Raw genomic sequence first — 115,343 nt, forward strand, 5'->3', positions numbered from 1 at the left:
CCCAGAACGCGGGGAGATCTGCAACGCGCAAGCTGCCATCCATCAACCCCATCTCGATTTCAACCCGCAACATAACGTGGAAGTCATAAGTCAGCTCGTCCGCTTCCACACGGATCAGGCTAGGCTCAGAGCGGTTAATGGCTCGGTGGAACTGCTCTAGTGAAATATCGTCCAGTACCCCCGGGAAGGTGTGCTGCAAAGTGGCATAATGGTTTTGCCAGAACGGCAGTGAGCGGCCCACGCGGTTTTCCCACAGGCGTGATTGCGACTCATGCACCCCATAGCTGGCACCCGCCACCGCATACAGGCCAAACAGATCCAGAGTTAATGCCGTGCCCGTCAACGCCGGGGAAACATTCTGCTCATAAATGGCATGACCCGCTTCATGCAAGGTGCCAAATAACCCGGCGTTGATAAATTGCGGATTAAAGCGGGTGGTAATCCGCACATCTTCACGGGTGATGGAGATTTCGAATGGATGGGTGGTGGTATCCAGGCGGCCCCGTTGGAAGTCATAGCCAATCATTGCCGCCAATTGGGTGGAAAGTTCACGCTGCTGAGCCACCGGGAAGTGGCGGTGTAAAAAGGCATTATCTGGCTTTGGGGCGGCATGAACCCGTTTTACCAGTGGTAATAGACGTTGCTGCAACTGGGCAAACAGCGTTTTCAGTGCCGGTACGGTCAAGCCGGGCTCGTACTCGTGGGTCAACGCCTCATAAGGGTGGTTTTCATAGCCAACCGCATCAGCAAAGCGACGTTTTAAATCAACAATCTTTTCCAGATAGGGCTGAAACAGGTGGAATTTATTCTGCGCCCGGGCTTCACGCCAAGCCACTTCAGCCACCGCCACCAGTTGTGCTTGTTCGATCACCAGACTGGCAGGCACCTTTTTATAATGGGCTATTGCCTGAGTTAATGCCTGATGTGAGCGCTGCTGGTGCAGGGTTAAATCAGCACTTTTTTGCTCTTCAGCCAGTGCAGCGGCGAACTCGCTGGAGAGGATGATATTTTGAGCCAAGCTACTGAGAGTGGCAATTTGTTGCCCACGATGCAGGCTTGCACCATTTGGCATTCCGGTGCTGGCATCCCAATTTAATAAATTAATTACATTCAGCAAATCACTCAGGCGCGAGACCTGTTCGGTTAATGCAGTATGGCTCATGTTGTTTCCTAACAATGATGATCCAATCCCCCTTGATTAAGGGGGATGGATTAATAAGGCGTTAACGTTTAGAAACTACGGTAGGATATAAATATTATTTAGTAATATCTGCATCCGCATAGCTATTCAACGTTAATGGGCTCGCCACCACACCCGTGACTTTCTTGCTGGTTGCTAACGCATTCAGCGGGTGGAAAAGTGGGATCCACGGTAAATTCTCCTGGAAGATCACCTGCGCTTGTTTATACATTGCAGTCCGCTTTTCAATATTGGACTCTGCACGTGCATCTTTCAGTAATTGATCAAAGGGTTTATCACACCAACGTGAGAAGTTGCTGCCATCTTCCAATCCTGCACAGGAGAGGTTATTTGACAGGAAGTTATCTGGGTCACCATTATCTGACGCCCAACCCAATACCACTGACATATGCTCACCATCACGCGCTCGGCGTAATAATTCGCCCCACTCAATGGTTTTAATATCGACGTTGACACCAATTTTCTTGAAGTCTGCCTGCAACATTTCAGCGGTTAATTTAGGATTCGGGTTAGAACCACTGGTACCAGGACGCACCCAGATCTCCATATCAAAACCGTTCGGATGACCCGCTTCCGCCAGGAGTTGCTTGGCTTTCTCAATATTCAGCTCAAGGGGCTTAATATCGGAGTCATAGCTCCATTGTGAAGGCGGATAGGGGTTGGTCATTGGCGATGCCGCATTGGCGGTCACCACTTTAATCAGATTAGGGCGATCCACCGCCAGGGCTAATGCCTGACGCACCAATTTATTATCCAACGGTGCCTTTTGGGTATTAACCTGCAAATAAGAACTGGTCAGTGCCTGGCCTCTAAGCAAATTAAACTTGCTATCCGCTTCAATGGCTGACCAATCTTGTGGGCTCGGGTAGAGCATCACATCACATTCACCGGCTTTCAGGCGCTGTAAGCGCACAGAAGCATCAGGGGCAATACTGAAAATCAATTGGTCGATTTTTGGCTTACCGCGGAAATAGGTCGGGTTGGCTTCATAACGGACCATCTGATCTTTGTTATAACGCTTAAAGACAAACGGCCCGGTACCTACCGGTTTCACATCCATATCGCGCACTTTGTTCGCTTTTTCTAATTGCGTGGCATATTCATGTGAAAGTATCGAGGTAAAGCCCATGGCCAAATCGGCCAAGAATGGGGCTTCAGGGCGGTTTAATTCGATGCGCACTGTGTAGTCATCAACACGATCAATGGATTTGATCATCTCCTTAAAACCCATGGCCTGTGCGTAAAACCAACCTTGTACCGCGGTTTTATACCATAGGTTGTTCGGATCAATCTGGCGTTGCAGGCTATAAACCACATCGTCCGCATTCATATTGCGTGTGGGTTTAAACCAAGGCGTGGTATGGAATTGCACATCTTTGCGCAAGTGAAAGGTATAGGTTTTACCGTCTGGGCTAATTTCCCAGCTTTCTGCCAAGGCAGGTCTCAGTTCCGTGGTGCCTGGTTTAAAGTCAATCAGGCGATTATACAGCGCCTCAGATGAGGCATCAGCCGTAGAGTTGGCATGATACAAGGAGTAGTCAAAGCCATCGGGACTCGCTTCGGTACAGACTTTCAGTGTTTTCGTGGGTTCGGCAGCATTCGCCATACTTGCCATCAACAACAAACTAGCCCCGACACTCAACGTGAATTTCTTGATCATGATCGCTCCTGAAATGTTAATTAAAAAGACCCACTATCCCTTGGCGACTTAAAACTGTCGCTTTGATTGACCGCAGACGAACACTCGCTTTATCCCTGAGCCTCGCCGTTGACCGCCTGCAAAACGGTTACCTACCAATTTGACTCGCCAATCGCTGGCTGGCGTCTTGCTCACCAAGACTCATCGCCCGATAGCAACACCAGCCGGGTTGAGTACGAGTTGAACATTGGCGCGTTTGGCGGCATTTTGCAGATGCTGTTCCATAGCCTCTCGGGCCAAATGAGGCTCACCCATTTTTATGGCTAAAAAGATCTGCTTATGCTCCGCTAACGCCGGTTCCATATCCGCAAAACTGCCGTGCGGTGGTGTTTTACTCTGCTCATACGGTTGACGAATGAGCTTGATAATCTCTTGCAACAAACGATTACCGGCAATACGAATGATCTGGGCGTGAAAATCCAGGTCACACAGCTTAACCACTAACAGATCACCCTGTTTTGCCGCCTGATAGGCATCAGCAATCGACGTCTCCAGACCGGCAATATCGCTTTCTATGGCGTTGACCGCAGCATGAGCGGCAGCAAAACCTTCAAGCTGATGGCGCATTGCCAGCACTTCAGCCAGTGAGTAGTTTTCAAACCCCCACTGCGGCTGTTCCGTAGAAGTGCGTGCGGCGACATACACCCCCTTCCCCGGCTTAATACTGACCAGCCCGCGTGACTCAAGATAACTGAGTGTTTCACGCAATGAAGCGCGGCTAAGTTGAAGTATTTTCGCCAGTTCGTGCTGTGAGGGGAGACGCTGCCCAACGGCCCATTCTCCTGCGCCAATCCGTGCTTCTATCTGCTGAATGGCTTGTTGCACTACAGACATTTTGGTCGTCACTACTGAGTCCTTACTCTAAGGCATGACAGGTCAGACAGGTTAGACGTGTCACGCAGTTAGAAAATGATGGATATGCTTTTTTTTGTCAATTCCGATGAAAAATTCAGTTACCGTTAGGTTAAAATTGGTTTTTTACCAATAAATTCATATAGTAACAATCAATCAACTCATCACTGACTGGTTGAAAATACATTAATCTTAGCGCGTGATACTTTTAGATGAGGATAAAACATGATGAATGACTATAGAGAGGGAATATTTCAGGATGGGCACTAAAGAGTCGCACTGAATCATACTACTGGTCGATAGCGTGCAGATTAACCAGGTATCTGCATATCAGTAAGGTGTTAGTCGGGAAGAAGAAATCGAAGAACGTGGTTGCTGCCCGTTGTTTACCGACAGTGCGTAAGGAGATGGGCAAGTGCCGGCTGCGATTCACTGATTGAAACGGCGCAGCTCATAACCAGGGTGAGCCTGTCCGGCGTTTTGAGGCGAAAACTAAACTGGCAAGGATGAATAGGCTATTCTATAAACTAGTGGTTTTTATTAAAGCTATTTTTACAGCAATAAATAATTTTGTTTTTTAAATAAATAATGACTGGGGTGATAATAATTGTTAACAGGCTTAATAAAAACCAATAGTCAGGGTAAATCACCCACCAAAAAGCAAAGGTTATAAATAACCCTATATGTATAAATATATCTGCGAGCACATCATTTATAAAGTATTTTAACAATCTATTCATATTCACATTAATTTAATTTTATTTAGTTACTGAGCATAAAATCGCGGCAAGCGCTCTAACGGTGAAAATACAAACACCCTTATTCCAAAACTGCATGATTTTCAAACTCGAACAGTATAATAGATTGCATCTCATAACCTGTTAGCATATCTATCAATGAATTTTTTCATGATAAAAATCATTACGTATGACAAACTGCCAGATAACGCGATCAGTGTCACCCTCAATGGATTGCCGGCAAACCATTGGAAAAACAAAACAGGTAGCGCGTGAGATGATTCTTATCACAGTGTTACCTCTTAAAAAATAGTGTTCAAGACAGCCCAGGGGATTAATGAACCTCTTCCATGAGGTTCACCCTTCGGGACAACGCAAGCGCTGTGCATAACGCTTTGCGTTTTGTCCTGCAACTCGAATTATTTAGTCTATAGCCTGTTTTTGGACGCCAGGCTGAGCTCTATTTAAATGGAATTGCAAAGAGACTGTTATTATCAAATAAAGGAAATCCAGCAGCCCCTTCACTTTTAAAGGTAACTTTCCAGCAGCCTTGATTATAAATATTAGCTTGTATATCTATAGGGTCACGACCACATTTTTCCACATCAAAGATGGCATTTGTTTGATCAGCCGGTCCACTTTGAGGGATAAAAATTAGGTTTTTACCGGTTAAATCAGATGGAATATCACTGCCTGATTGACCACCTAATGTTATAGCCGCAAGAAACTTCCCTGGTTCTTTAATTTCACCAGAAAATCCATCTGCCAAGCCTTCAACAACAGTGCTTTGCATAGCATAAATAGTTTCTTCCTTACTAAGACCAGAGGGTGAACCTATCACCTGGCCTACATCGGCTATTGGGCTTAAAGCTGTATCAGTTTGAATAGTAACAATGTCTCCCGCTTTTAAATTACGATCTGCGGTCCACATGAACACGCCTTCATTTAATGCAGGCTTGGCTTTTTTCCTATCCCAAAATGTATTTTTAACACTATAATAATCACGATCCGTAAAAATAATTCCCGTACCTCCGTTGATATCTTTCATCAACATAAATGCTATCGCATCTGGTGCTTCAGCATTAGCTGCTACAAACTGAATATCCCCAACCTCAAGTTTTGTTGGTTCACCCGCCGTAACGAAAGTACCAAGCTCCTTACCGTTAAAATCATTACCTGCACTATCTTTAACTAATGTATCTTCAATACGTAATGAGTACGATTTAGCGTTTTCAAGCTTTGTTGTTGGCCGAATGACTAAACGATTAAATACCACTGAAACTTCAGAGCTTTCATTATTGTAAGAAGAAAATAACTGATTGCCTTGATAGATTGCTAATTTACCATTGCCTAGAGTGACCCCTTCGTCAAAAATGAGCTCAATACGAGTATCCGTGTTAACGCCAACAACCCCATCGGCTGGGAATTGCTTGACTAAGTTAGGTGCTTGTTGGTCCTCTAACTGTTGGCCTACCTGCATATATGCCCCTTGAAACTGTTGTTCATTGGCAGGTAAATCTTTAGAAATAGCTGTTCGGCCTGGCCAAATAGTATCACCATTATCTAATAGAAACTGTAAATTATCTTCTTTGCTAACCGTCTGTACGATAGACTCAATACTGCCTTTATTTATCGCCCTTAACTGTTCCAAGTCATTATCAAGCATAATGGGTTGATCACTACCACCATACCATTTGAATAAGACAAAGTTTTGCTTCACTTCAGCAGTGGATAGACCTGAAGGACCACTAACAATAAGATAGTAGTCATCCCTACGTATAATATCCCGTACCCCTCGACCACCCAGGTTTAATTCAAAAGGCTCGCCAAATTGCGCTGTCGATGCTGTACCATTTATTAAATCTATGTAGTTAGTTACCGGTAATATCAGGGCCTTATTACGTGCTCGCTGATCCATCTGTGGAGCTCGAAATCCTAACAACAATGTATCTCCATTGATAGTAGCACCTTCAATCGAAAAACCACTGACACTTTCAGGTACACTACCCGCAGCAGCTGAGCGATTAAAGCCAAAATAGCCTACACCTTTACCATGTATATTATTGTTATCCCAACTTATAAGATCTTGTTCTAATCCTGAGTATTTATTAATGTATTCAAATGTTGTTTCTGAGCCCGTACCTTTTACATTAACGGCAAACAGATGCCCACGATCCGCTACTGCCTCTCCACCATCTTGCTTGTTACTATGTGAACCAATAACCAATAATTTCCCAGGCTGATACCAAGCTAATGCTTCGACATCTAACTCTTTAGTCAACCCAGTCAATACGCTGTAATCCCACTCGTTAACAGCATTAATTGCTTGAGTAGATTCCGTGGTAGAACGCGGATAAACTCTCAAGAAATTAGCTTCATCGTCTGCCACTATCATATAGTTACTGTCTAATGCTACTGCGCCAGATGCATCAGAACTACCAAATTCAGATGCGGCAGTATAAGTTGATATAACGACAGGTTCTTTTTTTTCTTTCTCTTCCGGATCAGTCTTTTCTTTCTCTTCCGGGTCAGTCTTTTCTTTCTCTTCCGGATCGGTCTTTTCTTTCTCTTCGGGGTTTGTTTTTTCTTCAGACGTCTTTTCTTCTTCTGCCACAGGAATTGTTCTTGAACCACCGTCTGAATCACAAGCTGACAAAATTGAAATAATAAAGGCGAAAACAGTCATTTTTTTCAGTATGTTCATGTCTCACTCGCTTAATAAACTATACCCGTCATACTTCAAATTGCTTGGTTGTTGGCTGCATCCTTGCGCACCAGTCCCATAGTTGACTATGCTCTTGGCGCCCCTCGGACTTGCCGCCTATAGGCAAATCGAATTATTAAGGGGTCTTGGAATTTAAATTAGTTTTGCTATCAGGGTGATGAATTACCCCTGGCTGCTGATAATATCATAACTTGATAAGGGCTTTGCAATAACAAAAATAGAATAATTTCACTTAAAAAAAGAAATCATAATCTTTTTTTGTTTCAATTCTATTTCATTTTAATTCTCCTCCCAAAATACTTCGCTTTGCTTACGCAAACTTGTTATCAGTGAAGATGTCGATTATGCCCTTCATACTTCGCAAGTACATACGAAAAAAACGCGATTCGGTTGACCTTGCACCAATAAAAATCCCACTCAGCATGTCACCGAGTGGGATCTATCACTCACTGTTATTAACGCAGGTCTGGTGTTGTGCCGCGCGCTGCGCGCAATTGCCTTTCCTGCTGTAGTGCTTGCAAATCTGCCGGGCGGACCAAGGTTAATGCCTTGGTTGGGCACACTTCTACGCACGCCGGGCCACCACTGTGGTCTTTGCACAGATCACATTTATTCGCCTGTACCTGTTGCTGACCATTGGCGGTAGCGCAGACCACCACCTCCATCGCACCATAAGGGCAGACCGATACACAGCTTTTGCAGCCAATACAGCGTAATTGCTGCACCTGAACACTGTCATCCTGATGGGAAATCGCACTATTAGGGCAAGCATTCAAGCAAGGCGCCGCCTCACACTGGCGGCACAATATCGGCACACTGACATTATGCGTTTTGATTACCTTCAAGCGAGGATTAAAATTCTCTGCTGTCATTGGCAGTGAATCCTCATCGCTATGAGCCATAACGCAAGCGATCTCACAAGTGCGACAACCAATACAGAGCTTCATATCGGCGATAACAAATTGATTCATCCCGTCACTCCTTGGGCTGCATTACAGCACATTAAGATAATAACCAATGCTTTCCGCAGCTTTGCGCCCTTCAGCAATGGCGGTCACAATCAAGTCTGCCCCGCGCACAATGTCGCCACCTGCAAATATTTTGTGATTACTGGTTTGGTATGGATAGCCTGCCACCGTTGGCGCAACCACCCGCCCTTGCCGGTCCAGTTGCACATTATGCTCCGCCAGCCAGCCCATGCGGTGTGGACTAAAGCCAAAGGCCATGATCACTGCATCCGCAGGGACGATATGCTCAGACCCCGCCACAGGTACCGCCTGCCGACGGCCTTGACTGTCTGGGGCCCCCATTTCGGTACGGCGCATCTGAATACCGCTCACGTTGCCTTCTTTATCAACTACAATACTCAGCGGTTGCAGGTTAAACATAAATTCCGCACCCTCTTCGCGGGCATTTTTCACCTCCTTCTTCGAACCGGGCATACTCTTTTCATCACGGCGATAAGCACAAATCACCTGCTCCGCACCATGGCGCAACGAGGTACGCACGCAGTCCATCGCGGTGTCACCACCACCCAGCACTACCACCCGTTTACCCGCCATATTGATGTAGGGGCTCTTCGGGTTGTCGTCATAGCCCATTAAGTGTTGGGTATTGGCAATCAGGAAAGGTAATGCCTCATAAACCCCCGGCGCGTCTTCGTTTTCCAGGCCGGAACGCATTGACTTATAAGTGCCTACGCCAAGGAACAGGGCATCGTAATCATTGAGTAATGTTTCCATCGAGATGTCTTTACCGATTTCGGTATTCAGCCGGAATTCCACCCCCATTGAGCTGAAAATTTCACGCCGTCTGACCATCACATCTTTGCTCAGCTTAAACGCCGGAATACCAAAGGTCAGCAGGCCACCAATTTCCGGGTAGCGATCAAACACCACAGGCTTGATGCCATTGCGTACCAGAATATCGGCACACCCTAAACCCGCAGGGCCGGCGCCAATAATCGCCACCCGCTTGCCGCTCTGTTTTACTGCAGACATATCTGGCCGCCAGCCCAATTCAAAGGCGGTTTCGGTAATATAGCGTTCGATATTACCAATGGTGACGGCACCCCCATGGTCATTGAGGGTACAGGATTGTTCACACAACCTATCTTGTGGACAAACACGGCCACAGACCTCTGGCAAGCTACTGGTCTGGTGCGACAACTCTGCCGCTTCCCAAATGCGCCCTTGTTCCGCCAGTTTGATCCATTGCGGGATCTGGTTATGTAAAGGACAAGTCCAGGAGCAAATGCTCTGTTTGCCACAACTCAAACAACGCTCCGCCTGCTGCTCAACCTGCTGTTCATTAAATGGCTTATAGATCTCGGCAAAGGTGGTTTTACGCGCTTCAAGGGGAATTTTGCTGGCTTCCAGGCGTGGAGCACGCGGTTGTTGCAATAAATCGAGGATCGGTTTTGGCTGGGCACTGCCCCCCTGCTGTTTGGCACTGCTGCCAAACGGTTGGCCTGGTGTATTACAACCCGCAGCACGCAAGCGCTTTTCCTGCTGCTGATCCGCCAGCATTTGCTGATCAACCAAGCGTAATGCGTGGGTCGGGCAGGCTTGCACACAGGACGGGCCATGATTGAGTTCATTACAGAGGTCGCATTTCTGCGCCTCGATTTTTTGATAGCTGTCCGCAAGCCGATGATTAGGCGGTTGCACGGTTTCAGTGACCACCGTCATCATGCCAAACGGGCAAGCCACCGCACAGGATTTACAGCCAATGCATTTTTCTTGGCTGACCAGTATGCTGCTGTTGCTTTGTACAATCGCCCCGGTCGGGCACACATTGGCACAAGGTGCATCTTCGCAGTTATGACAAAACACCGCGGTATTGGCACTTGCCCCGCGAATGACTTTCACCCGTGGGGTAAAATACTCCCGTTTACTGGGGTATTCCCCCTGGTTGTGCGCTGTGACACAAGCGACTTCACAGCTTCGGCAACCAATGCAAGCTTCAGATTCTGCAACGATAAATTGATTCATAGACATCCCTTCCAAACAAGCTGATTGGGAACAAACATCATTTGTTCAGGCTGGTGACCAATAACGTTGATTAACCAGAGGGTGCTAACGGGGCACCTGGCACAGAGGACCCGGGCTAAAAAGTGATTGAGTCACAATCTTAGTGATTGACGTTATACTCTTATATGGCTGGCGTAGGCAGGTATCAGTAAGATTATAACCTTGTTAATTTAATAGTCATATTTGGTGAGATTCCATGACATTTCGCATGAAAATGACATATCACCTCAATGGAAGTGACATATTGCACGAATACCCTGTTATTCAATTGCCCATTCACAGAACTCCCCCTGTCTGGTCTATGATTAAACAATATACACGTTGACACCCAAGGCGAGCACCATGGCAGAACAGAAGCGCGGATTCAGCAAACGCTACCCTTTGCATATCCAAATTGCTGCTCTTTTTACTTTGCTAATTGTCTCAATCGGCAGTGCAATCGTTTTCTTCAGCCATCAGCAACTGACTAAACTCACTGAAGCCAGCACCAACAGACAGAACCAGAAAGCCAGTGAGATCATTGCGACGGAATTAAATTCCATTACTGGCAGCATGAGGATGTCAGTCAATATTCTTGCTGGTACTCGCATCATGCAAGCGGCGACACTTGAGCAACGAATCAATACCATTCCTTTGATGCTCTCGGTGCTGCAACAGAATGATTATGCCTATGCCATCTATAGCGCTTACCCCAATGGGGACTTTTTTATTCTGCGCCGTCTTAATGACGGTAACCGCACGTTATTCCAGGCACCAGATAATGCTAAATGGCTGGCGCAGAGTAACCGTTTTTTAGACAGTGAGCCGGAAACCAAGGCAATATTTTTAGATAGCAAGCAGCAGGTTATCATGACGAAAAACCTGCCGTTTAACCATTTTGACCCCCGGGAACGGCCTTGGTATCAACTTGCTGCCCAAACACAAAATCTGGTGACCTCCCCTCTGTACACCTTTAAAGCTAGCGGTGAAACCGGCTTTACTTACAGCATACAGGATAAACATAGCGGTACTGTTATCGGCCTGGACGTTTCACTGGCGTCACTTTCCCTGTTTCTTGAACGCAATCTGCCACCCAATAGCCAAGCGGCGGTGATCAATTTTGCCAATGAAATTCTCGCCAGCCAGCCACCATTGAAACAGTTGGCCGCGAGCAGTAGTGAACAATTACGCGATATTGCCAAGATCCCGGTGTTACAAACGTTGCTCAGCACGCGGCAGGATGAACATAGCGGTAACAGCATCCTGTTTACTGCCCAAGGTCAAAGCTGGTATGGCTCGGTGATCAAACTTGATGAGCACGATAAACACTACATGCTGGTCACCTCTACCCCATCGGCCTATCTGACCGCAGATGCTAACGCTATCCGTAACCGCTCAACGTTAATCGCCCTGACTTTGCTGCTGCTCAGCCTGCTACTGGTCTGGTATTTTTCATTACATATCTCCAGGCCACTGATCCGTTTGCGCCAAGATGCCGACGCGATCAGTAATCTGCATTTCGACGATCAGCCAGAAAAGCCGTCAGTAATTGAAGAAGTTGACGATTTACATAACGCCATGTCAAAAATGAAGCTGACACTAAAACAGTTTATCTCGATGGGTAGCCTGTTGTCGGTTAAAGATGACTTTCCGCAGCAGATGCAAGGGCTGCTTAATGAAACCAGTAAAATCGCCGCAATGAATGGAGGAATTGTTTTTTTATCTGACAAGGAGCTGGGCTATTTTTCCCCTATTGCGTTCAACTGGGCAGGTGAAAACCCGCATATATCAACCATCGCAGCGCTACAACTTGATCAGCAGCATTCAGGCCCGCTTGGGCAAGTATTGTCTGGCCAAACCGTGGCTGGGGTATTTGATAATGATAACCTCCCCAGTCAATTGCTCAATTTTATGCAACCCCATTTACCCCTGCGCTATATCGCGGTGCCGATGCAAACGCATGAACAACAGTTGATGGGTTTCTTACTGCTATTTTGCCCCTATAAATTAAGCAACGAAGAAGAAAGCAGCAAAATACAGCTGGTCAACGCCCTGGTAGGGAGTTTGTCGGTGGCGATAGAAACCCAATATCTGTTGCAAGAGCAAAAAAATCTGTTGGCCGCCTTTATTGAGCTGATCGCCGGGGCGATTGACGCCAAAAGTGCCTATACCGGCGGCCATTGCCAACGGGTACCGGTAATTACCAATATGTTGGCTAAAGCCGCCGTTGAAACTAAAGCAGGGCCTTTTGCCGACTTTACGCTTTCGCCCAATGAATGGGAGGAGTTACACATCGCCAGTTGGCTACATGACTGCGGGAAAATCACCACACCAGAAGCGGTGGTGGATAAAGCGACCAAGCTGGAGATGATTTATGACCGCATTCATGAAGTGCGTATGCGCTTTGAAGTTCTGAAGCGCGAAAAAGAGATTAACTACCTGCGCCAGCACGCGGTAATTGCGGCAACACCCCAAGATGAGCAGCAGTTACGTGATGAACTGCAGCAATTGGATGAGGATTTCTACTTTATTGCCCAATCTAATGTGGGTGGTGAATTTCTCTCTGACAGCGCAGTCGCCCGTATTCAACAAATTGCGCAATACTCCTGGACTCGCACCCTTGATGACAGTGCCGGTGTGGCGTTAGAAGAGCAGGCACGGAAAAAACGCCGCCCAGCAATCACCCTGCCGGTGCAGGAAAAACTACTGGCGGATAAAGAAGAACATGTTGTTTATCGGGATGACAAAAATCGCTTACCCGAGAGTTACAACTTCAAAGTAAAAGAGCCGACTTTATTGTATAACCACGGGGAGATTTATAACCTGAGTATCAGGAAAGGCACCCTGAATGAAGAAGAGCGTTACAAAATTAATGAGCACATTATCCAGACCATTGTGATGCTGAAAAAATTGCCGTTCCCGCACACCATGGCGAATGTTGCCACCATTGCGGGAGGGCACCATGAACGTATGGATGGCAAAGGTTACCCTTATCAATTGACCCGCCAGCAAATGAGTATTCCAGCGCGCATAATGGCTATCGCCGACGTGTTTGAAGCCCTCACCGCCGCTGACCGACCTTACAAACCCGGCAAGCTATTGTCAGAATCACTCAACATCATGACTAATATGGCGAACGAAAACCATCTGGACCGCGAGTTGTTTATGCTCTTTTTACAATCGGGTGTTTGGCATGAGTATGCAAAATCCTATCTGCAGCCGGATAATATCGACCCTGTTGATATTACTGCGTTACTCAGCAAGCTAGGCCAAACGCAACAATAAAGGTCTAAGCCAGGTTCCTCAGGATAGGTGAGTTAAAAAGCCACCTGAAAGCATCAGCGCTTGCAGGTGGCTTTTCTCATTGCAATCCATAATATGCGGGTCCGCTGGTCAATTATCACTCCGTTTTAAACATGGGGATAACCTTACCCCTAAACGACGCATAGCGGCCCCGTAGGGCCGCAATATCGCGACTATTCGGGTCTAAAAACCTTAATCAATTTTGTACCGCACCTTCTGCATCTTCCGCATTATTGACATCATCTTCTTCTGGTTTTTTCTCTGGGTGATAACCATTGAAGTACAGATTCAGCACCACTGCCGCGACTGATGAAAGCAAAATGCCGCTATGTAACAGCGGTTGCAAAGACTGCGGCATCTGGTTAAAGAAATCACCTGCTACTACCGGGATCATACCCAGCCCCAGACTGATAGCAACAATGTAGGCGTTATAACGGTTAGCGTTAAAGTTGACCCTGGCGAGGATTTTGATTCCGGTGGCTAAGACCATACCAAACATCACGATACCGGCCCCCCCTAATACAAACTGGGGAATGGAAGCCACAACAATAGACATTTTCGGGATCAGACCGAACAGTATCAAAATAACCCCGGCCATAACACATACCCAACGGCTGGAGACCCGCGTGATACTGACCAAGCCGATATTTTGTGAGAACGAGGTATGCGGAAAGGTATTAAAAATGCCACCGATGATAGTTCCTATACCATCAACCCGTAACCCGCGTATTACATCCGGTTTGGTGGTCGGGCGGCCAACAATTTCACCCAACGCCATAAACATGCCCATCGACTCGATAAATACGATCAGCATCACGATCGTCAGGGTGACAATGGAAGCAGCATCAAAGGTTGGCCAACCAAAGGCAAAGGGGCGCACCACCGCAAACCAATCTGCATTGTCCAAACCGGCAAAACTGACCTCGCCCATAAAAAGCGCTACCACAAAACCAAAGGCAATACCCAACAGTACCGAAATATTAGAGATAAAGCCTTTACTGAAACGTGTGATAAGCAGAATAAAGACCAGCACCATTAACGAGACACCGATATAGGCAGGGTGACCATAATTGGGATTCCCCCGACCGCCAGCAGCCCAGTCAATCCCCACCCGCACGATACTTAGCCCAATCGAGGTGATCACTATTCCGGTAACCAATGTGGGGAACAGGCACATTAAGCGCCCCATAAGCGGCACCATTAATGTGGTGATTACACCAGCGGCAATGGTGGCGCCAAAAATACCCGTCAAGCCAATGTTCGGGTTTGCCCCAATGGCCAACATGGGGGTCACGGCAGCGAAGGTCACCGACATAATGACCGGCAAACGGATACCTGCAAAGCGCCCAATACCAATACATTGCAACAGGGTCACAATGCCACAACAGAATAGATCGGAACTGATTAAATAGGCTATTTGCGCTTTATCTAACCCCAGACTGCCACCAATCATCAAGGGGACGGCGACTGCCCCTGCATACATGACGAGCACATGTTGCAGCCCCAAGGTAAATAAGTGTGCAAAGGGTAAAATCTCTTCTACTTTATCAATCGGTTTATCAACGGATTGTTCAATCGCTTGCGTCTTTTGGTTCGGCAAAACGTCATTCATGTTGGTCATTAGACATCACTCCTTTACGGCCCAATTCAGGGTGTTCAACCTATGGGCTACGATTCGAGAGCGGACATACCCATCATCCTTCATGTTGCAATGCTGTTCACTGCGATACACTGCCCCTCCTGGACTTACCCTTTCGGGCCGCTGCCTCAGCGAAAATCTGCAACTTAAATAAACTTGGGTATATCCCTCCCTTACAATTGATGTACTCAACATCTGATCTTTTAACTCTTGCTGAAGGTCATAACCTGGCAGTGATTGAACAAAGCACCCAATTAACACGCTGTTGGATTCGGGCCAGAATCACACTAGGCTGTTCTCAGACTAGAAAAGTGTATGCATATTTTGTGCAAGGGAATGTGGCAACCTGGTGATATCAGGGAGAGATATAATTAAATGAGAAAGCCATCACAGATGGGTATTGATCAGTTTAGATATTATTAACATTATCTTTTGCTAAAAATAACATTTCCGGTTAGTTATGCATAAATAACACCCAACGCAATCGATTAAATTACCAATTTGATTCATTTTACATCAACTACTGTCTCAATTTGAGACAACTTAGTTGACATGGCACTCTTAAGCAGCAAAGGAAATATAAGTTATCAAGATATAATGTTGCCTACGAGACGTTGTTAGACCTACAGAAAACTGTGTTTTTCGCTGACAAATTTGGGGATAGCGCAGACTGCCGGGTGCTTGTCCGCAAGCCAACCAACGAAGACTCTAGCCGCTGACACAGCCAATGGCGACTCGGCAGTTATCATTATGGTATGTGATAGATTTGAATTTTATAGAGGTCGCGGAGTGCCAGCATATTGCCGGTTATCTCTCTACCGGCGTCATTGAACATTGCCACTGGCTTGGCTGCCCTGGCTGCTGCCCACAGTATCAAGCACTGCCACCCCCTCAGTACCCTTATCGTCGGTATTAAAGCGGCGTTTCCACAAAGCGAAATTGTGTGACATCAAATAACCCCATGCTGGTTAATTTCAACGCGGGAATCACCGGCAGTGAAAGAAAGGCCATCTGAATAAAGGGCTCATTAAGTTTAATGCCACATGCCAGGCAAGCCGCCTTAAGCTCAGTGATGGATTGAGCAATCTCTGTTGTTGATAGATCGCTCATCAAGCCAGCAATGGGTAACGCCAGATGGCTCTGGACCTGATGATTATTCACTACACACAACCCCCCGCCATACTCAATCAATTGATTAATGGCCAGTGCCATCTCTTCTGGCCGATGACCAATCACCACCAGATTATGGCTATCATGACTCACACTGGCTGCCAGTGCGCCTTGTTGTAGCTCGAACCCCTGTAATAACCCAAAGGCTGGCGGATGATTTTTGCCATAGCGCTCTAACACCGCGATGCGGCAGATATCAGGCAGACTAAACCTATCACCTAACCACTCCGCCTGCTGCTGATGGGTGATTAATTCATTGGGTACCACCTGAATAACTCGGTAGCGGTGGCCGTTGGTCAATGGCAGCGTCAACGCCGCAGCAGTGACCGGTTGCCGATCAATAGTATTCTGCAATGGCGGTTGAGTGAGCTGTTGACGTTGTTGGCGGGTAGATTGTAACTCTTCATTGTTCAGTCGCTCACCCCTGATAATCACTTGGCGTATAGAAACTTGGTTGAGGTCATCCAGTAATACGATATCCGCCTGCTTGCCGGGTGCCAGCAGCCCCAGGCGTTTAAGGCCAAAATGCCGTGCCGCTGACCAACTGGCAACCCGATAAGCCACATGTGCAGGAATATGATGTTGATTGATCAAGCGATGGATCAGCGAATTAATATGGCCTTCGTGAGTAATCTCCCAAGGGTTGCGATCATCTGTACATAACATACATTGCGGGCTGTTAAATTCATTGATCAACGGTGCCAACGTATCCAGATTGCGGGCCACAGACCCTTCGCGGATCATCAACGCCATCCCCAGAGAGAGCTTTTCCCGGCCTTCTGCCCGCAGTAAGGTTTCATGGCAGTTCTCGATACCTGCGGCAATATAGCCATTGAGATCTTTACCGGTGAGCAGCGGGCAGTGACCATCCAGCGTCAAATCACGAAATGTGTCTAGCTTATCCAGTATCGCGCTATTTCCTGCAATCACGCCGGGGTAATCCATCATTTCTGCCAGCCCAAGCACATGGGGGTGGTCATGGTAGGCCTGCATTTGCTCCACCGGAAACTCTGCGCCGTTAATATCGCACCCCGCCAGTGCCGGCACACAGGAGCTGATTTGAATAAACTGATTTTGCCTGGCCTGTTCTGCGCTGCGTAAAAACCACGCCAAGCCCGTTTGCCCCATCACATTGATGATTTCATGGGGATCACAAACAATGGTGGTAACTCCCAATGGTAACGTGGCACTTTCAAACGTCACTGGGGTCATCATGCTGGATTCAATATGCAGATGCGCATCGATAAACCCCGGCACTGCAATCGCATTATGTGCATCAATACGCTGAAGTGCTGCAGCCCCTTGATAGGCTGGGCCAATACCGGCAATGGTATTACCGCTGATAACAATCGGCCCCGCTATTTCTCCACCGTTGATTAAATCGAGGATGCGGACATTTTCAATCATCATGTCGGCCACGGCTTCGCCACGGGAAACCGCCAACAAGCGACCGGTCTGCTCACGGGTGAGTGATTGTGTCTGTTTCGCCATCGACTTGTCCTTATTGATTGTTATCACCTATGATAAATGCAGTTATCATTTTGATATTTAATACATTTAACTCTTATCTAGTGTAGCCTGCAAAACGGATGCCGTAGTGTGTGAGATGTCACTAATTGTTATTATCGGCAAAGAAAATGCCTGTAGGGTTTGAGTGCCAATTTTGAGGGTCAATATTGAAGGCCAATGTTGAAGGCCAATGTTGAAGGCAAATAGTGTTAAAACTTGATCTAACCGCTTCGCCCAGACAGCCAACGCTGGTTTGAATGTTTCTGTTCGACTCAATGATAGTCAAAAGATATGACTACGCACGATAAGCAACCATGATGAATTGTCATCGATTCGGAGCCTGATGAGAGACGTTCCTGTGACGCTCTTTGGCTAATCAGATACCCATATTCAGTTCGTTTTTCAGATATTCCAACCAGTAAAAATTATTTAATATCAAGAGATAAACAATAATAATACAAACCCATTACAGACCAATAATATTTAGCTAAAATGCATAACATTTTACTGTGCTACACTGTTTGATAGGTTTAACACACCAAAGAAATATTTATGAATAAGAATGATGACACTGACTTGAACAAAGTAAAATGCTTGGAATGTGGCAAGTTTTTTGATTTTTTAGCACCACATGTCAATAGAGCCCACGAGATGACATTAATGCAATATCGCGAGAAATGGAAAATTCCCAGGCACCAGGCATTGGCCAGTATCACGCACCGAAGAAGATGCAGTGAGGTCACAAAAGAGCGTATAAAAAAGGGAGACTTAGTCCCTGATGAGCAAATCAGGCTGATGGCCATTGCCTACAAAAAATCTGACAGGAAAAATATCACCTCTTCACTTTTGAAGGAACGCTCTTCAGAAACCGCTCGTAAGCATCAAATCTGGAAATACTCCCCCGTCATCAAGACGATGAGTGAGGAACTGCGACAGCAAGCCATTCGTCGAATGCTGGCTAGGCCGGTATCAAAAGAGTGGGTAAAAGATATTGCCAAAGACCTCGGCATTTCAATCGGTCACCTCTATGAATTGGTTAAAAAAAACGCCCATAAATAGGCGGTAGTTTAGCGGTGTTGCATGGCACTCGAGCATAATGGCATTTGACCTATTGAAAATAACAATCAATTAAACAAGTACCATATTCACCATCAATAACTTCCTGGCGGATAATATTGAATGGGTGGTCAATGAATTGGCCCGTTACCGCCTTGATGAGCGCCCTACTGACCAGCAGAGACCATTACCCTCACGAAACCCATATACTCACAAAATCAATATGTTCACAAAATCAATCTTTTACAAAATCAATGTACTCACGACATTCATGATGAAACATTTTATCTGTTGGCTGCCTAAATAGCCGCCAGCGCAACTGTTGCTAACTTCACTACGCTAATCCGACAGAACCCTTTTTCATGCTCTCCTCGATTTCTTTATACTTAAAAAGTATTAGCATCATACAAAAAAGGTGTTAGACGGCAAGCCCAGGTCAGATATATGGTCATAAACACCCTAAACTGCCAAGTTTGATACTGTAAAAATATGCTCAAGAGCATTGAAACACTGTTGCTAGATGTCCCGGTAATCCGCCCTCATCAGCTTTCTGTCACCACTGTCAATGTGCAAACCCTGGTCTTGGCGCACGTACTTTGTGACGACGATATCGAAGGCTGAGGAGAAGCCACTACCAACGGTGGCCTGAGTTATGGTGAAGAAAGCCCCGAAAGCGTCAAGGTCAATATTGATACCTATCTGGCTCCGCTACTGATAGGCACCGAGGCCAGCCAGGTAGCCCAAGCCATGGCCCAGTTACGCAAATCAGTACAGGGTAACCGTTTTGCCAAATGTGCGTTGGAAACCGCTTTGCTGGATGCACCAACACGGCGGCTGAAGACCCCGCTCAGTGAACTGCTGGGGGCGTGTGCGTGAGGCACTGCCAGTTGCATGGACTTTGGCCAGTGGCTATCCAGCCAGGCTGTAGCCGAGCATAAGATCTATTTTTAGCGTTTTGTTTCCAGTTAATTGATCAGATCCATGGAAGGGCCAAAGAACATACTCCCTATTTTTAAATATAATTTAATTATGCCAAGGAATATTTTATGCCTCCAGCAGAGATAAACAGCGTTGATATTACACCCATCATCGACCAGGCAAAATTTCAATCTATTCACCGTCTGACTATTTTTTGGTGCGCCTATATTATTATTTTTGATGGCTATGATTTAGCGGTATTGGGTGTGATCTTGCCGAAATTAATGGCCGAGTGGGGGTTAAGCGCAACACAAGCGGGACTATTAGGCAGCTATACCCTGGTAGGTATGATGGTCGGTGCACTTTCGTTGGGTTCTCTTTCTGACAAGATCGGTAAAAAGAAAGTCATTACCTTCTGTGTCATCACTTTCAGTTTATTTACTTTTTTATGTGGTTTTACCCTGAATGCCTCCCAATTTGGTTGGTGTCGCTTTATTGCAGGTATCGGGCTGGGTGGCGTTATGCCCAATGTAACTGCACTCACCAGCGAATATTCACCTAAAAACAAACGCAGTTTAATGGTGGGTTTGATGTTCAGTGGATACTCGATTGGCGGCATGTGGGCGGCGATCTTGGGTATTTACTTAATTCCTTTATTCGGCTGGCAATCGATATTTTATGTGGCTATTTTTCCGCTCCTGTTTTTACCTTGGATGATCAAACACCTACCTGAATCAGCGGCTTTTTTAATCAAGACCAACCAGCATCGCCCTTTAAAAGAGATCCTGGAAAAAATAACCCCAAGCGCTCATTACCCATCAGGCACTCAGTTTTTCAGCCAATCCGTCATCAGCACCGATCAGGTAAAAATGACGCTGGGTGATCTGTTCAAAGATGGCAGAACATTAAGCACCCTGATGTTCTGGCTAGTGTTTTTTATGTCACTCTATGTGATCTATGGCATGACCTCCTGGCTACCCAAACTGATGTTACAAGCGGGCTATCCTCTTGGCTCCAGCCTCTCTTTTCTGTTCACCTTACACTTGGGCACCATTGCCGGTGCCTTGAGCAGTTGTTGGCTGATGGATAAAATCAGTGGCAGAAGCGTCTTGCTCGGTTACTTTCTACTTGGCTCCGCGACCATTGCTCTGTTAGGTACTGAAAGCTCGATGGTTTTACTGTACCTGCTGTTGGTGATTGCCGGAGCCAGCACCATTGGCACTCAAATTGCTGTCACCTCTTATGTGGCACGTTTTTACCCCAGTAGCATGACAGCGACGGGATTAGGGTGGGGGCTGGGTATCGGGCGAATCGGTGCCATACTCGGCCCATTCGCGGGTGGGTTATTAATCGATATGAATTTATCGCTACAGCAGAATTTTATCGCCTTTGCCCTGCCCTCTTTGCTCGCGGCAGGCTGCATGCTATTTGTAAACCCGCGTTTGGCTGCTTCTTAAGAACAACTAGAAGCTAAACTGGCTAATGGCACCATCAGTGATAGTGAAGTATTCAGACTGCTTGACCTTATGGCAGAGATTATTATCAGCGATGCAAATCTGAAGGATGCTTGTACTGATGGAGCCAGCCTGGGCTGTATCAAGGAGATGAACCTGGCGCTTGCCGCCAAAGACAGTTATCAGGGTTATGCCGAGTACCAAACCTATTACGATCTACGCGATCAGTTCCCGGATCAAATGGCGAAGTTCGGTGATCTTATCGGTGACTACACGCATGACCTGGTACAACTGATTGAGCAAGGCTATACAAAAGAGCAAGCCCAAACCAAGCTGGCGCAGGATGCGGCCTACGCGGCCAAATATCAGCAAGCTTTGGAAGATATACCGGGCTGGGCCAAGATAGCGGTGACCATCCAGGATACGATGGGGATGGTTTATGGGGCCAAGGCAGCAGGTTTCAGTCTGGAGAAATTGGCTGCGAATGGGGCTGCGGGCAACAAAGCACCTGTACTAACAAAGAAAGCAGATGGAATTTATGAAGTCACTGTTAATAAAACTCTACTTGAGGCACATGATCGTCTTAATACCCCTGATCTTGGAGGAAGTGGCAAATTAAAACCTGCTGAAGCCGCATCTGCCGCACAGTTAGAGCCTACTCTAGGTACAATGCAGCGTTATAAACCGCCATCAGGATAAAATACAGGGTTATCCCCTGATTTTGTGATCACATCTGGCGTAAATAAAGGTAAAATAGTGGATGCCATGTATACGACAGATAGGCTGTCACAAAGAGAAATAGACGGATTAAATAAGTTTTATGAGAAAAATATGTACTCTGGAAATGGTAAAGTAGTTATTCAGGAACATTTGCAAAAAGCTGATTTTGTTCCTGTTGATTTTAGGGTTTTAACCTCAGCCAATCAAATAATCTTTATGGATTATATAAAAACGTTGCCAAAACCGCAGCAAGACAAATTTATTATTTTGAGGCCATAACATGGGTGCAGCCTTAATTTTTAGCCGGAATGATGCTATAGATAAAATTGAGGATAAGTTTAAATCCACATATGTTAATGGAAGCTATTGGGATGCCTTCGGCGATCTGCTGGATGCTGTTTTTTTGCCAGAACACCCAAAGCTGCATGAGGTGATAAAACCTGAAGAAGGTGAATATCTAAAATTTTATTCATTTGTTGAGTTAGATAAAGTGAACTTTAACAAAGCAGTTAAATTAATCAGGGACTATCTTATGAAGCAACAAAACCCAACCGAATGGCAAAAGATGGCAGAAGTAGTGTGGGAAGAAATTGCAGAGCCTTATATTATCCAAGATGAACGTTATCAGCCGCAAAGTTAAGGATGCAACCCCGGCCAGTTGGCCGGGGTTGCATCATCTAAGCCCTAAAACCCCCTATTCTCTCCGGTGCAGCGGTGAGTGCCAGTTGTTCAGTGTGGGTAATGCCGGACTCGGTCAGCCAGATGTGGCGATGATTAAGCGGGAATGTGACCGCTTGCTGTTGTTGCTGGAACAAAAGCAGGACGAAGCCCGGCTGGCAGCAGTGGCGCTCAGTGGTGACGATGAAGCGGCAGCCCTTGAGTTGTTGAATATACTCAGATAAAAACACAAGGCCAGATAGGATAGTCGTTCAATATTCAATTGATGGCGGTCGAATCATTAACCTTGACTTTAAAAGCTCTGCCGGAGGTAAATAATGCAGGATCAAGATCTTGAGCAAAAAATAGGTCAGATTTTGTATGATTGTGGGCCTGAAAATGCCCTGAAGATCATAGTAAGGGCAGAGCTCTTTACTGAAAATGATGGGGGACAGTATGAATTTGATTATCTCGACGAACATGGGGATTTAGACTGGTTCTCTCCTGATGGAAGAGCTGTTTCTGATTTAACAGATGCTTTAATCGCATATAAGTCTTTCTTTTTGGACAATAACCTCACTAATGGGCTACCTATTTGGTCAAAATGTGAAATCACGGTTGATATCCCAGAAGGAAAGATAAGCATAAATCTTCAATACGAAGATTGATAAAGATCCCGGCTTCAATGGCCGGGATCATTACATCTAAGCCCTAAATCCGCCCTATTTCCGCCGCTGCACCCGAATAATCCCTGGTGCGGCGGTGAGCGTCAGTTGTTCAGCATCGGTGATACCGATCTCGGTCAGCCTGTCACCACCAATCACCAACTCGCTGTTATCCCGCATCCAATCCGCTTTCGGGGGATTTTAAATCCCCCCCATAATGAACAGCATCCTTAACAGCTGCTCCTGCTCTATAGCTAAAATGCGTCGATTTGCTTGCTGTCAGCCACTGAGTGATGCATCGGTCAGTGGCTGATTTGAACAAACAGCGTTTGCGCTGGCCCGCAGGGTGAACGAGTTACCCAGCTAACACTCAAGTCACCTGCAAGATAACGGGAATATGCCGACAAAAGCCCGCAGATCTAGGCCATTCGCGTCTCTTTAACCGCGGGTTGCCAAAACACACTCGCCGCCAAACTAAGCACAATACTCGCCCCGATGTACAACAACACATTGTATGGCGTACTACCAAACATCCGTTCCAACAACTTCAAATAGGTCGGGGTCATCGCACCAAACAATACCACCGTCAGATTGTAAGGAATCGATATCGCCGTAGCACGTACTTGGATCGGGAATGATTCTGCAAGAAGAATCGGCACTGCGCCCCAGTGCAACCCCATACAAAAACCCAAAATAGCAAACCCGAACAACGCAAACCCGTAACTGGCATGCCCAAAGGAAAAGTAGAAAAACAGGCCAAAGAACGCCACTGCATACAACAGCACACTCACCTGCAATGTACGCTTTCGGCCAATGCTGTCAGAGAGAAAACCACCGCTCAACACCCCGAAGGCGGCGCATGCTGGTGCGGTTAAGGCCAGCCAAGTCCGCTGAATATCAGCAAGCCCCAGCAACGTTTGCACATAGCCTGGCAAATAGATGGTGACACCAAAAAATGAGACAGTGCCGACGGTAATAACGCCCATGCAACAGATAATCTGCCGGAGAATTGTCCGCTGCCTGAGAGTTTGCGACATCGAAAGAGGCGGTGAAACCTGCTGGGCTGTCTGCTTGCTGGCTTGTTGGGTATAGCGCTTAAAGTCTGGCGATTCGCTCACATACTTATGCACGTAGTAGCCCAATGGCACCGTCAGGAAGCCAATCAAGAAAGGCAAACGCCACCACACTTCGATCACCGCATCTCTACCAACCAGATACAACAGGCTCAACGCCACAATATTGGCTAACACCGGCGACAGTGCTTGCGCCACCATTTGCATGCTGGCGTAAAAACCACGCCGCTCCGCAGGTGCATACTCCATCAGAAACGCTGTCGTGCTGGAAAACAGCCCCCCTACCGCCACTGCTTGTAGCAAGCGCATGGCGATCAGCAGTAATGGGGCGGCAATACCGATCTGCGCATAGGTCGGCAGTAAACCAATCGCCCCCGTAGTGAACCCCATGATTAACATCAGCAAAACAATAAGCGGTTTTCGCCCAATTTTATCTGCGTAAATCGACAGCAAGATCCCACCTAAAGGCCGGACCAAATAGCTGATGCCAAATACAAAATAGGCATAAATCTGCGACGTTAAAGTATCTTCTGCCGGGAAGAAGTGCCCGGCAAAGTAAATGGCAAAGAAGGCATAAACCGTAGAATCGTAAAACTCTAAAGCATTACTGGTAACCGACGACACCACCGCCCGCCGACGCGCCCCACGCTGTGCATCACATTTATCATCCATAAAAATCAGCCTTATAGGATCTGGTACGTCAAACGATTTTTAGCAATTGAGATCCAGTAGGCGACCCCGAGCGGAATAATCTCATCATCAAAATCATATTTGGGATGATGGCACATTGGGGTATCCCCCTGGCCAAGAAAGGCATATACCCCTTTAACGTGGTCCAAATAGCAGGAAAAGTCTTCTGAAGGCCCTTTTGGCGTATTCACCAAATAACTGGGATGCTCAGGCAGCAGCACATTTAGCCCCTGCACCGTTTCTGCCGCCAACAACGGATCATTGATCAGCGGCGGGCAACCATTGCTAAACTTTATCCCTACCTCGCCACCATAGCCCTGCGCCAACGATTGAGCCAATGTCTGCATACGCTGCTTTACCAGTGCCCTGACATTTGCATCGTAAGTGCGAACCGTGCCGGAAAGAGTCAAAGAATCTGGGATGATATTAGGGGCGCTGCCCCCGTGGATAGTGCCAAAACTGATAGTTGCTGCCTGATGCGGGCTAACGTTACGGCTGACAATGGTTTGAATATCGCTGATCAAACGTGCGGCCATCACGATAGGGTCAATGGTCATTTCCGGCACCGCACCGTGGCCACCTTTTCCTTTGATCGTGATGTTAAAGGTATCACTCGCAGAAAGTGTCGCTTTCTGGTTAACGTGAAACTCCCCCTTGGGTACGCTGGGGTAATTGTGTAGGCCGTAGATCTCTTCAAAGGGGAAGCGCTGGAGCAGACCATCCGCCAGCATGGCTTGTGCCCCGGTTAAATCCTCTTCCGCAGGCTGGAAAATAAAGATCAGGGTCCCAGCAAAATGGCGGTGCCGAGCCAAATATTTGGCGGCGCCCAACAGCATGGTGGTATGCCCATCATGGCCACAACCATGAAAGCGGTTAGTCACCGTTGAAACATGCTGGCAAGCTGCCGGATCGTTCTCTTCGTGCATTATTAGCGCATCCATATCAGCACGAAAGGCAATACTCCTTCCTGAGCTTTCGCCGCGCAGCACACCAACCACCCCGGTTTGACCGATATTTTCATGCACCTCATCCAAGCCGCAGGCACGCAAGTAATCCGCCACCAACGTAGCGGTACGCTGTTCCTCAAATGCTGCTTCGGGGTGGGCATGAATTTTTCTACGAATCTCAATTAACTCGCGTAAATCGATAGACTGAAGATCATACATGGCTATTTCCTTTTTTATGCCCGTTCCATAACGGCATTTGCATACCAAACGCCAAGGTACTTCATCTCGCAAACTGACCGCAACTGCTAAAACCCGCAAGCCGACAAGTTATGGTTAAAGTGAGAAATATCTCGCAAACAAATTCAATGGGATGTGATCATCAGTGTGCCAGCAACACCGCGTTCACCCGTTGCATCCGATGGTTCTCCTACAGAGACACTGTTGACAACCATATTGCTGGAGCCCCCGCCATCTAGGTTGATGGATGAAGAAGCGCCAAGCCATGCCATTACTGCCGCTGTCTCTGGAATGGAAGTTCCTAAACTCACATAGGGCTGTCGCCCTGGGATTTCAACCAACAAAATCGTGCCGTCAGCGCCAACACCGATAGCGGTTCGCCCATTACGGGAGACTACCCAGCCTTCATACCATGTACTGGTATCAATCGCTGCCGAGGCAGTATTTGCGGTACCATTAACTATGGGTGAAAACCCTTCGGCCCATGCGTTTTGTAGCAAATTACTCACCGACAACGTCGGGCCCGCCTCTACAATTGACATACCGGGTGCCAGAGTAATCTCCTTCCCATCAGAATAAACGTGGTCAACTACCGTCAATTTGGTGCCAGGGATTGCATGTTCGCGAAGCCATTTGGCACTATCCCCCAGCCCTTGGAGCACATAGCCCCCTTGAGGCGCTGGCGTCCCTAATGTTTCATCTCCACCAACCACAGTATTTGTCGAATCAACCACCAGCTCATAAATATCCCCTTTGTAGCTAGCGTTGACCAAGGTATTTGACGATAGCCCACCGAGAAAGAGGGAGTCGTACATCTTCAAATCATTGAAATTGTTACAAACATAATCGTGAGCTGATAACGTTGTCGGGGTTTGCGCAGGGGTGCCGCAATTCACTACGGTTCCTAAAATTGGACGATTCTTATCTTTCACTTCAATGGATACACTCTGGTCGTCCGTTAAAATCGTCGATGAAGATAGCTTCTGCAATAGGGTGGCTTTCGGGTGCCCCTCACTGGTGGTGGTAATCATAACGCCTGGGCGCCCACCAGTGGCTGCAGCGATTAATTGCCCGTTCACCACTGTTGTACCTACAGGTGATCTTGGCGGCAACGGAGAACCAAATGGATTAATATTTGAGAAGTATCCTGCGTTCATTCCTGCTAATGCATCGACTCTTAGCGCTGCAGCAGAGACAGTCTCCCCCGCTCCCCCCAGATTGTTGCCGCCGGGTAACTCATAGCTTAGTTTAGTGGTAGTTTTCGCAGGTTCGATAGCTAATATATTGATAATCCAGGGGCCTGTGGTGGTATTACCCGCAAGTGCAGTATTCCTTACTCGCGGCTTGTATTTGTTTGCTGTTGCTACACTGATTTGGGATGCCACTGCGTTAGCTTCATCCTGGGTGTTAAACCGATCAACAGAAAGATAGTAGCCCAGCGTTGCACCAGAAGTATTCGTCCCCGCCGATTGATCGAGCCGTGTAGTAAAACCGGCAGCAGTAATGGCATCGGCGTCCGCTTGTGCTGCAGCTGGCGTGGTATAAAAACCTATATTGACAGTCCAGTATTCGTCCACGCTCAGTTCACCACGCTTGACCTGGTAATAGGTCACTCCGGCAGTGACTGGTTGGCTAGTGATGGTTTGAGACAGTCCGCTATAACCTAATGGCGCATCGTCTACAGGCATTTTCCAGGTAGATTGCGTTAGTTCTGTATTTGTACTTGTATTTGTATTATCACACCCGATTAAGAGCAATGAATTAAATAATGCAACCAGGGCGAAAGCGATAGGTCTTTTATTTAGAATACGCATTGTTTTCATTCCTATTCATATTTATAAACACGTCAAAACTCATGGTTATTTTTCCTTATCGAACAATATCAAGCGAAAACATGTCTTTTATTCAATAAAATCAATAACAAAAACAATCACAAAATAGATCATAACTGTGACACTATTATGACCAATATAGAAGGCTCTGTCGCATTAAGATCTCGTCAGGTAACATGCTTTTTATCAAATGTGATCTGACCCTATCTCTGATAAGAAAACCTTCGGTCGGCGGCATGACATTGTGAATGTCTTTGCCCCCGGTATTACCAGGTATCTCGCTTGCGCCCTCAGTCTATACAATCTGAAAGAAATAATGGCTAAGCGCAGTGTTATCGCCATAGTTACCCCACAGGGTCTGCCCCTTAGCAAACCGCCCTGCTCCCTTTTATTCCCTTATTCAGTAATCCTGCCCCAGCAAGGAACAATCGTTGTGCTACGCTGTCTATTTACCTGAACTTTTCCGTATTAGAGGTCAGCAATGAAAAATAACTGGATGCAGCAAATTCAATCGATTCTGGGCGATAAAGCTAATGCAATGGGGGGTGCCGAAGGTATCACCAAGTTGTTAGCCCCAACAGCACTAGGTGGAATAGTGGGCGCTCTGCTGGCTAATAAATCATCACGCAATATGGTTGGCAAATATGCTAAAAATGCGCTGATTATCGGCGGTAGTGCCGCTGTTGGTGCCGTGCTGTGGAACAAGTATAAACAGCGTGTGAAAGAGTCGCATGAAGAAGAACCGCAGTTTGGCTTGCAAAGCACCCCCAGCGATGTGCGCGCCAAACGTTTGGTGCAGTCATTAGTTTTTGCCGCAAAAAGCGATGGTCATATTGATGCCAATGAGCAGCAAGCCATCCAACAGAGCCTGGAACAATTGCAGCTTGGCAATGAAGCTCAGCAATGGGTGCAGCAGGCCATTGAGCAACCGCTGGATCCGAACCTGATTGCCAGTAGCGTGCAAAATGAAGATGAAGCGTTAGAAGTTTATTATCTCAGTTGCCTGGTGATTGATATCGACCATTTTATGGAACGCAGCTATCTGGATGCATTAGCCCAGTCGCTTAAAATTCCGGTGGATGTCCGCCAAGGGATTGAGGCCGATGTTAGTGCGAAAAGACGCGAATTAGAATAATGACGCTGGGGTGATACCGCTCTCTATGACTTTTATCGCTGATATCACTCATATTTTCTGATCGTTCAACTCGCTGAAAATTACTTTATTTTTCCCGTTACCCAACCGTTCAAGATGTCGATTTAATCATCCTGAACATCAAGATAAAGGAATAACATCATGAAAAAGCTCGCTATTAGCGCTGTTATCTTTGCTTTATGCACCAGCACAGCTTTGGCTGCACAGCAAGGTGGGTTCTCTGGCCCGCAAAGTAATGCACAAACAGGTGGGTTTGTTGATCAGAGCAGTAACGTGACGACCGTTAGTAACGCCAGATCACAGCGTGATGGCACTTGGGTTACATTACGTGGCAATATCGTTGAGCGTCTCTCTGACGATAATTACACCTTCAAAGATGCCAGCGGCACCATTAAGGTCGATATTGACCACAAACTCTGGAATGGTGTCACCGTTACTCCACAAGATTTAATTGAGATCCGAGGTGAAGTCGATAGAGGCTTAAACCGAGTGGAGATTGATGTAGAACAGCTCAGAAAAGTGACCCCATAAGGTTATCCTGACGATTTGGCTGTTACTCCGCCAAGAGTAAGGTCAGAGCATCGATCTCGGCAATCCTATTCCCTGCCTGTGGTTAAACAGGCAGGGAATCTTGTTTTATACCCTCATATTGAGCTGCTGACACTTCATCATCCCTGTACGGTTTAACCTCATCCTTCTCCCTACGCCCTCAAGCCTTTTCGGCCGGGAGGATGCACCCCACCGCGCTGCAATATCTAATGCTAGGGCTTTACATATTGTTACTTCCTATTACGTAATTTATATATCCCCACGCAATCTCAAGAAGCAGCTAGGCGGCAAACGAGAAACTCCCGATGAGCTAACTCAAGTCAGTGATTCGGAGTAACCAGTGCAGCCAATAGCCCGGCGACTTGAAGGACGAGGGGTAGAGGGAACTTAGAATGCGTAAACTTACCTTTAATGCCCTACTCTTCGGTTCGCTGGTATTACTCAGCGGCTGTGATAACAATAACGACTCTAACAGTAACTTCAATGCAGATAAGAAGCAGGAAGAGTTACCCATTAATCAGGAACCCGTCGCCCATTTACCCAACGTCCCAGTCCCCGGTGAAGCTCGGGTGGCTGAGGGCAACCAAGTGGTGATCCATCTGGTGGATATCGCCGCCGTTACCAGCGGAATCACCGGTGATAACAGCACGAAAAACCTGTTCCTGTGGAATAACAGCACCTGCGATGCGCTGCAAGAACCGCTCCCTGGTTGGGATGACACCAGTAACACCCCCACAGGTAGCGATCAATACGGCCCATACTGGGTGTTGGATCTAAACAAAACAACCGGTTGCATCAACTTTATCCTGCGAGATGGTGTCAAAAAGCTGATTGATGCCGATATCCGCCTCACGTTCAGCGATTTCCCCGACCGTACCGTCTCGGTGATTGCGGGTAGCAATACCCTATACGACACCCGCGCCGAAGCTTTCCGCGCCGCGTTTGGTGTGGCACAGGCCAATGCACACTGGGTGGATAAACAGACACTGCTATGGCCTGCCGGTAAAGATCAACCGTTTGTTCGTCTCTACTACAACCACAGCAGCAAAGTCGCCGCTAACAGCAATGGCGAATTCACCGACCGCTATTACTCGCTAACACCTACCACCCTCAGTGAAGAGACGCGGGTGCGCTTTCCCCACCTTGCCGATTATGCCGCCTTTAAGCTGCCGGGGAATGCCAATGTCGATGAATTGCTGACTGCTGAAACCATCGCTCTTGCTACCGATAAACAGGGGGTGATCACTTCAGCGACTCAGGTACAGACAGCCGGTGTGCTGGATGACCGCTTTGCTGCTGCCGCCGAAAAGCTGGAATATGGTGCTATGGTGAATGGTTCTGCGGTTACTTTCCGCCTGTGGGCACCGACTGCCCAGCAGGTAAAATTGGTGTTGTACGGCGCAGATAAAAAGGTGATAGGCAACCAGCCAATGACTCGAGATAGCGAGTCTGGTGCCTGGTCTTATCAGGGTGGCAGCGATCTCAAAGGGAGCTTCTATCGTTTCGCGCTCACCGTTTACCACCCGCAGTCACGCAAGGTGGAACAATATGAAGTCACCGACCCCTATTCCCATAGCCTATCGACCAACTCCGAGTACAGCCAGGTCGTCGACCTGAATGACAGCGATTTGAAACCCGAAGGCTGGGACAGCCTGAAGATGCCTCACCCACAGGCGACTCAAGCTGATATTGCCCGCATGGTGATCCATGAGTCCCATATCCGTGACCTTTCTGCCTGGGACCAAACCGTGCCTGAAGCCATGCGCGGCAAGTATCTGGCGCTCACCGCAGAAGACAGCAATATGGTCAAGCACCTCAAGCAACTGGCGCAGTCGGGCGTGACTCACGTTGAATTGCTACCGATATTCGATCTGGCTACGGTTAACGAGTTCAGCGATAAAATGGCCGATCTGCCACAGCCTTTCAGCCATTTGTGTGAGTTGAACAGCGCCGTGCGGCAAAGCCGTTTTGCTGATTACTGCAGCAGTGCCTCGACCATTGGCGAAGTGCTGAACCAGCTCAAGGCGGATGATAGCCAAGATAATCCGCAAGTACAGGAATTGAACGGCTACGTATCACAGACCGACTCCTACAACTGGGGCTACGATCCTTTCCACTACACGGTGCCGGAAGGCTCCTACGCCACTAACCCGGAAGGGACGCAGCGTATCAAAGAGTTCCGCACCCTGGTGCAGACCCTCAAGCAGCAGTTGGGCATGAACGTGATTATGGACGTGGTGTATAACCACACCAATGCTGCTGGCCCCAGCGACCGCACCTCGGTGCTGGATAAAATCGTACCTTGGTATTATCAGCGCTTGAACGAGTCTAGCGGTAGCGTGGAATCGGCCACCTGCTGTTCCGATTCGTCACCGGAACACCGGATGTTCGCCAAGCTGATTGAAGACTCGCTGGTTGTCTGGAGCAGAGACTACAAGATTGATGCCTTCCGTTTCGATCTGATGGGTTATCATCCTAAAGCGCAGATCCTCGCGGCTCGTGAAAAAGTCAAAGCGGTCAATCCTAGCGTTTACTTCTTTGGCGAAGGCTGGAATTCCGGGCAGGAAGATCGCTTTGAAATCGCCTCACAAATCAACCTGAAAGGCACCGGCATTGGTACCTTCTCTGACCGTCTGCGGGATGCAGTACGCGGCGGTGGCCCTTTTGATGAGAAAGAGGCTCTGCGGCAGAATCAGGGGCTGGGCAATGGCGCGGGCGTTTTGGCTAACGAGCAAACCCAACTGAGCGAAGATAGCGTGCGTCATCTGGCGGATCTGACGCGCCTGGGGATGGCGGGTAATTTGGCCGAATTCCTGCTGATCGACAAAGACGGTAACCTGAAGAAAGGCAGCGATATTGACTATAACGGTGCCATCGGTGGCTACGCCAGCGACCCTACTGAAATCGTCAATTATGTTTCCAAACACGACAACCAGGCGCTGTGGGACATAATCAGCTACAAGGCCGCCACCGAGGCAGATCTGGCCACCCGTGTGCGGATGCAGGCGGTTTCTCTGGCCACCACCTTGCTGGGCCAAGGGCTGGCGTTCGACCAGCAAGGTTCGGAACTGTTACGCTCCAAATCTTTTACCCGCGACTCCTATGACTCGGGTGACTGGTATAACCGCGTTGACTACAGTTATCAGGATAATAACTTCAACGTAGGTATGCCGCGTCAGAGTGTTGACGGCATCAACTACGAAATCATTAGCCTGGTAAAAGGGGCTGTTGCCGCGCCTGGCAACGCAGAAATCACGCAAATGACCGGGTTCTACCAGGAACTCACCCAGTTACGCCACGCCTCCCCGTTGATCACCCTGGGCAGCGGCAGTGAAGTAATGAAGCGCGTTGATTTCCGCAATACTGGCGCCGCACAACAGTTAGGGTTGCTGGTAATGACCCTTGATGACGGCACCCAGGCTGGCCAGGATCTCGATCCACAAGCCGATGCGCTGGTGGTGGTGATCAACGCCGCCCCTGAAGCCAGAACCATCAGTGACTTTGTGGGTAACAACCTTCGCCTGAGCACTATCCAGCAGGACTTGGGCACCCACTCGCTGGCATCCGGTGTAGTTATCGCCGAGGATGGCCGCATTACCATCCCAGCGTGGTCGGTTGCCCTGCTGGTTAAGCCACAGGTATCGACCCAAGGCATCGGGCTGCCTGTTAGTAGTAAGTAATTAGTAGTGAGCTGTCAGTAATAAGCAGTCAATAACCTGATTAACCTCACACCTTTCGCGGGTGTGAGGTTGCTATGCCACGCAATCCGCAGGAAGGCATTATTACTGCGTTGTCATCCTGAACATCAAGATAAAATGAATAACCTTATGCAATAGTTCACTATTAGCGCTGTTATCTTTGCTTTGCACCAGCATAGCTTTTGACACACAGCAAGGCGGATCCTCTGACCCGCAAAGCAAGGCATCAACTTCCAGTCAGTAGATTTTTATCTTGCTTTAAAGCCATCAATAAATTTACCAAGTAAATAGATAAATAAATACATAGCAGAAATTACCAGTAACCTTTTTGCCCAGCTGTCAAAATAGACAATAAAAAACAAAGTAAGCCAGACGGCAGCACCACCAATGATCCCACCTAATATAGTGATAATATTATCTGCCAGTTTTTTCATAACCCACGGCACGTCTGCCCCCTCAATGCTGCTAATCCCCCTGTTGGTATTTCTTGACCACTCCTCTACCACATCGGTGTTCCTTCACGCTGCCCGCTATTTGCCGGCAGTGGAACGGCAAATCATGCTAAGGGGATGTCTTTATAACAGGTATAAATAGTGAGCCCATGCTGGCGTGCAACGTCGATATCCCTATCGGCCCCTTTAGAAACGCCTTCAATGCGGTAAATGGCATCACATTTTGTAATAAGCCGGTGGGCAACCGGATAGATCATCGATTCGCCTATCTCATCGTCGATAGATTTAGAACCTGCCGCTCTCGCCAAAGGCAACGCCAGCCATTCGCCGATAACCGGAATGTGCCCTCGCTGGTATACCGCCAGTGCTGCGTTTTCCAACCGGGCGAGATTAGCATCAATAAGTTCTTGTTGGCCTCCCGTTCCACTACGGTATGGGCCTGCAATTAAAATCAGTTGTTTAGTCATGGGTACCTCAGAATAACCCTTTCAGGGCTACGTTATAAAGTAACATGATGGTTTTGCCATCAACGATCAAACCGCTTTCAACTGCCGCAAGCGCAGCGTCTAGGGGCAACTCAAGCACTTCAATATCCTCCCCTTCGGCCGCTATTCCACCGCCCGCACTTGCCTTGTCTTCCGCATGATATTCAGCAATGTAAAAGTAGAGCTTTTCCGTTACCGACCCCGGGCTCATGTAAGCTTCGAAAACTTTCTGAACGCAGGAAATGCGAAAGCCAGTTTCCTCTTCTGCTTCCGCTTTTATGCGGCTTTCGGGGTCTATGTTGTCAAGAAGACCTGCTGCCGCCTCAATCAGATAGCCATCGTGACCATTGATGAACACGGGAAAACGAAACTGACGGGTGAGGATCACCGTTTTCCTGTTACGGTTGTATAGCAGTATCGTGGCCCCGTTACCCCGATCGTAAACCTCGCGACTCTGGCGCTGCCATTCACCGTTTCGCCGCTGAATATCAAAAGTGTATTTCTTTAGAGAATACCAATCATCGGACAGATCCTTGCTGTCGACGATCCGTATTTCTGCACGTTTTGGTTGCATAGTGGCTCCTCTGTACGTAGAGTTATCATCATAAACTGCAATTTCGTGCATAATCAAGATAAAACATGCAATATCAGGAACAGCCTTATGCTTACAAGTCAACGCAAACAACTCATCCTTGAACAGCTGCAGGTTGACGGGCAGGTTCTTTCGAAAGATCTGAGTATTCGATTTGACGTCTCAGAGGACACTATTCGGCGGGACTTACGCGAGCTTGCATCAGAAGGGCGTTTACAACGCGTGCACGGCGGCGCTTTGCCGTCATCATCAGCCGTAGCGACATTTTCCGAGCGTAAATCCTTAAAAACAGAAGCTAAAAAGAAGGTTGCCCAAAAAGGGGCTGAGCTGATTTCTTCAGGTCAGGTGGTGATTATTGATGGCGGAACCACCACGTCAGAACTCATTACCTATCTCCCAGACGACCTGTGCATCACCGTGGTGACCCACAGCCCGAGCATTGCACTGGGGCTAATAGAGCATCCGTCCATCGAGGTGATTTTGATTGGCGGGCGACTGTACAAGCACTCCATTGTCACTGTCGGCGCGGCCACCATCGAAGGTATCGGTAACATTCATGCCGATATTTTCTTTATGGGTGTCACCGGCATTCATCCCGAGGCGGGATTAACCACCGGTGACTATGAAGAAGCGTGCATCAAACGTGCATTTTCCGGCAGAGCTGCGGAAACGATCGTGTTGGCCTCCTCCGAGAAGATCAATACTGCGTCACCATTTGTTATTGGCGACATTGGGTTAATCAATATGGTGGTGGTTGATAACGACACCGAAGAAAGTTGGGTCCGTAGTATTGAAGAAAAAGGCGTCACAGTGATTAAAGCGTGACTTCAAGTCACCGCTGGCTGGTGTATCGCAAGAATGGCTTGAGGGATTGATCAGCATGGGGAAAACCGGCGTAGCGCCAGGTTCATCTTCGCCAACTTGGAGATATCATGAAAACCGAAACAATAAGTTACTTGAAACAGAATGCGGCCAAACTCGATTTGAGCGAGCCTCTGAACGTGACGCAAAACGGCCGCCCTGGTTACGTTATCGAACCCTATGACGATCGGGTTCGTCGGGATGAAAGCATTGCGTTACTCAAACTGATGACGTTATCTGAAAAAGACATCGAGTTAGGCCGCACGTTTACACGTGAACAACTTCTGGATGCGCTTTAATGGCCGTGTGTGACGTCACTTTTATCCCAAAAACAGCATATCGCCAGCCTGTTGTTCAATCGAATTCTGGAATGGCTGTAGGACGTTCGGTTGTGTCGCATTAACCAAGAGAGGACGAAAAAACAGAGGGAGCCTAAACCGTCAGAAATCATCTATGCCAGGTGGCGAAACGACTGGATGCTGAAGTAGAGGCGTATCCTGACACACTTTTTGGCGCTCCCCGTGACTGGGGTAAACAGCCCAGACCGGGAAAACCTATCGTGGTCGGCATTGATGGGGGTTATATCCGCAACAGGGATGACAGAAAACACAACTTCGAAATCATTGCCGGTAAACCCAGTGGTAGTGCACCCTGCGGCAACCGAAAAGACATCATGATTGGCATACACACCTTGGAACGTAGCAACAGACGCATCACCCACGTCGCTCACACTCATTAGTATAATTTTTTTGTTGATTTTTTGTTAATCCGCTACTACATTTTACCTGCGGGCCCAGCAACAAATTGAAATCATTTTAGCTGCCGGTGGTTGCACCAAGCCCGTCCTTTCTTCCCTTTGTTTTGCCGTTCCCCCACGTATAAGTAGTTATCTTCTTCATCGTTCTAGGATGTTGATGATTTTTAGCCAATTGTATAGACAAAATGCGTCGAGTTGACTGATAAGATAGGTTGCCTTTGAATGCTGCTTGCTGGGCGCTAAAAGCGTCAGGGCTCATACGACAGATGGAAGGAATACGTGCGGGGGCAAATGACAGGATCCCCCCACCTGTTAATCATTTTCGCAACACTACCCCTAACGTCTATCGAACATTGTTTATTGTGACCAGAAACGCTAAACGTGACAGTCATAAGGCTTAGCCTACTCTTACCGCTGCAAACCACTGAACAAAATTCCAGCATTTGATTAGCAAAGGAACTGTTTTATCATGTCTGATAACAACTCGCGAAAGTTTCGCAATCATCTTATCGGCGTAGCAACGGAACCCAGATTAAGCTGTTCTGTGGAGGTTGGAGTGTAGCGTGTATTCTGATGACCAATTGGATTATGATCAATCACATGGTGGTACGTAAATGGAAACGTTTAAGAGCAAACTAAAAATTCATAGTGAACATGTCAAAAATGTAGGAATACATTGCGCAACCGAGGAAACAACAAAGCAAGCTCTCATACTTCCTTTTCTAGATGTTCTTGGATTTAGCCCGTACGACCCGCAAAAAGTAAAAGCAGAATATGGTGCTGACTTCCCTGGCGCAAAAGCAAATGAACGTGTTGACTATGCTCTTTTTTGCCAAGGATTACCGGTCATGTTTATTGAGGCTAAAGGATATAATGAAAAAATAGAGAATCATTGCCCTCAGCTTTCAAGATATTTTAACTCAACGCCTGAAGTGACAATATCAGCCATAACCAATGGGTTAGAATGGAGGTTTTTCACTGATTTAAAAGAAAAAAACATTATGGACCAAACTCCATTCCTAAGGATAAGGATGGATGAAGTTACAGAATCAGACGCAGAGCAATTATTCAGATTTAGGCATGATAAATTTAAACCCGAAGCATTAAGAACCCTAGCCGAAGAAAGCGTATTCCTTTCTGCCTTTACAAAAACAATTAGCTCAAGTTTAAGAGATGTTGATCCAGAATTTGTCAGATATGTTGCTAGCCGGTCAAATGTAGAGAGGCAACTTAACCAGCGGTTCCTTGAAAATATAACACCACTCGTAAAACAAGCCGTTGAGCGTTCAGTTAGTGCTATGGTTGTATCAGGATTGTCTGGAGCCAGGAGTCAATTTGATGATATTATTGATGAAAAGCATATCGATAATAATAGTGATACTGAAATGCATGGGGATATCATAGATCCAGATAATCCAAATGTAATTACTACTGCGAATGAACGAGTCTTATTCGACAAAATAGCATCAATAGTTGGCAATGGTGTTGACATTCACTTTAAAGATACTGAAACGTACTTCAACGTCCTCTATCAAGGCAAAGCCAATAGGTGGATCGTCAGATACTTCGATAAAAAAACGAAACCATCAATACAACTGCCAATTGAATTGAATGAAATAGCTGTAAATGAAGTTTTAAGAGCTCGCCTCGAGTGTGACTCGTCAAGAATTTATATCGATAAGCCTGAAGACATACTACGCATATCGGGATTAATTCTTGATTCATATGAATATGTTAAAAATGATGAAAATTTCAGGAAAAAGAGGCAGTAGAGCCTGAGAGGAGCCGGTGAACAACTCTTGCATTTGCCTGTACATAAAATTGTGTACAGGCTTATTCATCATCACTTAATAGTATTCGGTTTTGTAAATCATATTGAACTTTTTAATCTCTCCGTTAGCCTCAGTAACCACTATGTCACACTTAACCGGATTATAGTGATCATCATAAACACATTTTTTCTCTACCGTATCACTTGTTTTATCCTCAGAAACTGAATGAAGTGTTTGATCAAAGCTTTTCTTTTTATTCTCACTTCTAGAAAACATTCGCGTACTTTTTGGGTTAACAGAATCTATTTTGGCAGGTAGCCCGTCATCATCGTATTGGTAAAAATCAATATATTCATAACCCTGATCGAATGTCGTTACTTTTGAAATAAGCCCATCTTTATTATATTCATACTTTGAGACTTCAGTATCAACAAGCCGACATTCCTTATTTACATTTGCTATTTTCTGTTTACTTTCAACATCAACTAAATAATCACCTTCTATCATAAAATCTTCATGTAATTCAAAGAATAGGATATTGGCCTTCAGTGATTGCACACAGCCATTTTTTGATAAAACACCTGAAACCTCACTAAGTAATTCACCATCATCCTTAACCAATTTTTGATTAAACGATTTTATATTTCCCCGTAGTGAATCAAAGTTATGTTGTGTAGCAAAATTTGTCAATATGGGAGAATATCGCTCTGGTTCTTTCTCTAAATCACACCCAACGAGTAATAGTGAAAACATCGCACCTATAGTAGCTTTAATCTTCATAATCGAGTCCTATCATCATTATAATGATGTTATGCTATCATTTATTATCAATTGCTGTCCAATGGGGTGATTCCTCGGCTCGCTTTATTTTAATACGTTAGTGTAGAGTCCCTGTATAGGTGAGTGTTAGAGGCTACATTCAAGTTTATTACTATAAAAAATTTAATGTGTTGATTTGTAAATGCACTCATCGTATCGTTAAAGCACTTTAATCTGAGCGTAAAAGATCTTACTCATGGATGGAGCAACTAAATGAATATTGATGCATTTGCTTTTGGCACAACCGACTGGAGTAAAATCGAAAGAGTCGAGCACCCAGGGGAAACCGGCAGTGCTTATTGGCGCACCCAATTCTTTGGTGAAAAGCCGAATCAAATACGGGTGCGAATGGTTGAATATACCCCTGGCTACCTTGCCGATCATTGGTGCCAAAAAGGACATATCCTTTTCTGCCTGGAAGGTGAGCTAGAAACAATGCTCGAAGATGGTCGTAAGTTCATTTTAACTGCGGGGATGAGTTATCAGGTTGGTGATAACGCGGAGCCGCATCAGTCCAGAACGACCACAGGCGCAAAACTCTTTATTGTGGATTGACACCTATGTTGGTGTGATTGCTTCTGTCCGTTTCTGGCCCGTCATGACCTCAAATGTCATGACAAACCTATGAATCTCGCCACAAATGAGTCTTGTGGTGCGAGAAGCTAAAAATGATGAGATAAAATGACCGTTGCCCGATGGGTATTATGTGGTTTTTTTAACGTTATCTTGCACGATGTTGATCAAATAGAAATAGGTAAGTAAAATCCGCTCTTTCGGATAAAGAAAATGTCTGTCGCCGACTCACTTCTCGCTTTCTCTTTAGCAGCATTATTTCTTACTCTCACTCCAGGTCTTGATACTGCGCTCATCCTTCGGGCAGCCTGCGCCGAAGGGGGAAAGAAAGCTTTTCAGGCTGCTCTTGGAATTGATACCGGCTGTTTCATCTGGGGTGCGCTTGTCGCTCTCGGGCTTGGGGCCCTGCTTGCGGTTTCAGAGCTTGCTTATACAATTCTGAAGATCTGCGGGGCGGTCTATCTTTGCTGGTTAGGCTTACAACTTCTGATGCGCCCGCGCTCGTCATTCAGTGAGAATGATGGCCATACATCTTCAAACGGAAACTGGTTTGTGAAAGGGATGCTGGGAAATGTACTCAATCCAAAGATGGGCATTTTTTATGTGTCGTTTTTACCTCAGTTCATCCCTGCTGGGCACTCCCCGTTAATCTGGACATTTATACTTGTCAGCATTCATGTCCTGATCGGAACCCTATGGTCAGTCACTCTTATTATCTCCACACAACTTGCATCCGGCATACTGAAAAAAAGCCATGTCATCAAAGCTATGGATCGTGCAACTGGTGGGCTCTTTTTATGCTTTGCAGCTAGGCTTGCTTTCAGCTCGCGATAAGTGGCTCTGTTCAGTACACTACTGAAAATCTGTTAATTGGCGAAAAGTCTCAGTCACTTCACCAATTTCAAGATCGGTTTTATTGATTCCGCTGAGCGTCAGCTTTATAAGTCCGACGCTCAGCTCAGCTTTAACCAATCACCAATGTAGCTATGCTGTGAATAAGGATACGTGATTAGCATTTAATCAAACCGGTAATAGTGCTGTCACAGACTTATATCGACATTCCCATGATCTTAACAGAGATGATTAATCTCGAATCTAGCAGCAATTATTGAATGGCCGTCTGTCGCTCCTAAGCGCTATATCCGTCCATCGATACTCGCAGAAAAACTAGCCATATTCCCTAGCGTATTTAGTTAAAATCTAAGCCGATAATACTGCCAGAAGCAAAAGTATAGCCCCAGAGATAATGAGCACACAAAGCGGTGTTGCACATAACCAAGTAAGCCATTTCTTACGCAATGCAGCGCCAATTAGGGCCCCTAAAGCACAGAGAAGAGTAATAGGCCAATAATACGCCGAACAAGCAAGTATAAAGATTAGCCAGGATACTTGGTCACTAAGTGAGAGTTCAAACATTTATACTACTGGCATTAAATCAGGTTTGCTATATATACGCCTGATATTGTTTGATTTTTTAAGAGTCCAGCAATTAACATACAGCAATATCCGTTACCCCCACTGCTGCAGGTTACAGCCAGACAGCTACAGGTCATTTTGTGATGCTGCCCGGTTGGTACAGTACGTCACAGCTTCATCTGCTTTCTCTGGTCTGGGTAGTATCTGGTAATCCGGCAATGTTGTGATACGGTAAACACTGTAGTCCTCCCAGAAAACAGGCTGTTCTTTCATAATGGCTAGCATTTTTTCCTCAAGGGAGCGTGCATGCGGAAATGAAAGCTCTATTGTCTGGGGATCTATGGCTATTTTCTGGCGCGTTTTTTCCAGCGTTGTCGTCAGGCGGTATCTTTCCGTACTAAAAGGGTCCTGTTCCCCGACTCTCTTCCGAGTGTAAGTTACATCAAACACCATGCGGTCACCTTCGTTCTCCAGTACTATCCCCGTCTGTAGGTCTTCAATGCGAATAGGTTCTGCCTGACCTATATGAATTTCAGTTAAACCTTTGCAGACAACCACTGTTCCAGGCTTCTGGCTGGCGTAGAGTTCCTGCATTTCACCGAGTGTTGCTGCGTATGAGTGCCCTGTGTTCATGCCGACCAGAATAGTTATCAAAATACCCGTTGTTATCCTGGTAACGTTAAATATCCCTGCATAGCCCCAACTCATACCCCAATTCCTTTAGTGATAGACCCCGTTATAAGAATCACTATTCCAGATGTATATACTGCGCGCAATTAATAAACGGAATCATGAGCACCCTCATTCCCCTGTAATTACACCGTTTGCAACTCGATGAGCCTAGTTGTAAAAGACCGAATACAGAAATTCGTGGGGATTTCGTGTATCGATGCTTTTTATCATTGTAAATCAATAGAATAAAAAAAGACCGAATACGAATCCTATATTCGGTCTAGGGAAAGGCTCTTGTGAAAGAGCCGTGCGCTAAAAGTTGGCATTATGCACGACTTGTTCAGCCATGCAGTGTAAGAGTAGCCCAGCCCCTCTGTTTTGCCAGCCAAATGCACGGTCATTGTTAATAACGGATAGAAATTAATGACATACAATGTGAGCAATTTGTAAACATTTATGACATTACTTAGCTAGCCGGTTGGTTAGCCCTCACACAACTGTTGAGCTCTTTGGCGGAAGGGTTCCACATTCATCTTTTGGCCCGGGTGATCACTGTCATCCAGCAAGATCGCCGCCAGGGGTTGGGCCCTTTGTTGGCCGGTTTTTACCTGTTCCTGCGCGACGTCATTAAGGGGATATTGCATTAGCGTGCTGTTATTGAGCACAAATAGCGCCCCACCCTTGCGGCATTGCAGCGTCACTTCTTCTTTGATAAACGCCCACTGTTTGCCGTACTCCAGTTTGCTGATATTCACCAGTTTATCTGCTGCCACTGCGCCCGTCGTGGTGATCAGCAGGGCAATACCCATAACTATAAATTTCATATCATGGCCTTAAATTGCAATTTGATTCGATTTTCCCGCAAGCGCTGCAAAGCTGCAAGTGATGTAGCGGGTTATACCGGAGAATAAGTCCCCAATAGACTCACCAGCCATAGCACCAAGGCCCCTAATATCAATTGCAACCAACAGCCTGTTACCAAGCCACTTTGTGCTAGTTTAGGTCTTGTGCGCATGGCAGGGACGATTACATAACGGTTTGCCAGTGCCACCAAGACCATTAATGCCACCAAGGCGATTTTTAATAACAGCAGGCCCTGATAGGCAGAATTCATCTCCCGCGGCCAATGGCCCAAGATAATCAGGCTATTGCTCACTCCGGTAATGATGACCAAAATCACCGCACCATGGCCCCAACGGGAAAATCGTATCAATGCGGTCACAACATTCTTATGCCACTGCGGTTGGGGAAGATAACGCAAACAGATCAACAAGGGGAGTAGGCAGCCAAACCAATAGCCTACGGCAAGCAAATGCACGGCATGGTTAATACGGTGCAACATGCCCAACGCACCGCTATGCATCACGGCATGCCCAACAAACGCCAGATTGAGCAGCAGCAATAGTGCGCATAGCATCAATGCCGGGCCACGTTTTGCTGCCTGTAGCAACAACGCCAATAGCGCCAAGAATGAAAACAGTAGCTGCCAGCACCAGGCTTTACCAAACGTAGTGCCTAATACAGCCCACCAAATAGTCGGGCGCCAAGTATCCCCCCAGCCGTCTCCCATCAAGCCTGCTTGCACTGCCAGCAACAATACTGCCGTAAAAGCGGAAACCCAGACAGCAATGCGCTGCAGTGGGTAGAAATGGCGGTTAACTAGGGGGGATGTGTGCTGTGGCGACAAAAACAGGGTGAACAGGCTGCAACCGAATATCAACATCACCGCTGCAAAGTGCAGAAAGCGACATAATACCAACAAGGTTGCCAGCGTCATTGATCAGTTTACTGTAAAGCTGTATTGGCCTTTAGTTTTATGACCATCAACAGAAACAATCTGCCAGTCAACGTGGTATTTCCCTGCCGTTAGTTCAGTTTCAAACGGTAGCTGTATCTGCTGGTTGTTATCAGGGGCCAGCACCAACTTGCCCGTTTTGACTAGCTGATTATCGGGGCCGCTTACTTTGACCTTACTAAAGTTAAGCTCGATACCTTCTGAAAAGTTCAGCGTAAGCACTTTCGGTGCCGGGCTTACGGTGCTGCCGGTCGCCGGGACCACCGTTTTCAAATGCGCATGAGCCAACAGAGGTTGAGAAAACAATCCGAGAGATAGCACAGCAATCGTGCCAAGCAGGCGAATTTTAGTGAACATTCCACACCCTTTTATTATTAGTTGCAGCATGCCGCATGCTGCAACATAAGTTCATTTAGCTATTACTCGTCGGTGCAAAAGCAGCCATTTTCTGCAGGTCTTTATCGATAAAGAACAATGAATTGCCACTGTTCCCCACCAAAGCCAACTTATCCAGTATGGATTTAAACAGTTTCTCTTCTTCATGCTGTTCCGCAACATACCATTGCAGGAAATTGAAGGTGGAGTAGTCATGACTGGTTATTGCCGCGTGAGCTAACTCATTAATTTTGCCGGTGATCAGTTGCTCATGTTGATAGGTTTTCTGGAAAACATCAGCCAGTGAATCGAATTCTACCGGTGGGGCGTCAATGCTTCCCAGCAAGGGTAAAGCACCGGTGTCATTCACGTAATCGAACAGACGATGCATATGTTGCATCTCTTCTTTTGCATGCTTTTTCAGGAAACCGGCAGATCCTTCATAGCCATTGTTGCTACACCAGGCACTCATTTGTAGGTAAAGGTTTGCTGAGTAAAACTCCAGGTTGAGTTGCTCATTTAACTTGCTGACCATATCTTGGGTTAACATAATGATTCCTTTTGATATTATTTGGGTGATAAGGATGGCTATCATGTTAAATCGTAGATAACACAACATACCTGATTATGAAAATGATTGCTATTTACAACGGCTACCCTAGGTCAAATCTGTGAAGTCGCTGGTAACAATGCAAACTCAGTTATGGCTGAGGGTAAAACTGCGCTTTGTGACTTGCCAAGTGCACTTGGGTAGATTACCTTCTGCCTGTTTTGATATTGCCAAATGAAGGAATACCATGAGTTACAATCTGGCTGAACTTTCCAAAGATGAGATGGATAAGGTCAACGTTGATCTGGCTGCATCCGGGGTCGCCTTCAAAGAGCGCTACAATATGCCGGTGATCCCAGAGATGATGGAGCGTGAGCAACCAGAACATCTGCGTGATTATTTCCGTCAACGTGTAGCGCACTATCGCGCCGAATCACATAAATTCTCTCGTCTGCCTTACGAACCCAAAGTGAAATAACCGCGCTAACCATAATGATGGCTTGCTGGCGGTTATTTGCCAGCAAAATGGTCGGTCGCCAGGATCACATGGTGCTGGATACCCGGTTCATTGGTGGAATGCCCTGCCCCTTCAACAATTTGCAGTTGCGCTTCCGGCCAAGCCTGCGCCAGATCCCAAGCGTTTTGTAACCGGCAGACCATATCGTAGCGCCCATGAATAATCACCGCAGGAATATGGCGGATCAGTGGGACATTTTTCAGTAACTGGTCATCACTGGTGAGAAATCCCTGATGGGTAAAGTAATGGTTTTCAATGCGGGCAAACGCCAAGGCAAACTCATCTTCACCAAAAGTAGCCGCCGTACTGCTGGGTAACAGTGTCACGGTTTCCCCCTCCCACAGGCTCCACAATTTGGCTGCTTCGAGCTGTATCTGGCGGTCCGATGAGGTCAAGCGCTGTCGGTAAGCCGCAATCACATCTTTACGCTCTTCCTCTGATAAGATAGACAATACCTGCGCCCATTTATCCGGGAAGATATGTGACGCACCATCCTGATAATACCAATTCAGTTCCTGTTGACGCAGGGTGAAAACACCGCGTAATACCATTTCACTGACCTGTTGCGGGTATGTTTGCGCATAAGCCAGGGCCAAGGTGGCACCCCAAGAGCCCCCCAACACCAGCCATTGGTCGATGCCCACCATTTGGCGCAATCTTTCTATATCGTCCACCAGGTGCCAAGTGGTGTTATTTTCCAGGCTGGCATGGGGCTTAGAACGGCCACAACCGCGCTGATCAAATAGCAACACGTTATAGCGTTGTGGATCAAATAGTTGCCGATGGCTGGGTGAAATGCCGCCACCGGGCCCACCATGAAGAAACAGTGCCGGTTTACCCTGTGGATTACCACTCAATTCCCAATAGATTCGGTGCCCATCACCCGTATCTAACCAACCGCTGTCATACGCTGCTAATGGTGGATATAAACCGCGCAATTGTTCCATGCTATTTCCATCTCGTGATATGTCTGCTTTTATCAAAACCGAAGTGGCGCAAAATATAACCACCACTTTGTTTTGAACATTTTGATAAAGTATAACCAGTGGATTAACAACACGTTGTATTTTTTATTTTTTTAATGCTTGCTTCTACTGGTGGTAAGGGGGTTAATGGCATAGCAACCCACCCAATCATAAGGTATTAGAGAGGCCATCATGAGTAAGGGATTGGATAGCAAGAAAAATGCGAAGAAAAAACCGGTGAAAACACCTGCCGAAAAACGTGCTGATAAACGTGCCAAAAAAGGGAGCCCATCGGGTGATCAATTCCTGATTCACCAGTAATCCCCCATCGAGTATTAACGCTTTATTAAGCTGAAGAGAAAATGTAGCCGTCGCCATTAAACAGCAGCCATTATTACTGCGGCATCAATGGCAACGGCTATCAGTATATCTATTCTGCTAACGAAATAATAAAGGCGTACTCCAACGCAATATCCTCGTAGGCTTTAAAGCGCCCAGACTTGCCGCCATGGCCAGCATCCATATCGGTGTACAGTAACAGTTGATGATCGTCGGTTTTTAATTCACGCAGTTTCGCCACCCATTTCACCGGTTCCCAATACTGCACTTGGGAATCATGCAACCCGGTGGTGATCAACATAGCGGGATAATCCTGGGCTTTAACCTGGTCATAAGGGCTATATTGCAACATTGTGTCGTAATAGGCCTTGTCGTTGGGGTTACCCCATTCATCGTATTCGCCGGTGGTTAATGGGATGGTGTCATCCAGCATGGTGGTCACCACATCCACAAACGGCACTTGGGCAACGACCCCGTTAAACAGTTGCGGTTCCTGGTTGACCACCGCCCCCATCAACAATCCCCCTGCACTGCCCCCCATGGCAAACACTTGCTTAGCATCGCCATATCCCCGTTCTACCAGGTTTTTGGTGACATCAATAAAATCGTTGAAGGTGTTTTTCTTGTTAAACAGTTTGCCATCTTCATACCAGCACTGGCCTAACTCCGCACCACCACGGATATGTGCCAACGCAAAGACAAAACCACGATCCAGCAAGCTTAAACGGCTGGCACTGAATGTCGGGTCGATACTGTAACCGTAAGAGCCGTAGCCATACACCAGCAACGGGTTTGCCCCATGGGTAAAACGATCAGCACGGTAAACCAATGATACCGGTACGGCTACCCCATCACGCACCGTCACCCACAGTCGCTCACTGCGGTAATCTTGCGCGGTGAAATTTTTCACTTCCTGCTGTTTTAACTGCTGCCGCTGACCACTATCCAAGTCCAACTGATAAATGGTGGTGGGTGTGGTCATAGAGGAATAACCATAACGTAGCAGCGCTGTTTCAGGATCGGGGTTGTACTCTAACCAAGTCATGTAAGCGGGATCGTCAAAGGTGATGGGTTTATCTTCACCACTGTGCCAATGGATTTGCCGCAACTGCGTTAACCCCGCCGTACGTTCCTCCACCACCAGCCAGTCGCGGAATAGACTGAACCCTTCAAGCATTACTTCAACACGTGGGGCAATCAGCGTCTGCCAGGTATCCTCTGCAGGAACATCGCTCTGATAAAGGCCAAAATTTTTGCCCTGTTTATTGGAGCGAATATAAAAATGGTGGTGGTAATGATCAACGGCATATTCATGATCTTTACGGCGAGCGACAAACATCTGCGGCGGCGCGTCGGCGCAATCGGCATCCAGCAACAAAACTTCTGAGGTGGTGGTGCTGTTGATGTAGATCAGGATATAACGTTCAGAGGTGGTTTTCCCTAGGCTGACGTCGAAGGTATCGTCCAACTCTTCATAGACCAGAACATCTTGCTGCGGATCCGTGCCGATAATATGGCGATAGACCTGATAAGAGCGCAGTGTTTGCCCATGGTTACGCACATAAAACACGCTGGTTGAATCATTGGCCCACTCAAAATTGCCTGCGGTATTCGCTAACACCTCTTCTGCCCAGCTAGCGTTACTCAGCAGTTTAAAGCGGATGTCGTATTGTCGCCGTGATAAAAAATCCTCCGCCACCGCCAGGCGTTGATTGTCCGGGCTGACTTCCAAGCCACCCAGGGTATAAAAATCGTGGCCTACCGCCCGCTGGTTGCCGTCTAACAAGGTCTCCCAGTGCTCGCTAGTGGCCTCTGGCTGACGCAGATAAACCGCATATTCATTGCCAGGCTCATAGCGGGTCTGGTAGCGGAAACCGCGTTTTACGTAGGGTACGGAGTGTTCCTGCTGCGGAATTCGCGCCACCATTTCTTGGTACAGCGTTTCACGCAGGGCTTGCTGCGGTTTTAGCTGTGCGGCGGTATAGGCGTTTTCAGCCTGCAGATAGTCCAAAACCTCAGCATCTTCCCGTTGGTCGTCACGTAACCAGTAATAATTATCCACGCGGGTGTCGCCATGGACCGTAATGGGGTAAGGCCGTTTTTGTGCTTTTGGTGGTGTTATCATTGTTTAATCATCCCGCATACTCTTCGCCAATCAAGCTACAGCGTTGTTGGCTGCTCTCATTCACCCTAGTCACATAGTTATCTATGCTCCTAGGGATTCATTCGATTGCCGCCTACCTGTAACTTGATTGTACTTGTGTATATAGCGCTTATCATGCCAACCCGGCGCCTATTTCAACAACCGCACTTTGCAGCTTTTACCTTTGATTTTCCCCTGCTGCAGTTGTTGTAACGCTTTGCGGGCACTGGCCTTGCGGATGGCCACATAAGCGTGCACCGGGAACAGGTCAATCTTGCCCACTTCTGCGGCAGTTAAACCGGCATCCCCAGTTAACGCGCCAAGAATATCACCCGGGCGGATTTTGGCTTTGCGCCCACCATCAATGCACAAGGTGACCATTTCCGCTTCAAGGGCCGCGTCAGCAGCACCCTTTAACTCTGACACCTGGCCCCAGGTGACCGCCATGGACAAAAACTCCTCAAGGGCATGCACTCGCACCATTTCCTGCGGGGTACACAGGCTAATCGCCTGGCCACTTAAGCCTGCCCGGCCAGTACGGCCAATACGGTGAACATGCACCTCGGGGTCAAATGACAGTTCGTAGTTAACCACCAGTTCCAGTTCTTTTATATCCAGACCACGGGCAGCCACATCCGTCGCTACCAATACCCGGCAACTGCGGTTGGCAAAACGCACCAACACTTGGTCTCTGTCGCGCTGCTCCAAGTCACCATGCAGTGCCAATGCATTGATATTATAGGCATCAAGCGCCTCGTAGACGCTCTGGCAATCCCGTTTGGTATTGCAGAACACCACGCAAGAGGCGGGTTGATAGTGGCGGATTACCGCAACCAAGTGTGCCAGCCGTTGGTCACGGGTGGTTTCGTAAAAACGTTGCTCAATGCTGGTGAGTTCCTCGCTCTCGTCCACCACTACGTCGAATGGCGTGCGTTGCACCCGGGCACTGATTCGCTCAATGCCTAACGGGTAAGTGGCAGAAAACAGCAGTGTTTGCCGTGACGCTGGGGTGTAGCTGATCACTTGATCAATTTCGTCGGCAAACCCCATATCCAGCATGCGGTCCGCTTCATCCAACACCAGCACCTGCATGGCATCCAGTATCAGGGTTTTCTTGCGCAAATGCTCCTGCACCCGCCCCGGTGTCCCCACCACAATATGCGGCGCGTGAACCAACGAATCCAACTGTGGCCCCAGCGGTTGGCCGCCGCACAAGGTCAATATTTTGATGTTCTGTGCAAAACGGGCCAGGCGGCGCAACTCTTTACTGACCTGGTCGGCCAACTCACGCGTCGGGCATAAGATCAGCGCCTGCGTCGCCACCAGCGGAATATTGATTTTATCCAGCACCCCAATACCAAATGCAGCCGTTTTACCGCTGCCCGTTTTGGCTTGGGCGCGTACATCCTGCCCTTGCAGGATGGCGGGCAAGGCTGCGGCCTGTACCGGCGTCATTTCGGCATACCCCAGTTCATTTAGGTTGGCTAACTGTTCGGCGGGTAATGGCAAGGAAGAAAAGGAAGCTGTGCTCACGGCAATAACTCTTATAGTCAGTGAAAAAGCGGCGCTGTGATGGTCAGCAGCGGTTCGAGTATTAATGATAACAGATTTAAGGTCATTTCCAGATTGATACCCTGGGTTATCTCTCCGTGACAGTGCAAAATCGCCAGTTGTGTGCTCAGACCAGGTTTGCAATCGTTTTCGTATATACTGACAGCGCTCCAACTCCCATTAATCCCAACAGAAAACCAGGTACCAAACTATGTTAACAATTGGAACTGCCCTGTGCCCTGCGGCCACCCGTGTGATGTTGCTCGGTTCTGGCGAGTTAGGCAAAGAGGTGGCCATTGAATGCCAACGTTTAGGATTGGAAGTAATCGCGGTTGATCGTTACCCCAACGCACCCGCAATGCATGTGGCACACCGCAGTCATGTTATTAATATGCTGGATGGAGAAGCATTGAAAGCGGTGATCGAGCAAGAGCGTCCCGATTACATCGTGCCCGAAATTGAAGCTATCGCCACCAATATGCTGGTTGAACTGGAACAGCTTGGCCATCGCGTGGTGCCCTGTGCCGAGGCCACTCGCCTCACCATGAACCGTGAAGGTATCCGTCGCTTGGCGGCCGAAACCCTTAACCTGCCAACCTCCAGCTACCGTTTTGCCAGTAATGAAGAAGAATTCCAGCAGGCGGTCTCGGAAATAGGTTACCCCTGCATCGTCAAACCCGTGATGAGCTCATCCGGCAAAGGGCAAACGCTGATTCGTGATCAACAACAATTGAGTGCAGCCTGGGAGTATGCGCAACAAGGCGGCCGCGCTGGTGGTGGGCGGGTGATTGTTGAAGGGCTGGTCACCTTTGATTTCGAAATCACCTTGTTGACCATTAATGCCATTGATGGCATCTACTTCTGCGCCCCCATTGGCCACCGTCAGGAAGAGGGGGACTACCGGGAATCTTGGCAACCTCAGCAAATGTCTCCACTGGCCTTGAGTCGTGCCCAAGCCATCGCCGAGAATATCGTGCGGGCCTTAGGTGGCTTTGGTCTGTTTGGCGTTGAGCTGTTTGTTTGTGGTGATGAGGTGATTTTTAGTGAGGTTTCCCCTCGCCCACATGATACCGGCATGGTCACGCTTATTTCGCAGGATCTTTCAGAGTTTGCACTGCACGTCCGAGCTTTCCTTGGCTTGCCGATTAACACCATCCGGCAGTTCGGGCCTTCAGCTTCGGCCGTAATTCTACCGGAGCTTAATAGCAATAATGTCCGTTTCACGGGTTTGAATCGCGCACTCAGCGGTTACAACCAGGTGCGATTATTCGGTAAGCCGGAAATCAACGGCACACGTCGCCTGGGGGTGGCACTGGCCACGGCACCTGAGATTGAACAAGCAATAGCCCTAGCGAAACAGGCAGCGGCGGAAATCAAAGTATTACCGTAAGTGGTGATCACTATCCCCTGGGCTTTGGTTTGAATAATGCGGGGATATTTGGGGGCGGGATACCGCCCCCAATGCCATTAAATCACGACCATTTAATCGTCGTCATGCTCCTCGCCAGTATCATCATCTTCTTCAAGATAGTCACTGACTGTTGGCTGATCCGGTTCATCATCAAACATATGGGTAACCCGGTCATCTTTATGGGCTTCGCGGATTTCTTGCGCCACGATGGCAATGGCTTCGCCACTGCTCATACCTTGCTCCATCAGGTCATGGATTCGTTCAGCCGCTTCTTGCTGCTGTTGGTGACTTAAAGATGGCATTCCTGCGAACATCTGCTGCTCCCCAGTAAAATATAGGTATGGATTATATACCCAAGTTGAGACAAGATGCAGTCCAACAGCCATTTGCCTGAATTTAGTTCTCAACCTTAACCCATAACACCGTTTCCACTAGCCAGATAAAGTGAATACCATGAGTGTCAGCACCCCTAATCTTAAATCGTTGCCCTATCACCGCGAAACGTTGCTAGCGCTGTTTGCACCATTAGCACAACAGCCATGGGCAATGTTGCTTCACTCCGGGTTTGCCGAACACTCACATAACCGTTTTGATATTTTGGTGGCCGACCCGCAGGTGACATTAACCACGCAGGGTGCAGTGACCCAGATCCAGCAGCCAAACGGCACTATTTGCTCACCAGAAGACCCGTTTAAACTGCTGCAACAGCAGCTCGATGCTCTGGGCATAACTGTCTCGGCGAATAGCGAGCTACCGTTTCAAGGTGGAGCCTTAGGGCTATTCGGTTACGATTTGGGGCGACGTATCGAAACACTGCCACAACGGGCACAGGCGGATATCACCTTGCCAGATATGGCGGTAGGTATTTATGACTGGGCCTTAATCGCCGATCATCATCAGCAAAAATTGACCCTGCTCAGCTATGGTGATGTGGAACAGCGTTGGCAGTGGCTCAGTCAGCAGCCCGGTTACGCTACCGAGCCGTTCTCCTTGACCGGGCATTGGCAAGCCAATATGACGCGTCAGCAATATGGTGAAAAGTTTCGCCGCATCCAGGCTTATCTGCTGAGTGGTGATTGTTATCAGATCAATCTGACGCAACGCTTTTCCGCCCCTTATCAAGGGGATGAGTGGCAAGCTTTCTGCCAGTTAAGTGCTAGCAACCGCGCGCCCTTCTCGGCTTTTCTGCGTTTGCCGCAAAATGCAGTGCTCAGCGTGTCACCGGAACGCTTTCTGTGGTTGGCCAACCAGCAAATCCAGACCCGCCCTATCAAAGGCACCCTGCCACGCCTGGCAGATGCCGCACAGGACGCGGAGCAGAGACAAATGTTGGCTAACTCCGCCAAAGATCGGGCAGAAAACCTGATGATCGTTGATCTGCTGCGTAATGATATCGGCCGCGTAGCTCAACCCGGTACGGTACGGGTCCCTGAACTGTTCGTGGTAGAACCCTTCCCAGCGGTGCACCATCTGGTCAGTACCATCACCGCCACCTTACCGGAGACCACTTCCGCCAGCGAGTTACTGCGCGCCTGCTTCCCAGGGGGGTCTATCACCGGTGCGCCAAAAGTGCGCGCCATGGAGATCATTGAAGAGCTGGAACCACAACGCCGCAATGCCTATTGTGGCAGTATTGGCTATATTAGTTTCTGTGGCACCATGGACAGTAATATTACCATTCGCACACTGTTCACTGAACATGGCCGCCTATTCTGCTCTGCGGGTGGCGGTATTGTTGCTGATAGCCAGGAGCAGGCGGAATATCAGGAAACCTTTGATAAAGTAGGCCGTATCTTGCCACTGCTGGGGGAGTTTACCGTTTCATGAGCTATCAGGATAATCAGCTGCAACTGGCTGATTTTATTCGCCGCTTTCAGTTACAACTGCCGGAGGAACAGGCGTCATCACGGTATCAACAGGTACGCCCCGCCGCCGTACTGATCCCGATTATTCGCCGGCCAGAACCCACGTTGTTACTCACTCGTCGGGCTGATACCTTGCGTAAACATGCAGGCCAGGTCGCCTTCCCTGGGGGCAAAACCGATATTGACGACCACTCGCCGATTATCACCGCATTACGTGAAGCGGAAGAAGAAGTGGCTATTCCCCCGCACAAAGTACAAATACTCGGTCAGTTGGCACCGCTTGATAGTAGTACCGGTTTTCAAGTCACCCCGGTTATCGGCCTGCTACCGCCTGATATCCAATTTCACGCCAATCAAGATGAAGTCGCCACAGTGTTTGAAATGCCACTCCAGCAGGCGCTGATGCTTTCGCGTTATTATCCATTGGATATTCAGCGCGGAGGCCACCCGCATCGGGTTTATCTCTCTTGGTATCACAGCCAATTTATCTGGGGGCTTACTGCCGCCATTATTCGCCGTCTGGCCCAACAGGTCCGCATGTAAAAGCACTGCGATCAACTTATGCGATCAACTTAGCCGATCGTTTTTGACCAAAATAGTTATACCCATGATTTATGTGTTATTTTTATTCCATTTAACTAAAAGTTCAACCTTAGCCTACGTTTAATTAACTTATTGATTTTCATCATGTTATCAATCATTACAAGTTTAGCAACTACCCACAGATGCACCTGGCTAATCTTTATTCATTTGAAATTGCCACTGTCACAAAGCCTAGAGACTATCAGCATCAATTTTATTTTCCTTTGCCACAGATACCGCTGCAGGATCAGGAATCAGGTGTTCTGATCCTGCTTGCAGTCAGAAGTCCGATTTATTCAATAAAGCCAGTAACCCGGTGGCATTTTGATTATTAGTCATGTCTTTTTCTAAAACTAAACAATACTGTTTCCCTATCACCCATATTTCCAAAACGCAACCCAGACTTTATCACATACAAACGAGTAGAAGGGCAGTCATATTCTTTACCTTCAAAATTAAACTTCTGCTTAGTTGGCGCTAATAATATATCCAAGCCATCAGCCGTACTTTCCCAATAATAAGCGGAATAGTGCCAAGTATCGGTAGCCTCTCGCACAACAATAGGGTCACCATATTTCTGTTTTAACACCTGCGGTATTAATTTACTTTCCTCACAGCTACGGGTAAATATATAATACCCTTGCAATATATTATCTTGTTGATTATTTACCAAAAAGCCTATCTCACTCTTCATGTATGGCTTCTCTTTGGGGTAATCTAATGAAAATTTGATACTCCCTAAACGATAGTTTTCGACTTTCTTAGATGTGCTATAGTAAGGAAACCCCGTATCTTGGTCCAAATCAATTTCCTTTAGTGTATTTTGAATGATTGAGTCATCCAACTTAGCACCAATTTTTAACTCTGACAGGTCCACTCTTGCTCTGGTGTCACATGAGACTGACATAAAAAAAATCAATGTAAACAAGGCGAATTTCTTCATCTTTTTAATCAGTTCCATTATGTTTATTCCTTAATTTTTCATTGTTCGCAGTATATAGTCCAGTCAGTCGATTACAATCTATCGGCTGATTCTTCATCGCTATCCGTGATACTTACCCGGCGGATCAGAAGGCGCAGATTATCCTCGACGGCGCAGATTATCACCGGTCGGAGCGAGTGAAAAGTTCGATTTTCGCCGGTGTCAGCTTTGTGTTTGTGACCAGGCTTCAATGACTTTGGTTGATAGTGGTTTTTTCTCTGTGCTTCCCACCTTGCTGGCTCCCTGCAGTGTCACTGTTAATAACATTCATTATCGATAAAAGCTTACAAGCTACATTTTGACCTACAGTAAAATGTAGGATTAGGTGAGACTTTAAAAGATTAAAGAATTTAATAGGAAAAAATCAGTCAAATGAATAACAAAATGCTATTAAAATCAGATCTGGACAGTCACATATGATAGCAATTGACCAAAATAACCATAACAATAGGCCTCTATAAGGAGTTTTAACATGATTAGCATTTTCGACATGTTCAAGATCGGCATCGGTCCATCCAGTTCTCACACCGTCGGGCCAATGAAAGCCGGCAAACAGTTTGTTGACGAGCTGGTTAAGCATGGCTTGATGGCCACGGTGACACGTATCGCCGTTGATGTTTATGGCTCACTTTCGTTAACGGGCAAAGGTCACCATACCGATATTGCCATTCTGCTTGGCCTGGCGGGTAACCAACCGGACACTGTCGATATTGATAGCATCCCCGGTTTTGTTCAGGACGTTAAGCAGCGCCAACGCCTGATGCTGGCCAACGGTTTGCATGAAGTGGACTTCCCGCAGGACAGTGGCATGGTGTTCCGTAGTGACAACCTGCCACTGCATGAAAACGGTCTGCAGTTCCACGCCTTTGCTGGCGACCAACTGATTTATAGCAAAACTTACTACTCCATCGGCGGTGGGTTTATTGTTGATGAAGAACACTTCGGTAAAACCGACACTGATGAAGTTGCGGTGCCTTTCCCGTTCCATTCAGCCAGTGAGATGCTGGCCCACTGCCATGCCAGCGGCCTCTCGCTGTCCGGGATGGTGCTGCAGAACGAGTTGGCGCTACGCAGCAAGCAGGATATCGATACCTATTTCAAAACTATCTGGCAAACCATGCTCGCCTGTATTGATCGCGGGTTGAACACCGAAGGTCTGCTACCCGGCCCTCTGCGCGTTCCACGTCGCGCTTCGGCCTTGCGCCGCCTGCTGGTCTCTTCCGACAAGCTCTCTAATGACCCGATGAATGTGATCGACTGGGTCAATATGTTTGCCCTGGCGGTTAATGAAGAGAACGCCGCCGGTGGGCGGGTAGTCACCGCCCCCACCAATGGGGCCTGCGGCATAGTGCCGGCAGTGCTGGCGTATTACGATCACTTTATCGAGTCCGTCAGCCCAGATATCGCGCTGCGTTACTTTATGGCGTCAGGGGCCATCGGCACCTTGTATAAAATGAATGCCTCTATTTCGGGTGCCGAAGTGGGTTGTCAGGGTGAGGTGGGCGTCGCTTGCTCAATGGCGGCAGCCGGTTTGGCTGAACTGCTGGGGGGCAGCCCAGAGCAAGTTTGCATCGCTGCAGAAATTGGTATGGAACATAATCTGGGTTTGACCTGTGATCCCGTCGCCGGTCAGGTGCAAGTCCCGTGTATTGAGCGCAATGCAATCGCTGCTGTGAAAGCCATTAACTCTGCCCGTATGGCGCTGCGACGCACCAGTGAACCCCGTGTGTCGCTGGATAAAGTGATCGAGACTATGTATGAAACCGGCAAAGATATGAACGCCAAATACCGTGAAACCTCACGTGGGGGTTTGGCAATCAAAGTACAATGTGACTAGCCCCTCTGGATGGTAGGCGGTAGGTATATAATCCTAAAGGCTTAATCCTTCTATCAATAGCTGAGCAATGTCACATAATTTATTTTTTTCATGCCATAAAATAAATCACGTTAACGAGAGCGGGCTCTGATAGGTTTTTGAAACTACACGAAACGAGTTTTTCTACCATAATGTATCTGTAGCACAGTCGTAACGACTAGCATGATAATGTGAAAAGCGTAATTCATGCTTTAAGTTCATCAAGGAGGTAGCGAGTGGCAATAGCTATTATCATCGGCACACACGGGACTGCAGCAGAACAACTGCTAAAAACAGCAGAAATGCTATTGGGTGAGCAGCATAATACCGCCTATATAGATTTCGTTCCCGGTGAGAATGCTGAAACGTTAATTGAGAAATATAATGGGAAAATCAGCGAGCTCGATACCAGTAATGGCGTCCTGTTTCTAGTCGATACCTGGGGCGGGAGTCCGTTTAATGCCGCCAGCCGTATCGCCGTTGATAAAGAGCACTATGAAGTGATCACCGGGGTCAATATTCCGATGCTGGTGGAAACTTTTATGGCTCGCGATGATAACCTCAGCTTTGACGAGCTGGTCGCCCTGGCATTGGAAACCGGGCGTGGCGGCGTTAGAGCACTGAAAAAACCCATCGAAGAACCCAGTACCCCTGCCCCTGTACAGAAAAAAGCCCCACAACCACAGCGCCCTCTCGGCCCTGAAGACCATATGGTCATCGGTTTGGCTCGTATTGACGATCGCCTGATTCACGGGCAGGTCGCCACTCGCTGGACCAAAGAAACCAATGTTAGACGTATCATCGTCGTCAGTGATGAAGTGGCCGCTGACCATGTGCGTAAAACGCTCTTGACTCAGGTTGCCCCTCCAGGAGTGACGGCGCATGTGGTGGATGTGGAAAAAGCGATTCGCGTCTGGAACAACCCTAAATATGCCGGTGAGCGGGTGATGCTTTTATTCACCAACCCTACCGACGTGTGTCGTTTAGTGGAAGGTGGTGTCGATATCAAGTCAGTTAATATCGGTGGCATGGCATTCCGTCAAGGGAAAACTCAAGTGAATAACGCGGTTTCCATTGATGAGAAAGACATCGAGGCGTTTAAGAAATTAAACGATCGCGGTATCGAACTGGAAGTCCGTAAAGTGTCTTCGGACAGCCAGTTGAAAATGATGGACCTGATTAACAAACTCAATTAATGGCGCTTGTCGTTAATTATTTACTCAGAGCTCTTTGGTTATAGGAGAAGTGCAATGGAGATTACTACTCTTCAGATTGTGCTGGTGTTTCTTGTGGCATGTATTGCCGGGATGGAGTCTATCCTGGATGAGTTTCAGTTCCACCGTCCATTGGTGGCCTGTACGCTGATCGGTCTGGTTCTTGGTGATATGAAAACCGGGATCATCATTGGTGGTACGCTGGAGATGATCGCCCTGGGCTGGATGAATATCGGTGCTGCAGTGGCACCCGATGCTGCCTTGGCTTCGATTATTTCGACTATTCTGGTTATTGCCGGTGGTCAAAATATCGGTGCCGGTATCGCTTTGGCCATCCCATTGGCAGCAGCAGGCCAGGTGTTGACCATCATCGTTCGTACCATCACCGTTGCTTTCCAACACGCCGCCGACGGTGCAGCAGAACGTGGTAGCCTGCGGGCCATCACTTGGCTGCATATCTCTGCCCTGTTTATGCAAGCCATGCGTATTGCGATTCCGGCAGTGATTGTTGCACTCACTGTTGGCACTGACGTTGTTCAAGCCCTGCTTGACTCTATCCCTGAAGTGGTTACCGGCGGCCTGAATATTGCCGGTGGTATGATCGTGGTAGTCGGTTACGCGATGGTCATCAACATGATGCGTGCCGGTTATCTGATGCCATTCTTCTACTTGGGCTTCGTTACCGCTGCCTTTACTGACTTTAACCTGGTCGCACTGGGTGTGATTGGCGTGGTGATGGCCGTACTCTATATCCAGCTCAGCCCGAAATACAACAAGTCTCAGGCTGTCCAAGCGGGTCCCACCAATAACGACCTCGATAACGAACTGGACTAGGAATAGGTGAAAGAAATGGTTGATACAACAGCTCAAAAGAAACTGACGCCTGCTGATATTCGTGGCGTATTTATCCGCTCGAACCTATTCCAGGGTTCATGGAACTTCGAGCGTATGCAAGCCTTGGGATTCTGCTTCTCTATGGTGCCGGTGATCCGCCGGCTATACCCTGAAAACAACGATGAGCGTAAGCAAGCCATCAAACGCCATCTGGAGTTTTTTAACACCCAACCGTTCGTAGCCGCGCCAGTTCTCGGTGTGACGATGGCAATGGAAGAAGAGCGTGCTAACGGTGCTCCTATTGATGATGCCGCCATTAACGGTATCAAAGTAGGCTTGATGGGCCCACTGGCCGGTGTCGGTGACCCTATTTTCTGGGGTACGGCACGGCCGGTTTTTGCCGCTCTCGGTGCGGGTATTGCCATGAGTGGCAGCCTGCTCGGCCCGTTACTGTTCTTCGTTTTATTTAACCTGGTTCGCCTGATGGTGCGTTATTACGGTGTGGCTTATGGCTACCGTAAAGGTATCGATATCGTTAGTGATATGGGTGGTGGTTTCCTGCAAAAATTGACGGAAGGGGCGTCCATCCTCGGCCTGTTTGTTATGGGAGCACTGGTTAATAAGTGGACGCATGTGAATATCCCGTTGGTGGTGTCAAAAATCACTGACCAAACCGGGCAGACTAACATCACCACGGTACAAACCATCCTTGATCAACTGATGCCTGGCTTGGTACCGCTACTGTTAACCTTTGGCTGTATGTGGCTACTACGCAAGAAGGTCAATGCGTTGTGGATCATTATGGGCTTCTTCGCAATCGGTATCTTCGGTTACTGGATTGGTTTGTTAGGTCTGTAATCACCATGATTGACAACCGGGGTTAACCCCCGGTTTTTTTATTTATGGAGTCTGAGATGTCACTGACTGATGGCGTACTACTGTTGTTCATTATTCTGATGTTGTTGTATGCCCTGTATGACGAATTCGGTATGAATCTGCTGAAAGGCAAAACATTGCTAAAAATAGCATTAAAACGCCGTAACCGTCTGGACTGTGTGATTTTTGTCGGTTTGCTGGCGATTCTGCTCTACCGCAACATTGTCACCGAGGGGACGCAGGTGACCACCTATCTGTTAATCTCCCTGGCATTGATTGCCATCTATATCTCTTTTATTCGCTGGCCGAAGCTGCTGTTTAAACCGCAGGGGTTCTTCTATGCCAACGCATTTATCGATTATCAGCGTATCAAAGCGATGAACCTGTCGGAGGATGGTGTTTTAGTCATCGATCTCGAACAACGACGGTTACTGATACAGGTCATCCAATTAGATGACTTGGAAAAGATATACCATTTCTTTATTGATAATCAGTTAGAAAGTTAAAACAGCACGGTTATTGATGGTTGATTAACCAAAGTATCGTTATGGTTACTGTTCGAACATTTCGTGGTTAATATCAGCTGATTACCGGCAATTACTGCGGCTGAATCAAGTTGGCGGTGGTAAAAAGAGTATGGTAAAGTAGCGCGCTTATTGGGGAGTAGCCGGTTTCTGGCTGTTTATAGCGAGAAACGCCCGTATCAACATGCTCGTTTCGTTTGAAACGTGGTGCGGGCAGCCGAAAGGTTGGCAAGACCATAAACACGTAACACCATCGGTAGGTTGGGGGATGGCTTACGTGTCTATGGCGCTACCCAACCGAGACTTTTCCGCATGAACCTTTCTGCAACGCTTATTTTGGCTTTTGGCATGTCTATGGACGCATTTGCGGCGTCGATCGGCAAAGGTGCCGCACTACATCAACCTCGTTTCCGTGAAGCCCTCCGTACCGGTCTGATCTTTGGCGTTATTGAAGCCATTACCCCCCTTATTGGTTGGGGTTTCGGTCTATTTGCCAGCCAATATATTATGGAATGGGACCACTGGGTCGCTTTTGGTCTGCTGTTAATCCTGGGTATTCGCATGATCGTGGAAGGGTCGAAAAGCCAGCTAGAACAGGAGCACAAGGTCAAGCGCCACGGCTTCTGGTTGTTGGTTGTCACCGCTATCGCCACCAGTCTGGATGCGATGGCGGTGGGCGTCGGGCTGGCATTCCTGCAAGTCAACATTATCCATACCGCCATGGCAATCGGTTGTGCCACCCTGATTATGGCCACCCTGGGGATGATGATTGGCCGTTATATTGGCCCACTGCTAGGTAAACGGGCAGAAATCCTTGGTGGGATTGTGCTGATTGGTATCGGAACCCATATACTGCTGGATCACATGGGCTTTCTCTCTTAATCCACCGTTTCTGGCTGCGGATTGCTCTCAGTTCGGCGGTGCAGGCAAATAGCAAAATCCGTCTCACAATGGAATGCTGCCGAATCCGCCAGGCTACGCTGTACATCGGGGGCGGCACGCCAGGCAAAGGGGGTCATCTGTAGTAAATTAGCGGCCTGAGCCCCCGGCAATACCATCGGAAAGCGTAATGCTTCAGCCAATTCACAGCTAAAACCCGGCAGTTGCTCCCGATGTTCGGCGTGTAACTTGATATCTTGATAGACCATCCCTTTCAACTGATAGAGATGCCGCGGCCCGGGTGATACCGTAACCACCACGCCACCCGGCTTGACGACACGCGCCAGTTCTGAGGCTTTACACGGGGCATAGATACGTAATACCGCATCAAGAGAGTGATCGGCAAACGGCAAGCGATGGCTGGAGGCTACACAAAACGCGACAGCAGGATAGCGTTTTGCCGCCGAGCGAATAGCCACTTTGGCTACATCCAGCCCATACACCTTCACCCTACCCTGTTGAGTTAGCCGCTCCGCTACTGCGGAAGTGTAATAACCTTCACCACAGCCAATATCCAGCAACGCCTGTGCCTCGTTAGGCAGGGCTGTCGCTAATAGTTCTGCCACACGTTGCTGCAAGGGCTGATAATAGCCAGCATCAAGAAATGCGCGGCGTGCCTGCATCATCTCGGCACTGTCACCAGGTTGTTTAGAACGCTTGTGCTGTACCGGCATTAAATTGACATAGCCCTCTTTGGCACAATCGAATTGATGATTATGTTCACAGCGCCACTGTTGATTGGCATAAGCAAGCGGTTGATGGCAGAGAGGACACTGATAAGACATGGTTTTATCTCAGATTGATACAGCGTGGCTGGCATGACAATGATGCCCTGCGCAATGACGCGCCTAGTCTAAAGAAGGCGATTGCGCGATGCAAGGCAGGATGCCGACAACAGCTAGCCAAAGCGCGTAAAAGATGGCTACACTAGCGGTTATTCTCCGCTCAGATAATAGATTTTATGACCGATTACTCACCGCTTATTATGGCTATTCCTGGCGTCACTCATGGTTTCGGCAGTAAAAGTGCCCAACTGCCAATACCTTTACAACCTTATTGCAGCACTAGGCCCGCAACCAAGCAGGTACATGGTACGCGTATTGTCGATGTTCACCACCCTTTGCAAGCCTGTGGTGAAGCCGATGGCTTTTTTACCCGAGAACCGGGGATCTTGCTCAGCGTATTAACCGCTGATTGCCTGCCGGTGATCTTCTGCCGTAAAGATGGCCAAGCCATTGCAGTGGTACATGCGGGTTGGCGCGGTCTGCTGGAGGGTATTTTGGAACAGATGGCTCAGCGTATTAGCCTGGAGGACAGTACCAGTAACTGGGTAGCGGCTATCGGCCCGGCGGCAGGTGTTTGCTGTTATGAGGTGAACGAAGATCTTATCAATAATTTTCAACAACTCTTGCCCTTCCCCGCTACCATGATCAGCCCGAGCTATCGCCACCTGGATTTGGCCGCTATTGCTGAAGCTAAACTCACCGCGTTGGGATTTGCGGCCGTCGACCGGGTGGGCAGTTGCACTATCTGTACCCCTAATGACGACCCGGCCCTTGCCAGGCGCTTTAAATACACCAGTTATCGGCGCAATAGTCATCGGCGTGAACAAGACCCAACACACCCGGGGATCAAAGGTCGTAATCAGTATTCTGGGATTATTATAAATCAGTAAGATGATGAGAGAGTCTGCTTTGGCTAAGTTCATCATCCAGCAGCCTGGCAATAAACTTAGGCGGCAAATACGAAAAAACCCGCACATTATGCGGGTTTTTTGTACAGCTTGCGCTGATTAGATAGCAGTAACGTTTACTGCAGATGGGCCTTTCTGGCCATCTTGGATTTCGAATTCAACGTTTTGGCCTTCTGCCAGGGTTTTGAAGCCATTACCCTGAATTGCAGAGAAGTGTACGAACACGTCTTTGCTGCCGTCAGCCGGGGTGATGAAACCGAAGCCTTTAGACTCGTTGAACCACTTCACTTGACCTTTGATCTTTGCCATCTTGAGTATTTCCTTTAGATTATTTAAACCGCCCAGGGGCGTTACACAGACAAACTAGAGTCGTTACTGCTGAGGCACTAAGATCAGGATCGGCAGAGAAGCGATATTCAACGCTAACATCTTTACTCTGAACTTCTTTACTGAAAATGCCACACATATACAGAACTGTACCTCTTTTTACCCAAGTGCGTTATTACATACTCTGTAAACGATGGCAAGCCATTTTTAATCACTGATGGACATGTCGCACATATTTAAAACGGTTAAGGTCAATAATAGATTAAATAGGTTAAAAGAGGTTGAAGCCTTTGCTATTTTCTGCTTTGTAAAGAAAACATGCCAGGCTTCACTTCTACTCGCGTTGTTAACCCTCCACACCCCATGTCAATATCGATTCTTTTTAACCATCGAGCAATACTCTGACAGAGAAAATACGTAAAAAAATTTGAATGATTATCACGTGTTAATGACAACATTTGAATTTAGATGATCGGGCAGAACAATGCTGTACTGATCGGAGCTTTTCATATCAACCCTAGCGATAACAAGCTAGTACCTGCGCAATCTGCTGTAGATTGCAGTCAGCTATCACTCTGCTGATCAGCCTACTAACGCATAACCATACAAATGTTCTAAATTCAACGATGACCAAGGTGCAGTTGCGCTAAATATTCCTTTGCATGGCCACGGATACCCACCTGCTTATCCCTCTGATATCATTTGAACCGTGGTTATTGCGCCCACCTGCAGATAAATGATTTTAAATATCGAGTTGATAATAGTCATCGCCACCAGCCGGAAATAACCCTTTTGACTAGCGGAAAATATTGCTATTTCTGAATTTTAATTATGCTGTTGACTATTACACGCTATATATACTCTAAATAATTCGAATTGTTTGACAGAACGCTGACCGTTTCAAACAACACAGACCATTTAGAACAAGTAACACTGTAAACGAGTAGCCAATTTCGCTCGCCTTACGTTTACCATCTTATGAACTCATTGCGCTAGCGACCAAATCAGGCGGCCTCCGGCAATTACTCAGCCCGGCCCTGGTCGGGGCTGCTGCAAGCGGTTCCTGCCTGCGTTGTCCTCACTACGCAACTCAGCATCACGGCCGGCTACTACAGGCATCCTTGTCTGTCTCGCCTAAAAACGCAGTCCCTCGCGTTTTTGCCTATGCTTCGTGACTTCGTTCTGCGCCTTTAATGGCGCCAACCACCGTACTTTCTTCAACACTCATGTCATCTGCTAATTTTTAGTCATAAGTCGTCTTAACGTCGAGCCGCTGACCAATTTTCATTAGATGAAAGTTATGCTGTTCCAGCCCTGCATCACTTAACGCCTGCATTAATTGCTGCGGAGGTTCATCCAACGATTCATCCGCTAATTCAAAAACGCCCCAATGCATTGGAATAACCCGGGGCTGATTTAATTGTTGATATAACCGCACCGAGTGTTGGGGATCCATATGCTTCTCTTGCATAAACCACCTCGGTGCATAGGCTCCAATGGGCAAGGCAGCAATATCGAACGGCCCAAGACGGGTGCCTATTTCTACCAATCGCTCACTGTAGCCAGTATCTCCGGTGAAATAAAAACGTAATTCAGGGTGGTGTATCACCCAACCACACCATAGCGAATGGTTATGATCCCAAGGGGTACGCATACTCCAATGGCGTGCTGGTGTCGCATAAAACGTGGTTGTATCCAGCGTGAAACTATCCCACCAGTCCAATTCAACCACCCGCTTAGCGGGATAATGACTAAACCACTGCTTAAGCCCCAAAGGAACAACAAAGGTAATACCGCGAAAACGTTTGGTCAGTTCACTGATGGTCAATCGATCCAGGTGGTCATAATGGTTATGTGAAATAAGCACCACATCTATCGTTGGTAATTGTTGCACTGTTAACGGCGGGGGTGTTTTACGCTTTGGGCCATAAAAATTCACCGGTGATGCCCGTGATGACAGCACCGGATCAATTAACACATAACGGCCCCCCAAGCGCAGCAGTATAGAGGCATGCCCCAGCCACCAAATGCTATCATGATCACCACTGAGATCGGCGGCTTGCCACCATTGTTGGATAAATTGTTCATACCCCGCTTGTGGCGGTTTGGGCAGCCCCTGCTTTTTACGTTGATCCTGCCAACGTTTGAGATCCCCAGCTTTACGCAGTGACGGTTCAGGATTGGTAAACCCCCAAGGGGTATGATGCGCCTTGCTGGCATCGTAATATTTATTATTCTTCTTCATTCATACCTCTTCCGACCATCGGCTACGTTACTCGGCCTAACCACTTGGTATAGCCATCACATTGAACATCCAGCCATTTATGGCTATTACCAATTAATAATTTTATCTATGGCAATTTTTTAGCATTTAACTCGGTCAGCAGCAAGAATTTGTCGCTAATGTTTACCATTGGCTCTCGCTTGGCTCACGTTGCAGTGGCCTATCCTCACAGTACATGATAGGGCGTTTAAAAAAAGTATTTTGCCAACGCCATGACCCAAGTTATGTTTTATCCCGCTCTGTGCTTAATTATCTCTGTTGACGGGATCCCCATCATGTTAGTCGGCCTTAACCATTTGACACTCGCTGTGCGCGATGTGGAACGTAGCTTCAATTTTTACGTCGATATCTTGGGTTTTACCCCCAAAGCGCGTTGGCAGCAAGGGGCCTATCTTGTGCTGGGGGAACTGTGGCTCTGCTTGTCACTGGATCATACCCGGCAGGCGTGTGTCAATCGCGACTATACGCATTATGCGTTTAGCATCTCGGCGGAAAATTTTGCCACTATGGCTGCCCGCTTGCGCAAAAGTGGCATCAATGAGTGGAAATATAATCGCAGCGAGGGGGAGTCGCTCTATTTTACCGACCCGGACCACCATGCGTTAGAAATTCATTGCGGTGATTTAGCCAGCCGTTTAGCAGCCTGCCGGGAAAAGCCCTACCCGGGGATGGTATTTTATTAAGTGAGGAACGGGATAAGAAGGTAACGCACTTAACATTGAGGTCATCCAAGTTGCTATTTGAGGGTAACCCTGATGGTTCCAGACAACTTGAATGAACTTAGATAAAAGCTAACAATAAGATAAGTCGCTATCTTAACGCTCCGGGATAACGTCTTTATAGCTTAATGCGGGGTTGAGCTCATCATCATGGTGCCTATCTTCGCCCTGATTACCCTGCAACTGCATTTTCAATAGCGCAGTTTGTTGACGCTGTTGTTCAACAATCTGTTGCAACAAAACAATCTGCTCATTGGCACGCACGCTCGCACGGTTAACCAAAAACCAGACCCACAAGCCCAATAATGCGGCGACTCCCCCCATCACGATGGACATCAGACCGGATGGGCTAAAAACTAAATCAAACATAAACAACCTTATCGCTAACCAAATTTATTCAAACTACGCTGTTGCCAACACAGGTGCCGTTCCCAACGTCATTTGCATCACTACCTATCATATTTACCCACGGCAACAGCAACCCGGGTGATTAAATACCCGGGTGTACTTCGCTGATTACTGAGCAATAAAACGTTCAAGACGATTACGTAACTGATTGTTATGTTTGCGTAATCTATCAATTTCACCCAAGAGTTCCAGCGCTACCGCAATGCCTGGCCAATCCAGGTCAAGTTCTCGTTGTAACCGCTGAGCTCGATTGAATGCCACCAAAGCTCGGTCATCAAATAACCAGTTATCACTATTCAGGTCACAGGGCTCAATCACCCCTAACCCAACGACCTCCTGCAGTTCAGGCTCCGTCACGCCCGTATGCAGGCAAAACTCAGTAATGGTAAGTGTTATCTGTATGCTAGCCATTATGCTTTACTCCATACGGTGCGCGGATCAAAAGCCGGATTGGCCTCAGCCAGTTGCTGCCAGAGCGCAGCACTCTTGTCGTCTGGTTTTGCTGGCATAACAATCTTGATTACCGCATATAGATTGCCGGTCTCTTTTTTGCTGACCAGGCCCTTCCCTTTAACGCGCAAACGTTGCCCGGCCTGACTGCCTGCGGGAATTGTCAGCAAGATATTGTCCGACAGGGTGGGCAAGGATACTTTGGTTCCTAAAGCGGCTTCCCAAGGTGCCAACGGCAGGATAATCTCCAGATCATGCCCCATCACCTCAAACAACGGGTGTGGCGCGAGTTTGATAATCAGATACAGATCACCGTTGGCCCCACCATTAACCCCAGGAACGCCCTGACCTTTCACCCGGATACGTTCGCCATCCATGACCCCTGCCGGGATCTTGACATTGAGCGTCTTGGCTTTCTCTTCCTCGACCAAGCCAAAGGCGTTGTATACCGGGACGTTATAACTCAACGTTCTGGTCTGTTCTTTGAGTGTTTCTTCCAGGAACATAGCCACAGCAATTTCAACGTCCTGACCACGAGCGGCACGTTGATGGTGGTGTTGCTGGTTGGTCCGCGAACGCTGACCAAACATGGAGGCAAAAATATCGGAGAAATCTTCAGCGTTACCACTGTCTTCATGATGAGCGTCACGATAAGCCTTGCGGCCAAAGTTGGGATCATTGCGGTGTTTTAGCAACTCATCATATTCTGCTCGACGCTCACTATCTTTCAGTACTTCATAGGCTTCCGCGACCTCTTTAAACCGTGCTTCGGCATCCGCTTCAGTACTGACATCTGGGTGATACTTACGCGCCAACCGTCGGTAAGCCGTTTTGATGGCTTTGATATCATCTGAGGGTTTAACCCCTAAAATGACATAATAATCCTTCATTTCCATAATGTTATTATCTCGTTAGCCAAAGCGAAGAAAAGTAAAGCCAAGGTTGGTATACCCGGTTATCCAACAACCTACAGCATAACGCATCCGATGATCAAAATGCTGAGTCTAGTCAACACCTGCGTAACTTGGAATACAACGAGTATATACCCAAGTGGATGCGCGTTGCGGACTGACATCAAGGACACCGCGATTATATCAGCGGTCTGGTGAAGTGATAATGACGTACCCTACCCGAGCACGTCATTATTCAATTAATTTATCTGGGTAGGTTGTTCTCTGGTTTCACCGCTCTTTACCTCCGATGCCTACCTTATGATTAACCTCCATCACTGGCATTGCCATAAAAGCAACGACTCCGACGATGACAAAAAGAGTAACAATCATAGTTATTAGCATGTGATTACCTCTTCAACATAACGTTGTTACGGGGCACTCTGTGGTGCTGACTGATCTTTCAGGCCAAGACTGTAGGTAGGCCACGATCACTTTCACTCTTTCAGATTAGCTGTTTTTTCACTTTTACCCAAATAGTGTTGCGTGATCTTGTGTGGTTCAAACAACTGGTCAATGTGCCGTTTTGCTGCCCCAAGGTGACAACCCGAGCTCGGTCAGGTAGGCTAAGTAACAACCTATAACAGCAGGTTGCATAACGACTGATTTTAATCACGACATCGGCAACTGGGTAAATCTATTGATACAGGCACATCATCTCTCATTAGTCTGCGCGCTCAGTAAATGGGTTGAAACCCATCTCGGGCGAGTGATCCATCTTGAAGAGTTGGCCGCTTACTCCGGCTACTCGCTCTGGCATATGCAGAAACTGTTCAAAGAGGCGACCGGGATTTCACTGGGCAAATATATCCGCGAACGTCGTCTCGCTGGGGCGGTGTATCAACTACGTAGCAGTGATGCGCCAATTTTCGATATTGCGTTGGACTTTGGCTTCGGCTCACAGTCGCACTTTACCTATATGTTCAGAAAACGCTTCAATATCACGCCCTATGATTTCCGCCAGGATCCAAGCCTTGATCTCCCTATCGCACCACCGCTCCATGTTATTTATCAATAAATGGGCTTAACTACATGATTCAAATAGTAAAAAAGAGTTCATCCTATTGCGTCACTCGGCATCTAGCTACTCACAGCAATGGCCATCATTGAAAGAAGGAAAGAGCCTGTCACGTGGCACTTCCGTCACTATCATGCCCGCCCGTAAGCCCAGCGCGACATTGGGGTTGGGGAATAATATCCGGGCATTGGCATAGGGAACCTGGTAGCTCTCTCCCGGTTGTTCATACAGTAAGCTACCTTGCGCGAGCGGGGTAAAGTTGGCGGTATCATCACTTAAATAGAGGCTAAAGGCTTCACTGCGCTTGATAATGGACTGTTCAACACGAAAAACACTTATCGGTGCCTGGCGGCCTATTGGTAAAGGCTGCCCACTGATCAACGCCTGTAGTGCCCCATTGATAGCACTAAACTGCCGCAGATCGTTATCACCAAATGGCCGGGCTTTGCCTAACTCAAGGGTACAACTGGTTGCCTGCAGATGTTCACAGGTAAAATGGCTAAATGTCCCCCCCGCTGCTTGATGGATCACCAACGCATCCAATTCTGCGGCCTCCAGCCAGGCGAGCATGGTCGCGTTATAAGCGGTTTGCTGGTAAGGCAGCAGAGCAAAACGTGGGTACAGTGACGCGCGGATGGCAGTATGAAGATCGTAATGAACCCGTCTCGCCCCTTCGCCGTTAAAAAAAACGCTGACCACTTGCTCCAACTGTTGCACCCGTGCACTCTCTTCAGTGGGAGAACATTGGCGATAACGGCCACCAAACAGCCGATTAATATCCTGTGTCAGGTAGCGTTTATTGGCACGCATCGCCATTGGGTTGCCCAGTACCACCAGCAGACGCACCGCCAACGGCCTGATGCCCTGGAGTAGCTCCTCCACCAATTGATTGAGCAACTCGATGGGGGCGGTTTCATTACCATGGATGCCGGCTGAAATCACCACCGCTTGCTGATAACCCTGTACTGGGCAGAGCTCCAGCAGCCCTTCCCCGAGCCACTGCCAACGTAATGTGGTGGTTTCCCCCCTGGTATGACCGGGGGGCTTAGCTGCCAATGTCAGGGCTAATAGGTCCATCGGCTTTCCTCCGTTATTGCTGAAAGGCGTAAATCGAACCGAGCCCAAGAATCGATGTCAATGTGTCCAGTGCCTCTCGTCCCTCACGCAATAACAGGGGATCGGCCAGATCGCTCGCGGTCAGACGGTCGCGATAGTAGTGATCGACCCACTCATTCAGCCTGCTAAACAAGCGATCATCCATCAGCACACCGGGGTTCACGGCCTGGAGTTCAGCCTCATTCATCGCCACCCGTAAACGCAGACAAGCCGGCCCGCCACCATTGCGCATACTCTCTCGCAGAGTGAATACCTTGATTTCATCAATTGGGCCGCCGCTGATGATCATCTCATTCAGGTAGTGCCACACCGCAGCGTGCTGACGCGACTCTTCCGGCACGATAATCATCATTTTGCCATTCTGTTTAGTGAGGATCTGGCTGTTGAACAGGTAAGTGCCCACGGCATCGGCCACACTGACACGCGAGGTGGGGACTTCAATCGCCACTAATTCCGCCTCGACCGAGGCCATTTTGCGGCGTAGTTGTTCTAGCCCCTGCTGCGCATGGAGGAATGCTTGTTGATGGTAAAAAAGCACCTGCTGATTGCTCACCGCAATGACGTCGTTATGGAATACCCCTTGGTCGATCACCGCTGGGTTTTGTTGCAAAAACAGCGTTTGTGGTTCATTCAACTGATGCAAGCGAGCAATCGCCTCGCTGGCCTCCCGGGTCTGACGGGCCGGATAGCGTACCGGGCCACTTTCCCCACCAAACTCCTGCTTACCATAAACAAAGAGTTGCACCCCAGGCTTGGCATAGTCCTTCCCCAGGCGGTTATGATTGGCGGCTCCCTCATCGCCAAAGAGCGCTACCGAGGGCAAAGCGTCATGGTGGGCAAAATAGCGGTCATCGTTAAAAATGGCACGTAACACCGCTGAGGTGGTTTCAGCCTCGATGGCCCGGTGAAATTTATTGTTCAAATTCGCTGCGGTAAAATGCACCTTGCCATCCCGACTATCTGCCGAGGGCGAAACGGTAGCGGCGTTAGCTGTCCACATTGAAGAGGCGGAACTGAGGGCAGAAAGCAGACGCGGAGCGGTGTGCATCGCCTGCACCAAGATCTGTTCATCGCTGCCACTAAAGCCCAGTTTACGCAGTGTAGGGAGATGGGGCCGCTCTTGTGGCGGCAAAACGCCTTGTTGAAAGCCCAAGTCTGCCAAGGCTTTCATTTTCAGCAGCCCTTGTTTGGCGGCTAACTTGGGGTTGGAGACACTGTTACTGTGCAGGGTTGATGCCTCGTTACCGAACGACAACCCCGCATAGTGATGGGTCAAACCCACCAGCCCATCAAAATTGACTTCATATCCCAACATTTTTCTCTCCCATCTTGGGGCGATCAATCAAACAGTAGGCCCGGGGACACACTTGCTGGCATCAGCAGTTCAGCACTTTCCAGCGAAGCCATCGGCCATGCACAATAATCTGCCGCATAAAAGGCGCTTGGCCGGTGATTACCGGAAGCGCCGACACCACCGAATGGGGCAGCGCTGGAGGCCCCGGTCAACGGTTTATTCCAGTTCACAATACCCGCCCGTGCCTCCAGTAACAGTTGTTCAAACTGCTGCCGTTGCGGGGAAACCAACCCCATCGCCAAACCATAACGGGTATTATTGGCAATGTGCAGTGCCTCGCTAAAGTCGTCGTAACGGATAATGGTGGTCAGTGGACCGAAGTACTCTTCATCCGGTACCTCCACCACATCGGTAACATCAAGAATCGCCGGAGTTAACAGCGTACTGTTATCCGCCAAGCGTTTCATGGTCAATAAAGGACGCGCCCCCAGAGCCAAGAGCTGCTGCTGGGCCTGTAACATTCTGTCTGCCGCCGCCAAGGAGATCACCCCCCCGATAAATGGCGCCGGCTCAGCATCCCAGCGCCCAATACGCAGCGCCGCCGTTACCTTGACCAGGCGTTCAATAAAGGCATCCCCTTCTGGGCCACGTTTGACCAAAATACGACGCGCGCAGGTACAGCGCTGGCCAGCGGAAATAAATGCAGACTGAATGGCCAGATTCACCGTGGCATCACAATCTACTACCTGTTCGATAATCAGGGCATTGTTGCCCCCCATCTCCAACGCCAGGATTTTTTCTGGTTGCCCTGCCAGTTGGCGATGCAGGTGATAACCAGTATTGGCACTGCCGGTAAACAGCAAGCCGTCAATATCTCGGCTGGCTGCCAGTAATTCGCCGGTTTCACGCCCCCCTTGCAACAAGTTGATCACGCCAGGGGGTAAGCCTGCCTCCAACCACAGTTTAAGCGTCACTTCCGCCGTCAACGGGGTGAGCTCACTGGGCTTGAATACCACCGTGTTCCCAGCTAATAGTGCCGGAACGATATGACCATTGGGTAAATGCCCCGGGAAATTATAGGGCCCAAAGACCGCCAGTACGCCATGGGGGCGGTGGCGGATCACCGAAGTTGCATCCGCCATGGCTGCGGTGGTGACCCCGGTACGTGTTTGGTAAGCCTGCAATGAAATGCTCACTTTACCGATCATCGCCTGCACTTCGGTCAAGGTTTCCCAGCGCGGTTTGCTGGTTTCACGGCTGATGGTTTCAGCCACTAACTGTTTGTGCTGTTCTAGCAGCGCCGCAAAACGTTTTAATAATTGTTCACGCTGTTCAAATGGCGTGCGCGCCCAAGCAGGAAAGGCGCTACGTGCTGCGGCACAAGCCGCTGCCACATCCGCACTATCCGCCCCATTGGCGTGCCACAAGGGTTGGTTATCCATAGGATCACTTTTATAGAGCAGTGCTCCCTGGCCTGTCTGCCAGCAACCATTAATCAGTAGTGCAGGATGTGACATTATACTTTCTCCTGAATAAGCTTGATGGCCCACACAGCGCCCCCCTGTTCAACCCCCAGCAACGCTGCTGTCTCGGCGTTGATGCGCAGGTGTTCATTGTCCAGTTCGCCATGCACCAACAGTGCGCGATAATGGTCATAGCTATCATTCGCCACCAGGTACGTTGATCCGGAGGGAGAATAACCGCCATCATCCACCACCACTTTCACCAATTTACTTAATTTCACGCTGCGGATTTCGTCAATCTCCGCTTCGAGCGTCGGGCCACCATCAAAAATATCAACATACCCCTGATAGCGCAGCCCCTCAGCTTCCAGCAGTTTACGTGCTGGCGCGGTATGAGGATGCACCTCGCCAATCACTTTTTGCGCATCCTCAGCCAAAAATTCCACATAGATCGGATGTTTTGGCATCAATTCCGCAATAAATGCTTTCTGACCAGTACCACTCAAATAGTCTGCCTTGGCGAACTCAATAGAAAAAAAGTGACGACCTACGCTTTCCCAGAAGGGTGAACGGCCCTGCTCATCAGAAAAACCACGCATCTCGGCGATCACTTTATGTGAAAAATGGTGACGAAAAGCCGCCATAAACAGGAAGCGTACCTTTGACAACAATTTGCCATTCTCGCCATTACGGTAATCGGGGTCGAGAAACAGGGTACATAACTCCGAATGGCCGGTATGGTCATTGCTCAAAAACAGCGTGGGTATCGATTTATAGACATTAAGCTGTTTTGACGCATGTACCTGTGTCCCGACACGAAAACTGTACCAGGGCTCACTGAGTCCCACCGCCACTTCGATGGCGCTGACCCCAACCACCTGCTGGCGCTCAGTATCTTCCATCACAAACAGATAGCACTGTTCGCCTTTCGGCAGTTCGCCCTGCCAGGTTTTTAATGCCCGTTCAATACGAGCCGATAAGGTATCTTCGTTCTGTGGCAACGAGGTGAGACCAACCCCCGATTTACCCGCCAGGGTCAGTAAATCAGCTAGGTCACGGCGCTCTATAGGGCGAATAATCATCATAATACTCACCTCAATGGTTATCGGCGTTGCCTACTCGGCACCGCCCCATGATTAGCAGCAAATTCGCGCCACCGCGCGCTCAAACCGCACTAGCCCTTCCTGCACATCTTGCTCCGGGATAATCAGTGACGGGGTAAAGCGCACCACATCTGGACCGGCGATTAACGCTATCACCCCCTCTTCATTAGCCAATTGCGTAAGTTGTTTGGCTTTGCCCGCATAATTCTGATTCAACACACAACCAATTAATAATCCTGCCCCGCGAATTTCGGCAAACAGAGGATATTGCTGGTTGATGTTATTCAACCCTTCGACAAACCACTGGTGGCGCAGTTTCACCCCATCAAGTAGTTGCGGGGTATTGATCAGTTTGAATACCGCCCCTGCCACCGCCGTTGCCAATGGATTGCCACCATAGGTGGTACCATGACTCCCCACATTCAGGGTTTTCGCCAATCTGTCGGTAGTTAGCATCGCCCCAATCGGAAAACCGCCCCCCAACGCCTTCGCTGTGGTCAACACATCAGGCACCACACCATACTTCATATAAGCGTACAGGTATCCGGTGCGCCCCATGCCGGTTTGCACCTCGTCAAAAATCAATAACGCCCCGTGGCGATCACACAATTCGCGTAACCCTTGCAGGAACTGCAGGTCAGCCGGTAAGACCCCCCCTTCTCCCTGGATGGGCTCAACAATAACCGCACAGGTATGTTGATTAATCACTTCAGCGGCGGCCGCCAAATCGTTAAATGGCGTATGAATAATGCCCGCTGGCAGCGGAGCAAAATCTTGTGAATACTTTGGCTGACCACCAGCAGAAACCGTGAATAATGTGCGGCCATGGAAGGCATTGTTGAATGCCACTATCTGGTTTTTCCCACTAGCGCCATTATCCAAGGCATATTTGCGCGCCAGTTTCAGCGCTGCTTCATTGGCCTCTGCACCAGAGTTACAAAAAAACACCTTGTCAGCAAAGGTCGCGTCAATCAACTGCTTTGCCAGGCGCAACACCGGTTCGTTGGTGTAGCCATTACCCAGATGCCACAACTTGTCAGCCTGTTCCAACAAGGCGGCTTTCACTTGTGGGTGTGCATGCCCCAAGGCATTCACTGCAATACCTCCGGCAAAGTCGATATAACTTCGCCCTTGTTGATCCCAAACTTGAGAGCCTTCGCCCCGCACCAGAATAAAATCAGCTGGGGCATAAACCGGGACCATCCAGTCATCGAAAGCTTGGCGAGTTACTGCAATGGGTTGTTCCATAATAGGTGCCTCATCTTCACCCCCTCGTTCTGAAGTCGCGTTGGCTTCAATTTACCTCGGCCTCAGGCTATCGATAACTCAGTTCCATGGCCGGTAGAGCAACGCTGGCATACATTCAGAACGGAAAGGAAATGTTAATTAATGGTTAAATTCACCATGCTATAGAGGTAAGTGTAGAGTAGCGCAAGAAGCCAGCTTTAGTTTTTAGCCAATTTTTTAATTTTTGCTGTAAAAACAAAGAGTTATAGTGCATAATTATGCAATAGTTATGCATTGGTAATTAATAATGGCAAAAACAAGGGCTGAAATCGTCATTAATGGCGATATTCTATGCAAGTGAAAATTATTTTTTTATTGATACTCACAAGCCGCTGATCCTGAGCTTTCAGCGGCTTGGTTACCGGAGGGGAGTTAATTGCTTACTTACGCCGTGGCTTCACTACCCAGCATACCGGTGCTATTTTGCTGTAGCCACTGGCGCACCGTGTTCACCAACTCACCAATACAGTCATCTTTCATTCCATGCTGTTTCAGTTCATTGTCCAAGGCAAACAGGTATTGCGCGTTGCTGCCCAGTGGACCGCTGGCGGAGGCGATTAAAGGAGCGATGACTTGATGACAGGTATCAGCCTCAAATAGAGGATGCTGTGAATTCATGACAAAGACCAAGGCATTGGCCACTTGGCCATGCTCCTGCAACGTCAATTCACACCAGATTGGCAGATAACAATCGGTGAGCATTTCACGCTTCCACAATAACTCTAGCTCTTCCTGTACGTTATGTTCCGGCAAGCGGAAAGCTAACCCCGTGGTTTGCCCGCCCTCTTGCAGCGCCAACATACGCCCGGGTTGATGCGGAGTGCCGCGCCCGGCAGTTAAACGCAGGCAAAACTCCCGGTGCCACCCCTTTAAAATGGCAGGACGGACTTCTTCTGCTTCAAATATCGGATTCCACATCAGCGAACCATAGCCGAAAACCCATACCGGGCTGTTGGCTGGGCGCTGGGCAAGGGTTTGCGCCAATGAGGCTGAACGCTGTTCTGCTGTCAGCAACAACGACTCATCAATAGCACCAAATGCTGTTTTACAATCCGCCTTCTGCAGAAAATCTCTGGTTAACACCGCTTACGACCTCCTGGAAATAGTTTTGTTCTACTCCCTTACTACTGTGAAATGGCAATTTATTGTTGAATCCAGAAAATATTAATTCAACTTATTTACTCTATCGATAACCCTATTCTTTTCTAACCACCTAATCAAGTTAAGCAAGCGCGTTAATATACAAATTTATGCAATAAAATATTTCGTCTCGTTGACAAATCACGTCTGATAAAAATAAGTAAACAATTGAAATAGCCGCAACGTTTCCGTTGCGGCCATGCAGTTAAAGCTGATTAACTGTAAGCATTGAGTGTACGTTGGCACAAAATGGAACGTACACAGTCCTGTTTATCAAACTGGATAATACCGATCAACTCATCCTCAGCAAAGCGCGCCAGCGCATCACTCAGACCCGATTTGACTCCTCGCGGCAAATCGCATTGGGTAATATCGCCATTAACAATGACTGTCACATTCTCACCCAAACGTGTCAGGAACATCTTCATCTGGCTGGCTGTGACGTTCTGAGCTTCATCCAGGATCACCACGGCATTTTCGAAGGTACGCCCACGCATATAGGCAAAAGGCGCAATCTCCACTTTACCAATTTCCGGTCGCAAGCAATATTGCATAAACGACGACCCCAAACGGCGTAGCAGAATGTCATACACCGGCCGGAAATAAGGGGCGAACTTCTCAGAGATATCGCCAGGCAAAAAACCAAGGTCTTCATCTGCTTGTAGAACCGGCCGAGTAACAATAATTCGTTCGACCTCTTTGTGTATCAGTGCATCAGCTGCTTTAGCGGCACTAATGTAAGTTTTGCCACAACCCGCCTCACCGACGGCAAAGATTAACTGTTTATTTTCTATGGCTGATAAGTAATGAGCTTGAGCTTCCGTTCTCGCCTCAATGGTAGAATTATCACGACAGTCACGGGCCATTCCGATAGATTCAACGCCCCCCATTTGTACTAGCGAAGTGACGCTCTCTTCTTCACGCTGGCGATGGCTACGTGCGTCACGGCGAATAACGCGTTTAGCTTCACGGCGTGCTTTGATTACTGCTTTCTGTCTTCCCATAGTGGCACCTTACAGTTTGTTTCACCTACCGCAGCAATATCAGATACTGCGCGATTATGTTTCACACACGGATGAGGTTTTGCTCTCCTTTAGAGCCAGTATGTGCCGATAAAATAACGTGAATAGTTACGGGCCAGAGCGAACCGTATTTCTTCATCGAACCCTGTAGATGATGTGAAATATAAAACAGCAAGTGAGTCGAGTCAGAGGGTAATAGAGACCGGGAGTGGGTCAAAAATTGAGGGTCGAAGTGTGAGCCCTCGTTACAACGAGAAATCAGGGAAGGTTTATTTTTTGTTTTTTGTCGCCCAACCAAGGACTTGACCATAGTGATCCTCGTCATGATTATGCAGCGTTACGCTGTGTATCATATGAAAACTACCGCCCGTTGATTACAGTATAATGACATTCAAATAGTTTGCGTTAATCAAATGTAAAAAAAATATCATTTGATGATAATTTATACACGCTGTGTTTTCGACCTATTTTCCTGTGGTCAACATGAACAATGCCACTAAAGTGCGCAGATTAAAATCGGGCAAATAAATCCAAGTAACGCCCCTTCCGCCACGATGGATTATTATTCAAGTTGCCACCGGGTTAGCAGCAACTTGAATAAACAGGCATCTGGCGCGGCCAGGCCGCGCACCATTCACACCGTTTTAAAATGCGCTTCGGCTTGTTCAAAACGCTGGGTTATGCTGGCTGAAGGTTTACGCCCCATCAAGCTCACCAACACAATCGCGATACTGCCAAACAGAAAACCTGGAATAATTTCATAGAGATTCAACCAGGCATACTGTTTCCAGACAATCACTGTAATCGCCCCCACCAGCATCCCCGCCAAGGCCCCATTGCGGGTCATACGCGGCCACATTACTGAAATCAACACCACCGGACCAAATGCCGCGCCAAAACCTGCCCAGGCATAACTCACCAGGCCCAGCACGCGGTTCTCTGGATTAGAAGCCAGGGCGATAGCCACCAGCGCCACGACCAACACCATCACACGGCCCACCCATACCAGCTCACGCTGGCTGGCACCGTTACGCAAGAAGGCTTTATACAAATCCTCGGTGATAGCGCTGGAACAAACCAGCAGTTGGCAACTCAAAGTACTCATTACCGCTGCCAGGATCGCAGACAGCAGAATACCGGCAATCCATGGATTGAACAGCAACATCGCCAACTCAATAAATACCCGTTCGCCATTTTGTGATACATTACCCGCCAGCGCCGGGTTATTGGCAAAATAGGCAATACCGAAGAAACCCACAGCAATGGTCCCCGCCAGGCATAGCACCATCCAGGTCATGCTGATACGACGCGCATTACGGATGGTATGATGAGAATCTGCCGCCATAAAACGCGCCAGAATATGTGGCTGACCAAAATAACCCAGCCCCCAGCCCAACAATGACAAGATGGCCACTAAATTCAGCCCTTTCATCATATCCAGATTGGCAGGGTTTTTATCACCAATGACCAAGATGGAACTGTCGATGCCACCGACGGCGAAGATAACCATCACCGGTGTGAGGATCAGCGCAAAAATCATCAGACTGGCTTGCACCGTATCTGTCCAGCTTACTGCCAGAAACCCACCAATAAAGGTATACAATATTGTCGCGGCCGCACCGGCCCACAAGGCGGTTTGGTAACTCATACCAAAGGTACTTTCAAACAAGCGAGCACCAGCAACAATCCCCGATGCACAATAGATAGTGAAAAACACCAGAATGACGATCGCGGAAATCACACGCAGTAGCTTACTTTTATCTTCAAAACGACTGGTGAAATAGTCCGGTAAGGTCAGCGCGTTATTATTGGCTTCCGTATGCACACGCAAGCGCCCCGCCACTAACTTCCAGTTGAAGTAAGCGCCAATGGTCAACCCGATAGCTATCCAGCTCTCTGAAATACCAGAAAGAAAAATGGCTCCCGGCAACCCCATCAGCAACCAACCACTCATATCTGATGCCCCAGCGGACAATGCGGTCACCACACTCCCCAACCGGCGACCACCCAAGATGTAATCATCGAAATTCTTGGTGGCACGATAGGCAAGCAAACCAATCAATATCATCCCGAAAATGTAAACCAAAAAGGTCACTAACATAGGTGTGTTCATTATCATGCAACTCTCCATTCTTTTTCCCCGCTACTTGCCGTTGCCTCGCTTAGCGGGCAACAGAAACTCGGGTTTTTTATGTTATCTATTTCATCGCCCCATGCCTCGGAAGGTAAAGCATGGCGATAAGCAGTGGATGAATCGTGTTTCTTTTGTTATGACCTCAACGCTGGCTATCCTAGTTGAATGAATTCATAACCAACAAGACATTTAACAAAAAATAAACACAAAATTTACGCTACATCACATTTACTCGCTTCCCGGGTTGCACTGATTAATGACCCAATAAGTTGCACTTATTTATCCCCATGATTAAAAAATAGAAATATTCTGTAACCAATATCTGTAGTCACCATGCCACTATCACCTCTTGCGGCGAATATACGATTTAACTCACATTTCAATAAATCATTTTTTTAACAAGGTTGCACAAGGTTGCAACATGCTGGATATTTGACAGCATCTACTCTCTAGCCACAGTCAGGAGCTGAATTGGCATGGCCACGACCACAATGGGTGTAAAACTTGATGAAGCAACACGAGATCGCATCAAGAGTGCGGCCCAACGAATTGACCGCACCCCGCACTGGCTCATCAAACAAGCCATCTTCAATTATCTCGAACGGCTAGAGAGCGGTGCTGAACTTACCGAAATCGCCGCACTCGCGACCGCCGCTCAAGCCGAAGCGGACGACATTATGCCGCAACTTTCCGCAGAGTCCCACCAACCATTCTTTGAATTTGCCGCACAAATTCTGCCACAGTCCGTTCTCCGTGCCGCCATCACCGCTGCCTACCGCCGCCCAGAGCGTGAAGCGGTGCCGATGCTGCTTGAGCAGGCCCGTTTGCCAGCTGAAATGGCCTCTGCCACCCATAAATTGGCCTATGACATCGCCGAGAAGCTGCGCAATCAAAAAAGTGCCCATGGCCGTGCGGGTATGGTGCAAGGGTTGCTGCAAGAGTTTTCACTCTCTTCGCAAGAAGGGGTGGCTCTCATGTGCTTGGCTGAAGCCTTGCTCCGTATTCCAGACAAACCCACTCGGGATGCGTTAATCCGCGATAAAATCAGTAACGGTAATTGGCATGCGCACCTTGGCCGTAGTCCTTCACTGTTTGTTAACGCCGCCACTTGGGGGCTGCTGTTTACCGGCAAACTGGTGGCTACCCATAATGAAGCCAATCTATCGCACTCGCTGAACCGGATTATTGGTAAACGTGGCGAACCCCTGATCCGTAAAGGTGTGGATATGGCCATGCGCTTGATGGGGGAGCAGTTTGTCACCGGTGAAACCATTGCCGAAGCCCTGGCTAACGCGCGTAAACTGGAAAACCGAGGGTTTAGTTACTCTTACGATATGCTGGGTGAAGCGGCGTTTACTGAAGCCGATGCGCTCGCCTATTTGGCCTCTTACCAGCAAGCAATTCATGCCATTGGCAAAGCCTCAAATGGCCGTGGGATCTATGAAGGCCCGGGGATCTCCATCAAGCTTTCGGCATTACATCCGCGCTACAGTCGGGCGCAGTATGATCGTGTCATGGAAGAGCTCTATCCCCGTTTGCTTTCACTGACGCTGCAAGCCCGTCAGTATGATATTGGCATTAATATTGATGCTGAAGAGGCAGACCGCCTGGAAATCTCCCTCGATTTGCTGGAAAAACTCTGTTTTGAGCCCCAACTGGCGGGTTGGAATGGGATTGGTTTTGTTATTCAGGCCTATCAGAAACGCTGCCCGTTAGTCATTGATGCGGTGATCGATCTGGCTAGCCGCAGCCGTCGTCGTCTCATGGTGCGCCTGGTAAAAGGCGCCTATTGGGATAGCGAAATTAAACGCGCCCAAATTGATGGTTTAGAAGGTTATCCGGTCTATACCCGCAAAGTGTATACCGATATCTCTTATCTGGCCTGTGCGCGTAAATTGCTGGCGGTGCCTAACCTGATCTACCCACAATTTGCTACCCATAATGCTCACACCCTCAGTGCCATCTATCATCTGGCGGGGAATAACTACTATCCTGGGCAGTATGAATTCCAGTGTTTACACGGTATGGGGGAACCCCTGTATGAACAGGTAGTGGGTAAAGTCGCCGACGGCAAATTAAATCGCCCCTGCCGTATTTACGCCCCGGTGGGAACACATGAAACCCTGTTGGCTTATCTGGTACGTCGCCTGTTGGAAAACGGTGCCAATACTTCATTCGTTAACCGTATCGCCGATCACTCTTTGCCACTGGATGAATTGGTTGCCGACCCGGTGACGACCGTTGAACAGCTCGCGGCCCTCGAAGGGGCAATAGGCTTGCCCCATCCGCGCATTCCCTTGCCACGGCAACTGTATGGTGAAAAACGGGCTAACGCCAATGGGCTGGATCTTACCAATGAACAGCGCTTGGCCTCACTTTCCAGCGCCCTGCTCTCCAGTGCCGCACAACTCTGGCAGACTGAACCGATGATCGATGCCCCGCTAGACCAAGGTGATCGGCTCCCGGTGATCAACCCTGCTGAACCGAGCGATATTGTCGGTTATGTTCGTGAAGCCACAGCAGATGAAGTCAGCCGCGCACTCGATGCCGCAACACAGGCCGGCGGGATCTGGTTTGCCACACCGCCTGTTGAGCGAGCGGCTATTCTGCAACGCGCCGCAGAATTGATGGAAAACCAACTGCCGAGCCTGTTGGGGCTGTTGGTTCGTGAAGCCGGTAAAACCTTCAATAATGCCATCGCCGAAGTCCGTGAAGCGGTTGATTTCCTGCGTTACTATGCCAACCAGGTCGCCGATGATTTCGCGAATGATAGCCATCGCCCCCTCGGCCCCGTGGTCTGCATCAGTCCGTGGAACTTCCCATTAGCCATATTCACCGGCCAGATTGCCGCCGCACTGGCTGCGGGCAATAGTGTGTTGGCTAAACCGGCAGAACAGACACCGCTGATTGCGGCACAAGCCGTCCATATTCTGCTGGAAGCCGGTATTCCCCAAGGCGTGTTGCAACTGTTACCAGGCCAGGGGGAAACAGTAGGGTCGCAGTTAGTTAATGATGCTCGAGTACGTGGGGTGATGTTCACCGGCTCTACAGCGGTTGCTACCCTGCTGCAACGCAGTATCGCTGGGCGCTTGGATCCACAAGGTCATCCGATACCTTTAATTGCCGAAACCGGCGGATTAAACGCCATGATCGTCGATTCCTCTGCCCTGACCGAACAAGTGGTTGCCGATGTCATGGCTTCGGCTTTTGATAGTGCTGGGCAGCGCTGCTCGGCTTTACGTATCCTGTGTCTGCAAGAGGAAGTTGCTGAACACACGTTACAGATGTTGCGGGGGGCCATGGCGGAATATCGCATGGGCAACCCAGAGCGCCTCTCTACGGATATGGGGCCGCTGATCGATAACGATGCCAAAGCCCTTATTGAACGCCATATTCAAGCCATGAGGACCAAAGGTCGTCGCGTTTATCAGGCGGCGAAAAGCTTTGGCGATGATAACCAGCAAGAGTGGGCCCGTGGCACCTTTATTAAACCGACGCTGATCGAACTGGAGAGCTTTGACGAATTGCAAAAAGAGGTCTTCGGCCCTGTGTTACATGTGGTTCGTTTTCAGCGTGCTCATCTTGGGGCGTTAGTGGATCAGATCAATGCGGCAGGTTATGGCCTAACGCTGGGTGTTCATACCCGTATCGATGAAACCATCACTCACGTCACCGAGCAGGCCAAAGTCGGCAATCTGTATGTTAACCGCAATATGGTTGGTGCCGTTGTTGGTGTACAGCCCTTTGGTGGTGAAGGCTTATCAGGGACCGGGCCGAAAGCAGGTGGCCCACTCTATCTGTATCGTTTGCTGGCCGAACGCCCAATGGATGCCGTACAACGCACCTTTAATCATCTGGACAGTCAACATCCTCTGGAAGCCACCCAGCGCTCGACGTTACTCGCCCCATGTCAGGCTTTAGAGCAATGGTTTAATACGCAAAAGCTATCGGAGCTGGCAGCGCTAGTCCAGCAATATGCGGCACTTGGCCAAAGTGGCATCGCACGCCAACTGCCTGGCCCCACAGGGGAGCGCAATAGTTATGCGCTGCTACCACGGGAACGGGTTCTTTGCCTGGCAAACAACGAGTCTGATGCGTTAATTCAATTAGCTGCGGTATTAGCTGTGGGTAGCCAGGTGCTCTGGCCTGAAGCCGAGTTACAACGCGCGCTATTCCGCCGTTTACCCGCAGCGGTACAGGCAACAGTCTGTTTCAGCGACAACTGGGCAGAAGATAAAGTGACATTTGATGCCGCTATCTACCATGGTGATGCTGACCAGTTACGCACCTTGAGTGAGCAAATTGCTCAACGTGATGGTGCGATAGTGTCACTACAAGGGTTTAGCCAAGGTGAAACCAACCTGTTGCTGGAACGGCTATTAATCGAGCGTTCATTAAGTATTAACACTGCCGCTGCTGGGGGGAATGCCAGCCTGATGACCATTGGCTAATGCTAAAGTCTGGTGTGATGTCAGGCGCAATAGCGCCTGACATCGCTATACCCTTCTTACTTCAAACCGCTTGGGTGTTAGCTGTGCTCAGTCACCCTAGTCACATAGTTGGCTATGCTCCTAGGGATTCCATCGCTTGCTGCCTTCAAGCAATTCGAAGTATTTTGGGTATACATTTAATAAGAAACATTGCTGAAATGGACACCGCATATTATTATTCTAATAGTCCTTATGTTTTACTTGGTTTACCTTGGCTCTGCGCGATTTTTTAATTTTATCCTTTTATTTGAAGGTGCATCTTGATTTATGGCTAGTGTCGCCAATCCGTGATGCTTTTCTTCTTGTTAGAATTATTAATAGGCTACCCCTTAATCATGACCACAGCTATCGACTATCTGCAGACATTCCGTAAATGCTCCAGCTTAGACAGCCTGGAAAAACTCTATGACAAGCTTAATTACTCGCTGACTGATACCAACGATGTCATTAATATGTATCGTGCTGCTGATCATCGGCGTGCCGAATTGGTATCTGGTAAACTGTTTGATCTAGGGAAAATACCAAAATCGATGTGGGCACAAGTGTTCTAAACTCTGCTGACCATAGCTTCGCAAGAGCCGGTTTGATGGGACAACTGAGTCAATGATCTCAGCCAATATCCCTTGATACAGTCGGTATAGAGGCTTTTTGTCTTATATTAATATCCCCACTCTGCTGATCGCAGCAACACGTTAAGTGTCAATCAAAGCCACCTACCCCATATTTCCTGCTATGCGTGACATAAAACACATTTATTGTGGTTTCAAAGCTCTACTCTTTAGTAAATAAATCCGCGATAGGAGTTAAAGGGATGGCATATCGCAACGTGCTGGTTGCTGTCGCTGTGGCAGCAGATAGCCACTTGTTGGTAGAACGAGCAGTTTCACTTGTGCGCCCCAACGATGGGCAGATCACGCTGGTTAGCACCATTGCTACTCCCGAAATCTACGCTGGCCCGATGCTGGGTGACCTCCGTGCTTTGATGGAAGAGGAAGCGTTATTGTTTATGGATGAGCTGTGTTTACGCGCAAATTACCCTGCCATTACCACTCAGATTATTCATGGTGAATTAGGTGACAGCCTCAGCTATGCCAACCAAAAGCATCCCTTTGATCTGGTTATCTGTGGTAACCACAGCGACAGCATAATCAATAAAGTGAGTTGTTCCGCCGCGCGTTTTATTAATACCAGCAAGGTTGATGTGCTGATTGTGCCGCTGTGATCTGATTGTTAACGCATCATGCAAACCGCCGACTTTCGCCGGCGGAAATCATTTAAAACCATGTGCCGAAACGGCGGATGTAGATACGCTTTATCAATTGTGCCACGACACAGTAGCTAACTAACGTGGCAACCAACCAAGGGAAGTACTCCCACGGTAGCGGTTGCAAGCCCACCCACGCCCCCAACGGGGAGAACGGGATATAGATACCCAGAGCCATAATCACTCCGGTAGTCAACAACACAGGCAAAGCTGCTGTGCTCTGAATAAAGGGGATCTTTTGAGTACGCAACATGTGCACGACTAATGTTTGTGACAACAACCCTTCAATAAACCAGCCAGATTGGAACAAAGCCTGATGTTCCACGCTATTAGCAGCAAACACAAACCACATCAGCGCATAAGTGGTGATATCGAAGATCGATGAAGTGGGCCCGATCCACAGCATAAAGCGGCCAATATTCTTCGCATCCCATTTACGTGGTTTACGCAGAAACTCTTTATCCATCTTGTCCCATGGCAATGACAGTTGCGAGATATCGTACATCAGGTTTTGTAATAATAAGTGGATGGCCAACATCGGCAAAAATGGGATAAATGCGCTGGCTACCAGCACTGAGAACACGTTACCAAAGTTGGAACTGGCGGTCATATTGAGATATTTGATGATATTACCGAAGGTTTCACGCCCTTTGAGGACCCCTTCTTCCAACACCATCAGGTTTTTTTCCAGCAGGATAATATCTGCGGACTCCTTGGCAATATCGGTCCCTGTATCCACCGAGATCCCCACGTCCGCATCACGTAGTGCTGGGGCATCATTAATACCATCACCCAGAAAACCCACTGTATGACCATTCCCCTGCAACATTTTTAGCACGCGCGATTTTTGCAACGGCGTTAACTTGGTGAATACCGTGCGCTGTTCCACTTCACACGCCAGTTGAGCATCATCCATCTGCTCAATCTCCAGGCCAGAGAGTGGCTGCCCTGGCTCCAAACCCACATCTCGGCAAATTTTGCAGGTAATCACCGGGTTATCGCCGGTCAGTACTTTCACCGCTACGCCATTTTCCTGTAGTGCGGCAATGGCCTCTTGGGCACTCTCTTTCGGTGGATCAAGAAAGGTCAAGACCCCTTCAATCACCAGGTCACGCTCATCCGCGATGCCAAGTGGCAAGGTGCAACCCTGTAGCCCCAGTTCGCGTGTTGCCAGTAACAATACCCGAAAACCATCTTCATTGTACTGGCTAGCCAATGCCTGCAAAGCAGCGCGGCGCGCATCATCCAGCGGCAGTGTCTGCTGCCCTTCACGCACGTGAGTGGCAATCTCCAGCATCTCTTCTACGGCACCTTTGCAAATCAACAAATGATGCTGTGCTTCATCTTGCACCACTATCGATAGGCGGCGACGTATAAAGTCAAACGGCAGCTCATCAACCTTGCTGTAACGCCCCAATGCCTCGACCCCGGGTTTACCCCGGCCAAAACGGATCACCGCCTGATCCATCAGATTTTTCATGCCACTTTGGTGGAAGCTGTTCAGCCAAGCCAAATGCAGCACATGATTATCTTTGCAACCATTCACATCCAGATGGTGTTCCAGAATGATGCGATCTTGGGTTAACGTCCCGGTTTTATCGGTACAGAGCACATCCATGGCACCAAAGTTCTGGATAGCATTCAGGCGCTTCACCACCACTTTGCGGCGTGCCATGGCAATCGCCCCTTTTGCCAGGTTCGAACTAACAATCATTGGCAACATTTCTGGCGTCAGCCCCACGGCCACGGCCAACGCGAACAGCGCCGCTTCACTCCAGTCCCCCTTGGTGAACCCATTGATCAGCAAAACAATCGGTACCATCACCAACATAAAACGGATCAACAGCCAACTAACGCTGTTCACCCCGCGGTCAAAAGCAGTTTGCGATCGAGTGCCAACAATCGACTTAGCCAACGAGCCAAAATAAGTTCTCCCTCCGGTAGCCACCACCACCGCCGTGGCTGTCCCACTGGCCACGTTAGTCCCCATCAAGCAAATATTCGACAGTTCAAGTAACTCACTTTCACTGGAGGGATCTATTTCGAGGGATTTCTGACTGACGTTGCCCATCACATCATATTTCTCGATGGGAATCGCTTCGCCGGTCAAAATTGCCTGGCTGATAAACAGGTCACGTGAATTGAGCAAGCGAACATCAGCCGGCACCATGTCACCAGCAGAAAGCTGAATAATATCGCCGGGCACCAGCTCACGAAGCGGGATCTCCAACGCCTGCGGTTGGCTGTTAAAAGTGTGACGACGTAATACCGTCGCGGTGGTACGCACCATCGACTTGAGTGATTCTGCAGCCTTATTGGTGCGATACTCCTGCCAGAAACGCAGCAAACCACTCAGTGTTACCATCACCGAAATAATAATGACGCCAGTAAGATCGGTTTCTTCACCGTGCCGGGCGGGTAGCCAATAATCGGTAAAGAAACTGATCGCCGCCAACACCATCAGTACAAAGATAAATGGATTATTAAATGCGCTGATTAATTGAATCAAAGCATGAGGGGCTTTCTCATGTGCAACCTGGTTAATACCAAACTGTTCTAATCGTTCTTGAGCATCTTCCTGGGTTAGCCCAATGCGGTTACAGTTCAAATTTGCCAATGTTTGATCAAGGCTGTTCTTTGCCTCTAAAGCAATGGCATAAGGTTCGTGGCCTTTATCATGGCGACGAGTGTTTTCTTTTAGATAAGTCATAACGCTATTCTCTTATTTTACTCTGCACGCAGGGATACCCCGCCCGTAATAACGGGTGAACATATGCAGACTATTATTTATTTAAATGGCGTTGTTAGCGTGATTGTTATTACATTAACAACGCATAATAATAAAACCTCTGGGGTGATCGTCCATAACACATCCTTATCACCTATTAGGTGAAGATAAATGATAATTAACTGGGTAACTCTGAAGCGATACGCCAATGAACTGCACTGACACTACGTTCTAAACTTACCCGACAAACAATGCCTTCAATCTCTTTTTGTGCTCCTGGATTAGCCAAGATCTCGGCACAAACTTCCAACTGACCCGGGCTGGCAATATCAGCACTACGCAGCGACTGTAAACGTAATGCGACGCCATTCAATGCCTGCAATATCAATGTGCGAACCATAATTTCATCCTGCTCACCACAGGTCACCTGAATACGGTAACGCAACTCGAGGTCTACCGCTTGTTGCTGCGGTTGCAGATTGATACGTTGAGCGGCTTCACGCAGCAGGATATTGGCACAGAGAATCACCATGGTTGCCGAGGCCGCTTCCCAATGCTGCCCTAGGCCACAGAGCACCCCAATAGCGGCCGAGCACCATAACGTCGCTGCCGTATTCAGGCCGCGGATATTGAACCCTTCGCGCATAATTACCCCTGCGCCAAGGAAGCCAATACCAGAAACAATCTGTGCCGCGATACGCCCAGCACTAGAGGGTTCAGCCGTCGCTGAGCTCAGGATAAATAGCGCAGCCCCAGTGGCCACCAACGCATTGGTTCGCAAACCTGCCATGCGTTGACGCCATTGGCGCTCGGCACCAATCACTGCACCCAGGCTCATCGCCAGTAATAAATTCAAAACAAAAGGAGTCATAGCCATGATAGTCCCCTTAATTAATAACAGGAGGTCAAATCATGTGCTGCTATATTCGAGATACCTGAAAATTATTGCATCAAGTAATAAAGCTTTAAGCACACGCGAATTCGCGCTGATTAATAATCAGCGAGTTAGCGTGCTATTGCCTGGAGGGAAAAGGCTGTGGCTAGTCAATACCATAATAACATCCGAATTCATTCACCCGAAGTAATTAGCTCTCGGGTATACATAAATTTATTTTCGGGTTTGCACAGCTCGAAGTAATGAGAGGGTGCTGCCCGCCGTTTTCGGCAAGCAACAAATCAGAAGAGATAGGTTAGCTTGCCTTGCTTATTTCGCTACTACTGCAACTGTCCAATATATTTTCTCCACTGAAATTTGGTTTGAATTATAGTTATCTGGTTTTACAAAGTAAAGAATAAATCCATGCAATAGGAATATTTTTATAGATATCTTATTCATCCCTAAGCGCATTGAATTTTCAAAACAAAGTGCAATGTATTTTGAACCTTGCTTATGCAGGTTTCGGATCAGAGGAGTTTATGGATGAACCAAGTCATGCAGGCAAGCCAATATGGCGGAGATGGATTAACGGCGGATATAAAAAACAAAACCCTGTCAGCATGATGCTCACAGGGTTAGAATAATCATTTTGGCCAACCGCCAAAGCGGTTCTTTAATCAGCCAAAAACTGATTAGATAGCGGTAACGTTAGCCGCTGATGGACCTTTAGCACCGTTCTCAATAGAGAACTGTACTGTCTGGCCTTCTGCCAGGGTCTTGAAGCCTTGGTTCTGAATAGCAGAGAAGTGTACAAACACATCTTTGCTACCGTCTGCAGGAGTGATAAAACCAAAACCTTTAGACTCGTTGAACCACTTCACTTGACCTTTGATCATGTTAGACATGTCGATTTCCTTCAAAAAAAATTTAAGCCGCCATGGGCATGTAATAGCCGGTTATCAGTTACTTATGGAGGCACTAGAAAGGAAATTCGTCAGTGAAGAGCTATCAAGGATAACGCTTTAAATTTGAACTACTTTACTCAAAATGTCGTGCATAAATAGGTCTGTACCACAGGCCAGGGCTATTAACGCATAGCCCGCATTTAATAGCAACTGTTTTCGTCCCTCAGGGCTCAGAAACAGCTCCCATTGAACACTATCCAGCCACTTAAGATATCCCTCATAAGACAGCAACCCCCGGGTGTTGCTGTCTCCGGCTACGCTTGGACAACCTAAGATTCATCAGTGGGTTTTGTTGATAGCTCGGGCAACTCTGAAGCGCAAAACCTACAGAATAGCGCGTCATTTTCATGTCCACCACGTAAACACCCCTCACAATGACGCATTTGACGATCACGATGGCGTTGCAATTCCTGTGTCATATAGGAGGTAAAAATACCTGTTGGTACCGCAATAATCGAATAACCGACCAAGATCAACAACGAAGCCAACAATCTCCCGAACGCCGTGTGTGGCACGATATCACCATAGCCTACCGTCGTTAAGGTCACTACCGCCCAATACATCGAAGCGGCCAGGCTGGTAAACTCGCCGCTACCACCCTCAACCGCATACATCAGCCCACCAAAAATACATAACACCACCGCAACAAAGGCAAAAAATACAGCCAGCCTATGCCGGGCTAACTTCAGACTGCGCCAGACGATGTTCATCCCATTCATGTAGCGCAGCAATTTCAGTACACGTAATACACGTAATATCCGCAACACACGCAACAACAGGACAGACTCCATCCCCAGCTGCGGAAAAAGCCAGATGATGTACATCGGCAACATGGATAACAAGTCCACAATACCGAAAAAACTGTAGGCATAACGCTCTTTACTTGGCGTCGCCCACAACCTCAGTAGATACTCCACAGTAAACACCGCAGTGAAAAATAATTCCGCACAAAATAGCAGATGGACCAGTTGCGCATTGGGGATATATACCGTGTTACCACCGGGTTCAAGAAACAGCACCACGACGCTCAGTAAGGTGATGGTGATCCAAAATGCTTCCATTCGCCTCCCTGAACGGGATTGGTTATCAAACAACTGTTGATAACAGCGCTGACGCAAGGTTGTAATCTTTTCTTTATTCTGCATATTCAATAGGTTATATAAATTACTTTGTAATATTTCAGTTGCACACATAGCTCTGAAAAACGCCAACGGCAAGTGCACTGACGCCCTCGGCGTAACCCTGCCACTTGAATAGCAGCTGTTCCATACGCAAACTAGTTCCATACGCCAAATAGTCCTATCCGTTCTAGCTTACACTGACTTAATGATTCGAGTAAGTCTCTGTTATCCTCCCTCGCTTGCAGGGTGACAGGTCTATAGGATAGATAGAGTCAACCGCCTCCCTATCACACCGTTTAAGGATAAGAACATGCCCAGCCATCTACGACTTCCTGACACCGTGAAAGTCATCGAAATCAGTCAGCCCGGTGAACCCAATGTTCTGGTGCTTGCTCAACGGCCCTTGCCCACATTGGCAGCTGGCGAAATTCTGGTAAAAGTCGCTGCCGCTGGCGTTAACCGCCCAGATGTGATGCAAAGACGTGGTCACTATCCTCCCCCGCCTGGGGCTTCAGATATTCCTGGCTTGGAAGTGGCTGGTGTTGTTGCCGCCGTGGGGAGCAACGTACAAAAATATCAACCAGGGGATCAGGTTTGTGCGCTGGTCGCCGGTGGGGGTTATGCTGAATACTGCCAGGTTGATGAACGCAATGCCTTACCGGTCCCCCACGGATTAAGCCTGGTGGAAGCGGCCGCCATTCCAGAAACCTTTTTCACTGTTTGGGTCAATGTTTTTCAGCGTGCGCACTTGCAGGCGGGGGAAACCGTGCTGATCCATGGTGGTACTTCTGGCATTGGCACGGTGGCCACTATGCTGGCTAAGGCTTTCCATGCTTACGTCATCACCACCGTAGGGTCAGAAGAAAAACGGCAGGCCAGCCTGGCCCTGGGGGCTGATGTGGCGATCAACTACCACACTGAAGATTTTGTCGAGCAGGCCAAACTCGCCACCAACGGTAAAGGAGCTGATGTTATTGTCGATCTAATTGCTGGCGAGTATGTTGAGAAGAACTATAAAGCGGCGGCGATGGACGGGCGAATTGTACAAATTGGCACCCAAAACGGCGTGGTTAAAGAACTCAACCTGATGCCATTATTGCTCAAGCGCCTCACTCATAGCGGTTCGACGTTAAGGGCACGCAGTGTTGAAGATAAAGCACAAATCGCAGACGATCTGGCCATGAAAGTATGGCCATTGTTAGAACGTGGTGTGCTAAAGCCGCAGATTTTTAAAACCTTCCCGCTGGAACAAGCCTCACAGGCCCATGCACTGATGGAATCCAGTGCTCATATTGGCAAGATTGTTCTCACAATTTAAGCTGTCACGCCACAAGGAAGGGGGCCAACCTTGCCCCCTTGAGAACCGCTATAGCGGCCTTATTTGATGTCACTTCAATCAGCTTTTGAGTTTTCTGTAAACAAAAAGCACTATCAAAGCACCAACAACAGCAACCGCGAAACTACCTATATTAAAACCGTCAACCCCACCCATCTGGAAAAACCGGGTACTGATAAACCCACCGACTACCGCCCCAACAACCCCCAGAATGATAGTCATGATCAAACCACCTTCATCCTTGCCTGGCATAATCCACTTAGCCAAAAAACCGGCGATTAAGCCAAAGATAATCCAGGAAATGATGCCCATGTTGACTCTCCCCATGCACTTTTTGCCTAACAGCAATCAAATAACCATTCCGGCTCAGCCGTTACAGTTATTATCCTCCCCCGAGAGCACACTCGGATAAGCGATACCTTAACCCTTCATTATTCAAGCTACAGACTTATTAACTGTAATTTGAATCAAATCTGGAACAGACACTATTACTATAGGCAAAGAATCAGCATCTGACATCCTCCCCAAGCAGCACACTTTAACTGAGCAAAATTTATGCTATATTAATAAAACTGTCATATCTAGATGCTTTAATAAGCTATACTCTATATGCGTCAATCGAGTTTTGACCGAGGGTAGCGCCATGAATAACCCTTCTTTCATGCTATTTCTGGTTTTGGTCTATACTCTTGCTGCCGTGTGGGATGGTTCTTTGGCAATGCTGACCAAGTATGGCCAGTTGTTGTCAATGATCTTCCAGGGCTAGGTCGATATCCTTTCACTTGCCTAACCGTACTCCTGGTGATGCTTTAAGCGCCAGATTACAGGTTCGAAGGTGGATAGCCAAATTACCGATAGGGCTCAAAGGGCATAACTTTGAGCCTATAGATGGCTTTTCACACCGATTATTCTGCCTCTTTCCCATATCGACACGCAGACCCCCTGCTATCCCCGATAGAACTACAAAGGGGATCAGAAGCTCGATCACCCATCATTCCATATTCTGTACTGATACATTGTCACTAACCGCTGTCAGGGTCTGACGACGATAGTAATAAATCAGCACCAGCAACAACGTAAATGGAATACCAAACAACAGTGTCATTTTAAAAAAGTCGGTAAACAGTGTTGTCACCATTAACGCGAACATCAATGTCCCCCCCAATAACGTAAAATAGGGGTAGCCCCACATGCGGAACTTAAGCTGCGTCTGAGTATGCTGGCGGCGGAAAAACAGATGAGTAACAAAAATCATCAACCAGGTAAAACAAGCCCCATATACCGAGATAGACATCATCACGGCAAAGGATTGTTGTGGATAAACAAAACTCAATATGATGGAAACCACAATGCCAATACAGGATATTGCCAATGCATTGACCGGGATCCCGCGTTTGCTGATGCGACCCAGAACAGCAGGTGCTTGCCCAGCGCGAGAAAGTGAGAACATCATACGTGTAGTGATATATAACTGGCTATTCATCGCCGACAGCGCGGCAACCAACGCCACAAAGTTAAAGATCCCCGCAGCAGCAGGCAATTGGATCACATTCATCGCCACCAGAAACGGACTTTCGCCAGTACCGGATTGCCGCCAGGGCACAATGGCCAGCATCAGGGCAATCGACATCATATAAAAAATAAACAGCCGCAGAATGGTCCCTTTAAATGCGGTTTTCACTGCAGTGACCGGGTTTTTTGCTTCCCCGGCCGCCACCGCGATCATCTCAATACTTAAGTAACTAAAGATCGATACAATAACGGCAAACCACATTCCTTTTACCCCGAAAGGGAAAAACCCACCGTTATCCGTAAAGTTACGAATGCCAAAAGTCGGATTAGAGGAAACCATCAAGATACCGACCCCAATTACAATAAATGCGGAAATCGCCACCACCTTGATAGTTGAAAGGGCATATTCCACCTGACCGAATGATTTGACCCCGATAATGTTGATAAGGATCACTGCGGCCGAGAACAACAGCACCCAAGGCCAGGTGGGCGTATCTGGAAACCAAAATTGCATATACACGCCGATCGCCGTCACTTCAGTGCCCACCGCCAGCACCACGCAAGACCAATATGAATAACGCACCAAAAAACCAAACAGTGGGCTCAGGTAATACTCAGCATAATCACCAAACGAACCGGAGGTAGGATGTTCAGCCGTCATCTCCGCCAAACATCCCATTAACAGAAGTGCAATGACGCCACCAATAAAATAACTGAGCAGCACGCTTGGCCCCGCCATCTGGATAGCATAAGCACTACCGAGAAACAGGCCAGTACCGATCGCCCCGCCAATCGCCAACATCGTCATTTGCCCGGCGGTTAAATGCTTCTGCAAGCCGCCTTGCCGTTGAGCTATCTCATTAAAACCGGCTTTCTCTTTCATGATTACTCCCCTTTCACTTGGGACAGGTCACATCAAGGATGGCTTGGGCCACATAATCAACATTCTGCAGATTGAGACCGGGCAGGCACATTCGGCCAGGTGAGACTAAATAGATAGAATATTGCTGCCGTAACTGATTCACTTGTTGCTCATTCAGCCCGGTATAGCTGAACATCCCTTTTTGATGGCTGATACGTGCATAATCCAGGGTTGAGCCCCCTTGTTCCAACCCAGCGGCCAGGGTGATACGCATCTGTTTGATCCGTTGGCGCATGCTGGTCAACTCGCTTTCCCATAACTGGTGCAATTGGGGATCACTCAACAGCGTCTCCACCACCTGGCTACCATGGGTCGGCGGGCAAGAGTAACTACGGCGCACTAATGTTTTTAACGCGCCTTTTACCCGGCCTGCGCTTTCCAAGCTGTCACAGCAGATTGATAATCCCCCTACCCGCTGGCCATACAGCGCCATGTTTTTGGAGAAAGAATTGCTGACCAAAAAATCCAGGTCGGTTTTCAGTATTTCGCGCAAGGCAAAACAGTCCTCTTCCAATCCATCACCAAACCCTTGATAGGCAATATCAAAGAAAGGTAACAAACGACGCTGTTGCAACCGATGAATCAGTGTTCGCCACTGCGATGGGTCAAGGTCAGTTCCCGTAGGATTATGACAACAGGGGTGGAGCAACACCACCGACCCTTCTGGCAATGAAGACAAGGTATCAAGCATCGCCTCAAACCGCAGTTGACCGGAAAGATCATCAAAGTAAGGGTAGCTATTCACCTGCAGCCCTGCGCCTTCAAATATCGCCTGATGATTGGCCCAGGTGGGGTCAGGTAACCAAATTTCACGACGCGATAAATAGTGATAAATAAAATCAGCTCCCAGCTTTAACGCGCCGGATCCCCCGATACTTTGTATCGTGGCAATGCGCGGGATTGGCTCACCAAAGAGTAAGGTCTGAATCTGGTTGGCAAATAACGCGCTACCTTCAATGGGGGGATAGGCATGTGGGCGCTGTTGTTCCAGCAAACGCTGCTCTGCAATATGTACCGCCTGCATCAAAGGAATATTCCCTTGATGATCATAATAAAGGCCAATTCCCAGATTGACTTTATTGGGATGAGCATCCTGCTGATAGGCTTCCATCAGCGACATAATAGGGTCAGGAATTGAAGCTTTAATATTTTTCAGCATGGTATTTCCTTCCTTCATTTTTCAATGAATTTGCGGGAGAGTAGATGTTTCTTTAATAAAACAATTAAGCAATAGCACTCACTGTGATTTCTATTATCATCCCTGGAACAACTAATTTATCCACGATAACCGTTGATCGATTGGGATAAGGAGCATCAAAATAATTTCTATATATTGAATCAAGTAATTTTACGTATTTGATATCCGTCAGATAAACAATAACCTGCAGGACATTATCACTACAGCTTTTAGCTGCCTTTAGCGTAGTGGCAAGATTATCAAACGTTAGCCGGATCTGTTTTTCTGGATCCCCGGTGTCAATCGAGCCATCCATTTTTACCGGACCATGAGCGGTAAATAGCATCCCGCCGCCAGATGTTGCCCAGGAAAATGGTTGCCCAATATCCGGTAAGCCTGTTTCAATGATATTTCTCATCAGTGGTCTCTCCATAAGCAAGCCATTGGCGGTATAACGCACTCTCTGCAGAAAATAATATTTCCAACACACTGAAATGGTTGGCACCTGGCACTGAACACAGACTCACTGGCCCTCCCTTATTCTGCAGCATAGAATAATAATAACGTGACTGACCGATTAACTCTGGCAGTTCCTCTGCCCCATAAAACAAACATATTGGCTTAGCGGTTAACGGAATATGACGGGCTGGGCTCAACTCTTCTATCTGCTGACGAGTCAATTGTAAGTTCCGGTTTACCTCACTGGCTGTTAATGGTTGTAATTCAAAAATACCACTGATGGGAAAAACAGCCTGAACACAGGAGTGATGCTGCCATAATGCCGCTAAATGGCCACCCGCAGAGTGTCCAACCAGGTAAACCGGCTTCTCGTCATGCTGTTTTATCCGTTGTTCAATGGCATCCAATGCCATTCCAATTTGTTGGCTAATGCCCATTAATGTGGTCGCTGGTGCTAAACCATACTCGACCAATGCCACATCGAAACCTGATGCCAACGGATTTTTGGCAATAAAAGCAAAATCCTCTTTATCACACCATTGCCAATAGCCACCATGAATAAATATCAATGTGCCTTGATACTCATTTGGTGAATAAAACCAGTCAAAAACTTCCCGCGCGCTATCCCCATAAGCAATATTTCTCTCATGACGTTCCTGTTGGTAAATAGCCCGACTTTGCGACTGGAATGATAATAAAATCGCTTTTTCGTCACTCACCGTAGAACCGTTATCATAACTGCCCATTAAAAGTTTCATATGTTAAACTTTGTTTATTATTTAAGATGTAATGCAACTATTAACGGTTGGTTAAATAATTGTCAACAAACAAAGCTGGGTAATACGTGACCGAGGATATAGTTTTGATCATTGCCAGGAGATGTTTCACTAGTAAAACTATTTAGCGTTTCATCAATGAAACATACGATGATTTCTACCCCGTTTATGCCAATTACCCTCTAAAGGTACAAACTGGTAGCGAGTAACAATTACCACCTGCCTTATTTATTTTCCGAGGCTAGTGATGTTCACCTCACCATTACTCTACATAACGGTCATTTTTTTGGTCTACTTATTAGACATAAGTGTAAAAACCACGATATGATCTCGGTTATTTTATTTTTAACAGCATAATATTCCGTTACTGAAAGGGGGCATTTTCAAAGTAGCCACGGTGAGTTAATGTAGAAGTGAGTAAACTTCCAACCTACCGTTGACTCAAAGGAGCCTGAGTATGTTTCCAGAATACCGTGACTTAATATCGCAGCTCAAATCAAACCATCCTCGCTTTCAGTCATTATTTGAAAAACACAATCAGCTGGATCATGAAATTTCCAGATTAGAAGGGCCATCGGGTTCCGGATACTCTGAAGAAGTCGTGCGTTTAAAAAAGGAAAAACTGCATATCAAGGATGAACTTCACAAAATTCTCAAAACGGCGGATGCCCTCAGCAAATAAACCCGCTGAGCCTCACCTTGGTAAGGGGCACCATCGATACCCAGGTTGATTCAAATGATCACCGACATTTAAGAAATTTGAATCGGCTTGGGTAGTTACTCACGTGAAATCAAGTTGTAAGCATCATCGTTACCGGCAGTATGAAGTAAAAGGCCCTAGAGGCCGAAGTCGACGTCGGTTAGAAGTAGGCTTGTTGGTCTACTTCTATCGATTTAACATTTAGGTTTAACACTTAGGTTTAACACTTCGCGCTTACAGGTAGCATCGGGGCTTCCAACGCCAAGAGCGGTACGGTAAGTCCCCCCTACTCCCCGGTACCATATGCTTTGTCCTACAACTTGAATGAAGCTGGGTAGCGAATTTTTGCCGTATCTTCACCACCTAAGTCACTGCCTGATACTCAAGTGACCTTGATGAGCAGCATAATGATTAAATGGCCGTGGAAAACAAATTCAATACAGGCAGAAACCTTTGCCCAATGGCAGGAGGCCCTGGATATCCCCCTACTTGCTCCTTTAAATGAGCAAGAGCAACGGCGTTTGGTCGCTGTCGCCAGCCAACTACTGCAAAACAAGCGCATCCTACCGTTACAAGGGTTAGAATTGACGCCATTAATGCAGGCTCGGATTGCGCTGCTATTTGCCTTGCCAGTGATGGAACTGGGTGCAGATTACCTGGATGGTTTCAATGAAATCCTGCTTTATCCTTTCCCATTTGTGGTTGAGGATGAGTGGCAGGATGATATTGGATTAGTCCACTCTGGGCCCATCGTTCAAGCGGGCCAAAGCTGGGAACAAGGCCCGATCGTGTTAAATTGGCAAGATGTGCAAGACTCTTTTGACCTTTCCGGTTTCAACCTGGTTATTCATGAAGCCGCACATAAATTAGACATGCGTAACGGCGGCAACGCGACAGGTATCCCCTTCATTCCTTTACGTGATGTTGCCGCCTGGGAACATGACCTGCACACTGCGATGGAAAACCTGCAAGACGAAATCGATATGGTAGGTGAAGAAGCCGCCAGTATGGACCCTTATGCGGCCAGTGATCCCGCAGAATGCTTTGCTGTGCTTTCTGAATACTTCTTTAGTGCTCCGGAACTGCTGGTAAACCGTTTCCCTGCATTATATGGCCATTTCAAGCGCTTCTATCAGCAAGACCCTTTGAGCCGTTTGCAGCATTGGGGCGCTAACGACGAACCCTAGACCGCTGAGTTTGTTCAGATGATGAGCAGTCAGATCATCAAGAACAATTTAGCATTGACACAATGATGGCCGCTGGATATGATGCGCCCCGTTCACACGATTCCTCTGTAGTTCAGTCGGTAGAACGGCGGACTGTTAATCCGTATGTCACTGGTTCGAGTCCAGTCAGAGGAGCCAAATTTAGAAAATCCCGCTTAGGCAACTAAGCGGGATTTTTGTATTTAATTCTGGTGACCATCGACACCTCAAATACCGCCATGATGGAAAAGCCGAAACTCGCCTTGGGTGCCTACCCTGCCGTTTCTTTAGTGCTGGTGATAAAACAAGGGCGAGTCACCTCGCCCCTGATTTTCTGGATCACATTATCTCAATAGCATTCTCTCAATAACAACAGTCCGTTAGAACGCGTATTTCACCCCAACCATCACCGCTTTATTGTCATAACCCTGCTCACCAATTTGATTGGTCAAGTTACCCCAAACGGTGAGGTCTTTATTTAACTTGCCTTCCGCCCCCACTTGCACTTCGACCAGATGGCGGTTACCCGTCTGTTCCAGGGTGGTGCCATTCATGGAAACACCGGACATCTGGCTATTGCCAATGTAATTCACCGCCGCATAGGTGGTGAATACCGTCTTGCCCGTTTTATCCCCCGCCATCTGCATATCATTGGCGAACTTCACACCCACGCGAGTTTGCAGATTATGATGACCACTTTGTTGTATCTGGGTGCCTTTGCTATCAGTAAAATCCTTCATTTTGACGCCATTGAGGGTTAACTGCGCTTGCGGCGTCATATAACCGGTGTTATCACCACGTTGATAAATCTGCACGGGGTAGCCCACCTCCACCGAAGCACTGGCGCCGCGCAGGCGGTAATCCTGCTGGCTCTCCGACTGCCCTTCGGTTGACCCGTTGAACCAAGCGTACTGCAACCAGCCATGCACATAAGGGCTATGGCGTTGATTGGCATATTGATACCAGGTGCCATAAACCCCCAGGGAGTAACCGTCTAACCGGTTGTCAGAACGGTAATCGCTGATCCGTGAGTCTGAACTGCCATTACTCAGCCCATAACCCGCCATCACACCCACCGCGAGCGCATCTTCACCGGTGATTTGCCCGTTAAACACCTCGCCCCCCAGTTGTACCACATAGTTATTACTGCTATTGGAAAGCTGGCCGGATGCATCATTAAACTTGGTACGGGAGCCTTGCTGGCGCAGCCATAAGCTGTGTTCCCCATCATCAACCGAGGGTTTGATGTCATCCAGGCGCGTATTAAACAAGGTATTGGCCGTGCCAATGCTGGCCATATAGCTGCCGGCTTCAGGGCGATAGACATCGTTGACAAAATCACCATAGTTAGAGCGCAAATACCAGTTGCCATTGGCTGGGTCCGTGGGTGTTCCCTGATAGAGGAAGTAATCAAGTGCCCCGGCCACAGCACGGCCATTTAAGGTAAAGTTGCCCGCAGAAACGCCCCCCACGCGAATAATTTCAATACCATTGCTGTTTTCTGCCCCTTCGCCGCCAATATTGTTGACGGTGACCGTACTCTGGCCAGCGGTGTTACCGCTAATCACCAGTTGGTCCGTTTGAGAGGCATCATCACCCAACACGCTATCAAACGTGATATTGCCATTATTGCCCATGTAGTTGCCATTAATGGTCAGCGCGGCGTAATCCGCCCCGGTGGCACTGCGCCCAACCGCCATCGTACCGGCGTTGGTCACATTACCGTTCACCTGGCCATCACCCGCCAAGGTACCGTTAGTTTCAACCCGGACATGACTGTTTAAAATCGCCGACGAGGCGCCACTGAACGCCATCGCACTGGCTTGTCCCCCCGCGATGACGGCGGGCGTCGTGCTGAGCAGCAAGCGACCTTCTTGAATGACGGTGGTCTGCGCACTCACCTGGTCGTTGGCAATGTGTAGCGTACCACTCCCCTGTTTAACCACCGTACCCTGACCACTGACGGGCGTGACAAACTGCCAGAGCCCATCGGTCTCTAACACCAACGTCCCGTCGTTAGCCACGGCAGCGGCTCCCAGGCTCTCCGCCGCACTGGCTTGTAAGGTGGTGCCGCTTTGTGTGAAGAAAGTACCGCCATACTGGCTGTTATTGCCGGTTAATGTCACCGCTGCTGCGTTAGTCAGCTCAACGTCACCGGCCCCTTGTAGCACATTGACCAGGTTGCCCACGGCGCTATCCAGCGTCAGTTGACCATCGATAATAATGTCACTCTGCCCCAACGCGCCGGTTTGAGTCAGCTGTGCGTTGGCTGCAGAGAGGATGTGCGTTATTGCGCTATAGTCCGGGCTATGACGGGTGAGCGCCAAGGTGCCGGCAGCCAATATCAGGTTACCCGCACCGGTCATCACGCCATTGACTTGCCCCCCCTCTTTTACCGTCAAGCTGCCATTGTTGAGCGCCAAGGTACTGTTGCTGTCTGTATTCAGTGCCCCCACCGTTTGGGTATGGGCATTCAAATCCACACGAGCACCGCTGCTAATGGCAAGGTTAGCGGTATTCCCCAAGGCCGAATCGGCCATTAACTGCAAAATACCCGAGCGCACGAAGGTCGCACCAGTGTAATCATTAGCGCTACTTGACAAGGTCACGATGGTGCCATCATTAGGGGAATCAATCGCCAAATCACCGCTGCCGGTAATTTTCGCGTTAAGATTATTGTGTGGGGTACCGTTATTGACCAACGTGCCCTGCAAAACCAGCGCTTCACTGCCGCTGGTTAACAGTTCCAGTTTTTTCAAACCGTAATTGACATATAAACCGTCCAGTTCGATACCGGTACTGAGGCCATACATAAAGGTCCCCATACCCGCGACCGTCGTGTTATTGGGGTTGGTAATGCCTTGCAGATAAATAGTCTCGATGGGGAGATTGTTGCCATCCGTGAGTATCAACTCATCACCCGTGCCGTTGGCGGCCCCTTGCGCCAACCCGACAATAATCACCCCGGTGTCCAGATCCAGGGTGTTCAGCCCCTCGATACTGGGCGAGAGTGTCTCTGGCAAGTTGACACTCACCGTACCGCCAGCGCGCGTATCAATATTTTGCGCAATAATGGTCCCCTCGGAAGTGACCACCCCATTGTTTTCACTCAGGTTGGCATAGGTTAATACCCCGTCCTTGAACACCAGACTACCGAGGGTTTGTACCCCATCCCCCACCGAGGTATTACTGCCCGCCGCGAGCTCAAGCGTCGCCTGAGTCAAGGTGGTGGTATTGGCACCCGACAAATCAAACCGGGTATTTTGTAAATTCACCGTGCCCGCAAAAGCACTGCCCACGGTAGTACCAAAGTTAAAGGCGGCGCTGTTGGTGTTGACGTTGACATCACCGATCCCGGTCAGGGCATTATTGAAGGTGAATGCCCCGCTGGTGTTGATATCTAACGCACTGCTGCTATCAGCCACATTCACCCTGGCGTCACTGTTCAGCACCGTGTTGCCATCAATATTCAGACTGGAGCCACTCGTCAGATCCACTATTCCACTGAAATTCTGAGCATTGCTGTTACCCGCCAGATTAATGTGGCTTTCACTCAGCACCCAATTGCCCGCCCCGGTTAACACATTATCCAGCGTACTCGGGGCTCCACCGGCATAATCGCTAAACAGCAAGTTGCTGCCACTGGCAATCGCCACCGAACCTTGCCCCAAATTCTGTGCGTATATCACCGTCAGGGTGCTGTCACCCACCAAGTCATACCGCCCATAGAAGTTGCTATTATCGCCAGCCAGCGCCATATCAGCGCCATTGCTGACGCTGACGGTTGAACCGTCTACCCCGGTCAGTGCATTCATCACCAAGCCACTCAACCCATTGAATACCAGCACCGAGGTATTGGTGGTTAAATCCACCGTCGCCGTTGAATCCCCAAGATTGTAAGCCGCATCGACAGTTAAGCGGCTATCCGCTGCAATCCTCTGGGTACCGCCGAAGCTGTTAATGCCCGTAAGTTGCACATCCCCTTGGGTGTTGATGATACCGGAGCCACTTAACTGATTGGCAAAGCGGCCATCCCGGGCGAAGGTCAGGCTACCCTCCACATTGACTTCACTGCTGCCCAAGGTACCGGCACTGTTCAGCACCAGCGTAGCCCCGTTATCAATCTGTGTATCGCCGGTTAAGCCACTATTAGCGGCACTGACGGTAAAGGTGCCCCCTTGCACCTGCAACTCACCATGACCGGTTAAACCGCCGGTCGCGCTGGAGGTTCCCCCCTCGGTCAGCGTCAAGATACCGCTACCGAGATCAAGGATGCCATTGTTGGTTAACGCCCCACTGGTCAGCAGGCTTGCCCCGAGCAGTACCGTGCCATTATTGACAGCACTCTGCACATTCTGGTTGTAGCTGTTGAGATCAAAGGTACTGCCGCTGTTGACCGTCAGCAAGCGGGTACTGCCCAGCGCCCCGTTAGCCCCCAGCACCACCGTGCCGCCCTGGAGGGTGGTATTACCGGTGTAGCTGTTGGTGCTGTTGGAGATGGTTAGCGGTGCCAGGCTGCCATCCAGCACCAGATCACCGCTGCCAAAGATAGTCACCGACAGGTCGTTGTTAGAGCCCGCCAGCCCATCGGTGGCAATCACCAGCGCATCCGCACCATTACCGAGCAACTCCAGCGCAGTGAGAGCGTAATTCATATACAGCCCCGCACCATTGCGACCCTGGTTACTCAACGCATAATCATAAATCCCGTTGGCAACATGCACCCCGCCCTGGTCGATTTGCGAGGTGGTCTCTTGCCCCACCTCGCTACCATTGATTTGCAAGGTCAGTTTATTCGCCCCGGTGGCTGACTGGGCACTCACCAGTTGAATGCCATTGGAGGCTGAAATTTGATTCAGTAATGAGCCATTCGGCGGGGTGTTATCAATAGAAAGATTGCCCAGAACATTGACCACCCCGCTACTGGCAGTCAAATTGTTGGTCGCAATCACCCCATCCGCCTGCTGACCGGGAATGCCGGCATAAAACACCAAACTGCCGCCATGGAGACTGACATTACCCACGGCTTCTGTACTACTCACCCCAACACGCCCCACGGTGGTATGACTGCCCGTGCCCAGGTCCAGAGTGGCTTGCGTTAATGTACCGGTATTCGTGCCGGCGAGAGCAAACTGGGTGTTTTGCAAGCTGACCTTGCCGGTAAAATCACTGCCTACCGAGGTGCCAAAATCAAACGCCGTGTTGTTGGTGTTGACATTGACCACGCCCTGCCCAGTCAGCGCATTATTGAAGGTAAACGCCCCCGTGGTGGCGATGTTCAGATCACTGCTGATATCCGCCACATTCACCGTGGCCGCACTGTTGAGTACCGTGCTGCTGTCGATATTCAAGCTGGAGCCCTGGGTGATATTCACCACACCGCTGAAGTCCTGAGCCAGGCTGTTATTGCTCAAGTCAATATGACTGGCATTAAGCGTCCAACGGCCATCACCACTGAGGGCATTATCCAAGGTGCTTAACGCGCGCGCGAAATAACCGTTAAACAGCAACGTACTGCCACTGGCAATCGCCACCGAGCCATTGCCCAGGCTCTGCGCTTGTGTCACCGTCACCGTGCTGTTGCCAATCAGATCATACCCGCCATTAAAGTTGCTGTTATCACCCGTCAGCGACAACGCCGACCCATTGGTGACCGTCACCGTTGAATCGCTCACCCCGGTCAGTGCATTGGCCACCGCACCAAACAGGCTACTCAAGACCAACTCCGAGGTGTTGGTGGTTAAATTCACCGTGGCGGCAGCATCCCCCAGGTGATTGGCCGCAGTCACGGTTAAGCGGCTGTCGGCACCAATCACCTGAGCACCGACAAACAAGTGGTTATCACCGGTGAGTTGCACATCCGCCAGCGTATTGATAATCCCCGCACCACTGAGTGGGTTGGCAAAGCTGCCATCGCGGGCAAAGGTCAGGCTACCGTCCACGTTCACATCACTGCTGCCCAGGGTCCCGGTATTGTTCAGTATCAGCGTCGCCCCACTGTCAATGTCGGTATCAGCGGTTAATCCACTGTTGGCCGCACTGACGGTGAAGGTACCGGCTTGGACATTGAGCAATCCACTACCGGTTAAACCGTCGGTAGCGCCGGAACTCCCCCCCTGGGTCAGGGTCAAGGTGCCGGTACCGAGATCAATCAAACCATTGTTGGTTAATGCTCCACTGGTCAGTACGCCACTGCCTAACAGCACCGAGCCCTCATTGGTGGTACTTCCCACAATTTGCTGGTAGTTGTTGAGGTTGAACGTACTGCCACTGTTCACTGCCAGTAAAGTGGTGCTGCCCAGTGCTCCACTGGCCCCCAGCGATACCGAGCCTGCGCTGATAGTAGTGGTGCCGCTATAGCTGTTGGTGCTGTTGGAAATCGTTAACGGTGCCAGGGCACCCGCCAGCACCAAGTCACCGGTACCAAAGATATTCACCGACAGGGTGTTGTTAGAGCCCGCCAGCCCATCGGTAGCAATCACCAGCGCATCTACACCATTACCCAGCAACTCAAGGGCGGTGAGGGCGTAATTCATATACAGGCCCGCCCCATAACGGCCACTGTTGCTCAAGCCATAATCATAAATCCCGTTGGCAACATGGACACCGCCCTGGTCAATTTGGCTCGAGGTCCCTTGCCCTGCCGCCGCCCCATTAATCAGCAAGGTTAACTGACTGACCCCCGAAGCGCTCTGAGCACTCACCAGTTGAATACCATTGGAGGCCGAAATTTGATTCAGCAGTGAACCATTGGGTGGGGTGTTATCAATGGCAATATTGCCCAACACGTTCACCACCCCGCCATGGGCAGTCAAGCGGTCAGTCGCGATGATCCCATCCCCCTGCTGGCCGGGAATACCGGCATAAAACGTCACACTACCGCCATCAATGCTGACATCGCCGACAGTTTCTGTGCTGATGACCCCACTGGCCCCGACTGTGGTGTTACTGCCGTTACCCAGGTTGAGGGTGGCAAGCGTTAACGCGCGAGTATTGTCGCCAGAGAGTGCAAGCAGGGTATTTTGTAGATTCACCGTCCCCGCAAACGCACTGCCCACCGTCGTGCCAAAGTTAAACGCGCTGTTGTTGGTGTCGACATTGACATCCCCCAACCCGGTCAGCGCATTGTTGAAGGTCAACGCCCCGGTGGTGGTGATGTTCAAATCACTGCCGGTATCCGCCACGTTCACCCTGGCGGCACTGTTCAGCACGGTGCTGCCGTCAATAGTCAGGCTAGAGCCATTAGTCAGGTCCACGACACCACTCAAGCCCTGTGCATCACTGCTATTGCTCAGATTGATATGGCTGGCATCCAGCGTCCAGGTGCCCGCCCCACTGAGGGCGTTGTTCAAGGCGCTCAGTACCCCATTGGCATAGGCGCTAAACAGCAAATTACTGCCACTGGCGATGGCGACTACACCATTGCCCAATTGTGGGGCCTGGGTTACCGTCAGGGTGCTGTTATCCACCAGATCAAACACGCCGTAAAAATTGCTGTTATCCGCAGACAGGGACATATCGGCCCCATTGCTGATACTGACGGTGGAATCAACCACCCCAGTCAGCGCATTGGCGATATCTCCGAGCAAGCCACTGAAATTCAGCACCGAGCTGTCGGTGGTCAAATCCACGGTGGCGCTGGCGGCCCCCAGATTATTGGCGTCAGTCACGGTTAACCGGCTGTCGGCGCCAATCACCTGAGCGCCGGTAAACAGGCTGTTATCACCGGTAAGTTGCACATCTGCCAGGGTATTGAGGGTCCCCGCACCACTGAGTGGGTTGGCAAAACTGCCATCGCGGGCGAAATTGAGATTACCGTCGACATTCACCTCACTGCTGCCCAAGGTCCCGGCATTGTTCAGCACCAGCGTCGCGCCGCTGTCAATGTCGGTATCAGCGGTCAGCCCACTGTTGGCGGCACTGACGGTAAAGGTGCCTGCTTGTAGCTGCAACAGGCCATCACCCAGTAACCCATCGGTCGCGCTGGAGGTGCCCCCCGCGGTGAGGGCTAGCGTGCCGGTCCCCAGGTTAATGCTGCCGTTGTTGGTGAATAGCCCACTGGTCAACACGCCAGCGCCTAACAACACCGAGCCTTCATTGAGGGTACTTCCTACCATTTGGTTGTAGCTATTGAGGTTAAAGGTACTGCCGCTGTTCACTGCCAGCAAACTGGTGCTGCCCAGCGCCCCACTGGCCCCCAGCAACACCGAGCCTGCACTGATGGTGGTGGTGCCGCTATAGCTGTTGGTGCTGTTGGAAATCGTTAACGGTGCCAAGGCACCCGCCAGCACCAAGTCACCGGTACCAAAGATATTCACCGACAGGGTGTTGTTAGAGCCCGCCAGCCCATCGGTAGCAATCACCAGCGCATCTACACCATTACCCAGCAACTCAAGGGCGGTGAGGGCGTAATTCATATACAGGCCCGCCCCATAACGGCCACTGTTGCTCAAGCCATAATCATAAATCCCGTTGGCAACATGGACACCGCCCTGGTCAATTTGGCTCAAGGTCCCTTGCCCTGCCGCATTGCTGTTAATCAGCAAGGTTAACTGACTGGCCCCCGAAGCGCTCTGGGCACTCACCAGTTGAATGCCATTGGAGGCCGAAATTTGATTCAACAGTGAACCATTGGGTGGGGTGTTATCAATGGCAACATTGCCCAACACATTCACCACCCCGCCATTGGCAGTCAAGCTGTCAGTCGCGATAACCGCATCCGCCTGCTGGCCGGGAATGCCGGCATAAAACGTCACACTACCGCCATCGATGCTGACATCGCCGACAGTTTCTGTGCTGATGACCCCACTGGCCCCGACCGTGGTGTTACTGCCGAGACCCAGGTTCAGGGTGGCGTGGGCCAACGTGTCAGTATTGGTGCCGGATAGGTCAAACAGGGTATCTTGTAAATTCACCGTACCCGCAAACGCATTGCCTACCGTGGTACCAAAATTAAATACCGTCTGGTTAGTATCAACATTGACATCCCCCAACCCGGTCAGCGCATTATTAAAGGTAAACGCCCCGCTGGTGGTGATGTTCAAATCACTGCCGATATCCGCCACATTCACCCTGGCGGCACTGTCCAGCACCGTGTTGCCGTCAATAGTCAGGCTAGAGCCATTAGTCAGGTCCACCACACCACTCAAGCCCTGTGCATCACTGCTATTACCCAGATTGATATGGCTGGCATCCAGTGTCCAGGTACCCGCCCCGCTAAGCGCGTTATCCAAGGTACTTAATGCACCGTTGGCATAAGCGCTAAACAGCAAGTTACTGCCACTGGCGATGGCGACTAAACCATTGCCCAATTGTGGGGCCTGGGTTACCGTCAAGGTGCTGCCGCCCACCAGATCAAACACGCCATAGAAATTGCTGTTATCGGCGGACAGGGACATATTTGCCCCATTGCTGATACTGACGGTGGAATCAACCACCCCAGTGAGTGCATTAGCCACATCCTCCGTCACGCCACTGAAATTCAGCACCGAGCTGTCAGTGGTCAAATCCACGGTGGCGCTGGCGGCCCCCAGATTATTGGCGTCAATGACGGTTAAACGACTGTCTGCCCCAATCACCTGGGCACCGGTAAACGCGCTGTTATCACCGGTAAGTTGCACATCCGCCAGGGTATTGAGGGTGCCGGCACCACTGAGTGGGTTGGCAAAACTGCCATCACGGGCGAAATTGAGGTTACCGTCCACGTTCACATCACTGCTGCCCAAGGTCCCGGCATTGTTCAGCACCAGCGTCGCGCCGCTGTCAATGTCGGTATCAGCGGTCAGCCCACTGTTGGCGGCACTGACGGTAAAGGTACCTGCTTGTAGCTGCAACAGGCCATCACCCAGTAAGCCATCGGTAGCGCTGGAAGTACCGCCCTCGGTGAGCACCAAGGTACCGGTCCCCAGGTTAATGATGCCATTGTTGGTTAACGCCCCACTGGTCAGCAGACCGCTGCCTAACAGCACGGTGCCCTCATTGGTGGTGCTTCCCACCTGTTGGTTGTAGTTATTGAGGTTAAAGGTACTGCCGCTGTTCACAGCCAGTAAATAGCTACTCCCCAGCGCCCCACTGGCCCCCAGCAACACACTGCCCCCACGGATGGTGGTGCTGCCGCTGTAACTGTTGGTGCCGTTGGAGAGGGTTAACGGTGCCAAGGTGCCGTCCAGTACAAGACCGCCGGTGCCAAACACGTTAACCAGTAAGTCGTTGTTGGAGCCTGGCAAACCGTCGGTCGCTATCACCAGCGCATCGGTGCCATCTTCCAACAACTCCAGGGCGGTAAGGGTATAATCCATATACAGGCCCGCGCCATTGCTGCCGCTGTTGCTCAAGCCATAATCATAAATCCCGTTGGCAACATGCACGCCATTCTGTTCAATTTGGTCTGAGGTATTTTGCCCAACGTTAGTACCATTAATCTGCAAGGTCAGCAGGTCAGCCCCCGTCGCCGTGGTGGCACTCACCAGTTGCATGGCATTATTGCCGGTCATTTGGTTCAACAATGAGCCACTGCCAGTGGTGTTGTCTATCGCTGCATTGCCTAAAATATTTACCGTCCCGCCGGTGGCGATGAAATTATCGGTACTGATCAAGCCATCTGCACGCAACCCCGGCAGGTCGCCATAAAACGTCAGGGTGCCGCCATTCAGGTCTACATTGCCGACAGATTCGGTGGTGGTCACCCCGTTGCTGCCAACTGTCGCATGACTGTTGGTGCCCAGATCCAGCGTCGCCAAGGTTAACGCGCGGGTGTTATCACCGGCGAGGGCAAACAGGGTATTTTGCAAATTCACCGTACCGGCAAACGCACTGCCCACCGTACTGCCAAAGTTAAACGCGCTGTTGTTGGTGTTGACATTCACATCCCCCAACCCGGTCAGCGCATTGTTGAAGGTCAACGCCCCGGTGGTGGTGATATTCAAATCACTGCCGGTATCCGCCACATTTACTCTGGCGGCACTGTTGAGCACGGTGTTGCCGTCAAGCGTCAGGCTGGCGCCATTGGTGATATCTATAACCCCACTCAAGCCCTGTGCATCACTGTTATTGCTCAGATTGATATGGCTGGCATCCAGCGTCCAGTTGCCCGCCCCGCTCAGCGCGTTATCCAAGGTGCTCAGCGCCCCATTGGCATAAGCGCTAAATAACAGGTTGCTGCCACTGGCAATCGCCACCGAGCCATTGCCCAGTTGTGGCGCCTCGGTCACCGTCAAGGTGCTGCCGCCCACCAGATCAAACACACCGTAAAAATTGCTGTTATCCGCAGACAAGGACATAGCGGCCCCATTGCTGATACTGACGGTGGAATCAACCACCCCAGTGAGGGCATTAGCCACATCCTCCGTCACACCACTGAAATTCAGCACCGAACTGTCGGTGGTCAAATCCACGGTGGCGCTGGCGGCCCCCAGATTATTGGCGTCAGTCACGGTTAACCGGCTGTCGGCACCAATCACCTGAGCACCGGTAAACAGGCTGTTATCACCGGTGAGTTGCACATCCGCCAGGGTATTGATAGTGCCGGCACCACTGAGTGGGTTGGCAAAGCTGCCATCGCGGGCGAAATTCAGGTTACCGTCAACATTCACCTCACTGCTGCCCAAGGTCCCGGCATTGTTCAGCACCAGCGTCGCGCCGCTGTCAATGTCGGTATCGGCGGTTAAGCCACTGTTGGCGGCGCTGACGGTAAAGGTGCCCCCTTGTAGCGTCAACAGACCATCACCGGTCAAGCCCCCCGTAGCGCTTGAGCTCCCGCCCAGGGCGAGCAGTAACGAACCGCCCGCCAAGTCCAACACCCCATTATTGACCAGGGTTTGCACTGTTTGCGTGTGGCCATTTAAATCCACCGTCGCCCCACTGCTCAGCTCAAGGGTGGTGGTCTGCCCCAAGGCCGAATCCGCCGCCAGTTGCAAGATCCCTGAGCGCACCAACGTGTCGCCGGTGTAGTCATTGGTCGCATTGGACACGGTGATGATGGTGCCATCGTTGGGGGAGTCGATAGCCAAATCCCCGCTGCCGGTCACTTTGGCCCCGAGATTATTGCGTTGAGTGCCGTTATTGACCAGGGTGCCCTGTAACATCAGTGCCTGGCTGCCGGTGGTTATCAGTTCTAGCTGTTTCAGCAGATAACTGACATATAAACCATTACTATCCGCCCCAGTACTCAGGCCATACTCGAAGCTCCCCATTGCCGCGACTTGGCTATCACCAGGATTGGTAATCCCTTGAAGATAGATGCCGGTAATCGGGGTATAGCTCCCATCAGTGAGGATCAATTCACTGCCGGTGCCGGTGGCCACACCGGTGGCCAAGGTGGCGATAGCCACCCCGGTATCTAAATCCAGCGTATTTAACCCTGCCAAACTGGGGGATAAGTTGCTTGGCAGGTTAACACTCACGGTACCGCCGGCAGTGGTATCAATGGTTTGTGCCGTAATGATGCCATCAGCGGTGATCACACCGTTATTTTCAGTGATATGGGCGTAAGCTAATTCACCGCCATTGAACACCAGATGACCGAGGGTTTGCACCCCATCTCCCACGTTGGTGTTACTGCCCGCACCCAGGTTCAGGGTAGCGAGCGTTAAGCTGGTGGTATTAGTACCGGACAGATCAAACAGTGTGTTTTGCAAATTGACATTGCCCGCAAACGCACTGCCCACCGTACTGCCAAAGTTAAACGCGCTGTTGTTGGTGTCGACATTGACATCCCCCAACCCGGTCAGCGCATTGTTGAAGGTCAACGCCCCGGTGGTGGTGATATTCAAATCACTGCCGGTATCCGCCACATTCACCCTGGCGAGAGTATTGAGCAGCGTGCTGCCATCAATGGTCAGGCTAGCGCCGTTGGTGATATCCAGCACCCCACTCAAGCCCTGTGCATCACTGTTATTGCTCAGATTGATATGGCTGGCATCCAGCGTCCAGGTGCCCGCCCCGCTCAGCACGTTATCCAGGGGACTTAATGCCCCATTGGCATAGGCGCTAAACAGCAGATTACTGCCACTGGCGATGGCGACCGAGCCATTACCCAGTTGTTGCCCCTGGGTCACCATCAGGGTGCTGCCGCCCACCAGATCAAACACGCCGTAAAAATTGCTGTTATCCGCAGACAGGGACATATCAGCCCCATTGCTGACACTGACGGTGGAGTCTGCCACCCCGGTGAGCGCATTGGCCACATCCTCACTCAAGCCACTGAAATTCAGCACCGAGCTGTCGGTGGTCAAATCCACGGTGGCGCTGGCGGCCCCCAGATTATTGGCGTCAGTCACGGTTAACCGGCTGTCGGTGCCAATCACCTGAGCACCGGTAAACAGGCTGTTATCACCGGTGAGTTGCACATCCGCCAAGGTATTGATGGTCCCCGCACCACTGAGTGGGTTAGCAAAGCTGCCATCGCGGGCGAAATTGAGGCTCCCTTCCACGTTCACCTCACTGCTGCCCAGAGTCCCGGTATTGTTCAGCACCAGCGTCGCACCGCTGTCAATCTCGGTGTCAGCGGTTAAGCCACTGTTGGCGGCACTGACGGTGAAGAGGCCCCCTTGAACTGTCAACAAACCATCACCGGTCAAACCCCCGGTGGAACTAGAGCTCCCCCTTGGGCGAGCAGTAACGAACCGCCCGCCAGGTCCAGCACCCCATTGTTGAGCAGGGTTTGCACTGTTTGCGTGTGGCCATTTAAATCCACCGCCGCCCCACTGCTCAGGTCAAGGGTGGTGGTCTGCCCCAAGGCCGAGTCCGCCGCCAGTTGCAAGATCCCTGAGCGCACAAAAGTATCGCCGGTGTAATCATTGCTACTGTTAGACAAGGTAATGATGGTGCCATCATTGGGGGAGTCGATAGCCAAATCCCCACTGCCGGTAATTTTGGCACCGAGATCATTGTGTCGAGTCCCATTATTCGCCAGGCTACCTTCTAACATCAGCGCCTGGCTGCCGGTGGTTAACAGTTCCAGTTGTTGCAACAGATAACTGACATATAAACCATCTTGCCCAACCCCGGTACTCAAGCCATAAACAAAACTCCCCATCGCCGCAACAGTGGTGTCGTTGGGATTGGTAATGCCTTGCAGATAAATGTCGGTAATCGGGGTATTGCTCCCATCGGTCAGGGTCAATTCACTGCCGGTGCCAATGGCAACCCCCGTCGCCAACGTCACAATAGCCACCCCGGTATCCAGATCCAGCGTATTCAACCCCGCCAAGCTAGGGGATAAACTCGGTGGTAGGTTAACACTCACGGTGCCGCCGGCGGTGGTGTCAATGGTTTGTGCCGTAATGATGCCGTCAGCGGTGATCACACCGTTATTTTCAGTGATATGGGCGTAAGTTAATTCACCGCCATTGAACACCAGACCACCGAGGGTTTGCACCCCATCACCCACGTTGGTGTTACTGCCGGTGCCCAGGTTCAGGGTAGCAAGCATTAAGCTGGTGGTATTGGTGCCGGACAAATCAAACAGGGTATTTTGTAAATTCACCGTACCGGCAAACGCACTGCCCACCGTACTGCCAAAGTTAAAGGCGCTGTTGTTGGTGTCGACATTCACATCCCCCAACCCGGTCAGCGCATTGTTGAAGGTCAACGCCCCGGTAGTGGTGATATTCAAATCACTGCTGGTATCGGCCACATTCACTCTGGCGGCACTGTTGAGCACCGTGTTGCCGTCAATGGTCAGGCTGGCGCCATTGGTGATATCTATAACCCCACTCAAGCCCTGTGCATTATCGCTATTGCTCAGATTGATATGGCTGGCATCCAGCATCCAGGTGCCCGCCCCGCTGAGGGCGTTATCCAAGGTACTTAAGGCCCCGTTGGCATAAGCGCTAAACAGCAAGTTGCTGCCACTGGCGATGGCCACCGAGCCATTGCCCAGTTGTTGCCCTTGGGTCACCGTCAGGGTGCTGCCGCCCACCAGATCAAACAAACCGTAAAAATTGCTGTTATCCGCAGACAGGGACATCTCAGCCCCATTGCTGATACTGACGGTGGAATCAACCACCCCAGTGAGTGCATGAGCCACATCCTCCGTCACACCACTGAAATTCAGCACCGAGCTGTCAGTGGTCAAATCCACGGTGGCGCTGGCGGCCCCCAGGTTATTGGCGTCAGTGACGGTTAACCGACTGTCTGCCCCAATCACCTGGGCACCGGTAAACGCACTGTTATCACCGGTGAGTTGCACATCCGCCAGGGTATTGATGGTCCCCGCACCACTGAGCTGGTTGGCAAAACTGCCATCACGGGCGACATTGAGGTTACCGTCCACGTTCACATCACTGCTGCCCAGGGTCCCGGCATTGTTCAGCACCAGCGTCGCGCCGCTGTCAATGTCGGTATCAGCGGTTAGCCCACTGTTGGCGGCACTGACAGTGAAGGTACCGGCTTGTAGCTGTAACAGACCTGCGCCGGTTAACCCATCGGTAGTACTGGAGGTCCCGCCCGCAGTCAGCGTTAGCGTGCCAGTCCCCAGGTTAATGATGCCATTGTTGGTGAATAGCCCACTGGTCAGCACCCCGCTGCCTAACAGTACCGTGCCCTCATTGGTGGTGCTCCCCACCGTTTGGTTGTAGTTATTGAGGTTAAAGGTACTGCCGCTGTTCACGGCCAGTAAATAGGTACTCCCCAGCGCCCCACTGGCCCCCAGCAACACGCTGCCCCCACGGATGGTGGTGCTGCCGCTGTAACTGTTGGTGCTGTTGGAAAGGGTTAACGGTGCCAAGGTGCCATCCAGTACAAGACCGCCGGTGCCAAACACGTTAACCAGCAAGTCGTTGTTGGATCCTGGCAAACCGTCGGTCGCTATCACCAGTGCATCGTTGCCATCTTCCAACAACTCCAGGGCGGTAAGGGTATAATCCATATACAGGCCCGCGCCATTGCTGCCACTGTTGCTCAAGCCATAATCATAAATCCCGTTGGCAACATGCACGCCATTCTGTTCAATTTGGTCTGAGGTATTTTGCCCAACGTTAGTACCATTGATCTGCAAGGTCAGCAGGTCAGCCCCCGTCGCCGTGGTGGCACTCACCAATTGCATGGCATTATTGCCGGTCATTTGGTTCAACAGTGAGCCACTGCCGGGGGTGTTGTCTATTGCTGCATTACCCAGAATATTCACCGTCCCACCAGTGGCGATAAAATTATCGGTACTGAGCAAGCCATCTGCACGTACCCCCGGGAGGTC

91 protein-coding genes, 1 tRNA gene, 3 pseudogenes and 1 riboswitch (2 of these 96 cut by a window edge) are annotated in these 115,343 nt (G+C 49.0%); of the genes and pseudogenes, 42 read left to right on the forward strand and 53 right to left on the reverse strand.

The genetic code is table 11. The features are described from left to right. From ACX9GV_RS09585 to aegA, 6 genes are all read right to left on the reverse strand, one after another. Positions 1 to 1,162: the 5' portion of a carboxypeptidase M32 gene (locus ACX9GV_RS09585; protein ID WP_473197877.1), read on the reverse strand. Its footprint begins 353 nt before the window's first position; 1,162 of the gene's 1,515 nt are visible here — the first part of the coding sequence; its start codon is at positions 1,160 to 1,162; its stop codon lies off the left edge, out of view. A gap of 94 nt (positions 1,163 to 1,256) precedes the next feature. Continuing rightward, entirely contained in the window at positions 1,257 to 2,861 is a 1,605-nt protein-coding gene (locus ACX9GV_RS09590; protein ID WP_023490255.1) for an ABC transporter substrate-binding protein, read from the reverse strand. Positions 2,862 to 3,041: 180 nt separating this feature from the next. Continuing rightward, positions 3,042 to 3,746, reverse strand: a complete 705-nt coding sequence (locus ACX9GV_RS09595) for a FadR/GntR family transcriptional regulator (RefSeq protein WP_473197878.1) — start codon at positions 3,744 to 3,746, stop codon at positions 3,042 to 3,044. A gap of 1,203 nt (positions 3,747 to 4,949) precedes the next feature. Continuing rightward, positions 4,950 to 7,193, reverse strand: a complete 2,244-nt coding sequence (locus tag ACX9GV_RS09600) for a DUF3616 domain-containing protein (RefSeq protein ID WP_473197879.1) — start codon at positions 7,191 to 7,193, stop codon at positions 4,950 to 4,952. A 476-nt stretch (positions 7,194 to 7,669) separates the two neighbouring features. Continuing rightward, positions 7,670 to 8,185 carry a 4Fe-4S dicluster domain-containing protein gene (locus ACX9GV_RS09605; RefSeq protein ID WP_473197880.1) on the reverse strand — a complete coding sequence of 172 codons (516 nt, stop codon included), beginning with the start codon at positions 8,183 to 8,185 and terminating at the stop codon, positions 7,670 to 7,672. 21 nt (positions 8,186 to 8,206) lie between these two features. Next, positions 8,207 to 10,207, reverse strand: a complete 2,001-nt coding sequence (gene aegA, locus ACX9GV_RS09610) for a formate-dependent uric acid utilization protein AegA (protein ID WP_023491731.1) — start codon at positions 10,205 to 10,207, stop codon at positions 8,207 to 8,209. Positions 10,208 to 10,588: 381 nt separating this feature from the next. On the opposite strand from aegA, the gene ACX9GV_RS09615 reads away from it, so the two are divergent. Next, entirely contained in the window at positions 10,589 to 13,510 is a 2,922-nt protein-coding gene (locus tag ACX9GV_RS09615) for an HD domain-containing phosphohydrolase (protein ID WP_473197881.1), read from the forward strand. Between the two features lie 214 nt (positions 13,511 to 13,724). On the opposite strand, the gene ACX9GV_RS09620 is transcribed toward ACX9GV_RS09615, so the two are convergent. The 3 genes from ACX9GV_RS09620 to adeD form a co-directional block, all read right to left on the reverse strand. Next, positions 13,725 to 15,140 carry a nucleobase:cation symporter-2 family protein gene (locus tag ACX9GV_RS09620; protein WP_473198014.1) on the reverse strand — a complete coding sequence of 472 codons (1,416 nt, stop codon included), beginning with the start codon at positions 15,138 to 15,140 and terminating at the stop codon, positions 13,725 to 13,727. A gap of 851 nt (positions 15,141 to 15,991) precedes the next feature. Next, positions 15,992 to 16,117, reverse strand: a complete 126-nt coding sequence (locus ACX9GV_RS09625) for a hypothetical protein (protein ID WP_473197882.1) — start codon at positions 16,115 to 16,117, stop codon at positions 15,992 to 15,994. Continuing rightward, on the reverse strand, positions 16,080 to 17,828 hold the full coding sequence (gene adeD / locus ACX9GV_RS09630) for an adenine deaminase (protein WP_473197883.1): 1,749 nt from the start codon (positions 17,826 to 17,828) through the stop codon (positions 16,080 to 16,082). The genes ACX9GV_RS09625 and adeD overlap by 38 nt, the downstream gene beginning before the upstream one ends. A gap of 570 nt (positions 17,829 to 18,398) precedes the next feature. Here adeD and ACX9GV_RS09635 point away from each other — a divergent pair. The 9 genes and pseudogenes from ACX9GV_RS09635 to ACX9GV_RS09675 all read left to right on the forward strand — a co-directional run bounded on the left by ACX9GV_RS09635 (position 18,399) and on the right by ACX9GV_RS09675 (position 23,319). Beyond that, the gene (locus tag ACX9GV_RS09635) at positions 18,399 to 18,905 is read left to right on the forward strand and encodes a MucR family transcriptional regulator (protein ID WP_473197884.1); all 507 of its coding nucleotides are present in this window, start codon (positions 18,399 to 18,401) and stop codon (positions 18,903 to 18,905) included. A gap of 486 nt (positions 18,906 to 19,391) precedes the next feature. Next, positions 19,392 to 19,523, forward strand: coding sequence for a hypothetical protein (locus tag ACX9GV_RS09640; protein WP_473197885.1), 132 nt, complete (start codon positions 19,392 to 19,394; stop codon positions 19,521 to 19,523). 12 nt (positions 19,524 to 19,535) lie between these two features. After that, positions 19,536 to 19,778 (forward strand): annotated as a pseudogene (locus tag ACX9GV_RS09645) (muconate cycloisomerase); the annotation flags it as partial. A gap of 170 nt (positions 19,779 to 19,948) precedes the next feature. Next, a complete protein-coding gene (locus ACX9GV_RS09650) occupies positions 19,949 to 21,277 on the forward strand; it encodes an MFS transporter (protein WP_473197886.1) in 1,329 nt (442 codons plus the stop codon). Positions 21,278 to 21,346: 69 nt separating this feature from the next. After that, positions 21,347 to 21,973 carry a hypothetical protein gene (locus ACX9GV_RS09655; RefSeq protein WP_473197887.1) on the forward strand — a complete coding sequence of 209 codons (627 nt, stop codon included), beginning with the start codon at positions 21,347 to 21,349 and terminating at the stop codon, positions 21,971 to 21,973. Positions 21,974 to 21,994: 21 nt separating this feature from the next. Next, positions 21,995 to 22,273, forward strand: a pseudogene (locus tag ACX9GV_RS09660) (hypothetical protein); the annotation flags it as partial. 1 nt (position 22,274) lies between these two features. Next, complete coding sequence (locus ACX9GV_RS09665) at positions 22,275 to 22,634, forward strand: hypothetical protein (RefSeq protein WP_473197888.1); 360 nt, start codon at positions 22,275 to 22,277, stop codon at positions 22,632 to 22,634. Further along, the gene (locus ACX9GV_RS09670; protein WP_473197889.1) at positions 22,609 to 22,896 is read left to right on the forward strand and encodes a hypothetical protein; all 288 of its coding nucleotides are present in this window, start codon (positions 22,609 to 22,611) and stop codon (positions 22,894 to 22,896) included. Before ACX9GV_RS09665 ends, ACX9GV_RS09670 begins: the two co-directional genes overlap by 26 nt. Positions 22,897 to 22,989: 93 nt before the next feature. After that, a complete protein-coding gene (locus ACX9GV_RS09675; protein ID WP_473197890.1) occupies positions 22,990 to 23,319 on the forward strand; it encodes a hypothetical protein in 330 nt (109 codons plus the stop codon). 54 nt (positions 23,320 to 23,373) lie between these two features. On the opposite strand, the gene ACX9GV_RS09680 is transcribed toward ACX9GV_RS09675, so the two are convergent. The 4 genes from ACX9GV_RS09680 to ACX9GV_RS09695 form a co-directional block, all read right to left on the reverse strand. After that, on the reverse strand, positions 23,374 to 23,496 hold the full coding sequence (locus tag ACX9GV_RS09680) for a hypothetical protein (protein ID WP_473197891.1): 123 nt from the start codon (positions 23,494 to 23,496) through the stop codon (positions 23,374 to 23,376). Positions 23,497 to 23,735: 239 nt separating this feature from the next. Further along, a complete protein-coding gene (locus ACX9GV_RS09685; protein WP_473197892.1) occupies positions 23,736 to 25,061 on the reverse strand; it encodes an MFS transporter in 1,326 nt (441 codons plus the stop codon). Between the two features lie 11 nt (positions 25,062 to 25,072). Then, entirely contained in the window at positions 25,073 to 26,245 is a 1,173-nt protein-coding gene (locus ACX9GV_RS09690; protein ID WP_473197893.1) for an amidohydrolase, read from the reverse strand. Between the two features lie 143 nt (positions 26,246 to 26,388). After that, positions 26,389 to 28,077 (reverse strand): phosphodiester glycosidase family protein, encoded by a 1,689-nt coding sequence (locus tag ACX9GV_RS09695; protein WP_473197894.1) that lies wholly within the window; start codon positions 28,075 to 28,077, stop codon positions 26,389 to 26,391. A gap of 499 nt (positions 28,078 to 28,576) precedes the next feature. Here ACX9GV_RS09695 and ACX9GV_RS09700 point away from each other — a divergent pair, with 499 nt between their 5' ends. The 3 genes from ACX9GV_RS09700 to pulA all read left to right on the forward strand — a co-directional run bounded on the left by ACX9GV_RS09700 (position 28,577) and on the right by pulA (position 33,477). Next, entirely contained in the window at positions 28,577 to 29,230 is a 654-nt protein-coding gene (locus ACX9GV_RS09700; protein ID WP_473197895.1) for a tellurite resistance TerB family protein, read from the forward strand. A gap of 159 nt (positions 29,231 to 29,389) precedes the next feature. Next, positions 29,390 to 29,779, forward strand: coding sequence for a YgiW/YdeI family stress tolerance OB fold protein (locus tag ACX9GV_RS09705; RefSeq protein WP_473197896.1), 390 nt, complete (start codon positions 29,390 to 29,392; stop codon positions 29,777 to 29,779). A 410-nt stretch (positions 29,780 to 30,189) separates the two neighbouring features. Beyond that, entirely contained in the window at positions 30,190 to 33,477 is a 3,288-nt protein-coding gene (pulA, locus tag ACX9GV_RS09710; protein ID WP_473197897.1) for a pullulanase-type alpha-1,6-glucosidase, read from the forward strand. Positions 33,478 to 33,743: 266 nt separating this feature from the next. On the opposite strand, the gene ACX9GV_RS09715 is transcribed toward pulA, so the two are convergent. From ACX9GV_RS09715 to ACX9GV_RS09725, 3 genes are read right to left on the reverse strand one after another with little or no spacing between them, the layout of a single operon-like run. Beyond that, the gene (locus ACX9GV_RS09715) at positions 33,744 to 34,001 is read right to left on the reverse strand and encodes a hypothetical protein (RefSeq protein ID WP_473197898.1); all 258 of its coding nucleotides are present in this window, start codon (positions 33,999 to 34,001) and stop codon (positions 33,744 to 33,746) included. A 50-nt stretch (positions 34,002 to 34,051) separates the two neighbouring features. Then, a complete protein-coding gene (locus ACX9GV_RS09720; protein WP_473197899.1) occupies positions 34,052 to 34,414 on the reverse strand; it encodes an NUDIX hydrolase in 363 nt (120 codons plus the stop codon). Between the two features lie 7 nt (positions 34,415 to 34,421). Then, a complete protein-coding gene (locus ACX9GV_RS09725; RefSeq protein ID WP_473197900.1) occupies positions 34,422 to 35,006 on the reverse strand; it encodes a GDP-mannose pyrophosphatase in 585 nt (194 codons plus the stop codon). A gap of 87 nt (positions 35,007 to 35,093) precedes the next feature. Here ACX9GV_RS09725 and ACX9GV_RS09730 point away from each other — a divergent pair, with 87 nt between their 5' ends. From ACX9GV_RS09730 to ACX9GV_RS09745, 4 genes and pseudogenes are all read left to right on the forward strand, one after another. After that, positions 35,094 to 35,849 carry a DeoR/GlpR family DNA-binding transcription regulator gene (locus ACX9GV_RS09730; protein WP_473197901.1) on the forward strand — a complete coding sequence of 252 codons (756 nt, stop codon included), beginning with the start codon at positions 35,094 to 35,096 and terminating at the stop codon, positions 35,847 to 35,849. Between the two features lie 107 nt (positions 35,850 to 35,956). After that, on the forward strand, positions 35,957 to 36,184 hold the full coding sequence (locus tag ACX9GV_RS09735) for a type II toxin-antitoxin system Phd/YefM family antitoxin (protein WP_473197902.1): 228 nt from the start codon (positions 35,957 to 35,959) through the stop codon (positions 36,182 to 36,184). Between the two features lie 137 nt (positions 36,185 to 36,321). Next, positions 36,322 to 36,519: pseudogene (locus tag ACX9GV_RS09740) on the forward strand (ISKra4 family transposase); the annotation flags it as partial. Positions 36,520 to 37,256: 737 nt separating this feature from the next. Next, positions 37,257 to 38,414: a type I restriction endonuclease gene (locus ACX9GV_RS09745; RefSeq protein ID WP_473197903.1), complete on the forward strand. Its 1,158-nt coding sequence runs from the start codon at positions 37,257 to 37,259 to the stop codon at positions 38,412 to 38,414. A 75-nt stretch (positions 38,415 to 38,489) separates the two neighbouring features. Here ACX9GV_RS09745 and ACX9GV_RS09750 read toward each other — a convergent pair whose 3' ends face one another. Further along, a complete protein-coding gene (locus ACX9GV_RS09750; RefSeq protein ID WP_037385364.1) occupies positions 38,490 to 39,194 on the reverse strand; it encodes a YnfC family lipoprotein in 705 nt (234 codons plus the stop codon). A 252-nt stretch (positions 39,195 to 39,446) separates the two neighbouring features. Here ACX9GV_RS09750 and ACX9GV_RS09755 point away from each other — a divergent pair, with 252 nt between their 5' ends. Together ACX9GV_RS09755 and ACX9GV_RS09760 are read left to right on the forward strand one after the other, a co-directional pair. Further along, complete coding sequence (locus tag ACX9GV_RS09755) at positions 39,447 to 39,788, forward strand: DHCW motif cupin fold protein (protein WP_473197904.1); 342 nt, start codon at positions 39,447 to 39,449, stop codon at positions 39,786 to 39,788. A 231-nt stretch (positions 39,789 to 40,019) separates the two neighbouring features. Next, complete coding sequence (locus tag ACX9GV_RS09760) at positions 40,020 to 40,640, forward strand: LysE family translocator (protein WP_473197905.1); 621 nt, start codon at positions 40,020 to 40,022, stop codon at positions 40,638 to 40,640. A gap of 708 nt (positions 40,641 to 41,348) precedes the next feature. Here ACX9GV_RS09760 and ACX9GV_RS09765 read toward each other — a convergent pair. The 5 genes from ACX9GV_RS09765 to ftnA all read right to left on the reverse strand — a co-directional run bounded on the left by ACX9GV_RS09765 (position 41,349) and on the right by ftnA (position 44,614). Next, positions 41,349 to 41,930 carry a hypothetical protein gene (locus ACX9GV_RS09765; protein ID WP_473197906.1) on the reverse strand — a complete coding sequence of 194 codons (582 nt, stop codon included), beginning with the start codon at positions 41,928 to 41,930 and terminating at the stop codon, positions 41,349 to 41,351. A gap of 446 nt (positions 41,931 to 42,376) precedes the next feature. Beyond that, positions 42,377 to 42,718 carry a YebY family protein gene (locus tag ACX9GV_RS09770; protein WP_473197907.1) on the reverse strand — a complete coding sequence of 114 codons (342 nt, stop codon included), beginning with the start codon at positions 42,716 to 42,718 and terminating at the stop codon, positions 42,377 to 42,379. Positions 42,719 to 42,789: 71 nt separating this feature from the next. After that, positions 42,790 to 43,671, reverse strand: coding sequence for a copper homeostasis membrane protein CopD (gene copD, locus ACX9GV_RS09775; protein ID WP_473197908.1), 882 nt, complete (start codon positions 43,669 to 43,671; stop codon positions 42,790 to 42,792). A 3-nt stretch (positions 43,672 to 43,674) separates the two neighbouring features. Next, a complete protein-coding gene (gene copC, locus ACX9GV_RS09780; protein ID WP_473197909.1) occupies positions 43,675 to 44,046 on the reverse strand; it encodes a copper homeostasis periplasmic binding protein CopC in 372 nt (123 codons plus the stop codon). Between the two features lie 55 nt (positions 44,047 to 44,101). After that, positions 44,102 to 44,614 (reverse strand): non-heme ferritin, encoded by a 513-nt coding sequence (gene ftnA, locus ACX9GV_RS09785; protein WP_473197910.1) that lies wholly within the window; start codon positions 44,612 to 44,614, stop codon positions 44,102 to 44,104. Between the two features lie 247 nt (positions 44,615 to 44,861). On the opposite strand from ftnA, the gene ACX9GV_RS09790 reads away from it, so the two are divergent. After that, positions 44,862 to 45,092: a DNA polymerase III subunit theta gene (locus ACX9GV_RS09790; RefSeq protein ID WP_023491812.1), complete on the forward strand. Its 231-nt coding sequence runs from the start codon at positions 44,862 to 44,864 to the stop codon at positions 45,090 to 45,092. 32 nt (positions 45,093 to 45,124) lie between these two features. On the opposite strand, the gene pip is transcribed toward ACX9GV_RS09790, so the two are convergent. After that, on the reverse strand, positions 45,125 to 46,078 hold the full coding sequence (pip, locus tag ACX9GV_RS09795) for a prolyl aminopeptidase (RefSeq protein ID WP_473197911.1): 954 nt from the start codon (positions 46,076 to 46,078) through the stop codon (positions 45,125 to 45,127). A 210-nt stretch (positions 46,079 to 46,288) separates the two neighbouring features. Here pip and ACX9GV_RS09800 point away from each other — a divergent pair, with 210 nt between their 5' ends. After that, a complete protein-coding gene (locus ACX9GV_RS09800) occupies positions 46,289 to 46,417 on the forward strand; it encodes a hypothetical protein (RefSeq protein ID WP_473197912.1) in 129 nt (42 codons plus the stop codon). Positions 46,418 to 46,526: 109 nt separating this feature from the next. Here the strand turns inward: ACX9GV_RS09800 and ACX9GV_RS09805 are convergent, their stop codons facing one another. Together ACX9GV_RS09805 and dbpA are read right to left on the reverse strand one after the other, a co-directional pair. Then, positions 46,527 to 48,560, reverse strand: coding sequence for a S9 family peptidase (locus ACX9GV_RS09805; protein ID WP_473197913.1), 2,034 nt, complete (start codon positions 48,558 to 48,560; stop codon positions 46,527 to 46,529). A 168-nt stretch (positions 48,561 to 48,728) separates the two neighbouring features. Then, positions 48,729 to 50,111, reverse strand: coding sequence for an ATP-dependent RNA helicase DbpA (dbpA, locus tag ACX9GV_RS09810; RefSeq protein ID WP_473197914.1), 1,383 nt, complete (start codon positions 50,109 to 50,111; stop codon positions 48,729 to 48,731). Between the two features lie 229 nt (positions 50,112 to 50,340). Between dbpA and purT the strand changes: the two genes are divergently transcribed. Beyond that, the gene (gene purT, locus ACX9GV_RS09815) at positions 50,341 to 51,519 is read left to right on the forward strand and encodes a formate-dependent phosphoribosylglycinamide formyltransferase (protein ID WP_023491817.1); all 1,179 of its coding nucleotides are present in this window, start codon (positions 50,341 to 50,343) and stop codon (positions 51,517 to 51,519) included. A gap of 92 nt (positions 51,520 to 51,611) precedes the next feature. On the opposite strand, the gene ACX9GV_RS09820 is transcribed toward purT, so the two are convergent. Next, entirely contained in the window at positions 51,612 to 51,854 is a 243-nt protein-coding gene (locus ACX9GV_RS09820; protein ID WP_473197915.1) for a YoaH family protein, read from the reverse strand. Positions 51,855 to 51,993: 139 nt separating this feature from the next. On the opposite strand from ACX9GV_RS09820, the gene pabB reads away from it, so the two are divergent. Together pabB and ACX9GV_RS09830 are read left to right on the forward strand one after the other, a co-directional pair. Further along, complete coding sequence (gene pabB, locus ACX9GV_RS09825) at positions 51,994 to 53,367, forward strand: aminodeoxychorismate synthase component 1 (protein WP_473197916.1); 1,374 nt, start codon at positions 51,994 to 51,996, stop codon at positions 53,365 to 53,367. Continuing rightward, positions 53,364 to 53,948, forward strand: a complete 585-nt coding sequence (locus tag ACX9GV_RS09830) for a CoA pyrophosphatase (protein ID WP_473197917.1) — start codon at positions 53,364 to 53,366, stop codon at positions 53,946 to 53,948. Before pabB ends, ACX9GV_RS09830 begins: the two co-directional genes overlap by 4 nt. Before the next feature lie 370 nt (positions 53,949 to 54,318). Here the strand turns inward: ACX9GV_RS09830 and ACX9GV_RS09835 are convergent, their stop codons facing one another. Beyond that, entirely contained in the window at positions 54,319 to 54,948 is a 630-nt protein-coding gene (locus ACX9GV_RS09835) for a hypothetical protein (protein ID WP_473197918.1), read from the reverse strand. Between the two features lie 493 nt (positions 54,949 to 55,441). Here ACX9GV_RS09835 and sdaA point away from each other — a divergent pair, with 493 nt between their 5' ends. The 6 genes from sdaA to mntP all read left to right on the forward strand — a co-directional run bounded on the left by sdaA (position 55,442) and on the right by mntP (position 61,154). Continuing rightward, a complete protein-coding gene (gene sdaA, locus ACX9GV_RS09840; protein WP_473197919.1) occupies positions 55,442 to 56,806 on the forward strand; it encodes an L-serine ammonia-lyase in 1,365 nt (454 codons plus the stop codon). Between the two features lie 254 nt (positions 56,807 to 57,060). Further along, positions 57,061 to 58,020 (forward strand): PTS mannose transporter subunit IIAB, encoded by a 960-nt coding sequence (gene manX, locus ACX9GV_RS09845; protein ID WP_473197920.1) that lies wholly within the window; start codon positions 57,061 to 57,063, stop codon positions 58,018 to 58,020. A 54-nt stretch (positions 58,021 to 58,074) separates the two neighbouring features. Continuing rightward, positions 58,075 to 58,872: a PTS mannose/fructose/sorbose transporter subunit IIC gene (locus ACX9GV_RS09850; RefSeq protein WP_473197921.1), complete on the forward strand. Its 798-nt coding sequence runs from the start codon at positions 58,075 to 58,077 to the stop codon at positions 58,870 to 58,872. Positions 58,873 to 58,887: 15 nt separating this feature from the next. Next, entirely contained in the window at positions 58,888 to 59,730 is an 843-nt protein-coding gene (locus tag ACX9GV_RS09855; protein WP_473197922.1) for a PTS mannose transporter subunit IID, read from the forward strand. A gap of 56 nt (positions 59,731 to 59,786) precedes the next feature. Then, positions 59,787 to 60,254 carry a DUF986 family protein gene (locus ACX9GV_RS09860; protein ID WP_023491827.1) on the forward strand — a complete coding sequence of 156 codons (468 nt, stop codon included), beginning with the start codon at positions 59,787 to 59,789 and terminating at the stop codon, positions 60,252 to 60,254. 140 nt (positions 60,255 to 60,394) lie between these two features. Continuing rightward, positions 60,395 to 60,572, forward strand: a riboswitch (yybP-ykoY riboswitch). 12 nt (positions 60,573 to 60,584) lie between these two features. Then, entirely contained in the window at positions 60,585 to 61,154 is a 570-nt protein-coding gene (gene mntP / locus ACX9GV_RS09865; RefSeq protein ID WP_473197923.1) for a manganese efflux pump MntP, read from the forward strand. Here the strand turns inward: mntP and rlmA are convergent. Next, positions 61,151 to 61,996: a 23S rRNA (guanine(745)-N(1))-methyltransferase gene (rlmA, locus tag ACX9GV_RS09870; protein WP_023491831.1), complete on the reverse strand. Its 846-nt coding sequence runs from the start codon at positions 61,994 to 61,996 to the stop codon at positions 61,151 to 61,153. The two genes, mntP and rlmA, sit on opposite strands and share 4 nt — an antisense overlap. Positions 61,997 to 62,172: 176 nt before the next feature. Between rlmA and pgeF the strand changes: the two genes are divergently transcribed. Next, entirely contained in the window at positions 62,173 to 62,886 is a 714-nt protein-coding gene (gene pgeF / locus ACX9GV_RS09875; RefSeq protein ID WP_473197924.1) for a peptidoglycan editing factor PgeF, read from the forward strand. Positions 62,887 to 63,003: 117 nt separating this feature from the next. Here the strand turns inward: pgeF and cspE (ACX9GV_RS09880) are convergent, their stop codons facing one another. From cspE (ACX9GV_RS09880) to ACX9GV_RS09890, 3 genes are all read right to left on the reverse strand, one after another. Next, positions 63,004 to 63,213, reverse strand: a complete 210-nt coding sequence (gene cspE, locus ACX9GV_RS09880) for a transcription antiterminator/RNA stability regulator CspE (RefSeq protein ID WP_002221949.1) — start codon at positions 63,211 to 63,213, stop codon at positions 63,004 to 63,006. Positions 63,214 to 63,232: 19 nt separating this feature from the next. Further along, positions 63,233 to 63,370: a DUF2627 domain-containing protein gene (locus ACX9GV_RS09885; RefSeq protein WP_152554949.1), complete on the reverse strand. Its 138-nt coding sequence runs from the start codon at positions 63,368 to 63,370 to the stop codon at positions 63,233 to 63,235. 1,104 nt (positions 63,371 to 64,474) lie between these two features. After that, complete coding sequence (locus ACX9GV_RS09890) at positions 64,475 to 65,476, reverse strand: MBL fold metallo-hydrolase (RefSeq protein WP_473197925.1); 1,002 nt, start codon at positions 65,474 to 65,476, stop codon at positions 64,475 to 64,477. A gap of 314 nt (positions 65,477 to 65,790) precedes the next feature. On the opposite strand from ACX9GV_RS09890, the gene fos reads away from it, so the two are divergent. Beyond that, positions 65,791 to 66,198 (forward strand): fosfomycin resistance glutathione transferase, encoded by a 408-nt coding sequence (gene fos / locus ACX9GV_RS09895; RefSeq protein WP_473197926.1) that lies wholly within the window; start codon positions 65,791 to 65,793, stop codon positions 66,196 to 66,198. A 132-nt stretch (positions 66,199 to 66,330) separates the two neighbouring features. Here fos and ACX9GV_RS09900 read toward each other — a convergent pair whose 3' ends face one another. The 3 genes from ACX9GV_RS09900 to cbpA form a co-directional block, all read right to left on the reverse strand. Continuing rightward, positions 66,331 to 66,603, reverse strand: a complete 273-nt coding sequence (locus ACX9GV_RS09900; protein ID WP_473197927.1) for a YebO family protein — start codon at positions 66,601 to 66,603, stop codon at positions 66,331 to 66,333. 147 nt (positions 66,604 to 66,750) lie between these two features. Then, on the reverse strand, positions 66,751 to 67,053 hold the full coding sequence (gene cbpM / locus ACX9GV_RS09905) for a chaperone modulator CbpM (RefSeq protein ID WP_023491514.1): 303 nt from the start codon (positions 67,051 to 67,053) through the stop codon (positions 66,751 to 66,753). Further along, positions 67,053 to 67,988 carry a curved DNA-binding protein gene (gene cbpA, locus ACX9GV_RS09910; protein WP_473197928.1) on the reverse strand — a complete coding sequence of 312 codons (936 nt, stop codon included), beginning with the start codon at positions 67,986 to 67,988 and terminating at the stop codon, positions 67,053 to 67,055. The genes cbpM and cbpA overlap by 1 nt, the downstream gene beginning before the upstream one ends. A 694-nt stretch (positions 67,989 to 68,682) precedes the next feature. On the opposite strand from cbpA, the gene ACX9GV_RS09915 reads away from it, so the two are divergent. Beyond that, on the forward strand, positions 68,683 to 69,060 hold the full coding sequence (locus ACX9GV_RS09915) for a helix-turn-helix domain-containing protein (protein WP_473197929.1): 378 nt from the start codon (positions 68,683 to 68,685) through the stop codon (positions 69,058 to 69,060). 66 nt (positions 69,061 to 69,126) lie between these two features. On the opposite strand, the gene astE is transcribed toward ACX9GV_RS09915, so the two are convergent. The 8 genes from astE to putP form a co-directional block, all read right to left on the reverse strand. Further along, the gene (gene astE, locus ACX9GV_RS09920) at positions 69,127 to 70,137 is read right to left on the reverse strand and encodes a succinylglutamate desuccinylase (RefSeq protein ID WP_473197930.1); all 1,011 of its coding nucleotides are present in this window, start codon (positions 70,135 to 70,137) and stop codon (positions 69,127 to 69,129) included. Positions 70,138 to 70,150: 13 nt separating this feature from the next. Continuing rightward, positions 70,151 to 71,491: an N-succinylarginine dihydrolase gene (astB, locus tag ACX9GV_RS09925; RefSeq protein WP_473197931.1), complete on the reverse strand. Its 1,341-nt coding sequence runs from the start codon at positions 71,489 to 71,491 to the stop codon at positions 70,151 to 70,153. A gap of 23 nt (positions 71,492 to 71,514) precedes the next feature. Next, positions 71,515 to 72,987: a succinylglutamate-semialdehyde dehydrogenase gene (gene astD / locus ACX9GV_RS09930; RefSeq protein ID WP_473197932.1), complete on the reverse strand. Its 1,473-nt coding sequence runs from the start codon at positions 72,985 to 72,987 to the stop codon at positions 71,515 to 71,517. Continuing rightward, complete coding sequence (gene astA / locus ACX9GV_RS09935) at positions 72,987 to 74,018, reverse strand: arginine N-succinyltransferase (RefSeq protein WP_473197933.1); 1,032 nt, start codon at positions 74,016 to 74,018, stop codon at positions 72,987 to 72,989. Before astA ends, astD begins: the two co-directional genes overlap by 1 nt. A 51-nt stretch (positions 74,019 to 74,069) precedes the next feature. Next, a complete protein-coding gene (locus tag ACX9GV_RS09940) occupies positions 74,070 to 75,284 on the reverse strand; it encodes a bifunctional succinylornithine transaminase/acetylornithine transaminase (protein WP_473197934.1) in 1,215 nt (404 codons plus the stop codon). A 423-nt stretch (positions 75,285 to 75,707) separates the two neighbouring features. Beyond that, a complete protein-coding gene (locus tag ACX9GV_RS09945; RefSeq protein WP_473195387.1) occupies positions 75,708 to 76,406 on the reverse strand; it encodes a gamma-glutamylcyclotransferase in 699 nt (232 codons plus the stop codon). Positions 76,407 to 76,678: 272 nt separating this feature from the next. Then, a complete protein-coding gene (gene phoH, locus ACX9GV_RS09950; protein ID WP_473195388.1) occupies positions 76,679 to 77,467 on the reverse strand; it encodes a phosphate starvation-inducible protein PhoH in 789 nt (262 codons plus the stop codon). Positions 77,468 to 78,119: 652 nt separating this feature from the next. Further along, on the reverse strand, positions 78,120 to 79,604 hold the full coding sequence (gene putP, locus ACX9GV_RS09955; RefSeq protein WP_473195389.1) for a sodium/proline symporter PutP: 1,485 nt from the start codon (positions 79,602 to 79,604) through the stop codon (positions 78,120 to 78,122). A gap of 506 nt (positions 79,605 to 80,110) precedes the next feature. Here putP and putA point away from each other — a divergent pair. The 3 genes from putA (at position 80,111) to uspC (ending at position 85,331) form a co-directional block, all read left to right on the forward strand. Continuing rightward, complete coding sequence (putA, locus tag ACX9GV_RS09960) at positions 80,111 to 84,070, forward strand: trifunctional transcriptional regulator/proline dehydrogenase/L-glutamate gamma-semialdehyde dehydrogenase (RefSeq protein ID WP_473198015.1); 3,960 nt, start codon at positions 80,111 to 80,113, stop codon at positions 84,068 to 84,070. Between the two features lie 374 nt (positions 84,071 to 84,444). Then, the gene (ydgT, locus tag ACX9GV_RS09965; RefSeq protein WP_037386000.1) at positions 84,445 to 84,660 is read left to right on the forward strand and encodes a transcription modulator YdgT; all 216 of its coding nucleotides are present in this window, start codon (positions 84,445 to 84,447) and stop codon (positions 84,658 to 84,660) included. A 260-nt stretch (positions 84,661 to 84,920) separates the two neighbouring features. Further along, positions 84,921 to 85,331, forward strand: coding sequence for a universal stress protein UspC (gene uspC / locus ACX9GV_RS09970; protein WP_473195390.1), 411 nt, complete (start codon positions 84,921 to 84,923; stop codon positions 85,329 to 85,331). Between the two features lie 52 nt (positions 85,332 to 85,383). Here uspC and mgtA read toward each other — a convergent pair whose 3' ends face one another. From mgtA to ACX9GV_RS09990, 4 genes are all read right to left on the reverse strand, one after another. Then, on the reverse strand, positions 85,384 to 88,083 hold the full coding sequence (gene mgtA, locus ACX9GV_RS09975; protein ID WP_473195391.1) for a magnesium-translocating P-type ATPase: 2,700 nt from the start codon (positions 88,081 to 88,083) through the stop codon (positions 85,384 to 85,386). A gap of 196 nt (positions 88,084 to 88,279) precedes the next feature. Continuing rightward, entirely contained in the window at positions 88,280 to 88,978 is a 699-nt protein-coding gene (locus ACX9GV_RS09980; RefSeq protein ID WP_037385986.1) for an MgtC family protein, read from the reverse strand. Between the two features lie 692 nt (positions 88,979 to 89,670). Further along, complete coding sequence (cspE, locus tag ACX9GV_RS09985; protein ID WP_023491494.1) at positions 89,671 to 89,883, reverse strand: transcription antiterminator/RNA stability regulator CspE; 213 nt, start codon at positions 89,881 to 89,883, stop codon at positions 89,671 to 89,673. Between the two features lie 329 nt (positions 89,884 to 90,212). After that, entirely contained in the window at positions 90,213 to 91,004 is a 792-nt protein-coding gene (locus ACX9GV_RS09990; protein ID WP_235186778.1) for an ion transporter, read from the reverse strand. A 370-nt stretch (positions 91,005 to 91,374) separates the two neighbouring features. Between ACX9GV_RS09990 and ACX9GV_RS09995 the strand changes: the two genes are divergently transcribed. Beyond that, complete coding sequence (locus ACX9GV_RS09995) at positions 91,375 to 92,382, forward strand: NAD(P)H-quinone oxidoreductase (RefSeq protein WP_473195392.1); 1,008 nt, start codon at positions 91,375 to 91,377, stop codon at positions 92,380 to 92,382. A gap of 78 nt (positions 92,383 to 92,460) precedes the next feature. Here the strand turns inward: ACX9GV_RS09995 and ACX9GV_RS10000 are convergent, their stop codons facing one another. Continuing rightward, positions 92,461 to 92,712, reverse strand: coding sequence for a GlsB/YeaQ/YmgE family stress response membrane protein (locus ACX9GV_RS10000; protein ID WP_023491490.1), 252 nt, complete (start codon positions 92,710 to 92,712; stop codon positions 92,461 to 92,463). A 331-nt stretch (positions 92,713 to 93,043) separates the two neighbouring features. Here ACX9GV_RS10000 and ACX9GV_RS10005 point away from each other — a divergent pair, with 331 nt between their 5' ends. Continuing rightward, complete coding sequence (locus tag ACX9GV_RS10005; protein ID WP_473195393.1) at positions 93,044 to 93,166, forward strand: hypothetical protein; 123 nt, start codon at positions 93,044 to 93,046, stop codon at positions 93,164 to 93,166. 225 nt (positions 93,167 to 93,391) lie between these two features. On the opposite strand, the gene ACX9GV_RS10010 is transcribed toward ACX9GV_RS10005, so the two are convergent. The 4 genes from ACX9GV_RS10010 to ACX9GV_RS10025 form a co-directional block, all read right to left on the reverse strand. Beyond that, positions 93,392 to 94,795, reverse strand: coding sequence for an amino acid permease (locus ACX9GV_RS10010; protein WP_473195394.1), 1,404 nt, complete (start codon positions 94,793 to 94,795; stop codon positions 93,392 to 93,394). A gap of 13 nt (positions 94,796 to 94,808) precedes the next feature. Then, on the reverse strand, positions 94,809 to 95,993 hold the full coding sequence (locus ACX9GV_RS10015; protein WP_473195395.1) for an amino acid aminotransferase: 1,185 nt from the start codon (positions 95,991 to 95,993) through the stop codon (positions 94,809 to 94,811). A 64-nt stretch (positions 95,994 to 96,057) separates the two neighbouring features. Continuing rightward, the gene (locus ACX9GV_RS10020; protein ID WP_473195396.1) at positions 96,058 to 96,429 is read right to left on the reverse strand and encodes a RidA family protein; all 372 of its coding nucleotides are present in this window, start codon (positions 96,427 to 96,429) and stop codon (positions 96,058 to 96,060) included. Next, positions 96,413 to 97,228 carry an alpha/beta hydrolase gene (locus ACX9GV_RS10025; protein ID WP_473195397.1) on the reverse strand — a complete coding sequence of 272 codons (816 nt, stop codon included), beginning with the start codon at positions 97,226 to 97,228 and terminating at the stop codon, positions 96,413 to 96,415. Before ACX9GV_RS10025 ends, ACX9GV_RS10020 begins: the two co-directional genes overlap by 17 nt. A 475-nt stretch (positions 97,229 to 97,703) precedes the next feature. Between ACX9GV_RS10025 and ACX9GV_RS10030 the strand changes: the two genes are divergently transcribed. From ACX9GV_RS10030 to ACX9GV_RS10045, 4 genes are all read left to right on the forward strand, one after another. Further along, the gene (locus ACX9GV_RS10030) at positions 97,704 to 97,928 is read left to right on the forward strand and encodes an HP1242/YdcH family protein (protein ID WP_023492823.1); all 225 of its coding nucleotides are present in this window, start codon (positions 97,704 to 97,706) and stop codon (positions 97,926 to 97,928) included. A gap of 425 nt (positions 97,929 to 98,353) precedes the next feature. Continuing rightward, entirely contained in the window at positions 98,354 to 99,133 is a 780-nt protein-coding gene (mtfA, locus tag ACX9GV_RS10035) for a DgsA anti-repressor MtfA (RefSeq protein WP_473195398.1), read from the forward strand. Positions 99,134 to 99,234: 101 nt separating this feature from the next. Then, positions 99,235 to 99,310 (forward strand) — tRNA-Asn (locus tag ACX9GV_RS10040). Positions 99,311 to 99,348: 38 nt separating this feature from the next. Beyond that, positions 99,349 to 99,507, forward strand: coding sequence for a hypothetical protein (locus ACX9GV_RS10045; protein ID WP_473195399.1), 159 nt, complete (start codon positions 99,349 to 99,351; stop codon positions 99,505 to 99,507). 24 nt (positions 99,508 to 99,531) lie between these two features. On the opposite strand, the gene ACX9GV_RS10050 is transcribed toward ACX9GV_RS10045, so the two are convergent. Together ACX9GV_RS10050 and ACX9GV_RS10055 are read right to left on the reverse strand one after the other, a co-directional pair. Continuing rightward, entirely contained in the window at positions 99,532 to 112,713 is a 13,182-nt protein-coding gene (locus ACX9GV_RS10050) for an autotransporter outer membrane beta-barrel domain-containing protein (protein ID WP_473195400.1), read from the reverse strand. 11 nt (positions 112,714 to 112,724) lie between these two features. Next, positions 112,725 to 115,343, reverse strand: the final stretch of a protein-coding gene (locus ACX9GV_RS10055) for a beta strand repeat-containing protein (RefSeq protein WP_473195401.1). It continues 7,047 nt past the right edge of the window; the window shows 2,619 of its 9,666 coding nt (coding positions 7,048–9,666); its start codon lies off the right edge, out of view; the stop codon is at positions 112,725 to 112,727.

This window comes from Serratia sp. 25CWL12, assembly GCF_055790885.1.

Coding starts and splice junctions, on each gene's coding strand:
- ACX9GV_RS09675 (WP_473197890.1), top strand. CDS start 22,990: ATGCAGGATCAAGATCTTGAGCAAAAAATAGGTCAGATTTTGTATGAT.
- ACX9GV_RS09685 (WP_473197892.1), bottom strand. CDS start 25,061: ATGGATGATAAATGTGATGCACAGCGTGGGGCGCGTCGGCGGGCGGTG.
- ACX9GV_RS09990 (WP_235186778.1), bottom strand. CDS start 91,004: ATGGAAGCATTTTGGATCACCATCACCTTACTGAGCGTCGTGGTGCTG.
- ACX9GV_RS09635 (WP_473197884.1), top strand. CDS start 18,399: ATGAATAAGAATGATGACACTGACTTGAACAAAGTAAAATGCTTGGAA.
- cspE (WP_023491494.1), bottom strand. CDS start 89,883: ATGTCTAACATGATCAAAGGTCAAGTGAAGTGGTTCAACGAGTCTAAA.
- purT (WP_023491817.1), top strand. CDS start 50,341: ATGTTAACAATTGGAACTGCCCTGTGCCCTGCGGCCACCCGTGTGATG.
- ACX9GV_RS09800 (WP_473197912.1), top strand. CDS start 46,289: ATGAGTAAGGGATTGGATAGCAAGAAAAATGCGAAGAAAAAACCGGTG.
- ACX9GV_RS10010 (WP_473195394.1), bottom strand. CDS start 94,795: ATGAAAGAGAAAGCCGGTTTTAATGAGATAGCTCAACGGCAAGGCGGC.
- cbpA (WP_473197928.1), bottom strand. CDS start 67,988: ATGGAAATGAAGGATTATTATGTCATTTTAGGGGTTAAACCCTCAGAT.
- copC (WP_473197909.1), bottom strand. CDS start 44,046: ATGTTCACTAAAATTCGCCTGCTTGGCACGATTGCTGTGCTATCTCTC.
- ACX9GV_RS10000 (WP_023491490.1), bottom strand. CDS start 92,712: ATGGGCATCATTTCCTGGATTATCTTTGGCTTAATCGCCGGTTTTTTG.
- rlmA (WP_023491831.1), bottom strand. CDS start 61,996: ATGTCTTATCAGTGTCCTCTCTGCCATCAACCGCTTGCTTATGCCAAT.
- ACX9GV_RS09890 (WP_473197925.1), bottom strand. CDS start 65,476: ATGAAGAAGAATAATAAATATTACGATGCCAGCAAGGCGCATCATACC.
- mgtA (WP_473195391.1), bottom strand. CDS start 88,083: ATGACTTATCTAAAAGAAAACACTCGTCGCCATGATAAAGGCCACGAA.
- ACX9GV_RS10020 (WP_473195396.1), bottom strand. CDS start 96,429: ATGAGAAATATCATTGAAACAGGCTTACCGGATATTGGGCAACCATTT.
- ACX9GV_RS09850 (WP_473197921.1), top strand. CDS start 58,075: ATGGAGATTACTACTCTTCAGATTGTGCTGGTGTTTCTTGTGGCATGT.
- ACX9GV_RS09615 (WP_473197881.1), top strand. CDS start 10,589: ATGGCAGAACAGAAGCGCGGATTCAGCAAACGCTACCCTTTGCATATC.
- ACX9GV_RS09765 (WP_473197906.1), bottom strand. CDS start 41,930: ATGAGTTGGGGCTATGCAGGGATATTTAACGTTACCAGGATAACAACG.
- ACX9GV_RS09735 (WP_473197902.1), top strand. CDS start 35,957: ATGAAAACCGAAACAATAAGTTACTTGAAACAGAATGCGGCCAAACTC.
- ACX9GV_RS09995 (WP_473195392.1), top strand. CDS start 91,375: ATGCCCAGCCATCTACGACTTCCTGACACCGTGAAAGTCATCGAAATC.
- ACX9GV_RS09640 (WP_473197885.1), top strand. CDS start 19,392: ATGCTCAAGAGCATTGAAACACTGTTGCTAGATGTCCCGGTAATCCGC.
- ACX9GV_RS10025 (WP_473195397.1), bottom strand. CDS start 97,228: ATGAAACTTTTAATGGGCAGTTATGATAACGGTTCTACGGTGAGTGAC.
- ACX9GV_RS09745 (WP_473197903.1), top strand. CDS start 37,257: ATGGAAACGTTTAAGAGCAAACTAAAAATTCATAGTGAACATGTCAAA.
- ACX9GV_RS09605 (WP_473197880.1), bottom strand. CDS start 8,185: ATGAATCAATTTGTTATCGCCGATATGAAGCTCTGTATTGGTTGTCGC.
- ACX9GV_RS09695 (WP_473197894.1), bottom strand. CDS start 28,077: ATGCGTATTCTAAATAAAAGACCTATCGCTTTCGCCCTGGTTGCATTA.
- pip (WP_473197911.1), bottom strand. CDS start 46,078: ATGGAACAATTGCGCGGTTTATATCCACCATTAGCAGCGTATGACAGC.
- ACX9GV_RS09820 (WP_473197915.1), bottom strand. CDS start 51,854: ATGTTCGCAGGAATGCCATCTTTAAGTCACCAACAGCAGCAAGAAGCG.
- astD (WP_473197932.1), bottom strand. CDS start 72,987: ATGTCACATCCTGCACTACTGATTAATGGTTGCTGGCAGACAGGCCAG.
- ACX9GV_RS09730 (WP_473197901.1), top strand. CDS start 35,094: ATGCTTACAAGTCAACGCAAACAACTCATCCTTGAACAGCTGCAGGTT.
- ACX9GV_RS09860 (WP_023491827.1), top strand. CDS start 59,787: ATGTCACTGACTGATGGCGTACTACTGTTGTTCATTATTCTGATGTTG.
- ftnA (WP_473197910.1), bottom strand. CDS start 44,614: ATGTTAACCCAAGATATGGTCAGCAAGTTAAATGAGCAACTCAACCTG.
- aegA (WP_023491731.1), bottom strand. CDS start 10,207: ATGAATCAATTTATCGTTGCAGAATCTGAAGCTTGCATTGGTTGCCGA.
- ydgT (WP_037386000.1), top strand. CDS start 84,445: ATGACCACAGCTATCGACTATCTGCAGACATTCCGTAAATGCTCCAGC.
- ACX9GV_RS09760 (WP_473197905.1), top strand. CDS start 40,020: ATGTCTGTCGCCGACTCACTTCTCGCTTTCTCTTTAGCAGCATTATTT.
- astE (WP_473197930.1), bottom strand. CDS start 70,137: ATGGACCTATTAGCCCTGACATTGGCAGCTAAGCCCCCCGGTCATACC.
- cbpM (WP_023491514.1), bottom strand. CDS start 67,053: ATGGCTAGCATACAGATAACACTTACCATTACTGAGTTTTGCCTGCAT.
- ACX9GV_RS09600 (WP_473197879.1), bottom strand. CDS start 7,193: ATGAACATACTGAAAAAAATGACTGTTTTCGCCTTTATTATTTCAATT.
- ACX9GV_RS10015 (WP_473195395.1), bottom strand. CDS start 95,993: ATGCTGAAAAATATTAAAGCTTCAATTCCTGACCCTATTATGTCGCTG.
- ACX9GV_RS09590 (WP_023490255.1), bottom strand. CDS start 2,861: ATGATCAAGAAATTCACGTTGAGTGTCGGGGCTAGTTTGTTGTTGATG.
- fos (WP_473197926.1), top strand. CDS start 65,791: ATGTTAGTCGGCCTTAACCATTTGACACTCGCTGTGCGCGATGTGGAA.
- putP (WP_473195389.1), bottom strand. CDS start 79,604: ATGATAATGAACACACCTATGTTAGTGACCTTTTTGGTTTACATTTTC.
- ACX9GV_RS09665 (WP_473197888.1), top strand. CDS start 22,275: ATGGGTGCAGCCTTAATTTTTAGCCGGAATGATGCTATAGATAAAATT.
- ACX9GV_RS09625 (WP_473197882.1), bottom strand. CDS start 16,117: ATGTCACACAATTTCGCTTTGTGGAAACGCCGCTTTAATACCGACGAT.
- ACX9GV_RS09705 (WP_473197896.1), top strand. CDS start 29,390: ATGAAAAAGCTCGCTATTAGCGCTGTTATCTTTGCTTTATGCACCAGC.
- ACX9GV_RS09655 (WP_473197887.1), top strand. CDS start 21,347: ATGGCAGAGATTATTATCAGCGATGCAAATCTGAAGGATGCTTGTACT.
- cspE (WP_002221949.1), bottom strand. CDS start 63,213: ATGGCAAAGATCAAAGGTCAAGTGAAGTGGTTCAACGAGTCTAAAGGC.
- astB (WP_473197931.1), bottom strand. CDS start 71,491: ATGTTGGGATATGAAGTCAATTTTGATGGGCTGGTGGGTTTGACCCAT.
- mtfA (WP_473195398.1), top strand. CDS start 98,354: ATGATTAAATGGCCGTGGAAAACAAATTCAATACAGGCAGAAACCTTT.
- ACX9GV_RS09700 (WP_473197895.1), top strand. CDS start 28,577: ATGAAAAATAACTGGATGCAGCAAATTCAATCGATTCTGGGCGATAAA.
- mntP (WP_473197923.1), top strand. CDS start 60,585: ATGAACCTTTCTGCAACGCTTATTTTGGCTTTTGGCATGTCTATGGAC.
- ACX9GV_RS09855 (WP_473197922.1), top strand. CDS start 58,888: ATGGTTGATACAACAGCTCAAAAGAAACTGACGCCTGCTGATATTCGT.
- copD (WP_473197908.1), bottom strand. CDS start 43,671: ATGACGCTGGCAACCTTGTTGGTATTATGTCGCTTTCTGCACTTTGCA.
- ACX9GV_RS09770 (WP_473197907.1), bottom strand. CDS start 42,718: ATGAAATTTATAGTTATGGGTATTGCCCTGCTGATCACCACGACGGGC.
- ACX9GV_RS09620 (WP_473198014.1), bottom strand. CDS start 15,140: ATGAATGACGTTTTGCCGAACCAAAAGACGCAAGCGATTGAACAATCC.
- ACX9GV_RS09885 (WP_152554949.1), bottom strand. CDS start 63,370: ATGTGTGGCATTTTCAGTAAAGAAGTTCAGAGTAAAGATGTTAGCGTT.
- pulA (WP_473197897.1), top strand. CDS start 30,190: ATGCGTAAACTTACCTTTAATGCCCTACTCTTCGGTTCGCTGGTATTA.
- ACX9GV_RS09720 (WP_473197899.1), bottom strand. CDS start 34,414: ATGACTAAACAACTGATTTTAATTGCAGGCCCATACCGTAGTGGAACG.
- adeD (WP_473197883.1), bottom strand. CDS start 17,828: ATGGCGAAACAGACACAATCACTCACCCGTGAGCAGACCGGTCGCTTG.
- ACX9GV_RS09940 (WP_473197934.1), bottom strand. CDS start 75,284: ATGGAACAACCCATTGCAGTAACTCGCCAAGCTTTCGATGACTGGATG.
- ACX9GV_RS09650 (WP_473197886.1), top strand. CDS start 19,949: ATGCCTCCAGCAGAGATAAACAGCGTTGATATTACACCCATCATCGAC.
- ACX9GV_RS09900 (WP_473197927.1), bottom strand. CDS start 66,603: ATGTTTGATTTAGTTTTTAGCCCATCCGGTCTGATGTCCATCGTGATG.
- ACX9GV_RS09680 (WP_473197891.1), bottom strand. CDS start 23,496: ATGCGGGATAACAGCGAGTTGGTGATTGGTGGTGACAGGCTGACCGAG.
- ACX9GV_RS10005 (WP_473195393.1), top strand. CDS start 93,044: ATGAATAACCCTTCTTTCATGCTATTTCTGGTTTTGGTCTATACTCTT.
- ACX9GV_RS09980 (WP_037385986.1), bottom strand. CDS start 88,978: ATGGCTATGACTCCTTTTGTTTTGAATTTATTACTGGCGATGAGCCTG.
- ACX9GV_RS09725 (WP_473197900.1), bottom strand. CDS start 35,006: ATGCAACCAAAACGTGCAGAAATACGGATCGTCGACAGCAAGGATCTG.
- ACX9GV_RS09690 (WP_473197893.1), bottom strand. CDS start 26,245: ATGTATGATCTTCAGTCTATCGATTTACGCGAGTTAATTGAGATTCGT.
- ACX9GV_RS09835 (WP_473197918.1), bottom strand. CDS start 54,948: ATGGAACTGATTAAAAAGATGAAGAAATTCGCCTTGTTTACATTGATT.
- ACX9GV_RS09750 (WP_037385364.1), bottom strand. CDS start 39,194: ATGAAGATTAAAGCTACTATAGGTGCGATGTTTTCACTATTACTCGTT.
- ACX9GV_RS09755 (WP_473197904.1), top strand. CDS start 39,447: ATGAATATTGATGCATTTGCTTTTGGCACAACCGACTGGAGTAAAATC.
- uspC (WP_473195390.1), top strand. CDS start 84,921: ATGGCATATCGCAACGTGCTGGTTGCTGTCGCTGTGGCAGCAGATAGC.
- phoH (WP_473195388.1), bottom strand. CDS start 77,467: ATGGGAAGACAGAAAGCAGTAATCAAAGCACGCCGTGAAGCTAAACGC.
- ACX9GV_RS09805 (WP_473197913.1), bottom strand. CDS start 48,560: ATGATAACACCACCAAAAGCACAAAAACGGCCTTACCCCATTACGGTC.
- ACX9GV_RS09670 (WP_473197889.1), top strand. CDS start 22,609: ATGAACGTTATCAGCCGCAAAGTTAAGGATGCAACCCCGGCCAGTTGG.
- astA (WP_473197933.1), bottom strand. CDS start 74,018: ATGATGATTATTCGCCCTATAGAGCGCCGTGACCTAGCTGATTTACTG.
- putA (WP_473198015.1), top strand. CDS start 80,111: ATGGGTGTAAAACTTGATGAAGCAACACGAGATCGCATCAAGAGTGCG.
- ACX9GV_RS09790 (WP_023491812.1), top strand. CDS start 44,862: ATGAGTTACAATCTGGCTGAACTTTCCAAAGATGAGATGGATAAGGTC.
- ACX9GV_RS09830 (WP_473197917.1), top strand. CDS start 53,364: ATGAGCTATCAGGATAATCAGCTGCAACTGGCTGATTTTATTCGCCGC.
- ACX9GV_RS10030 (WP_023492823.1), top strand. CDS start 97,704: ATGTTTCCAGAATACCGTGACTTAATATCGCAGCTCAAATCAAACCAT.
- pabB (WP_473197916.1), top strand. CDS start 51,994: ATGAGTGTCAGCACCCCTAATCTTAAATCGTTGCCCTATCACCGCGAA.
- sdaA (WP_473197919.1), top strand. CDS start 55,442: ATGATTAGCATTTTCGACATGTTCAAGATCGGCATCGGTCCATCCAGT.
- pgeF (WP_473197924.1), top strand. CDS start 62,173: ATGACCGATTACTCACCGCTTATTATGGCTATTCCTGGCGTCACTCAT.